The organism is Alteromonas sp. C1M14 (assembly GCF_018860965.1).
Classification (GTDB): Bacteria; Pseudomonadota; Gammaproteobacteria; order Enterobacterales; family Alteromonadaceae; genus Alteromonas.
On sequence record NZ_JAHKQF010000008.1, the window covers coordinates 230687 to 346029 of the forward strand.

General features: G+C 46.0%; 96 protein-coding genes and 1 tRNA gene (1 of these 97 cut by a window edge). 55 read left to right on the plus strand and 42 right to left on the minus strand.

The window, feature by feature from the left end; translation table 11 throughout:
• Positions 1 to 9: 9 nt before the first annotated feature.
• Genes KO501_RS05730 through KO501_RS05745 form a run of 4 tightly spaced genes read left to right on the plus strand, consistent with a single transcriptional unit; the run spans position 10 to position 3867 of the window.
• The gene (locus KO501_RS05730) at positions 10 to 1407 is read left to right on the plus strand and encodes an undecaprenyl-phosphate glucose phosphotransferase (RefSeq protein WP_216028688.1); all 1398 of its coding nucleotides are present in this window, start codon (positions 10 to 12) and stop codon (positions 1405 to 1407) included.
• A 56-nt stretch (positions 1408 to 1463) separates the two neighbouring features.
• Entirely contained in the window at positions 1464 to 3140 is a 1677-nt protein-coding gene (locus KO501_RS05735; RefSeq protein WP_216028689.1) for an ABC transporter ATP-binding protein, read from the plus strand.
• A gap of 9 nt (positions 3141 to 3149) precedes the next feature.
• Positions 3150 to 3422 carry a PqqD family protein gene (locus tag KO501_RS05740; RefSeq protein ID WP_216028690.1) on the plus strand — a complete coding sequence of 91 codons (273 nt, stop codon included), beginning with the start codon at positions 3150 to 3152 and terminating at the stop codon, positions 3420 to 3422.
• A 4-nt stretch (positions 3423 to 3426) separates the two neighbouring features.
• On the plus strand, positions 3427 to 3867 hold the full coding sequence (locus KO501_RS05745; RefSeq protein WP_216028691.1) for a lasso peptide biosynthesis B2 protein: 441 nt from the start codon (positions 3427 to 3429) through the stop codon (positions 3865 to 3867).
• Between the two features lie 6 nt (positions 3868 to 3873).
• Here KO501_RS05745 and KO501_RS05750 read toward each other — a convergent pair whose 3' ends face one another.
• Complete coding sequence (locus KO501_RS05750) at positions 3874 to 5562, minus strand: asparagine synthase-related protein (protein ID WP_216028692.1); 1689 nt, start codon at positions 5560 to 5562, stop codon at positions 3874 to 3876.
• 381 nt (positions 5563 to 5943) lie between these two features.
• Here KO501_RS05750 and KO501_RS05755 point away from each other — a divergent pair, with 381 nt between their 5' ends.
• Together KO501_RS05755 and KO501_RS05760 are read left to right on the plus strand one after the other, a co-directional pair.
• Positions 5944 to 6585 (plus strand): PEP-CTERM sorting domain-containing protein, encoded by a 642-nt coding sequence (locus KO501_RS05755; RefSeq protein ID WP_216028693.1) that lies wholly within the window; start codon positions 5944 to 5946, stop codon positions 6583 to 6585.
• Positions 6586 to 6596: 11 nt separating this feature from the next.
• On the plus strand, positions 6597 to 6755 hold the full coding sequence (locus KO501_RS05760; protein ID WP_216028694.1) for a lasso RiPP family leader peptide-containing protein: 159 nt from the start codon (positions 6597 to 6599) through the stop codon (positions 6753 to 6755).
• A gap of 65 nt (positions 6756 to 6820) precedes the next feature.
• On the opposite strand, the gene KO501_RS05765 is transcribed toward KO501_RS05760, so the two are convergent.
• From KO501_RS05765 to KO501_RS05775, 3 genes are all read right to left on the minus strand, one after another.
• Positions 6821 to 7777, minus strand: a complete 957-nt coding sequence (locus KO501_RS05765; protein ID WP_216028695.1) for a hypothetical protein — start codon at positions 7775 to 7777, stop codon at positions 6821 to 6823.
• A 399-nt stretch (positions 7778 to 8176) separates the two neighbouring features.
• Positions 8177 to 11020, minus strand: a complete 2844-nt coding sequence (locus KO501_RS18545) for a hybrid sensor histidine kinase/response regulator (protein ID WP_216028696.1) — start codon at positions 11018 to 11020, stop codon at positions 8177 to 8179.
• 7 nt (positions 11021 to 11027) lie between these two features.
• Positions 11028 to 12218 carry an ABC transporter substrate-binding protein gene (locus KO501_RS05775; RefSeq protein WP_216028697.1) on the minus strand — a complete coding sequence of 397 codons (1191 nt, stop codon included), beginning with the start codon at positions 12216 to 12218 and terminating at the stop codon, positions 11028 to 11030.
• Positions 12219 to 12380: 162 nt separating this feature from the next.
• On the opposite strand from KO501_RS05775, the gene KO501_RS05780 reads away from it, so the two are divergent.
• On the plus strand, positions 12381 to 12896 hold the full coding sequence (locus KO501_RS05780; RefSeq protein WP_216028698.1) for a hypothetical protein: 516 nt from the start codon (positions 12381 to 12383) through the stop codon (positions 12894 to 12896).
• Here the strand turns inward: KO501_RS05780 and KO501_RS05785 are convergent.
• Together KO501_RS05785 and metK are read right to left on the minus strand one after the other, a co-directional pair.
• The gene (locus tag KO501_RS05785; RefSeq protein ID WP_216028699.1) at positions 12893 to 13384 is read right to left on the minus strand and encodes a hypothetical protein; all 492 of its coding nucleotides are present in this window, start codon (positions 13382 to 13384) and stop codon (positions 12893 to 12895) included. The two genes, KO501_RS05780 and KO501_RS05785, sit on opposite strands and share 4 nt — an antisense overlap.
• A gap of 254 nt (positions 13385 to 13638) precedes the next feature.
• Complete coding sequence (gene metK, locus KO501_RS05790; protein ID WP_216028700.1) at positions 13639 to 14784, minus strand: methionine adenosyltransferase; 1146 nt, start codon at positions 14782 to 14784, stop codon at positions 13639 to 13641.
• 334 nt (positions 14785 to 15118) lie between these two features.
• Between metK and tkt the strand changes: the two genes are divergently transcribed.
• The 5 genes from tkt (at position 15119) to KO501_RS18550 (ending at position 21722) form a co-directional block, all read left to right on the plus strand.
• On the plus strand, positions 15119 to 17113 hold the full coding sequence (gene tkt, locus KO501_RS05795; RefSeq protein WP_216028701.1) for a transketolase: 1995 nt from the start codon (positions 15119 to 15121) through the stop codon (positions 17111 to 17113).
• 20 nt (positions 17114 to 17133) lie between these two features.
• Positions 17134 to 18147, plus strand: a complete 1014-nt coding sequence (gene epd, locus KO501_RS05800) for an erythrose-4-phosphate dehydrogenase (RefSeq protein ID WP_216028702.1) — start codon at positions 17134 to 17136, stop codon at positions 18145 to 18147.
• Positions 18148 to 18174: 27 nt separating this feature from the next.
• Complete coding sequence (locus KO501_RS05805) at positions 18175 to 19350, plus strand: phosphoglycerate kinase (protein WP_216028703.1); 1176 nt, start codon at positions 18175 to 18177, stop codon at positions 19348 to 19350.
• A gap of 109 nt (positions 19351 to 19459) precedes the next feature.
• Positions 19460 to 20359 (plus strand): fructose bisphosphate aldolase, encoded by a 900-nt coding sequence (locus KO501_RS05810; protein ID WP_216028704.1) that lies wholly within the window; start codon positions 19460 to 19462, stop codon positions 20357 to 20359.
• Between the two features lie 202 nt (positions 20360 to 20561).
• A complete protein-coding gene (locus KO501_RS18550; protein WP_216028705.1) occupies positions 20562 to 21722 on the plus strand; it encodes a GGDEF domain-containing protein in 1161 nt (386 codons plus the stop codon).
• Here KO501_RS18550 and ppx read toward each other — a convergent pair.
• The 3 genes from ppx to KO501_RS05830 all read right to left on the minus strand — a co-directional run bounded on the left by ppx (position 21719) and on the right by KO501_RS05830 (position 25925).
• Positions 21719 to 23254 carry an exopolyphosphatase gene (ppx, locus tag KO501_RS05820; protein WP_216028706.1) on the minus strand — a complete coding sequence of 512 codons (1536 nt, stop codon included), beginning with the start codon at positions 23252 to 23254 and terminating at the stop codon, positions 21719 to 21721. The two genes, KO501_RS18550 and ppx, sit on opposite strands and share 4 nt — an antisense overlap.
• 13 nt (positions 23255 to 23267) lie before the next feature.
• Positions 23268 to 25334 (minus strand): polyphosphate kinase 1, encoded by a 2067-nt coding sequence (ppk1, locus tag KO501_RS05825; RefSeq protein WP_216028707.1) that lies wholly within the window; start codon positions 25332 to 25334, stop codon positions 23268 to 23270.
• A gap of 84 nt (positions 25335 to 25418) precedes the next feature.
• Positions 25419 to 25925, minus strand: a complete 507-nt coding sequence (locus KO501_RS05830) for an ACT domain-containing protein (protein WP_216028708.1) — start codon at positions 25923 to 25925, stop codon at positions 25419 to 25421.
• 175 nt (positions 25926 to 26100) lie between these two features.
• Between KO501_RS05830 and KO501_RS05835 the strand changes: the two genes are divergently transcribed.
• The 5 genes from KO501_RS05835 to KO501_RS05855 all read left to right on the plus strand — a co-directional run bounded on the left by KO501_RS05835 (position 26101) and on the right by KO501_RS05855 (position 32904).
• Positions 26101 to 28239 carry an ABC transporter permease subunit gene (locus KO501_RS05835; RefSeq protein WP_216028709.1) on the plus strand — a complete coding sequence of 713 codons (2139 nt, stop codon included), beginning with the start codon at positions 26101 to 26103 and terminating at the stop codon, positions 28237 to 28239.
• Positions 28232 to 29806 carry a phosphate ABC transporter permease PstA gene (gene pstA / locus KO501_RS05840; RefSeq protein WP_216028710.1) on the plus strand — a complete coding sequence of 525 codons (1575 nt, stop codon included), beginning with the start codon at positions 28232 to 28234 and terminating at the stop codon, positions 29804 to 29806. The genes KO501_RS05835 and pstA overlap by 8 nt, the downstream gene beginning before the upstream one ends.
• 8 nt (positions 29807 to 29814) lie before the next feature.
• Entirely contained in the window at positions 29815 to 30621 is an 807-nt protein-coding gene (pstB, locus tag KO501_RS05845) for a phosphate ABC transporter ATP-binding protein PstB (protein WP_216028711.1), read from the plus strand.
• A 10-nt stretch (positions 30622 to 30631) separates the two neighbouring features.
• Complete coding sequence (gene phoU, locus KO501_RS05850; RefSeq protein WP_216028712.1) at positions 30632 to 31351, plus strand: phosphate signaling complex protein PhoU; 720 nt, start codon at positions 30632 to 30634, stop codon at positions 31349 to 31351.
• 281 nt (positions 31352 to 31632) lie between these two features.
• Positions 31633 to 32904 carry an inorganic phosphate transporter gene (locus KO501_RS05855; protein ID WP_216028713.1) on the plus strand — a complete coding sequence of 424 codons (1272 nt, stop codon included), beginning with the start codon at positions 31633 to 31635 and terminating at the stop codon, positions 32902 to 32904.
• 59 nt (positions 32905 to 32963) lie between these two features.
• Here the strand turns inward: KO501_RS05855 and KO501_RS05860 are convergent, their stop codons facing one another.
• Positions 32964 to 33953 (minus strand): universal stress protein, encoded by a 990-nt coding sequence (locus KO501_RS05860; protein WP_216028714.1) that lies wholly within the window; start codon positions 33951 to 33953, stop codon positions 32964 to 32966.
• A 159-nt stretch (positions 33954 to 34112) separates the two neighbouring features.
• On the opposite strand from KO501_RS05860, the gene KO501_RS05865 reads away from it, so the two are divergent.
• Positions 34113 to 35021, plus strand: coding sequence for a hydrogen peroxide-inducible genes activator (locus KO501_RS05865; RefSeq protein ID WP_216028715.1), 909 nt, complete (start codon positions 34113 to 34115; stop codon positions 35019 to 35021).
• A 143-nt stretch (positions 35022 to 35164) separates the two neighbouring features.
• The gene (locus tag KO501_RS05870; protein WP_216028716.1) at positions 35165 to 35887 is read left to right on the plus strand and encodes a CpsB/CapC family capsule biosynthesis tyrosine phosphatase; all 723 of its coding nucleotides are present in this window, start codon (positions 35165 to 35167) and stop codon (positions 35885 to 35887) included.
• Between the two features lie 49 nt (positions 35888 to 35936).
• Here KO501_RS05870 and KO501_RS05875 read toward each other — a convergent pair whose 3' ends face one another.
• Positions 35937 to 36350 (minus strand): 3-phosphoshikimate 1-carboxyvinyltransferase, encoded by a 414-nt coding sequence (locus tag KO501_RS05875; RefSeq protein WP_216028717.1) that lies wholly within the window; start codon positions 36348 to 36350, stop codon positions 35937 to 35939.
• A 312-nt stretch (positions 36351 to 36662) separates the two neighbouring features.
• On the opposite strand from KO501_RS05875, the gene KO501_RS05880 reads away from it, so the two are divergent.
• Positions 36663 to 37514 carry a class II glutamine amidotransferase gene (locus KO501_RS05880; protein WP_216028718.1) on the plus strand — a complete coding sequence of 284 codons (852 nt, stop codon included), beginning with the start codon at positions 36663 to 36665 and terminating at the stop codon, positions 37512 to 37514.
• A gap of 72 nt (positions 37515 to 37586) precedes the next feature.
• Here the strand turns inward: KO501_RS05880 and KO501_RS05885 are convergent, their stop codons facing one another.
• Both KO501_RS05885 and KO501_RS05890 read right to left on the minus strand, forming a co-directional pair.
• Positions 37587 to 38237, minus strand: coding sequence for a hemolysin III family protein (locus KO501_RS05885; RefSeq protein WP_252728185.1), 651 nt, complete (start codon positions 38235 to 38237; stop codon positions 37587 to 37589).
• A gap of 55 nt (positions 38238 to 38292) precedes the next feature.
• Complete coding sequence (locus tag KO501_RS05890; RefSeq protein ID WP_216028720.1) at positions 38293 to 38901, minus strand: YigZ family protein; 609 nt, start codon at positions 38899 to 38901, stop codon at positions 38293 to 38295.
• A 179-nt stretch (positions 38902 to 39080) separates the two neighbouring features.
• On the opposite strand from KO501_RS05890, the gene KO501_RS05895 reads away from it, so the two are divergent.
• From KO501_RS05895 to KO501_RS05905, 3 genes are read left to right on the plus strand one after another with little or no spacing between them, the layout of a single operon-like run.
• Entirely contained in the window at positions 39081 to 40868 is a 1788-nt protein-coding gene (locus tag KO501_RS05895; RefSeq protein ID WP_216028721.1) for a DUF885 family protein, read from the plus strand.
• Positions 40869 to 40882: 14 nt separating this feature from the next.
• Positions 40883 to 42103 (plus strand): exonuclease subunit SbcD, encoded by a 1221-nt coding sequence (sbcD, locus tag KO501_RS05900; RefSeq protein ID WP_216028722.1) that lies wholly within the window; start codon positions 40883 to 40885, stop codon positions 42101 to 42103.
• Complete coding sequence (locus KO501_RS05905) at positions 42100 to 45777, plus strand: AAA family ATPase (protein WP_216028723.1); 3678 nt, start codon at positions 42100 to 42102, stop codon at positions 45775 to 45777. The genes sbcD and KO501_RS05905 overlap by 4 nt, the downstream gene beginning before the upstream one ends.
• Before the next feature lie 66 nt (positions 45778 to 45843).
• On the opposite strand, the gene KO501_RS05910 is transcribed toward KO501_RS05905, so the two are convergent.
• The 6 genes from KO501_RS05910 to KO501_RS05935 form a co-directional block, all read right to left on the minus strand.
• A complete protein-coding gene (locus KO501_RS05910; protein ID WP_216028724.1) occupies positions 45844 to 47070 on the minus strand; it encodes an SO_0444 family Cu/Zn efflux transporter in 1227 nt (408 codons plus the stop codon).
• Positions 47067 to 47492, minus strand: coding sequence for a Zn(2+)-responsive transcriptional regulator (gene zntR, locus KO501_RS05915; protein WP_216028725.1), 426 nt, complete (start codon positions 47490 to 47492; stop codon positions 47067 to 47069). The genes KO501_RS05910 and zntR overlap by 4 nt, the downstream gene beginning before the upstream one ends.
• Before the next feature lie 96 nt (positions 47493 to 47588).
• A complete protein-coding gene (locus KO501_RS05920; protein WP_216028726.1) occupies positions 47589 to 48443 on the minus strand; it encodes a patatin-like phospholipase family protein in 855 nt (284 codons plus the stop codon).
• A gap of 94 nt (positions 48444 to 48537) precedes the next feature.
• Positions 48538 to 50133: an ABC-F family ATPase gene (locus tag KO501_RS05925; protein WP_216028727.1), complete on the minus strand. Its 1596-nt coding sequence runs from the start codon at positions 50131 to 50133 to the stop codon at positions 48538 to 48540.
• A gap of 352 nt (positions 50134 to 50485) precedes the next feature.
• Positions 50486 to 53014: an exo 1,3/1,4-beta-D-glucan glucohydrolase gene (locus KO501_RS05930; protein ID WP_216028728.1), complete on the minus strand. Its 2529-nt coding sequence runs from the start codon at positions 53012 to 53014 to the stop codon at positions 50486 to 50488.
• 9 nt (positions 53015 to 53023) lie between these two features.
• Positions 53024 to 54175: a sugar MFS transporter gene (locus KO501_RS05935; protein ID WP_216029047.1), complete on the minus strand. Its 1152-nt coding sequence runs from the start codon at positions 54173 to 54175 to the stop codon at positions 53024 to 53026.
• Positions 54176 to 54472: 297 nt separating this feature from the next.
• Between KO501_RS05935 and KO501_RS05940 the strand changes: the two genes are divergently transcribed.
• The 4 genes from KO501_RS05940 (at position 54473) to KO501_RS05955 (ending at position 60115) form a co-directional block, all read left to right on the plus strand.
• Positions 54473 to 55810: a GH1 family beta-glucosidase gene (locus tag KO501_RS05940; RefSeq protein WP_216028729.1), complete on the plus strand. Its 1338-nt coding sequence runs from the start codon at positions 54473 to 54475 to the stop codon at positions 55808 to 55810.
• A gap of 48 nt (positions 55811 to 55858) precedes the next feature.
• Entirely contained in the window at positions 55859 to 56869 is a 1011-nt protein-coding gene (locus tag KO501_RS05945) for a LacI family DNA-binding transcriptional regulator (RefSeq protein ID WP_216028730.1), read from the plus strand.
• A complete protein-coding gene (locus KO501_RS05950; RefSeq protein WP_216028731.1) occupies positions 56862 to 58433 on the plus strand; it encodes a sugar porter family MFS transporter in 1572 nt (523 codons plus the stop codon). The genes KO501_RS05945 and KO501_RS05950 overlap by 8 nt, the downstream gene beginning before the upstream one ends.
• A 131-nt stretch (positions 58434 to 58564) precedes the next feature.
• Entirely contained in the window at positions 58565 to 60115 is a 1551-nt protein-coding gene (locus KO501_RS05955; protein ID WP_216028732.1) for a diguanylate cyclase, read from the plus strand.
• Between the two features lie 69 nt (positions 60116 to 60184).
• On the opposite strand, the gene KO501_RS05960 is transcribed toward KO501_RS05955, so the two are convergent.
• Complete coding sequence (locus KO501_RS05960; RefSeq protein ID WP_216028733.1) at positions 60185 to 61129, minus strand: LysR family transcriptional regulator; 945 nt, start codon at positions 61127 to 61129, stop codon at positions 60185 to 60187.
• Positions 61130 to 61337: 208 nt separating this feature from the next.
• On the opposite strand from KO501_RS05960, the gene KO501_RS05965 reads away from it, so the two are divergent.
• The 4 genes from KO501_RS05965 (at position 61338) to gloA (ending at position 65783) form a co-directional block, all read left to right on the plus strand.
• On the plus strand, positions 61338 to 63095 hold the full coding sequence (locus KO501_RS05965) for an arylsulfatase (protein ID WP_216028734.1): 1758 nt from the start codon (positions 61338 to 61340) through the stop codon (positions 63093 to 63095).
• 33 nt (positions 63096 to 63128) lie between these two features.
• Positions 63129 to 64253 (plus strand): anaerobic sulfatase maturase, encoded by a 1125-nt coding sequence (locus KO501_RS05970; protein WP_216028735.1) that lies wholly within the window; start codon positions 63129 to 63131, stop codon positions 64251 to 64253.
• A gap of 103 nt (positions 64254 to 64356) precedes the next feature.
• Positions 64357 to 65106, plus strand: a complete 750-nt coding sequence (locus tag KO501_RS05975; RefSeq protein WP_216028736.1) for a hypothetical protein — start codon at positions 64357 to 64359, stop codon at positions 65104 to 65106.
• 149 nt (positions 65107 to 65255) lie between these two features.
• Positions 65256 to 65783 carry a lactoylglutathione lyase gene (gene gloA, locus KO501_RS05980; protein WP_216028737.1) on the plus strand — a complete coding sequence of 176 codons (528 nt, stop codon included), beginning with the start codon at positions 65256 to 65258 and terminating at the stop codon, positions 65781 to 65783.
• 103 nt (positions 65784 to 65886) lie between these two features.
• On the opposite strand, the gene KO501_RS05985 is transcribed toward gloA, so the two are convergent.
• Entirely contained in the window at positions 65887 to 68148 is a 2262-nt protein-coding gene (locus KO501_RS05985) for a TonB-dependent receptor (RefSeq protein ID WP_216028738.1), read from the minus strand.
• A gap of 331 nt (positions 68149 to 68479) precedes the next feature.
• On the opposite strand from KO501_RS05985, the gene KO501_RS05990 reads away from it, so the two are divergent.
• From KO501_RS05990 to treF, 3 genes are all read left to right on the plus strand, one after another.
• Positions 68480 to 69484, plus strand: a complete 1005-nt coding sequence (locus KO501_RS05990; protein ID WP_216028739.1) for a substrate-binding domain-containing protein — start codon at positions 68480 to 68482, stop codon at positions 69482 to 69484.
• Positions 69485 to 69564: 80 nt separating this feature from the next.
• Positions 69565 to 70824 (plus strand): MFS transporter, encoded by a 1260-nt coding sequence (locus KO501_RS05995; RefSeq protein WP_216028740.1) that lies wholly within the window; start codon positions 69565 to 69567, stop codon positions 70822 to 70824.
• Positions 70817 to 72346 (plus strand): alpha,alpha-trehalase TreF, encoded by a 1530-nt coding sequence (treF, locus tag KO501_RS06000; protein ID WP_216028741.1) that lies wholly within the window; start codon positions 70817 to 70819, stop codon positions 72344 to 72346. Before KO501_RS05995 ends, treF begins: the two co-directional genes overlap by 8 nt.
• Positions 72347 to 72367: 21 nt before the next feature.
• On the opposite strand, the gene KO501_RS06005 is transcribed toward treF, so the two are convergent.
• The 4 genes from KO501_RS06005 to KO501_RS06020 all read right to left on the minus strand — a co-directional run bounded on the left by KO501_RS06005 (position 72368) and on the right by KO501_RS06020 (position 75633).
• Complete coding sequence (locus KO501_RS06005) at positions 72368 to 73351, minus strand: 3',5'-cyclic-nucleotide phosphodiesterase (protein WP_216028742.1); 984 nt, start codon at positions 73349 to 73351, stop codon at positions 72368 to 72370.
• Between the two features lie 140 nt (positions 73352 to 73491).
• Entirely contained in the window at positions 73492 to 73986 is a 495-nt protein-coding gene (locus KO501_RS06010; RefSeq protein ID WP_216028743.1) for a DUF6644 family protein, read from the minus strand.
• Positions 73987 to 73995: 9 nt separating this feature from the next.
• Positions 73996 to 74463: a hypothetical protein gene (locus KO501_RS06015; protein ID WP_216028744.1), complete on the minus strand. Its 468-nt coding sequence runs from the start codon at positions 74461 to 74463 to the stop codon at positions 73996 to 73998.
• A gap of 21 nt (positions 74464 to 74484) precedes the next feature.
• Positions 74485 to 75633: a DUF6152 family protein gene (locus KO501_RS06020; RefSeq protein ID WP_216028745.1), complete on the minus strand. Its 1149-nt coding sequence runs from the start codon at positions 75631 to 75633 to the stop codon at positions 74485 to 74487.
• 270 nt (positions 75634 to 75903) lie between these two features.
• Here KO501_RS06020 and KO501_RS06025 point away from each other — a divergent pair, with 270 nt between their 5' ends.
• Entirely contained in the window at positions 75904 to 76530 is a 627-nt protein-coding gene (locus tag KO501_RS06025; RefSeq protein WP_216028746.1) for a DUF6515 family protein, read from the plus strand.
• 30 nt (positions 76531 to 76560) lie between these two features.
• On the opposite strand, the gene KO501_RS06030 is transcribed toward KO501_RS06025, so the two are convergent.
• Positions 76561 to 77454 carry an ArgP/LysG family DNA-binding transcriptional regulator gene (locus KO501_RS06030; RefSeq protein WP_216029048.1) on the minus strand — a complete coding sequence of 298 codons (894 nt, stop codon included), beginning with the start codon at positions 77452 to 77454 and terminating at the stop codon, positions 76561 to 76563.
• A 129-nt stretch (positions 77455 to 77583) separates the two neighbouring features.
• On the opposite strand from KO501_RS06030, the gene KO501_RS06035 reads away from it, so the two are divergent.
• Positions 77584 to 78186: a LysE family transporter gene (locus tag KO501_RS06035; protein WP_216028747.1), complete on the plus strand. Its 603-nt coding sequence runs from the start codon at positions 77584 to 77586 to the stop codon at positions 78184 to 78186.
• Positions 78187 to 78257: 71 nt separating this feature from the next.
• Here the strand turns inward: KO501_RS06035 and KO501_RS06040 are convergent, their stop codons facing one another.
• Entirely contained in the window at positions 78258 to 78905 is a 648-nt protein-coding gene (locus KO501_RS06040) for a CerR family C-terminal domain-containing protein (protein ID WP_216028748.1), read from the minus strand.
• Between the two features lie 90 nt (positions 78906 to 78995).
• Here KO501_RS06040 and KO501_RS06045 point away from each other — a divergent pair, with 90 nt between their 5' ends.
• Genes KO501_RS06045 through KO501_RS06065 form a run of 5 tightly spaced genes read left to right on the plus strand, consistent with a single transcriptional unit; the run spans position 78996 to position 85471 of the window.
• Entirely contained in the window at positions 78996 to 79985 is a 990-nt protein-coding gene (locus KO501_RS06045) for an HlyD family efflux transporter periplasmic adaptor subunit (RefSeq protein ID WP_216028749.1), read from the plus strand.
• Between the two features lie 5 nt (positions 79986 to 79990).
• Positions 79991 to 81763 (plus strand): ATP-binding cassette domain-containing protein, encoded by a 1773-nt coding sequence (locus tag KO501_RS06050; RefSeq protein ID WP_216028750.1) that lies wholly within the window; start codon positions 79991 to 79993, stop codon positions 81761 to 81763.
• Positions 81753 to 82895 (plus strand): ABC transporter permease, encoded by a 1143-nt coding sequence (locus KO501_RS06055; RefSeq protein ID WP_216028751.1) that lies wholly within the window; start codon positions 81753 to 81755, stop codon positions 82893 to 82895. Before KO501_RS06050 ends, KO501_RS06055 begins: the two co-directional genes overlap by 11 nt.
• Before the next feature lie 3 nt (positions 82896 to 82898).
• Positions 82899 to 84017 (plus strand): ABC transporter permease, encoded by a 1119-nt coding sequence (locus KO501_RS06060; RefSeq protein WP_216028752.1) that lies wholly within the window; start codon positions 82899 to 82901, stop codon positions 84015 to 84017.
• 11 nt (positions 84018 to 84028) lie between these two features.
• The gene (locus KO501_RS06065; protein ID WP_216028753.1) at positions 84029 to 85471 is read left to right on the plus strand and encodes an efflux transporter outer membrane subunit; all 1443 of its coding nucleotides are present in this window, start codon (positions 84029 to 84031) and stop codon (positions 85469 to 85471) included.
• Between the two features lie 105 nt (positions 85472 to 85576).
• On the opposite strand, the gene KO501_RS06070 is transcribed toward KO501_RS06065, so the two are convergent.
• Complete coding sequence (locus KO501_RS06070; protein WP_216028754.1) at positions 85577 to 86929, minus strand: DUF4397 domain-containing protein; 1353 nt, start codon at positions 86927 to 86929, stop codon at positions 85577 to 85579.
• Positions 86930 to 87531: 602 nt separating this feature from the next.
• Here KO501_RS06070 and KO501_RS06075 point away from each other — a divergent pair.
• The 3 genes from KO501_RS06075 (at position 87532) to aphA (ending at position 89970) form a co-directional block, all read left to right on the plus strand.
• Positions 87532 to 88035, plus strand: coding sequence for a hypothetical protein (locus KO501_RS06075; protein ID WP_252728186.1), 504 nt, complete (start codon positions 87532 to 87534; stop codon positions 88033 to 88035).
• Between the two features lie 2 nt (positions 88036 to 88037).
• Entirely contained in the window at positions 88038 to 89126 is a 1089-nt protein-coding gene (locus KO501_RS06080) for a rhomboid family intramembrane serine protease (RefSeq protein WP_216028755.1), read from the plus strand.
• A gap of 244 nt (positions 89127 to 89370) precedes the next feature.
• Positions 89371 to 89970 (plus strand): acid phosphatase AphA, encoded by a 600-nt coding sequence (gene aphA / locus KO501_RS06085; protein ID WP_354667811.1) that lies wholly within the window; start codon positions 89371 to 89373, stop codon positions 89968 to 89970.
• 69 nt (positions 89971 to 90039) lie between these two features.
• Here the strand turns inward: aphA and KO501_RS06090 are convergent, their stop codons facing one another.
• From KO501_RS06090 to KO501_RS06100, 3 genes are all read right to left on the minus strand, one after another.
• Positions 90040 to 91656, minus strand: a complete 1617-nt coding sequence (locus KO501_RS06090; protein ID WP_252728187.1) for an L-lactate permease — start codon at positions 91654 to 91656, stop codon at positions 90040 to 90042.
• A 119-nt stretch (positions 91657 to 91775) separates the two neighbouring features.
• On the minus strand, positions 91776 to 92702 hold the full coding sequence (rluF, locus tag KO501_RS06095) for a 23S rRNA pseudouridine(2604) synthase RluF (RefSeq protein WP_216028757.1): 927 nt from the start codon (positions 92700 to 92702) through the stop codon (positions 91776 to 91778).
• A 483-nt stretch (positions 92703 to 93185) separates the two neighbouring features.
• Positions 93186 to 93262, minus strand: a tRNA-Ile gene (locus KO501_RS06100).
• Between the two features lie 290 nt (positions 93263 to 93552).
• Between KO501_RS06100 and KO501_RS06105 the strand changes: the two genes are divergently transcribed.
• From KO501_RS06105 to KO501_RS06145, 9 genes are all read left to right on the plus strand, one after another.
• On the plus strand, positions 93553 to 94368 hold the full coding sequence (locus tag KO501_RS06105) for an MbnP family protein (protein ID WP_216028758.1): 816 nt from the start codon (positions 93553 to 93555) through the stop codon (positions 94366 to 94368).
• A 108-nt stretch (positions 94369 to 94476) separates the two neighbouring features.
• On the plus strand, positions 94477 to 94806 hold the full coding sequence (locus tag KO501_RS06110; RefSeq protein ID WP_216028759.1) for a hypothetical protein: 330 nt from the start codon (positions 94477 to 94479) through the stop codon (positions 94804 to 94806).
• A gap of 189 nt (positions 94807 to 94995) precedes the next feature.
• On the plus strand, positions 94996 to 95370 hold the full coding sequence (locus KO501_RS06115; protein WP_216028760.1) for a CidA/LrgA family protein: 375 nt from the start codon (positions 94996 to 94998) through the stop codon (positions 95368 to 95370).
• Positions 95370 to 96107, plus strand: a complete 738-nt coding sequence (locus tag KO501_RS06120) for an LrgB family protein (RefSeq protein ID WP_216028761.1) — start codon at positions 95370 to 95372, stop codon at positions 96105 to 96107. Before KO501_RS06115 ends, KO501_RS06120 begins: the two co-directional genes overlap by 1 nt.
• A 193-nt stretch (positions 96108 to 96300) precedes the next feature.
• Positions 96301 to 97293: a response regulator gene (locus KO501_RS06125; protein ID WP_216028762.1), complete on the plus strand. Its 993-nt coding sequence runs from the start codon at positions 96301 to 96303 to the stop codon at positions 97291 to 97293.
• Positions 97293 to 97784, plus strand: a complete 492-nt coding sequence (locus KO501_RS06130) for a PAS domain-containing protein (protein WP_216028763.1) — start codon at positions 97293 to 97295, stop codon at positions 97782 to 97784. Before KO501_RS06125 ends, KO501_RS06130 begins: the two co-directional genes overlap by 1 nt.
• Positions 97785 to 97831: 47 nt before the next feature.
• The gene (locus tag KO501_RS06135) at positions 97832 to 99544 is read left to right on the plus strand and encodes a DUF1566 domain-containing protein (RefSeq protein WP_216028764.1); all 1713 of its coding nucleotides are present in this window, start codon (positions 97832 to 97834) and stop codon (positions 99542 to 99544) included.
• A gap of 2 nt (positions 99545 to 99546) precedes the next feature.
• On the plus strand, positions 99547 to 100053 hold the full coding sequence (locus KO501_RS06140) for a DUF1566 domain-containing protein (protein ID WP_216029051.1): 507 nt from the start codon (positions 99547 to 99549) through the stop codon (positions 100051 to 100053).
• A 105-nt stretch (positions 100054 to 100158) separates the two neighbouring features.
• Positions 100159 to 100944 carry a DUF2884 family protein gene (locus tag KO501_RS06145; protein WP_252728188.1) on the plus strand — a complete coding sequence of 262 codons (786 nt, stop codon included), beginning with the start codon at positions 100159 to 100161 and terminating at the stop codon, positions 100942 to 100944.
• A 43-nt stretch (positions 100945 to 100987) separates the two neighbouring features.
• Here the strand turns inward: KO501_RS06145 and hemW are convergent, their stop codons facing one another.
• From hemW to KO501_RS06165, 4 genes are all read right to left on the minus strand, one after another.
• Positions 100988 to 102127 carry a radical SAM family heme chaperone HemW gene (hemW, locus tag KO501_RS06150; protein ID WP_216028765.1) on the minus strand — a complete coding sequence of 380 codons (1140 nt, stop codon included), beginning with the start codon at positions 102125 to 102127 and terminating at the stop codon, positions 100988 to 100990.
• Positions 102120 to 102722: an RdgB/HAM1 family non-canonical purine NTP pyrophosphatase gene (rdgB, locus tag KO501_RS06155; RefSeq protein WP_216029053.1), complete on the minus strand. Its 603-nt coding sequence runs from the start codon at positions 102720 to 102722 to the stop codon at positions 102120 to 102122. Before rdgB ends, hemW begins: the two co-directional genes overlap by 8 nt.
• A 10-nt stretch (positions 102723 to 102732) precedes the next feature.
• Entirely contained in the window at positions 102733 to 103950 is a 1218-nt protein-coding gene (srmB, locus tag KO501_RS06160) for an ATP-dependent RNA helicase SrmB (RefSeq protein WP_216028766.1), read from the minus strand.
• A gap of 81 nt (positions 103951 to 104031) precedes the next feature.
• Positions 104032 to 105129: a CCA tRNA nucleotidyltransferase gene (locus KO501_RS06165; protein ID WP_216028767.1), complete on the minus strand. Its 1098-nt coding sequence runs from the start codon at positions 105127 to 105129 to the stop codon at positions 104032 to 104034.
• Between the two features lie 133 nt (positions 105130 to 105262).
• Here KO501_RS06165 and KO501_RS06170 point away from each other — a divergent pair, with 133 nt between their 5' ends.
• Both KO501_RS06170 and KO501_RS06175 read left to right on the plus strand, forming a co-directional pair.
• Positions 105263 to 106174: an AAA family ATPase gene (locus tag KO501_RS06170; protein WP_216028768.1), complete on the plus strand. Its 912-nt coding sequence runs from the start codon at positions 105263 to 105265 to the stop codon at positions 106172 to 106174.
• Positions 106167 to 107216 carry a general secretion pathway protein GspB gene (locus tag KO501_RS06175; RefSeq protein WP_216028769.1) on the plus strand — a complete coding sequence of 350 codons (1050 nt, stop codon included), beginning with the start codon at positions 106167 to 106169 and terminating at the stop codon, positions 107214 to 107216. The genes KO501_RS06170 and KO501_RS06175 overlap by 8 nt, the downstream gene beginning before the upstream one ends.
• Before the next feature lie 33 nt (positions 107217 to 107249).
• Here KO501_RS06175 and KO501_RS06180 read toward each other — a convergent pair whose 3' ends face one another.
• From KO501_RS06180 to eno, 7 genes are all read right to left on the minus strand, one after another.
• Complete coding sequence (locus KO501_RS06180) at positions 107250 to 108434, minus strand: HD domain-containing phosphohydrolase (protein WP_216028770.1); 1185 nt, start codon at positions 108432 to 108434, stop codon at positions 107250 to 107252.
• 139 nt (positions 108435 to 108573) lie between these two features.
• On the minus strand, positions 108574 to 109179 hold the full coding sequence (gene leuD, locus KO501_RS06185) for a 3-isopropylmalate dehydratase small subunit (protein ID WP_216028771.1): 606 nt from the start codon (positions 109177 to 109179) through the stop codon (positions 108574 to 108576).
• The gene (gene leuC, locus KO501_RS06190; RefSeq protein WP_216028772.1) at positions 109180 to 110580 is read right to left on the minus strand and encodes a 3-isopropylmalate dehydratase large subunit; all 1401 of its coding nucleotides are present in this window, start codon (positions 110578 to 110580) and stop codon (positions 109180 to 109182) included.
• 9 nt (positions 110581 to 110589) lie between these two features.
• A complete protein-coding gene (leuB, locus tag KO501_RS06195) occupies positions 110590 to 111687 on the minus strand; it encodes a 3-isopropylmalate dehydrogenase (RefSeq protein ID WP_216028773.1) in 1098 nt (365 codons plus the stop codon).
• On the minus strand, positions 111688 to 113247 hold the full coding sequence (gene leuA, locus KO501_RS06200; RefSeq protein ID WP_216028774.1) for a 2-isopropylmalate synthase: 1560 nt from the start codon (positions 113245 to 113247) through the stop codon (positions 111688 to 111690).
• A 278-nt stretch (positions 113248 to 113525) separates the two neighbouring features.
• Positions 113526 to 114179, minus strand: coding sequence for a hypothetical protein (locus KO501_RS06205; RefSeq protein ID WP_216028775.1), 654 nt, complete (start codon positions 114177 to 114179; stop codon positions 113526 to 113528).
• A gap of 80 nt (positions 114180 to 114259) precedes the next feature.
• On the minus strand, positions 114260 to 115343 hold the 3' portion of the coding sequence (eno, locus tag KO501_RS06210) for a phosphopyruvate hydratase (protein WP_216028776.1). Its footprint extends 209 nt past the window's final position; 1084 of the gene's 1293 nt are visible here — the last part of the coding sequence; the start codon falls outside the window, past its right edge — the gene reads right to left on this strand; it ends in the stop codon at positions 114260 to 114262.

The following is a 115343-nucleotide window of genomic DNA, read 5'->3' on the forward strand; positions in this document are numbered from 1 at the left end:
ACGGCATTTATGGGAAACGGTTTCGTAAGAAATAATGTCAATCAATTTGCGATCGTTTATCGCTTTATTGATTTTCTAATCATCCAGGTATCACTTCTAGCGGTGGGCGCTGCTTATTCAGTAGATATGTCTGTGCACTATCATTTGCTAGGGTTAATCGGCAGTACTACCTACCTGCTTTCAGCAGAATTGTTTTGGTTGTATCGCTCTTGGCGTTCAGGTACCACCAAAGAACTCATTTTCTATACTGCGTTAAGCTGGTTTGTCAGTGTTGTTGTTGTATTGAGTTATCTGTTTTTGACCAAGACATCGGAAGATTACTCTCGGGTAGTGATGGCTGGCTGGATAACCATTGCACCGTTATTTCTATGTACGTGGCGACTCGCCATGCGTGCATTTTTGTACAATATTCGCCGCAAAGGATTTAACAGTCGTTCGGTGGGTATTATCGGCATGAACGAAAATGCAGTGGAATTAATTAAAGAACTCAAACTTAACCGTCATATAGGGCTACGTATTGGCGGCGTATTTGATGACCGGGATGTGGACCGCCTAGCTGTTCCCGATGGCGTTACCATTCAAGGGAACTTAAAAGATGCTGTGGCCGCCGTGCATGCAGGTAAGCTAGATCAAATTTTTATTACATTGCCGATGACGGCGAATCGACGTATTGAGCAAGTGTTACATGAGTTGGGCGATACCAATGCAGAAGTGCATTTTGTCCCCAACTTTTTTATGTACAACATGGTGCATTCTCGTTTGTGTAATATTGGTAATATGCAAACCATCAGTGTTTTCGATACCCCTATGCGTGGCGCAATGACGGCCATCAAACGGGCGGAAGATATTATTCTTGCTTGTGCCATCCTGACCGTAATTGCTATTCCTATGCTACTGATTGCCATTGCCGTTAAACTAACATCTAAAGGCCCGGTTATTTTTAAACAAAACCGCTATGGGGTTGATGGTAAGAAAATTAAGGTGTGGAAATTTCGTTCCATGACGGTCACGGAAGACGGGGATACGGTTACCCAAGCCACAAAAGGGGATGCGCGGATCACCAAGTTAGGGGCCTTTTTACGCAGAACGTCTTTAGATGAACTTCCCCAGTTTATTAATGTATTGCAAGGTACCATGTCTGTAGTGGGCCCTCGTCCACATGCCGTGGCTCACAACGAGATGTATCGTAAAACAGTGAAGTATTACATGTTGCGTCACCGTATTAAGCCTGGCATTACCGGTTGGGCGCAAGTTAACGGATGGCGTGGTGAAACCGACACGGTGGAAAAAATGCAAATGCGGGTTCAGTATGATCTCGAATACATTCGCAATTGGTCTTTGTGGCTTGATGTAAAAATTGTTATCTTCACTTTCTTTAAAGGTTTTGTGGGCAAAAACGTCTACTAGTCCCAATATCGTGGCGGGAGAACCGTTGTCCACCCTACTGGAATACGTGAAGCAAAATGGCAGATATGTGGCGTCGTAGCCTGTACTTTGGTAAGAATATTTTCCGAAACTATCGGGCCAGTTTTGTTGTCATTTTTGTGATTTTGTTTCTGGAAACCGCCGTCAGTTTGGCTATTCCTTATCTAATAGGAGAGCAATCGGCGGCGTTGGTGGACAACGATTTTGCCTCGCCCAAAACCCTGAGCTTCTATCTGCTAATTTGGTGCGCCTTGTTTGGCGTGCAAAGCCTGCTTAAATTCATGTCGACATATAGGCTAAACGTGCTTGGTGCCCGTTTAGTGGCAAACTTAAGTTGTCGCCTCTATGATCATATCCAAATATTGCCTTTACGGTATTTCCAGCATACCAACAAAGGGGATGTGTTATCTCTGTTAACCCATGATCTTGGCACGGTTAGCTTCTACGTGACGGCCGTTTTAACCACGCTGCTGCCCAATATACTGATATTGTTAGGCAGTATTTTTATGATGTACATGATCGAACCCCTTGTGGCGTTTATGATTATGACACTAATTCCTATTGTGTATCTGGTATCTAAGTTTGTCGGTCGCCAAATTCATCCGTTAGCGAAACAAATCGTGCAAAAGCAAGCCGATACGCTGGCAATAGCCAGTGAAAACATCAGCACCATTGCCCTGATAAAAACCTTTAATAGAGAAAAAACCGAGTCAGCTCGATACGCCCATCGTACCGGTGAAGTGTTGTCGTTAAGAACGCGACAATTTCGTTACCAGGCGTTGTTGTCTCCCTTAATTCAGTTTCTGACTTCGGTGTGTATTATTGCCATTATTGGGGTCTGTCTGATTCAGTTTGAAGCCGGAAAGATAGCCGTCCCAGATATTGTCAGCTTGTTGCTATACGGTATGATCTTTACCCGTCCGGTTAGCGCGCTGGCCGGTTTATATGGGCAAACCATGCAGATGACTGGCGCCATGGGACGTCTGCTACACGTCCACGGCAGTGAGCGCGAACCGTCTGATAACGGGTTAACGCCCCTTCGTGCTCAAAAAGGTGAAATCACCGTTGAAAATGTCTCTTTCAGTTATCAGACCGGCGGGACCGTATTAAACCAGGTATCGTGTAATATTAAAGCGGGGCAAACGGTACTTATTGTTGGTGAAAATGGGGCGGGTAAATCCACCTTATTGCACCTATTAATGCGTTTTCATCGCCCGCAATCTGGTGCTATTTTTATCGACCAACAAGATATCTCTTGTGTTACCACAGCCTCCGTGCGTGATTGTATAGGTCATGTGCCCCAAGATGTGGTGCTTTGTAACGGCACGATACTCGATAACATAACCTACGGCGTTGCAGCAAAACCTTCATCAAGCTACCTTAACGAGGTTTGTGCACGAGCCGGTTTGCTTGATATTGTGTCTTCTCTACCGGCGGGCATGGCAACGTTAGTGGGTGAAGGCGGTGTTAGGCTCTCTGGCGGTCAACGCCAACGTATTGCGCTAGCTAGGGCTTTATTGAAGGCACCTAAGATATTGCTGTTTGATGAGCCCACCTCTATGCTCGATGAAGTGGGGCGAAATCAATTTAAGGATGAATTTGATACGTTATTTAAACATTATACCGTGCTTATGATTTCTCATGATCCCACGTTGGCAGATGTGGCAGACAGAGTATTTATGCTAGATAAACATCAACTCGTTGAGAGAACGTAAGGATTTACAATGACTATGTATAAATTAAAAGACGACGTACTGGCACAAACGGTTGTCGATGAAATGGTGATCCTCGAACCCACTGGCGGAGAATATTTCACGGTCAACGGTGTGGGTACACAAATGATTGCCTTGCTGGAACAGGGAAAAACCGACGAAGAAGTCGTCGCCGCGATGACGGCCACATTTGATGTTTCTGAAAGTGAAGTCCGTGACGATTATCATGCATTAATCAAGCAGCTCCTGCTCCAAGGGCTGGTTGAAGAAGTGACAAATTCATAACTTTATGCTGTCGTCCTTTTTTGCCTTAACTGGCGAGCAGAAAAAGTGGTTTATTTACGCCTGGATAAAATTTTTACTATGGGATTGGCGTATTCGCCATCAATCTTATAAGAAGTGGCAACACCGCGTATTTTCAGTCAGTGAAGTTGCCCCTAAACCTGTTCCTGATGGACTTATCAGCGTTATAGAAAAAGCAGGCCGCCACCATATTCGACACATGAACTGTCTACGCCGTTGTATGGTGACCATGGACATCATGCAGCGACAAGGGATCTCGCCGCAACTCCATTTTGGAGTACGCCGTGCAGGGACAAAAACACAAGCTCATTGCTGGCTTACTCTCGACGATAAACTGCTAAATGATGGCCCAGAGGTCATCGATACCTATACAGAGCTACATACAAAAAAAGGCGATACTTCAGTACTATCGGCGTTTGTACAGTAACCCTACTTATACGTGAAAGCGTTGCAGCCAACGCTGGGTAAGAATAACAAACAGTAAATCTACGTGTATGCCTCCTTGCTGATTACTTACCGCACTATCAAACGCTTTTAACACCTTTTTTGTATCTAATAATCCCCGATCAGCAAGGTAAGGATGGCTAAGACATTCTCGTAAGGAACTGGCGTTTTCTCGAACTAAATTAGCAAAGTGATGATCAAAGGTGGTTTTGGTTTTTCGCCAACAGACACTGTCTGGCAGCAAGCCCGTCATGGCATTACGCAAAATAAATTTAGGATAAGGCCCTTGAATAAGTTGTTTAGGGGGAAGGGCGAAAGAGCATTCAGCAATCCGACGATGAAAAAACGGATGTTTAACCTGTATGTCGTAGTTCGACGCAACCGCATCGTATGAGCGTACAGAATTAAATGTGGTGGTGGTTTTCAATGCAAAGTAGCGAGCGTGGTGCATGGGTTGTCGTTTGGCATCAAACGGATTATGGAAATCATACGACGCTTGAGCCAGCGACTGACCTTGCGGCGTTAACCATTCGGGTAACGGAATAGGCCCTTTATTGTGTCCTTTTAGGCGTTTCGCCAAGTTTATTAGAGTTTGCGGAACAAGAGGCTTAATAAAAAGGTGTTTAGCCACCTTAGCAAAAGACATGTTTGTGGCACGGCATGCTTTATAGACCTCAGCAATCACCGACGTCTCGCCGGCTAAAAGCCGTTGGGTATAGGCGCTGGCGTGTCCCCAACACATCTCATCACCGCCATTTCCTGTTAGTAAGGTAGTGATCCCCAATTGCTGTAGGTCTGCTAGTTCATCATGATAGCGGGGAGAAAGCACAATACCTGGATGATCATAATGGGCAGGATACAGGGCTAAAAAATCTCGATATTGGGCATCGTCGACATTTTGAAAATGAAAATCTTGAAGATTAAGATGACGACGCATGTCATTAATTAACTGTCGCTCATCAGAACCAGGATCGTGAAGATAGTAGTGAGAAATGGCATAGCACCGGCGATTGCTTTCTTTGGTTAGGGCTGTCGCTAACGCAGTCACCGAGGTCGAGTCCATGCCTCCACTCATTTGACAACCTAAGATAGACGTATCGTCTATTTGTTCGGCCACCACATCACGCAGCAATGAGCGAAAGTAAGCGCCGTAATCACGATCATGATCAAAATGAAGCCTGTTGTGGGGATCGATGTCCCAGTAAGGATAATGGCAAATATTCTTGGCTGAACAATGCAATACATGTGCAGCGGGTAAAACCGTAATGTTGCTGTAGACAGACAAATCGGGAACCGGTTGTCCGGCTAACCAACCTGATAATGCGGTATCACTAAGTTCGGGGCTGATTGATAAGGCGGTAAAAAGCAACTTAGTCTGATTACTGACTGCCAGTACGCCATTTACAGCACGATAGTAGAGAGGTTGTAGACCTAAAGGATCTGAGCCAAAAAATACCTCTTTATTGTCGTCAATGGCGTAAAAGGGACCGGTTTGCTCAACAAAGCTGGAATCTGTCAATTTATCGACATTATTAGGCACGAGGGGAGTTTTCCCTTCTATGAGGCCGATTCCCGTTTCCCACGTAGTAAAACAGAAGTCTGTATAGGCGGCTACCCGGCTTCGGGCCGCGTTTAGCGCCGATTCATCATTACCACACAGAAAAATAAAAGGTTTCACAAAGGTCCGTTTGAAAGTGAATTGCACCATTATTATGCGCAGTTTACGTAAGGAAATAAAAGCGCTGTTACGGTGAAAATTCTGTAAATAGTTAAAATTTAAAAATAATTATTGATAAAGCACAGAAAAACATTGATATTAGATTAGTGGGAATGTGCAAAGTCGGGTCATTTCATATGATCTAACTTATTGTGACAAAAAGATCTGTCCGGTTTTTTTACAGATCTAATGTAATTCCAACTGTTTTCATTAAATTTTCATACTTTGTAATTTTATCTCTATGATATTAAAGGTTTTTATTTTAATGGTATAAACATTGCTTTGTTTTGTTGTACAAAAATAATTCACCCACGTAGTTTTTAAACTCACAAGGAAATTGGAATGAAAAAGTCGGCTTTATTCGGGGCAGCAGCCCTGCTGTTAAGCAGTCAAGCTTCTGCAGACTATATCTCTACCGTAACTGGCGCAGATATGACAGGCATGGAAGTGACTGTTACATTCTCTGACACGACTACAGAAACCGTGTCATGGTCATCAATTTTGATGGACGACTCAGTTGCATATCTGGAAGGCTACATCGGTGGTGTTACAGGTTCTTCTTGGTCTCTTGTCCAACAAGGTGACTCTATCTCTGACAACCCTCCTGGCGCGACGTCAGTATTAGGTGCTTGGACGTTTACCTATGATGGTACTGCGTCTGGTATCGAATCTGTTTACATCGATGCATGGGCTGGTGATGTTGTCTTTGATACTGAAGAAGGTGATGCAAGCGCGAATGGTTCTGATGCAGGACGTGAGTTCGTTGCTAGTGATTTAGATGTATTAGGCACCTTTGACATGAACATCGAAGATGAATTGTTTGGTGGTTTGACGCTTACTGGTGATAGCGGTTTATTGTTAGACACCGCTGGTTCTTTCCAGTTTTTAGCTGATACAGACATCTCAGTTCCTGCTCCAGCAACACTGGGTATCTTCGCTGCTACTTTAGGCTTTATGGGTTTCAACCGCCGTAAAAAGGCATAAGGATCTTAATTATGAAATCTGCTAAGAATGTTGCTGTTGAAAGCAAACAAACTTACACCAAGCCTGAACTACAAAAAGTAGGTACATTGGCTGAATTGACCGAAGGTTTCGCAGGAAGTATTCCTGACGAACAAGGTGGTCAAACTAAGCGTAACCCTTTCCAAGGTTAATGCGCACTCATATAAAAGCCAGTCGCTAGACTGGCTTTTTTTTGCTTTTTTTTGGTAAAAGACAGTTAAGCCGTGGTAAGAAGCTGGTCTAGTTGTTGGGTAACATCTTCGAGATGGGCTAATCCGCTACCATAGGTTACTTCATAGAAGCTGACGGTTTGTAATAGCTTTGCAATGGCTATCATCCGTGTCTTATCTATCCCTAACGCCTTGTACGCATCGCCTAACATACTGTTTTGTAATAAATAAATAACACCGTGGCTTGGCGGTAAACGGCGTAACTTTACCGGGCCGTGATATTCTTCGTCTCTATTTAATAAATAAAGGCCTTTTATTGGGTGGGGAATATGCGCGTCAGTAGGCGCTACATGGATTTCCTCTTTGGCAAAACGGGCATGGACCTTTTTCTTTACTGGCTGTGTGGCAGCTAACTGTTTTGCTAAGTATTTAGCGCTATCTGGCCACAAACGTACTTTAGGCCAACTTGGGTAAACACCGTAACCCTCAAAGAGGGGATAAATAGCCGCCATGTCATCGGTAATGAGCTGATATCCACGGGTTGCCATTGCGCTTGTTAAGGTTGATTTACCCGTGCGACTGGGGGCAAGAAATAAATAGGCCTGATCATTTTTCAACAGCGTATTGGCATGCAGACATATTTTTTGTTGCAGTTCTAAGTACAGAGAAATCCCTAAGGTCTGCAAGTAATGGGCGGGTCCGGTTCCACCGGTTTGCCAATCTATGGTTAGATTGTTTTGTTCAAACTCGAATATACCTGCGCCCTCACAGTCCACGGATAACTGTAATTTATCCGTTTGGCGAAACAAGTTAATGGTGGAAGTATATCGCTCTCCGGCATCTACCAATGACCAGATTTTATATCGATCGTCTAATTTAGCTATGCTATGGCTTTGAACTGTAATCCCATAAGGAAGCGCTTCACAGGGGGTTGTAGCTGTAGATAAATTGATACCATGTAAAGGCTGCTGACAGAGCGCGAGAAGGTCCTTAGAGAGTGACATATCCTTTTCCAACTTCATTGTATAGCGGTATGGCATTTTTGGTATCTTTGAACGACACCCCGTTTTTGTTAGTGTATCTTATCCGGTGTGTATCAGCATCACTCTCAGTGATTATTTCTTCCTATAACCATTTTTAGGAAATAACCGCGATATGATTTGTTAAGTCAGTACTCAGATATTGCTATGGCAACAGGATGTCACTCCCGTCATTGTCCATATGCTTTTCATTTCCCTTCTGCGGATGGTTGAACATCGACCTAAAAACCAACACACAGCTTGCAGGTTTCAGCAGCCTAAAGGATGCTCAATTAGGGGGGACAAACATAGCAAAATAGTTTGTACAGTAGAGGTGTCTAACTTTTTAACACCGGTTTAATCGATTGTGGTTAGAGAGAATGGTTAATGCATGTACTTTGCAACAGTATCCAACAATTCTTTGGCGGTAAAAGGTTTACTGATGTAATCATCCATGCCGGCACAGTAACACTGTTCCCGGTCGCCTTTCATGGCATTTGCGGTTAATGCAATGATGGGTACATGCTTGTATTTATCACCCGCTTCGCCATTTCTGATGCGTTTTGTGGTCTCAAACCCGTCCATCTCCGGCATGTGACAATCCATAAGAATCATGTCGAAGGTAAGTTTCATTCTATTTAAAGCTTCTAAGGCTTCTTTGCCATGGCGGGTGGTCATGGTTTTGTGTTGACTTAAGTGTTCCCGAGCAATGAGTTGGTTGATCTCATTATCTTCAACAATGAGCACTTTGGCTGTGCTAATGGGCCGGTACTGGGGATTGGGCTGGTCAACTTCTTGGCTAGTACTTGCCATCGCATTCATATGGCCAAGGGTCATGGTGAATATAAACTGGCTGCCTTTTCCTTTTTCGCTAGCAGCAGAAAGATCACCGCCAAGTAATCGACATAATTGCCGGCTGATTGATAAACCTAAGCCTGTGCCCCCAAAACGACGAGTGGTCGAAATATCTTCTTGTCTAAATACTTCAAAAATAGAGTCGAGGTTTTCAGCGCCGATACCAATGCCCGTATCTTCTACGGATCCTTTCAGGATCCAGTTGCTGTTACGTGAACGCAATAAGGTCATTTTCATGGTAATTGTGCCCTTTTCAGTAAACTTAACGGCGTTGCTTAGCAAGTTGCCAAGAATTTGCCGTAAACGAACTGGGTCACCGATAACCAGGGTGTGAGGCTGGAAGTTAGTTTCGAGTAGCAGCGAAAGCCCCTTTTGCTGGCATGTTATGGAGTTTTGCTCGTAAATAGTTTGTATTAGGAGAGGAAGATCGTAGGCTATTTTCTCCATACCAAGTTGACCGGCTTCGATTTTCGAAAAATCCAAAATATCATCAACAATATGCTGTAAATTTCGCAAGCTGTCTTTGGCTAAGTTTACATAGCGTAATTGCTCTTTGGTCATGGCTGTTTTGTTTACAAGCTGTAGTGCCCCAGACACGCCGTGTAAGGGAGTACGAACTTCATGGCTCATGCTAGCGAGGAAGCCAGATTTAAGCCGCGCAGACTCTTCTGCCCGCTGTTTGGCATCTTCTAAAAACTGCTGGGTTTGCTCTTGCTCGGTGACATCTTGAAAGAATACAACAAAGTGGGTGAGTATTTTATCGGTAAACACCGGTGTAAGGATAACTTGATTATAAAAAGGCACATTATTTTGTCGGTAACACAAAATCGTATCGGTAAAAGGAGAGCCCGAACTAAGTGCTGCATTCACTTCAACCAGTTTATCTTCCGGTGTTTTCATTCCTTGTAGAAAAAGATTGGGTTGCCCAAGTACCCTGTTTTCAGCGTAACCGGTCACCGTTGTAAAGTGTGGATTAACGTAGATGGCAGGGTAACCGTCCGCTTGAGCATCGGCAATAAGCAGAGCCACGGTGGCTGATTTCATCGCATGACTAATTACGTTAATGCGGTTTTCTAGCGATTTTTTCTGTGTGGTATCGTTCCCCACTAAGATGGTGCCCAATTGCTTGCGGGTATCATCGGTTAACGGCAACATTGTCCATCGAATAGTAATGGGTAGGGCGATGGGTTTAGCGAGGTAATGACGTTCAAGGTGATCAATCCCCGATTCCAGTTTGGTCCTTATCGAAAGTAACTCACTGTCAGTAATTTCAAATTCTGTGGCATATTCAGAAAAGGTACGATTTATCATGAGTTTATTGTTATTTTCGTCTACCACCACAAGCACTTCTTCTAAAGAATCAATGACATTGGCAAATTGCTTGTTAGACAGCGACATGGACATGAGGTTTTGAATCAAGCTGTCAAAATCAGCACGAATAGCAAATAGCTCTTGGGGTTCATTGGCGGGAGCATCGCTGGAAGTGGCCGTTTTTTTGGTCGTGCTGCGGCGTATTGCATCGTGCAAGGATTGTAATGTACTGGCACTTAAACGCGCCGCTTGGTTCGACGTATAAATACTCACCAAGATGGCCGAACCTAAAGTCATTAAAATAGCGGGAATAAGCCATAACACATTATTGAAGGCACGAAAAAGCGGCGCCTGACTTACTAGCGATAGGCCTAACCACGACTGCCGCTTGGTTACCCATCCCATGAAGTCGTGATGCACATAAGTACTGCCTGGAGCAAACTTATCTGGATGGCTGGAGTACAAAATGGTGTCGCTGTTTGACACAATAAACTGAAACGCGTCGTTGTCGCGAGTATTAATAAAATCTTGCATGGAAGGCAAGAACAACACCAGTGCCCCTTCTGCTTGATTGGCGATAATCACAGGGACGGCAATTAATACGCCTTCATTGGTTACCTGGCGGTAAGGTTCGGTTCGCTGCAACGTGGTGTATTGCCAAGCATGGGAAAACGTTTCAGGCACTACCCCTTGCCAGTTTTTACTAATAATAGGGGTTCCGTCAAATTGAAACAGGCCTAAGCTAAACTGTTCGGTACGCGTAAATTTCAATGATTGGAAAAACACTGGCAGGTAATTTTTCCGCTGTTGCACATCGATGAAGCTATTTATCAATAGATCATTACTGGCAATACCCTGCATAAGTTGCTGTGTATTCTCTAAACTATATTGTAAGTCCGCTTTTAAGTATTCGGTAAACTTTTGTTGTTCAGAGGTAATTTGCTTTTGCGCAAAGTAAAAAATGGTAGAGCAAAGCAGGGCACCTACTATAAACAGCGATATCAACAATCGTGGAACGATGTGACGTTGTAATTGTTGGTATAAAGTAGGGCGTGTGTTCACGTTAAGATCACTTATGAGCTAACGGCACAAGATAGCCGTCATTGTTAAACGAGGTCATAAAGTAATCATCAACTGCAAATGCTTCATGGTTGTTGGTAGTAAATGGCGGCGCATAATTTTTGACAGCACCTTGCACTGGATTGAGGTTTTCAAGAGCTTGACGTACAGCGTCGGTCTCTAAGCTGTGGCTCTGTTTTACTGCCGCTGCGAGTAAATGCATTGCGTCATAAGCATGGGCTAGGCCCACCACCGCTGGAATGGCAGTTTTATCTATTGGACCATAAAGATCCTGATACCCCTTAAGTAGGCGTAAAGAGGCCGGGTTGCGCTGGCGAAGAAAGTGGAAACTTTGGATAACAGTAATGTTGAGCTGACGTAACTTTTCCATGCCAAGTTCACGCGCAAAGTTACCGCCCGCCAATCCGTTATGAGATAAGATGGGTAAGGTCGGATTTTGTGTGTTTAAAACCGCATTACTTACCACCACTGACTCGGGGGCATTGGCCACCAAAATAATGCCTTGTGCTTGCTTTTGTTCAATATGGTTAATTTCTGTAGCAAACTGTTTCTGGCGCCAATTTATCCATTGGGTTGAAACAATATTAATGTCATTTTGTTGCGCATGTTCCACTAGGGATTGGTAATTAGAGCGGCCCCAGGCCGTTCTTTCTAATACCAGGGCCACCCGTTTAATGCCTTGTTTTTTAGCGCTACCAATAAGCTCCTGACATACTTGCTTATCATTAAAAGACACACGAAAAATGTTGTTAGGTAGGTAGCCGTTTTGCGTCACCGATGTGCCTGCAGCCCACGGATCCATCATTAATATATTGTGTCGATGGAGTAAGGGAAGTTGGGCTAGTATTACCGGTGTGTGGGCACCGCCGAAAATGGCCAGTAGGTTATTATTTTCTGCTAACGCTTCCACGTGCTTAGCCCCCCTAGCAGGGTTTCCTCGATGGTCAGACACCGTCAGGATCACCTTTCGTCCTAGCAAGCCGCCTTGTGCGTTAATTTCAGCCAGTGCGATTTCAATGCCTCTACGCAGAGCCTCACCGCCTTCTGCAGCCACAGCGCTTAAATCTGCATCTAGGGCTACCACGACTGGTTGGTCAAAGTTAACAGGTGCAGCTAGGCTATCAAATTGACCGCTTAGTAAAGCGCACACACCGATTAGGCAGAGAAATAAAAATCGCATAGTTGGACGGAAATTTCCGGTGATAGAGATCATACGCAATGATAGTCCTGTTAAATTGTTGCGCAATTAGACAAAGGATGGGAAAGCCGAATAAATAAAAACTTGCGAAGTTGGTCATACCCTCGTAGCTTTAAGGTATGTCTGTTAAAGAAGTTTGTGCCGGTGCGTTTGAAAAGTCCCCCTACCATCCTTGATATTGAAGCCAGTGGATTTGGCAGCGCCAGCTTTCCTATTGAAGTGGGTGTTAAACGCCACGACGGCGCTCGTTTTTGTCGCTTAATTCAACCCTATAAATGGTGGACGCATTGGGATAAAGAAGCCGAACTTTTACATGGCTTAACTCGGCAAACATTGCATGAGCATGGTGTACAAGGTGCATCGGTTTGCCATGATCTTAATGTATTCCTTAATGATCAAACCGTGTATTCAGATGGATGGGTGGTAGATTACCCATGGTTGATAAAACTATATGCGGCGGCGGGTGTTGCCATGACATTTAAATTAAGTGCCTTAGAATACATCTTAAGTGAGTCTCAAATGCAAACTTGGCATGAGGTTAAAACCCAGCTGTTAGCCCAACAAAGCGGGTCTCGTCATCGGGCGAGTGTGGATGCCGAATTAATTCAACAAACCTTTATTTCCACTGCAGCGGGTGCAAAGTTACCATTTGCCCGTTAAAAATAATATTCCACACCTAAAAGCAGTGAATTTATATTTTTATTTTCTACTTCTCGGTATTCATATTCTAAGGCCATGGTCACCGAACGTAGATCACCCATTTGCCAGCCAACACTTGCCGCAGAGCCGACCTTGTGGGGTAGGTAAATCCAATCTGCATAGGTTAAGGGATTATCTGTACTGGTTTGTAAGGCGGCATAAATACGGTGTGACTGGTTTTGTATCACACGCCGACTGGCAAAAAACTGCACTGAGTTATACTGATTGGTGTCATTCAAATTGTATAACCATTGAGGTGTAAAGGGACGTTCTGTGTTGTAACGTACGCCAAACTGCCAGGTGGCAATACGTGAACTTTGGTAAGTGATTTCTGATTGGTACGGCGATGCGACAAACCGCGTATTCACATCTGATGGTTCGGTGTTGGGCTCGGCAAAGGTCACCGCACTAACTATTAATAATAACCCAATTGGCCAATAATCTTTCATGTTGAGAACCTTATGTGTGTGGTTGGGTGCTCAGTGGTACGTTTGGTCATTGTTGATATTAAAACAGGTGTGTTTGTTGCCCAGAGGAATAGCCATTAAATGGGCGACACACGTTGTAAACGACTAGCGACAGTGAATGTAATTGGGCTTATAGCGCCTATTAGTAGAATGATGAGGAAGAGTCTGTCAGGTTTCAGTATAGTTTAAATAAAAAAAAGCACCGGCAAAATTGCCGGTGCTTTTTTGTTTGGCTATTAAACTGAGGCTTTTAATGCCTCTGCTTTATTAGTGGCTTCCCACGGGAATTCTTCACGACCGAAATGGCCATAAGCCGCAGTAGCACGATAAATAGGGCGCTCCAAATCGAGCATCTTAATCAAGCCGTAAGGACGTAAATCAAAATGTTCTCTTACCAGCGCCACCAGTGTTTTTTCATCCACGACACCAGTACCAAAGGTTTCAATGCTGATGGATGTAGGCTCTGCTACGCCAATGGCATAGGAGATTTGTATTTCACACCGTTTAGCCAGACCTGCGGCGACAATATTTTTTGCCACGTAACGGCCAGCATAAGCTGCTGAACGGTCAACTTTTGAGGGATCTTTACCAGAAAATGCGCCACCACCATGACGGGCCATGCCGCCATAGGTATCCACGATTATTTTTCGCCCGGTTAAGCCACAGTCGCCCATTGGTCCGCCAATAACAAAGCGGCCGGTGGGGTTAATATGAAATTGGGTTTGGGCAGTAAGCCATTCTGAAGGCAGAACCGGCTTAATGACTTCTTCCATAACCGCTTCACGAAGGGCCTCAGTACTGATGGTTTCATCGTGTTGTGTTGACAACACCACAGCATCAATGCCCACTGGCTTATTGTCTTCGTAGACAAAAGTAACTTGGCTTTTAGCATCTGGACGCAAAAAGTCGAGCTTGCCAGATTTTCTAACTTCAGCCTGTTTTTGTACTAAACGATGGGAATAGGTAATGGGAGCCGGCATTAAAACGTCGGTTTCATCACTGGCGTATCCGAACATTAATCCCTGATCGCCAGCACCTTGTTCTTCAGCCCGTGCCCGATCCACGCCTTGGTTGATGTCAGGCGACTGTTTTCCGATGGCATTGAGTACGGCACAAGAACCCGCGTCAAAACCCACATCAGAATGGGTGTAGCCAATTTCTTTTACAGTTTCACGGGTTAACTCTTCGATATCTACCCAAGCCGTAGTGGTAATTTCACCACCTACCAATACCATGCCTGTTTTAACATAGGTTTCGCAGGCAACCCTGGCTTTAGGATCTTGCTCTAATATGGCGTCAAGCACCGCATCTGAAATCTGGTCGGCAATTTTATCCGGATGCCCTTCAGAAACAGATTCGGATGTAAATAGATGAGCGGCCATAAGTCCTCCGTTGTTTTTGGATTACCAAAGTAGTTTATATTGTAACGTACAAATGTAAGAATACCATCTTTACTTCTGGACGTCTAAAAGTCTATCTGTAGCGTTTTGTTGACAGTTTAAAGTCTGCGTTAATGAGATAATATCGAATTAACACAATATTACGGTATTGAATAACACCAGACCGTATAAAACACGTTGAACTGGGTATACGCTTAGGTAAGAATAGTCGTCAGTTCGAAAAATCATAGTCGACAGCAGGAAATCCTATCCGTCACCGGGGCGTTCTCCGGGTTGTCTACACTAAAGTTACATGCAAATTTAAGAAGGAGTTAGCATGCCCACCCGTCGTGAACTCGCTAATGCTATCCGAGCATTAAGTATGGATGCTGTTCAACAAGCAAAATCTGGCCACCCTGGTGCGCCAATGGGAATGGCTGATATTGCACAGGTTTTATGGTGTGATTACCTTTCACATAACCCTGAAAATCCCAATTGGGCAAACCGCGACCGTTTTGTTCTTTCCAATGGTCACGGATCTATGTTGCTTTATTCGCTGCTGCATCTCACAGGCTACGATTTACCGTTAGAAGAACTTAAAAACTTCCGCCAATTACATTCTAAAACCCCTGGTCACCCAGAATACGGCTATGCGCCAGGCGTTGAGACAACTACAGGGCCGTTAGGCCAAGGCATCAGTAATGCCGTGGGCATGGCATTAGCCGAAAAAGTGCTGGCCGCTCAATTTAATAAAGACGACCACAGTATTGTCGACCATTACACCTATACGTTTTTAGGTGATGGATGTTTAATGGAAGGGATCTCCCATGAAGTTTGTTCACTGGCCGGTACCCTTGGTTTAGGAAAGTTAGTTGCATTTTATGATGACAACGGCATTTCTATTGACGGTGAGGTTGAGGGCTGGTTTACCGACGATACGGTGAAGCGCTTTGAATCTTACGGATGGCAGGTTATTGATGGTGTTGATGGCCATGATGCAGACCAAATTCGTAAGGCAGTCGATGCCGCGCGAGAAAATACCACACAACCGACGTTGATTTGTTGTAAAACCATTATCGGCTTTGGTTCACCTAATAAACAAGGTACAGAGTCTTGTCATGGTGCTCCACTTGGTGATGATGAGATAGCTGCAACCCGTGAAGCCTTAGGCTGGACTCATGGTGCGTTTGATATTCCTGAAGATATCTACGCCGAGTGGAATGCGAAAGATGCCGGTGCAGCCAAAGAAGCGAGCTGGAACGAAGCGTTCCAAGCCTACGAAAAAGCCTACCCAGAACTGGCGAAAGAGTTTAGTCGTCGTATTGGCGGTGATGTACCTGCCGATTTTGTTGCTAAAGCGGATGCTTATATTGCCCAGTTACAAGCCAATCCAGAAGGTCCTGCAACCCGTAAAGCATCGCAAAATGCATTGAATGCTTATGGCCCGCTTTTACCTGAATTATTAGGTGGCTCGGCAGATTTAGCGGGTTCAAACCTGACAATTTGGTCTGGCTCTAAAGGAGTGGATGCCAAAGACGCGTCGGGTAATTACATATACTACGGTGTACGTGAATTTGGCATGTCAGCCATGATGAATGGCATCGTGTTGCACGGCGGCTTTAAAGCGTATGGCGCAACCTTCCTTATGTTTATGGAATATGCACGTAACGCCGTACGTATGGCCGCATTAATGAAAGCGCCCGCTATTTTCGTTTATACCCATGACTCTATCGGTCTTGGTGAAGATGGTCCAACACACCAACCTGTAGAACAAGTGGTGGCATTGCGGGCAACGCCTAACCTTGACAACTGGCGACCCTGTGACCAAGTTGAATCTGCTGTGGCTTGGAAAGCGGCAATTTTGCGAAAAGATGGTCCGACCACGTTAATCTTCACACGTCAGGGATTACCCCAACAAGGGCGTACTGACCAGCAGGTTAGTGATATTGCCAAAGGCGGTTATATCCTTAAAGACACCGCGGGTACGCCGGATATGATCCTTATCGCGACGGGCTCAGAAGTACAGCTGGCTGTGGCCGCGGCGGAAGCGTTGGCTGACAAAGGTGTGCAGGCTCGAGTCGTGTCTATGCCTTGTACCGATGTCTTTGATCGTCAAGATGCGGCGTATCGGGAATCTGTATTACCGTCAACGGTAACCAAACGGGTTGCGGTAGAAGCGTTAGCGAAAGATTCTTGGTATAAATACGTAGGCTTAGGTGGCGCTGTTGTTGGCATGGAAACCTTTGGTGAATCCGGTCCAGCCGCTGAGCTATTCAAACACTTTGGTATTACTACCGAAGCGGTTGTAGAGACGGCGTTGTCATTAAAATAATGGGTCTATAGGCGGTTTTTATGGTCCGAGTTGCCATAAATGGTTTTGGCCGGATTGGTCGTAACGTCCTTCGCGCTCTGTATGAAACAGGGCGCAATCAATTAATTAAGGTTGTTGCGATAAATGATTTGGCTCAACCAGAAGGCATAGCCCATCTGTTAAAGTACGATTCGACCCATGGTCGTTTCGATTTTGATGTGGCCTTACAAGAGCAGCAACTAACGGTGGCGGGTGATAGCATCCGCTTGTTGGCTGAAGCTGATATTAGTCATCTGCCCTGGCAATCCTTAGGGGTGGATATTGTACTGGAATGTACCGGCGTTTTTTCTGATCGGTCAGCCGGTCAGGCACACCTTGACGCGGGTGCAGGAAAGGTACTGTTTTCTCAACCGGGCAGTACCGATCTAGATACAACCATCATCTTTGGTACCAACGAAGAATCGTTACTCCCCGAACACCGTATTGTTTCTAATGGTTCTTGTACCACCAATTGTATCGTGCCTGTAATTCAGGCGCTGGATAATGCCTTTGGTGTTGAAAGCGGCACCATTACCACCATTCATGCCTCTATGCATGATCAACAGGTAATCGACGCCTACAATAAAGATCTCCGGCGCGCCCGCGCGGCCAGTCAGTCTATTATTCCCGTGGATACACGCTTAGCCGCAGGTATTGAGCGTATTTTGCCAAAGTTTGCCGGTAAATTCGAAGCCATAGCGGTTCGGGTACCCACGGTAAATGTGACCGCCATGGATCTCAGTGTGACTCTCGCGACAGGCGTGAGCATAGTGGAGGTCAACAATGCCCTTAAAAAAGCCCGTGAAGGGCGTTTGGCCGGCATTTTAGGATACAGTGAAGCACCGTTGGTGTCGGTGGATTTTAACCATGATCCTCATTCATGTATTGTTGATGGCACACAAACTCGGGTGAGTCACCGTCGACTGGTTAAAACCTTGGTGTGGTGTGATAACGAATGGGGATTTGCAAACCGAATGATTGATACCACGCTGGCTATGTACCAGACGGGGTGTTGAGTAAAACTAAGTTACTAAGGGAAAATTATGGCAATTCCAAGCATGCAGGATTTCACGTTGAACGGACAACGTGTTTTGATCCGTCAGGATCTTAACGTGCCGGTGAAAGAGGGCAAAGTGAGCTCTGATGCCCGTATTAAAGCATCCATTCCTACAATTAAAGCCGCGTTAGATGCAGGGGCTGCAGTCATGGTGATGTCACACCTAGGTCGTCCTACCGAAGGGGAATACGACGACGCATTCTCGTTGCAACCGGTTGTGGATTACCTCAATGAGGCGTTGGATGTGCCGGTCTCATTAGTTAAAGATTATCTAGATGGCGTAGAGGTAACACCTGGTCAACTGGTGATCCTTGAAAACGTACGCTTTAACAAAGGTGAGAAGAAAGACGAAGAAAGTCTGGCGAAACAATACGCCGGCTTGTGCGATCTTTTCGTGATGGATGCCTTTGGTACCGCACATCGGGCACAAGCGTCCACCCACGGCGTGGCTAAATTTGCGCCTAAAGCCTGTGCAGGCCCTTTGCTGGCAGCAGAACTTGATGCCTTAGGCAAAGCGCTGGATAACCCTAAACGCCCCATGGTAGCCATTGTGGGCGGCTCTAAAGTGTCGACGAAGCTGACGGTACTTAAAACCCTGGCAGAGAAAGTGGATCAGTTGATTGTGGGTGGCGGCATTGCCAATACCTTTATTGCTGCACAAGGCTATGGTGTGGGTAAGTCGTTGGTGGAAATGGATTTGGTGGATGAGGCAAAAACGCTTATTCAACAAGCCCAAGACAATGGCGGTGATATCCCAGTACCTACCGATGTGGTGGTGGGCACCGAATTTTCTGAATCGGCCACGGCCACATTAAAGCCGGTTGATCAGATCACCGATGAAGATATGGTGTTTGATATAGGGCCAGACTCTTCTGCTGCCCTAGAAGATATTCTAAAAAATGCGGGAACCATTGTTTGGAACGGCCCAGTTGGGGTTTTTGAATTTGACCAATTTGCTGGTGGTACCAAAGCCCTCGCTCAGGCTATTGCAGAGAGTAACGCTTTTTCTATTGCCGGTGGTGGTGACACCCTCGCTGCGGTAGATAAATATGAAATCGCTGATAAGATATCCTATATCTCCACAGGCGGCGGCGCGTTTTTGGAGTTTTTGGAAGGTAAGACATTACCTGCTGTGGCCGTTTTAGAAGAAAAAAATCAATAAAAAAACGTGCTGATATAAAAATGCATGACTGGCGAACAGTGACGTTCGCCTGCATAACGATAAACCCTACAATCTGCCGATAGGCAGTACGCAAAAAGGAGTGTTGCTCATGGCATCACAAGCTCAGTTAGCTATGCTGGATAAAATTAAAACGCAAACCGGATTTATTGCTGCCCTCGATCAAAGTGGTGGTAGTACTCCTAAAGCGTTGAAACTTTATGGTGTTGACGAATCTGCTTACAGTAACGACGAAGAAATGTTCGATATGGTGCATGCGATGCGTACCCGAATCGTCACCAGTGACGTATTCAACGGGGAGCGTGTGTTAGGGGCGATTTTATTTGAAAATACCCTAGACAGAGATATCGAAGGTATGTCGTCTGCCCATTACTTGTGGGAAAAAAAGCAGGTTGTGCCTTTCTTAAAAGTGGATAAAGGCTTGGCCGAAGAAGCAAACGGCGTGCAAGTTATGAAACCCATTGCAGGACTAGATGCATTATTGTCTAAAGCCGTAGCACAGGACGTATTTGGTACCAAAATGCGCTCTGTGGTTAAGCTGGCTAACGAGGAAGGGATTAAAGCCGTAGTGGCTCAGCAATTCGAAGTTGGCAAACAAATTATTGCCGCGGGTTTAGTTCCCATAATCGAACCTGAAGTTGATATTAATAGCCCAGAAAAAGCGGCAGCAGAAGCCTTGTTGCAAGCTGAAATCATAGCGCAACTTGATGCGCTGGAAGAAGGGCAAGAAGTGATGCTTAAGCTCACTTTACCCAACGAAGCCGATTTTTATAAAGCCCTTGTTGACCATCCTAAAGTGATTAAGGTGGTGGCATTATCTGGTGGTTATAGTCGCGATGATGCGAATGCAAAATTGGCGCAAAACCACGGTATGATTGCATCGTTTTCCCGTGCTTTAACTGAAGGTGTGTCAGCGCAACAGTCGCAAGCAGAATTTGACGAGACGTTAAATAACGCCATTGAATCTATTTATCAGGCGTCAAAATCGTAAAATCTGACCAAATATCAAAAGGGCAGACTTCTGAAGTCTGCCCTTTTTTTGATCCTGATCAGAGGCCATTTGCTCATATGATTGGCACATTGTCTACGTACTAGCTATGGTTAGTAGGGGTGAACATGCAAACGCCTGTTAGTATATCAAGGCGGTGCTATCACATAATGAGTCATGCTCGTTTAATTTGGATGAATAAGATGTGAGCGCAATCCACCATATACACTTTTTAATCGGTGTTTTAGGGCTATTGGTTCTCGTGGGTGTTGCTTACTCCTTTACACTGCCCACACCATCTCATCATTACAAAGCGCAGTCCCCCCGTTTTGCCCGCTATTTTCTGTTTTGTATTTGGGTGGGCTACCTATCGCTATGCCTTCCTGCACTTAATTATCCATTGACTGGCGCAGTGTTGGTAATGCCGAGCATCTTAACGGCCATGTACATGATCTACATGACTTTACTTCGTCGTTACGGCTGTGCGCTAAGCCAAATTCAGGTAGCCATCATTAGCTTGCACATCTCAATGAGTACCGTGGTGTATGTGTGGCTTTTTTTCATAGACAACCCGCTGTGGTTAAAAGATTGGCTACTTTGCTTATCTGGCGCCATTCCCCTTATATTGGCGTTGCGACTTATCATTACGCAAACCTCCGACGACACCGCAGGCGATAAGTTAAATTTGTCTACGGTGAGTACTGCGTTACTGGTTTTAATTCTGGGCATGCCGGTTTACTTCGTTTTTGTTTCTGACACCACTTTTATCACGCCCTATATTGCTTTTATTGTTATTTTTTTGCTTACCTTATTGTTTATGCTTGGTTTTGTATCAAGTTTAATGCAAACCTTATTTGCCAAACTACTTACCCAAGTCTACGTTGACGCCTTAACTGGAACAAAAAACCGTCATTATTTTTATAAGGAAGCGCCGGCACGTTTGGCCCATTGCCGCCGCCATAAACAAGCTTTTTCTTTAGTCGCCTGTGACATTGACCACTTTAAATACGTCAACGATAGCTATGGGCATCCGGCAGGCGATGAGGTGTTAAAGCAATTTGCTCACGAGCTAGAAGTCAATTTGCGAGAAGGGGATATACTCATCCGTATGGGAGGGGAGGAGTTTTTAGCACTGTTGCCTGATTGCGATCTCATGCATGCTAATACACTGGCAAATCGTTTGTGTCAGGCCGTACGTGATGCACAAATAAAGGTAAACGATATCACCATCCATCTAACGGCTTCCTTTGGAGTAGCGAGCATAGAAGATGGGGACAGCATTTTTGATGGGATAAGAAAAGCGGATGAAGCTTTGTACCGAGCTAAAGCGTCAGGAAGGGATCAGGTCAAACGGGTTCAGGCTTAACATTCGGTGATATCAAGTTCCAAGCCCAAGGCTTTCCAATAATGTTTTTCTTGCTGCAGATCGGCGGATAAAATCGGCCTACCTTCTAACCAGTTTTGTGGGAACATCAAGGTCAGTTTTTGCTTTGCTGCCGTGACTTGGATCGTGGGTAAAAAGGCTTCTTGGCGCTTAATATTGAGCAATGCGCCTAATCTCATGATGGCGATCAATCGCTTTACTGATGCCGTCTCATACATCTGAAATTCAGGCATTTCGTGTACTTTTATCTTTTTTCGATGAAAGCGCACTAAGGTAGAAAGAAGCTCTTGTTGCTCTTGGGTAAAGCCAGGCATGTCGACGTTTGCCAAAATATACGCAGAATGGCGCTGCACCCCCCGCGAATTGATTTGCAATCCCACCTCATGAAGCAATGCCGCCCAACCTAGCATGGCGCGAAAATCCCGACTTTTAAACTTCCAACCTTTACAAGCTTGGTCAAACAAATTCAGCGACGTGGTAAGGACAATATTGGCTTGGATGGTATCCACGTCGTAACGGGTTGCTAAGCTCTTAGCCGTGCGCTCGCGAATATCAGAATGCTTCATCTCGTCTTTCATTTGATAAAGCACTCCCTCTCTGAGGGCGGCCGGTGAATATATCAGGCCATCAATATCCATTGCTTCAAAAATACCAATGAGTATGGCCAAGCCTCCAGCAATGACGCCTCTGCGATCATCACTGATTTCTGGCATTGTTAGGTTATCTACATGACCGGCTTCAATGAAGGTCTTGGCCAAGTTACGTAAGCTTTTTAAGGTGACCGGCTCAACATGACCATTTTTCTTATCTCGCTGTGCAAGATTAAACAAGGTTTTAATGGTACCGGATGTGCCGATACATTGTGTCCATCCTAGACGCTTGTAATGGCTTTCGATCATTTCTAATTCTTGCTTAGCAGCGGTAATGGCGCGGTTAAAGGCCTTAGGTTTTAATTCACCTTGAGCAAAGAAGCGCTTTGTATAACTGACACAGCCCATTTGCAACGAACGACAAACCAGAGGGCCGAACCCTTCACCAATAACAAATTCCGTTGAGCCGCCGCCAATATCAGCCACCAGACGTCGGCCATCACTGTGATTTGTGTGGGCTACGCCCTGATAGATAAGACGAGCCTCTTCCACTCCCGAGATAATTTCGATGGGATAAGGCAGTACTTCTCGGGCCGCGTTAATGAAGTCACGGGCATTCACGGCCTTACGCAGGGTATGCGTGGCCACAATGCGCACAGAATCAGGTTCGAACCCGCGCAGACTTTCTGCTACCAAGCCCAACATCTTCAGCCCTCGTTCAATGGCTTCATCACTTAAGACGTTGTCTTCGCTAAGGCCGGCAGCCAGACGTACTTTTTCTTTTAAGCGGTGAAGGATTTGAACTGAGCCCGCGTTAAGGCGGGCAACAACAAGGTGAAAGCTATTAGAGCCAATATCTAAGGCAGCGACCTTGGTGATATCTCGGCTTTCAACAGCATTAAAAACAGTTTCAGTTGGGCTCATTAAATGGGTCTACTTAATCTTCGAGACTTTTTAGATAGTGGTAAATTTCTACCTGAGAGCGAAGCTTTTTACGATTACCTCGCAGAACGTACCGATTGGTTTGTTCCTTGTCAATAATTCTAGCTTTCAATGTATCTTTAAACTGTAATTCCATAATATCTACAATCTGTTGTTGTAATCGCTGATCATAGATGGGGCAACCCACTTCAATACGGTTGTCCATATTTCGGGTCATCCAGTCCGCCGAGGAAATATACACTTTCCGTTTACCGCCACCTTCGAACACCATCACTCTAGGGTGTTCTAAAAAGCGGTCGACAATCGAAATAATGGTAATGTTATCGCTGATCCCTGGCAGGCCGGGTACTAACGAACACATGCCCCGGACAATACCGCGAATTTCAACACCAGCCTGACTGGCGCGATAAAGGTCGTCAATAAGCTCTTTGTCGACCAAGTTATTAATCTTAAATGTAATCTGCGCTTTATGCCCTTCTTTTAAATACTGGATTTCCTGGCGGATAAGGGACTGTATTTTTGTACGGCTATTTAATGGTGAGATTTGTAAGTGCTGAAATTTGTATCTGCGATAGGGATACTGAATAAGATCAAAAACCCCAACCCCTTCTTCTGCTAGTTCTTGATTGCGGGTAAACAAACTAAAGTCTGTATAAATTTTTGCGGTTTTTTCATTGAAGTTACCGGTACCAAAATGCGCATAGTGAACCAAGGAACCTCGTTCTTCCCGGGTTACAATGCACAGTTTGCTGTGTATTTTTAACGTAGGCACGCCAAGAACCACGCGAATACCAGCATCGGTCATACGTCGTGACCACCCAATATTGGCTTCTTCATCGAATCGTGCACGCAATTCCACCACCACGGTAACTTTTTTACCGTTGTCCACCGCATCGATAAGAGAATTAATGATCCGTGAATTACTGGCCACGCGGTAAATATTTATCCGTATGGATTTAACACTGGGGTCGAAGGCCGCCTGGCGCACAAATTCAGTGAAATGAAGGAAACGATGATACGGGTAATACAGCAGAATATCGTGGGCGGTAATGGCATCAAAAACGGTGTTGTAGGCAGAGAATGTTTGGGTATCAATAGCCGGCAATTTGGGGTTTTCAAGGTATTCACGGCCCACGTTAGGAAAGCCAATAAAATCTTTGAAGTTGCGGTAATGTCCGGCGGCATGCATGGTATCAAGTTTCGATACCTTTAACCGTTTACGTAAATCCTGCACCATGTCATCCGGCATGGCATTATCGTGGATGACGCGAACCGGTTCGGCAATTAATCGTTGCTTCATGCTTTCGGACATTTTGTCCATGTAGCTTTCGTCTATTTCATCATTGATGGAATATTCAGAGTCGCGGGTCATTTTAAAGGAATAGGCTTCGAGTTCGTCGTATTTGACAAAACCACGGAAAATCTCTTCTAGACACAACTGAATGACGTCATCCAGCAGAACAATGTGTTTTTTCTTTCTGCTTTTTTCTGGCGGAATAACGATAAACCGCGATGTCTCAGCAGTGGGAACTTGCACCGCCGCATAACGTGTGTTTTTGCCTTCTCGACGTAAAGCCACATAAAGATAGACCGCTGTGCCATTTAGGCGAGCTAATAAATCTGTTTTTTTATCAATGAGAATAGGGGCGATATGACGTAAAATTTTATTCACGAAAAGATTACGTAACCAAACACGTTGGTACTCGTTAAGTTCATCTTTTCGCAAAATGAAAATGTTGTAGCGCGCCAGAGCCTTTAAGACATCTTTGTGAATATCGTCAAACTTGTTTGAAAGATGAACCACCTTGTTTTGAATTTCTTCCATTAACGCGATTAGGCGGGTGGCTTCTTCTTCGCTACCGTTTTCTTGGGCAATGGTGATTTGACGTTTTACGTCGGCGGCTCGTACCCGATAAAACTCATCTAGGTTGTTTGAATAAATACCAAGAAAGCGAATACGTTCTACAGCAGGATTATTTTTATCTGCAGCTTCTTGCAATACTCTTTCGTTAAAAGACAGCCAGCTAAGCTCTTTGGGATAGTACAGTTCGTTGTGTTCCATAATGCGGGGCAAAATTTCTTATTCAAAAAAGTGTAAAGCCTGTCATAGCAAGGTGACAACGCTGTGACAGGGGTGGTTTCTGCGCTAAACCTGGGTATTAATATCTACCACCAGATCGTTAGCGATTTCTTCTAACGCGGTTTGCAGAGCGCTGTCATCAAAGGCTTCAGGTACGGCAATCACAGCCTCAGCTTTGAACATTTCGCTTCCCCAATTGGGTGCGCTTTCGCAGCGAGATGTAAAAGAAATAATATTCAGGCTGAACTGGTTTAGAATATTCGTCAGTTCCTGTACGATGCCCGGCTTGTCGTTGCCAATAATGTGAACCGACAGGGTATCGCTGAAAGGCGCTGGACCTTTTGCTGTGGTGACAGACTGAACGGTAAGATCAGGCAGACAATTTAAGGCCTCTACCAGCTCGTCATGTTTAGCAATCGGCACGTGAACTTCCACAAAGCCGGTGAATTGTCCTGCCATATGGGCAAAGCTGCTACCCAGCCAATTGGCGTCGTGGCGATATACACATTTGGCCAGTGCGTCGACGAGGCCGGGTTTGTCTTTACCCATGATGGTGATAATCAAAGGTTGCATGCGCACTCCTGTCTTAAAGTGATCGCCCCTTAGTCAGATGGGGTTAACGCAAACTCACGTTAGGATCTATTTAACTTTTTAACTTTCACTTGATTAGCAGTATTAAAATAACACATGATTGGCTATCAACCCTATCTGATCTCAGAAAAATCAGGCAAAAGTTGCTTTTATAATAATGACGTCACCTGAGGACATACACAACAACAAAAGGCAGCGTAAAGACCGGCGCCTGAAATTCACTGTCTCACTGTTCGGTGGGATGGTGCTATTGGCGATGGTGGTGTTAATCACCCATTTAGCATCTCAAGCGCTACCTTTAGCGATGCGACCATCCTTTGAACAGATACAAACCGTCACTTTGCCTGACAACAACGAGGGCTTGAGCGCCGTATTAAACAGCGGTGATCTGTTGGCTGGCCAACCGGTTATCATGGGCAATGAACAGTGTGGACTTACCATGCTAGAGCTCAACCTTGCCACTTTTGTTCTTAATCCCGTGCATCAATATCTTCGCCCTTGTGATCATCAAATGACCACAATTGAACAGAATGAACAGCAATACATTGTCGATGTTTCGCCGGCTGGGCAGGTTAGGGTGATAGATGTTCAGCCGTTAATGTTATCCCACAGACAGCCGGTTTCCACAGTCGTGAGTTTTTCTCTACCCGACAATCTGTGGCAGAAGCGTATTTCATGGCAGGCGACCCTTGGTGAACGTTGGCTAGCGTTTAAAATTCACACCTCAGATGAAGTGTTTGTTCGCTGGATAAACCGCCTTCAGCCCACGGAGTTTGTGGATCAGCATTTTAACGCTAAAGCAAAGGTTTTACCCTTGCCCGGCAGTGCTACATCGTTGGTTTATCAGGGAAGCAAACTGGCATTTCACCCGTTGTATAAACCGGTGACCACAGCGCCAATGACACAGCCTATTACCTGGTGGCAAAGCCTGCCAAAAGATCGCACCGTATTAATTGCTTCTCACAATACCCTTACTCGATGGGTCCTCAACAATGAACAGGGGACATTTCACTATGTGCCCACGTGGAAAACCCAACTTGCATCAGGCCAGACTCCTGTGGATGCCGCCACCCATGCCACCACGAATGCCTTAGCTGTTTTAACAAATAAGCAGCAGGTACTTATGATCAATAGGGTAACCGGCGAGACCGTCAGTGAAGTGACGTTAAAAACGCCGGCGACGGGTCTGTCTTGGTTTGGGCAAAACCTGTATTTTGTGTCAGGGTCTGTCATCACCGTAGAAAAAGTTAATTGGTTAACGGGCATTACGACCTGGGCCTCGTTATTTGCGCCGCAACATTATGAAGGATACCAAGGTGATGACACGGTTTGGCAATCGACCAGTGGCTCGGATTATCAGGAAACTAAATACAGTTTAGTGCCGTTATTGATCGGCAGTTTAAAAGCCTCGCTGTTGGCGCTTATTATTGCCATCCCTGTGGCCATTGGCGCGGCGGTATATACAGCGTATTTTTCTCAAGCCCGTGTACGACAATGGCTAAAACCTGCAATTGAATTATTAGAGGCCATACCGTCGGTGTTAGTGGGGTTTATCGCGGCTATTTGGTTAGCGCCTATGGCCGAGCGGGTATTGTTTTCCTTTTGCGCTTTTCTCATTGCGGTGCCGGTTATTTTGTTTGTCAGTGCGCTTATTCAACAACGTATTGCTAAAAAATTACCCATGTATTTTCGTAACGGCACCGAAATGCTGCTGATGCCTTTGCTGATTGTTTCCTTAGGTTATTGTTGCATGCAGTGGGGCCCGGAGCTGTTGTCTGCCACCCTAAATACTGATTTTGGCGAGGCCATTAGTCACTCTTCAGGCAGTCCGGTGGGAAAAACCACGGTGGTGGTGGCGTTAGCATTGGGGGTGGCCATATCGCCAACGATTTATTCACTGGCCGAAGACGCGATTAGTGGTGTGCCTGCGCATCTTAAACAAGCCTCATTTGCACTGGGCGCTACCCGTCTGCAAACACTACATTATGTGGTATTACAATTGGCATTGCCGGGTATTTTGGCTGCGGTGATGATGGGCTTTGGCCGCGCATTTGGCGAAACAATGATCGTGCTTATGGTAACCGGTAATACGCCCGTGGCAGATTGGCATTTATTTGAAGGCCTGCGTGCGCTTACGGCTAATTTGGCCATTGAATTACCAGAAGCCGACATTAACAGCGCCCATTATCAGGTACTCTTTTTTACCGCCTGTATTTTGTTTGGTTTTACCTTTGTGATTAATACCGTTGCAGAACTGCTGCGTCAGCGATTACGCAAAAAGGGGCAGTATGATTAATATAAAATTTCATCGCTTATTGTCACCTTCGCAACGGCAATCTTTTGTGATGAGTATCACGGCGTTTTTTTCCGCCATACTGCTACTAGCGTTAGGCAGTATGCTGTCACTCATTTGCTATCGAGGGCTGGCGTATTTTTGGCCATCGCCCATCTACACGGTGTCTTACTATGATGCCAAGCTGGAACAAGCCTCGGTGGTGTACGGGCAAATATTTAACGAATATGAAGAACATGGAGAGTATATTCGTTGGTTTCTTTATTCCAGCGTGAATCACCCCACAGGGAATCAGATGCTCTTAGAGCAAAGCAACACCCTTTCTGTGGTTGAGTCAGCCAATAGCGCCAATATAACGTTGAAAGACGGTCGCACCGTGATGGGCGTTCCGGCCAAACTCAATAACGATGGCCGCTTAGATTATTCGCCCCAGCGTTACCTTGACATGGCTAATCGTGTGGCTGAAATTCAAACCGACATTGATAACATTCAAGTTCAACATCTTAGCCAGATTCATCAACAGTTGGCTCAATTAGACACCCAGGATGTGGCCGACGATGCCCCAGCCCGGCATAAGTTAAATAATGGGTTTTCCCTGTGGCAGCAAAAAATTGAGTCACTAGAGCGACAGCGAAACAGCTATGTTTTGGATGTTGCCATGGCAGACGGACAAACGGTGGCTATCCCCCTGGCTGATATTGAATCGGTATTTGTGCCAGGACAGCTTAATCTGTTAGGTCGGTGGCAGGTCTTTTTGCGCAATATTGGCCAGTTTTTGGTACAGGCGCCTAAGCAAGCGAATACCGCGGGTGGGGTATTTCCTGCCTTGTTTGGAACGGTGTTGATGGTGCTGGTGATGACCCTGATTGTGGCCCCCTTTGGGGTCATGGCCGCGGTGTATTTAAGTGAGTATGCGCCAGATAATTTTTTGACCTCGGCCATCCGTATTAGTGTATCGAATATGGCCAGTGTGCCATCCATTGTGTATGGGGTGTTTGGATTAGGCTTTTTTGTTTATACCTTAGGTGGCAACATCGACTCTCTATTATTTTCTGATACCTTACCTGCTCCCACCATGGGCACTCCGGGGTTGTTCTGGGCTGCCCTTACCATGGCGATGTTAACCTTACCGGTGGTGATTGTCGCCACCGAGGAAGGGTTACGGCGAGTGCCACAAGGATTACGAGCAAGCAGCTATGCCCTTGGGGCGACGAAAGCCGAAACCGTGCTTCGTATTGTGCTGCCCATGGCATCGCCGGGTATTATGACCGGTATTATTCTGGCCATTGCTCGGGCCGCAGGGGAAGTGGCCCCCCTTATGTTAGTTGGAGCGGTAAAATTTGCGCCTAATTTGCCCGTTGACGGTGACTTTCCTTATTTTCACCTCGACCGCCAGTTTATGCACTTGGGTGTGCTGATTTATGACGGCGCTTTTCATAGTCAAACCGATGCGAAGGGAGCATCTATGATGTTTGCCACTTGCCTATTATTGTTGTTGGTTGTGGTGACGCTGAATATTTTGGCTGTCATACTACGTGCCCGTTTGCGCAATCGATATTTGGTTAACTGAGTCTGCATATGTTAAAGCTTTTTGAGCATGAAACCCTGGATGTACATAATCTTGGCGATGAAGAAACGGCCATTGGGGTTAAGGATCTTAGTTTACAATTCGGGCAAAAGCCTGTGTTGCAAAACATTAGCCTGCGTATACCTAAACATCGCATCACCGCGTTAATCGGCCAAAGTGGTTGTGGTAAGTCCACCCTAATTAGTAGTTTCAATCGTATGAACGATCTGGTGCCAGATTGCCAATACACGGGTGGCATATTTATCAATGGTCGTAATATCAACGACAAACGGGAAGATGTCTCTCAGTTGCGTACTCAGGTAGGCATAGTTTTTCAGCGTCCGAACCCCTTTCCCATGAGTATTTACGATAACGTGAGCTACGGGTTACGATTAAAAGGCATTAAAGTCCGTCGTTACCTTGATGATGCAGTGGAACAAGCACTAAAAGAAGCGGCGTTATGGGATGAGGTGAAAGACCGGCTGTTCGATTCGGCTCGTATCTTATCTGGTGGTCAGCAACAACGCTTGGTGATTGCCCGGGCTTTGGCATTAAAGCCAGACATTTTGCTGTTAGATGAACCCACTTCTGCGCTGGACCCCCTGACCACGTTATTTATTGAAGAGTTAATGGCTGGGCTAAAAAAACGCTGCACCATAGTGATTGTTACTCACAACATGCAGCAAGCTGCCCGAGTCTCAGATTACACGGCATTTCTGCATCAAGGGCAATTAGTTGAGTATGCCGATAGCGACACCTTATTTACCATGCCTGAATTCAAGCAAACCGAAGATTACATTACTGGCCGGTACGGTTAAGGAATCGATTATGCCTCGACAATTGGCGTTAAATACGCATATATCCGGTAAGTTTAATATTGAACTTGAAAACTTGCGTAATTCCGTTTTGACCATGGGTGGAGAGGTTGAGCTACAGCTGGTGGAAACCCTAAAGGCGATTCGTCTAAATCATGCGGGATTGGCAGAGAAAGTGATCCTCAATGATTTGAAAGTGAACGCCATGGAGATGCAAATTGATGAAGAGTGTTTGCGTATTATCGCTAAACGCCATCCCACCGCGTCAGATTTACGCTTAGTGATGACAGTATCTAAAGCAATCACCGACATTGAGCGAATGGGAGATGAAATAGAGCGTATTGCGCGGTTGGTAACTAAAAATAAATTACCGGCGTCTGAAATGATAAAAAGCAGTATGTTGCAGATTGGCGAAAACGTGGTAGAGATGATGAGAGGCACATTCGATGCGTTGGCAAGACAAGACGAAGGTGCGGCATTAGAGGTGTACGAACAAGACAATGTCATTGATGCAGATTATAAAAAGCTGCTGACCTTTACTGCTCAGGAAATGCAAAAGAATACCGATGACATGCAAGACTGGTTAGAAGTGTTGTGGGCTTTGCGATCGTTAGAGCGTATCGGCGACCGCTGTAAGAACATTTGTGAGTATGTGGTGTATCTTTCTCGCGGCAAGGATATACGACACTCTCCTTTGGAAAACATGCAAACCAAGTTAGATCAGCTAATATAACGCCTTGTATGTCATATTTTTGAAATAATTGTCGCTAAAATAAACGAATTTTCAGAGAAATATAACGAATTATGTTTAATCGCAAATTTCCACTATGGCAATGCTTTTACTTACGTTATTATGCGCCGCAGCTAAATCGGAAACGTTTAAAAAATACTCTATGCCAAATAGTCAATTATTAGTGGTGGCGGTAATGTGCGACAGCGAAAATGACAATGTAATTTCTTCGCGCCAGATGGCGTTTTCTAGCTTAATCTGCGAATAATCCAGGAGCAAAACCTGTGGAACTTCTGCAAAGTTATGGCATGACGCTTATCATTTTAGCCGCGGTAGTGGGTTTTGTGATGGCGTGGGGGATTGGTGCTAATGATGTAGCTAATGCGATGGGAACATCCGTTGGCTCAAAAGCCCTAACCATTAAACAAGCGATTGTTATCGCGATGATATTTGAGTTTGCCGGTGCATACTTAGCCGGTGGTGAGGTCACGAGCACAATTCGAAAAGGGATCATTGATCCTATGTTTTTCACCGAGCGACCGGATTATCTTGTCCTTGGTATGATTGCTTCACTATTTGCCGCAGGCATATGGCTGGGACTCGCGTCTTGGCTAGGCTGGCCGGTATCCACTACCCATTCCATTATTGGCGCGATCATTGGCTTTACTGCCACAGGCGTAAGTATGGACGCAGTGGAGTGGAGCAAGGTTGGCGGTATTGTTGGAAGTTGGGTGGTGACACCGGCAATTTCTGGCATCATTGCCTATTTAATTTTTATTAGTGCACATAAACTCATTTTTGATACTGCAACGCCGTTTCGTAACGCTAAACGTTACGTTCCCTATTACATGGGATTGGCGGGATTTGTCATGTCATTGGTCACCATTAAAAAGGGGCTAAAGCATGTGGGTCTTGAGTTCTCAACTGAGGTTGGGTATCTCCTTGCCGTGGGTATTGCAGTGTTGCTGGGAATACTAGGGCGCTATGTGATTTCAAGAATGCAGTTCTCTGAAGACGCAAGTGCAGATATTCAAAGCGCTAATGTGGAAAAAGTGTTTGCCATGTTAATGGTGGTCACCGCGTGTTGCATGGCCTTTGCCCATGGCTCAAACGATGTGGCTAATGCCATCGGTCCGCTAGCGGCTGTTGTCAGTGTCGTCACCTCTGGTGGAGAAATTAACACCAGTGCTAAACTAGCGCCTTGGATCTTACCCTTGGGCGGTTTAGGTATTGTTGCAGGGTTGGCTTTATTTGGTCATCGCGTCATTAAGACCATTGGCCAAGGGATCACCCACTTAACGCCAAGTCGGGGTTTTGCTGCAGAACTTGCCGCAGCCTGTACGGTGGTTATTGCATCAGGTACGGGGTTACCCATTTCTACCACTCAAACATTGGTCGGTGCGGTACTTGGTGTGGGGATGGCAAGAGGTGTCTCTGCCCTCAACCTCGGCATTGTGCGTAATATCGTGGTGTCTTGGATTATCACCTTGCCCGCCGGTGCCGTGCTAGCCATATTATGCTTCTTTAGTTTGAAAGCGTGGTTTGGTGTCGAGTAACGGTTAAAAATATAAAAAAAGCCGGCATCATTGCCGGCTTTTTTGTTTCTGCATTTGCGTTAATCGTTTTCGTTGGCCAGACGCACAGGGGTGACAAACCCTTCGGGTTTTAACCCTACTACGGCACATTCTAATTGCTCGATGGTTTCTTCCGCTGTGCCGCCCATGATATAACCGGGAACCCCTAATCGAGATAATGTCCCCATTACAATGACATCCGCTTCGCAGGCTTTGGCCGTTTGCGCGATTAATTTGCGTGGATAGCCATGCACCAGATGACATTGGGGTTTAAGGTATTCATAAGCTTCATCGCCTAACTCAAGGCGCAATACGCCCAACAACCGATTTAGTTCGGCTTCTCGCTCACCTTGAATACCTTGCAGATCATTTTGTAAAGCATGTTCATTTACGCTTATAAAGCCATGACGTAAGATATTTTCGGGTACCGCATCAAACACGTGTACAACATGTAGTTGCGCGTATTCTAGCAATGCGATGCGCGAGGCGTAACTGAGTACATCAAGGGCCAATTGTTTGCGAATTTGCACTTCATGCTGTGGATAATGATAGTTAATATCAATGGCGGCCACTACCTGCTTGTACTTACGTGATTGCGTACGATGAAGGATCCAAACTGGGCAGGGGCATTTACGTAATAGGTTTCTATCTTCAGTACCGGTAATACTGGTGGTGAGTTGATTTTCGGTAAACTTCACCACTAAATCGTATTGATTGGATACCACATGACGAATCACTTCAAGATACAAGTGACCGATGGCTATTTCACCTTTCACCGGATAATTCGCTGACCATTGTGCCACCTTATCGTCCATCCACGACTGAGCGGTCTGGGAAAGGGTAGACTGGGACTCCAGATATTCAAATGATTGCATAATCATATTAGCGTTAGGAGGCAATTCATCGAGTACCAACAAAACGGTTAATTTAGCCTGATGTTTTTTGGCGATATGTTTAGCCTGAGCCACCAGTGCTTCTTGCTCATTGGTATCGTGCAATACACACAATATGTTCTTAAAATGTCCTTTCATACTCATTTACCTGGCAACGCTAATGTCATAGCGACAGTATAAGCTGACTTCCCTTAAGCATCACCCTCAATTAATGAAACTTTGATGACACATGAGGGTTTGTAATTGATTAATCATGGTGCTAGATTAAAACTATACATCTTAATCTGATAAATGCTTATGAAATGGCCTAACCTTAAACACCTGCATTACTTGGTAACCTTATATCAGGAGCAGCATTTCCATCGTGCTGCACAGCGCTGCAATGTCAGTCAGTCTACACTCAGTACTGCGATTCAAAATTTAGAAGAACACTTTGGCAGCCAGTTATTAGAGCGGGAACATAAAACCTTTGTGTTTACCTCTCTTGGTCTGGAAATTGTTGAACGCAGCAAAGTGATTTTGCAAGAAGCCGGCGAGTTGGTCGAATTTGCTCAAAATGCCGGAAATTGGCAGAAAGGGAAGTTAAAACTGGGTGTGATCCCTACCATTGCGCCATTTTTGTTTGAGGGCATGATTGGAAGTTTTAAAACCTTTTTGCCTGATATTTCTTTGGAGTTACAGGAAAATACCACGCAAAATTTATTGCAGGAATTGTCCGATGGGCAACTCGATTTGCTGATCCTTGCTTTGCCAATGCAAACCCCGGGTTGTAAGCAAATGGTATTGGGTCATGATCCTTTTCATTTAGTGGCTCATGAAAGTTTAATGAATTCCTTACCTGATCCTTTCGATATTTCCACCTTGCCCAGCAAAAGTATTTTTTTGTTGCAGCAAGAACACTGCATGACCGGCCATGCCGTTAGTGCCTGTAATTTGCAGCATAGAGATCAAGTCAGTAGTTTGGCTGCTAGCAGTTTATATACCTTGGTGCAGCTGGCGAACAGCAAACTGGGCTATACCTTCATCCCAGAATTAGCGCTTAATCAGGACATAATTAAAAATACCGAACTACAAGCGCTGCCGGCAGAAAGTCATGCCTATAGGGAAATCGGTCTGGTATGGCGTTCGGGTACTACCCGCATGCGCCTGTTTCGACGGATAGGTGAAATAATCTCTCCGCTACTGCCAGTGTCTACCCTCAAATAGCGCGTATTGTTAAGGTATGCGATAAGATAAGGCGGTTATTGTTTGGCCCACGGTTAGCAAGGTGTACGGTTAATCAATGATAGGGTGGTATCTGCTTTTAATAGGGCTACAATAGCATCACCAAATAATTGCGAGGAGCTATTTTGATAGATATACACAGTCATATTATTCCGGGAATTGACGACGGTGCGCGGAGTATGGATATGGCTCTTGAAATGGCACAGCAGGCCGCAGACGTAGGCGTACGTCATCTGGTGTGCACCCCACATATGCATTGGGGAACCTTTGACAACACCTTGGAGATTATCGAGCAAGGTTTTGACAAACTGCAATCGGCCGTGTCTGCAGCGGAGATACCGTTGGCGCTATCTTGGGCCGGAGAAGTGCGGGTCAACGAAATGGTGCCCATCTGGTTTAAACAGCAAAAGCTGCCTTTTCTAGGCGAGTTTAGGAACAAAAAAGTGTTGTTGCTTGAAATGCCGCACAGCAATATGCCCGCGGGATTAGATCAATTGTTTCGTTGGTTGCTCAATGCTGGAGTACAGCCATTAATTCCTCATCCGGAGAGAAACCGTGATGTTTGGAAACGACCAGATAAAATACAGTGGTTACGTAATCAAGGGTGTTTACTGCAAGTGACGGCCGGCGCGTTTACTGGACGCTTTGGTGACAACGTACAACGCTTAGCCATGAGTATGCTTAAAGACAAACAAATTGATTTTGTGGCATCAGATACCCATGATACAAAACGTCGTCCAAACGACATGGGGGCAGCATACGATATCGTAAGCCGATATGCCTCAGCAGATGAGGCCGATAAACTGTTCATACATAATCCGGCGCACATTGTGGGCATCGAATCTTAGTGGCCAAACATGGGCACTGAGCTTACCGAACGCACAGGCCTCGCTACCGCTAATTTAAAATATTGGCTTTAAACCACGTCCAAATCCCCAATGAGAAATGCTCAAAAATATTGATCCCCAACGCAGACTTAATGAGGTAAAGCACCAAGAGGCCAAATAAGGTGCTAAAGGTAACGAATAAGGCCAGCATCAAAGCTGTGGTGGCTTTACTGATTTGTTCTTCTAAGCGAGTTAATTCCCGGCGATCTCGGCCCGCGAGAATAACAAAATAGAATCGTGAGCGCCAAAAGCTGATGGTTCCTCGCATATCCACTTTATGCCTTGCCCAACTTCTGCCGCCAAGGGCCTTGTTGATTGCAATCAGTTGTTCTTCGCTTAGGGATTCAGCGACCTCGGAAGGCATTTTTTTTAGCAATCGGGATATTATTTTCGATTTATAAACAGGGTGCGTTTGCTCAGTCACGTACTATCTCTTTTACATTCGTTAAAACCACGGGTAATGATACCCCAATTTGCCTATCCACAGCGGCTAACCGTATGAGATTAGTCGTAAAGATCTGACTGCCAGTCGACATCAGTGTATGCCCAACAAGTCATAACTAGACAGTTTAACATTCATTGTCATGTGTTAATTACTATAAACCAATGCTAGCCATAAAGCGCTTTTTACCGTCATGGAAAAGCAATAACAAATAAGCATACCGGCGTTTTTGCGTTGAATCCCAGTAATAGGTTGGCTATGCTCCCATCAGGTGTTAACGATTGGGAGTGAGGTGTGTGTGAACTGCTTGGCATGAGTGCCAATACGCCAACGGATTTGTGCTTTAGTTTTACCGGGTTGACCCGCAGAGGCGGTGAAACTGGCCCACATAAAGATGGCTGGGGAGTGGCCTTCTACGAAGGTAAAGGGGTGAGATTATTTCACGATCCAGAACCGTGCGCCACGTCTCAAATTGCCCAGTTTGTGTCTAATTTACCCATTAAAAGTAAAACCGCCATCTGCCATATTCGCCAAGCGAATGTGGGGCACATCAGTTTATCGAATACTCATCCTTTTACTAGGGAGTTATGGGGGCGCTGTTGGGTGTTTGCCCATAATGGCCAAATCCCTGGCTTTATCCGACGTACCGGGGTTTATGAGGCCATTGGAGATACCGACAGTGAAGAACTGTTCTGTGATCTTATGAACCAAATACGACAAAACTTGCCCCGAGATGCCATGCCAGAACAACTTGCGTCAACGCTGGTGGCGTTGTCTGAAGAGTATGCCCGCCAAGGAGTGTTTAACTGCCTACTCAGTAATGGTGATTGGTTATTTAGTTTTTGCAGCACCAAGATGGCGAGTATTACTCGACGGGCTCCTTTTGGGCCAGCGTGTCTTAAGGACGTTGAAGTGAAAATTGATTTTGCCGCCGAAACCACTCCTCAAGATGTGGTGAGTATTATTGCCACCGAACCCCTTACTCACGATGAAAACTGGGATCTGTACGAGCGCGGTGAATGGAAACTGTGGCAAGCCGGTGAAGTGATTGCGTCGGGTAAAGTGGATGTGCCTGTGCACAAAGCTGAGAACGCCATGGTCAGCCCCCGTAATCTGCCCGTCGACCGATGCGATAGCCAACAATAATTTATGGCCCGATAGCGTTATTTCAATAAAGGCGGGCTATGATAAGTTTGCTGTGCTGCCATCAACAGGTCATTACACCACAAAGTAATAGATTGAGAAGAAATGGCAGCTACATCCTCCAAGCACAAAAAGGTGCCAAATAGCGTGGGTGTATCGTTTAGATTTAGCGACGTAAAATAATACCCCCACACTAAAACATAATCCTCCCCCGAGGATCAGCCATAAACCTGTGCCAGGAAGGGCTAAGTAAAGGGGATAAATTAAGCCAAGGGCAATCCAGCCCATTAATAAATAGGTGGCCACGGAAACCTTTGGAAACCGGTGTTGAGCAATTAATTTGAAGGTGACGCCGCCAATGGCGAGCACCCAGATGACCGCCGTTAAGGCAATGCCTAGCCAACCGCCAATGGTGACTAACAATAAGGGCGTGTAAGTCCCGGCGATAAGTAAGTAGATGGCACTGTGATCAAATAGCTTTAGTACGCCTTTGGTTTTTTGATCTGAAATACTATGGTACAGGGTCGAGCTTAAAAACATGAGAATTAAGGTTGCGCCGTATACCGCCGCCGCAATCTCAGCTACGGGGTGCTCTGCCCGTAGCAACAAGAAAACCAAACCTACGATGGCAGCAATACATCCAATACCATGGCTTATACTGTTCAACCATTCTTCGATAATTGAATAGGCACGGGCGGGGGCTGAATGTGTGTTGTTGTCTGGCAAGGTATTTCTCCGTTGGTTTACCCAAGTTAAGAGGATAATGCCGGGTAATAGTTCCTCACCTTGCCTTATTCGTGGCCTTAACTGTGAGATGAAGGCTACCGGCATAGGCCATCAGTGCAGACGTGGCAGACGGTGGGATCCCCACGATCATGGTTACCGTTTCGCCGTAATCGCATTGTTGTACGGTGCCATCCACAGACGCCACCCAATGGCGCACAAACTGTTCATTAGCAAAGCTACTGACAACAGAAAAAGTATGCAAGGTTATCTGTTCTAACACCGGTAAGGTAGACATGGTTTGCTGGGCAGCCCCGGAATAGGCCCGCACTAAGCCGCCGGCACCGAGTTTAATTCCGCCAAAGTAGCGAGTCACCACCATCATGATGTTACCCACGTTTTTGTGCTGTAACACATTGAGTATAGGTTTGCCGGCGGTACCGGACGGCTCGCCATCGTCAGACATGGCCATGGTAGTTGGGTTAATAGGATCGCCCAACAAATACGCCCAGCAATGATGTCGGGCATCAGGGTATTCTACTTTTAGCGCCGACAGCATGGCCATGGCCTCATCCCGGCTCTCAACCGGTCCTGCGCAGGCATAAAATTTACTTTTTTTAATTTCCAGCAGGGTTTGATACCGCTGTTTAGGGACTACGTAGCTCATCTGATATAGTGTAACCTGAAACAGCAACATGAAAAATGTCTTATCGACGGTTGTTTAATGCTGGGTATCACTTTGTCGTGGATGACCTGTTGGCAGTTTGAGCATAAAACCTGATTAAGACTCTGCATTTAAAAAAGACACTTTGCCCTGAATAAGCACAAAAATAGATGAGGTAAACCGTGCAAGATAAAATAAAACGAATTAGCGTCTGGTTATGTATGCTTCCCACCTTCGCCACGGTATTTTCAGCCATTGGCGCACAAGATCCCATACAACAAGAATTACATTCCGTTGATGAGCAATTTACTGCTATCTATAGCGAGGAATGGGCGTGGCGAAAACAGACCTTAAGTATTGATGAAAACACCGATGTGCGTAGCGTGCCCAGTGCCTTGCCCGATGTCAGTAAAAAGGTGCAAGACGAGCGTTTGCAAATATGGCAGCAGGTATTACAAGATCTCAATACAATCGATGTTGGTGCATTGTCAGACGAGAATCAGACCAACTATGCGGTATATCGAACACAAATAGAAACCCTCATCGCAGAGCAACAATTTCGTACCTATGAAAAGCCTTTAATTGGCGATACCGCATTTTGGAGTGATCTGACCTACTTATCGAAAAAGTCCTTCACCCGTAAGCAGGAATTTGAAAACTATCTTGCCTGGCTTAATGACATGCCACGGTATTTTGATCAGCAAATAGTGAACATGAAACAAGGTTTGGCACGTCAGTTTACCTTGCCAAAGATTTCCTTAGTCGGTCGGCAACAATCTGTTGAATCTGTTGTTGCAGCCAAAGGGGAAGAAAATGTGTATTTTGCCCCGTTGACGCGGATCCCCAGTCAGTTTTCTGCCCAAGAACGTAAAGCATTAATGGAAGAGGGGCGTAAGATCATTAACGAAGCGGTGATCCCTGCCCATGAAAAATTGCTCACGTTTTTGGTTAACGACTATATCCCTAATGCCCAGCCTTCCATTGCCGCCATTGATTTACCCGATGGAAAGGCGTACTACGAAGCGCAAATCCGTAAATACACCACATTGGATTACACGGCCCAAGAAATACACCAAATCGGATTGCAAGAAGTGGCTGCAATTCGCGAGCGTATGCATGAGGTAATGAAAGAAGTGGGCTTTGGGGGGGATCTGCATGACTTTTTACACTTTTTGCGTACTGACCCGCAGTTTTATGTGGAAAAGCCACAGGACTTACTCGACCGAGCGGCATGGGTAGCCAAAGAGTTTGATGGGATTGCATCCGATTGGTTTGGTCGCTTGCCTCGCGCCCGGTTTGCTATTGAACCGGTTCCTGACGATATTGCACCATTTTATACAGCCGGTCGGGGAGGTCCGGGGATTTATTTGTTAAACACCTACGATCTTCCTTCTCGGCCTTTGTATTCATTACCCGCGCTAACCCTTCATGAGTCGGCGCCAGGTCATGCGTTTCAAATGCCTTTGTCATTAGAAAATGATGAGATCCCTGCTTTTCGCCGGGAGTCTTACGTGTCTGCCTATGGCGAAGGGTGGGCCCTTTACACCGAAAAGCTGGGTGAGGAAATGGGCATCTACCATACGCCTTATGAAATTTTTGGCATGTTGAGTTATCAGATGTGGCGAGCAGCACGGTTAGTGGTGGATACTGGCATTCATGCTAAAGGATGGAGCCGCCAACGAGCCCAGCAATTTATGCAAGATAACACCGCCTTGTCGATCCACGAAATCACCACAGAAGTGGATCGCTATATTGCGTGGCCAGGGCAAGCGCTGTCGTATTATTTAGGTGAGATGTCCATACTGGCGTGTCGAGAAAGGGCAGAGAAAGCCTTGGGCGAGAACTTCGATATTCGTCATTTCCATGACACCATCTTGCACCTAGGGTCGGTTCCTTTAACTGTTTTAGAAAAACGCATTGATGCCTTTATTGCCAATGGCGGTCCGTCGCCCTATGGTTCAACGCACTGAAAGTGAGAGGTTAGATGAAACTGCTACACACCTCCGATTGGCATTTGGGCCAGAGTTTTTTTACCCAAAATCGCAGGCACGAACACCGCCAGTTTCTTACTTGGTTGCTGGATGTTGTGAAGGAACATGAAATTGATGTCGTGGTGGTGGCCGGAGACGTGTTCGATACTGCGGCGCCGCCAAGTTATGCTCGTGAATTGTACAATCAGTTTGTGGTCGAACTGCAAGCTTACCCTTGTACGCTTGTCGTGTTAGGTGGCAATCATGATTCTGTTTCGGTATTAAATGAAAGTAAGTCATTACTATCATGTTTGAACGTTCACGTAATTGCCGCCTGTGCTGAAGATGAGTCTGAGCAACTGGTGGAGGTGAAAGATGTCAATGGTAGGGTAATCGGATTAATCTGTGCCATTCCCTTTATTCGCCCTCGTGATGTGATCATCAGTGAAGCGGGACAAAGCGGAGACGACAAAAAATCCCTGTTAGGTGATGCCATTAAACAGCATTACGCACGGGTATATCACCTTGCTGCTGAGAGAAAAGCCGCCCTCGGTGGTGATATCCCCATTGTGGCCACCGGTCACCTTACTGCATTGGGGGTCAGTCAATCGGACAGCGTAAGAGAAATTTATATCGGTACCCTTGATGGCTTTTCTGCCAATAACTTTCCCGCTGCAGACTACATTGCACTCGGCCATATCCATCGCCCCCAGCGCGTCGGAAAGCGAGAACATATTCGTTATTGTGGTTCACCTATTCCTTTAAGTTTTGATGAGTTAGCCAGTGCAAAACAGGTCATGGTGGTATCGTTTGATGGCACCACGCCTCATATGACGCCAGTGGCGGTGCCACGCTTTCAGGCCATGGCAGTACTGCGGGGCAATTTGTCTGAAATCGAAGAACAACTTGCCCACATCGACGAGACAGCCGAACCGATTTGGTTGTGTATTGAGGTTACCACCGAAGGGTATTTACCGGATCTACACCAACGCATACAAGGCATGGTAGAAAATAAACCGGTAGCGATCCTCCAGTTACGACGTGTCCGCGCTCATCAAGGCACAACGTTACAACAACAGCGTGAGGAGCATCTTGCAGAACTGACGCCTGATGATGTTTTCGAACGGCGTTTAGCGTTAATGCCAGACGATACGGATGACGCTTTGCGTCTCCGATTGCGAGCCCATTTCCAAACATTAATGCACAGCTTGTATGAGGAGCCTAAGGGGCAATGAGAATTTTATCTTTGCGTCTTAAAAATCTAAATGCATTGAAGGGAGAGTGGAAGTTAGATTTTACCCAATCGCCCTTTAGTGATAATGGTCTTTTTGCTATTACCGGGCCTACCGGCGCCGGAAAAACCACCTTATTAGATGCTATTTGTTTAGCCCTTTATCATCAAACCCCTCGGTTAGGGCAAATATCCAGCACGGCCAACGAAATCATGACCCGGGGAACCGCAGAATGTTTAGCCGAGGTGACCTTTGCGGTAAAAGGAAAAGCCTACCGGGCATTTTGGAGCATGCGTCGGGCCCGAGGTAAGGCCGATGGCAACTTACAACCGGCCCATGTGGAGTTAGCTGAAAGTGAAAGTGGTAAGGTATTGGCTTCGCAGATCCGGCAAAAAACCGATGAAATTGAAGCCATTACCGGGCTAAATTTCCCCCGTTTTACCAAATCCATGTTGCTCTCTCAGGGGGATTTTGCCGCCTTTTTAAATGCTAATGAAAATGACCGTGCCGAATTACTAGAAGAGTTAACGGGAACGGAAATTTACGGGGATATTTCCAGACAGGTACACAGCGAATATAGGGATGCTGAGCAGGCTTTATCGGTGCTTCGAGGTAACAAAGACAGCGTTCAGTTACTCACAGATAAAGAGCGCGATGAATTACAAAACACCGTCAAGGAAACCGATGACGCCCTTGAGAAGGCAAGAAATGACGTTACCCGGTATCAGCAAGGGATCAAATACTTCGAGACTTTGACCCAATTGCAACGAGACTGCCAACAGGCCGATGAGCAGCTAACGCAAGCAAAGCAGGCCATGGCAGAGCATGAAGATGATCTCATCCGTCTACAGCGCGGCGAACCTGCCGAACAATTGAGGGCACGTTGGCAGCAAAAAGGTGACATTGCGCAACAATACGCCGAAAAACAAGAGCAAGCAGCGCAACAACGCCAGCACTTTTTCCAAGCAGAGGTACAGGTACAGGACGCAGAAGCGCAAAGAAAACGGGCAAGTGATGGGTTAAAAGACTATCAGGGGCAAGCCGAACCCCAGATCCAGATGATTCAACAGCAGGTGATGCCCCTAGATAGGGAAATTACCCGTCTTAAGCAAGAAATCAGCGGGGCCCAGACTACCTATGAGGAAAAACAACAGGCGTATCAACAGCATCAGCAAGCTTTGCAGGTTAATCAAACACACTTGGATGAGGTGGATCAGCGTTGGACCGAGTATGCCAATTATTTAGCAACCCATGAGGATGATGGGGCTTTATCGGCGGTATTAAGCGGGTGGTGGGGACACGTCAATCGCCTTGTTCAGCACACGGATGCGCGCCAACAGCTCGCGGCGAAAATTACCACAGATAAGCAGCAATATGACAAGTTAAATAAGGAGTTTAACCTTGCCAACGCCGACTACCAACAGGCTGATGCGGCGTTGACTTATGCTCAACAAAAGAAAAAAGAATGTGAGCAGGCCCTTAGCACACTGTTAAAAATACAAGATGAGCAGGCAGTGGAGGCAAAGTTTAACCGTATCGAAAACCTGCTTTTCCCTCTGACGAAAGCGAAATCCATTCAATCTCAATACCAGCAACAACAGAGTAAAGCCCAAGGGATCGCCGAGAAACAGGCACAGGAAGAAGCGACACGACAACAGGCGCAAAATCACCGGGATTCCCTGCGCCAGCAATGGCGGGAATACAGTCAGTCGTTACAGGATCTGACTCGTCTTATAGATCAGGAAGCCCAACTTGCGGCCTATCGTGACGCCTTATGTGAGGGCGAAGCTTGTCCATTATGTGGCGCCACGTCTCATCCTGCCCTGGCTTCTATGGCGGTGGATGTGCCACACACGGTGGTGCGCAAACAGGCCATGGAAGAAAAGTTACAACAGGCTGAACAGCAAGGGCGTGTCGCCGCTCAGCAGTGGGAAACATCAGGGGCTCGTATTGAGCAGCATCAACTTGACCTTGGTCAGCTTAAGCAAGAGCAAGAAAGTACCCTGAGCCAATGGCAAGAGGTGATGAGCCAACTGGATCTAGCCATCAGTATTGATGATCGTGAGGGGCTAGCGGCCTTTGATACATCGCTGGAAAGCCAGCGCAGCGCATTGCAAGCCCATCGCCGTGCATTGCGAAATGCCTCACATGAGGTAAAAGCTGCCAGCCAAGCCCTTGAGCAGCAGCATCAACAACGAAGCGAGCGTTACGATACCCTACGTAAACTGGAAGGCAGCATAAAAGAAGCCGCCGGCGAACTTAAGCACAATCAAGCTGGTTTAGATCAACATGATGATGCCATTCACGCCATCAAAGAACAGCTTGCAGAAGAAGCGCAAAAAATTAATCAACCAGCCCCTGAAGGCGATCTTAAATCGTGGCTTAATGAACGACAGAGAAAAAGTGAGACCTGGCACGCCAAGCATAAACAGAGAGAAGAACAAAAAGATCGCCGCCGTGATTTAGCGGAAGATAAAGCACGGATTGAAGAAGCCCTTAAAAGCACTCAGGCGAGATTAAAGGAAGACGAGAAGGCCTTGGCAGAGCGTCAGCAAGCACTGAAAAAGGCAGTAGATGAAAGGCGTGCATTACTCGGTGATGTGGATGCCGCCGAAGCACTCACCAAGCTAACTCACACCTTAGATGAGAAAAAGCAGGCATGGGAAAGCGCCCAGCAGGCTCACACCGCTTGGAGCGAAAATTACATTGAAGCGAAGAGTAAAAAAGAAAGTGCAGAAAACGCATTACTTGAGTTACAAAATACACAAAAGGAAATAAGCCAGGTATGGGAACAAGCAAGACAAGACCAAGGGTTTGATGACGATGATGCCTTTTTAAAGGCATTACTGCCGCCTAATGAACGGGAAAGTCTCAGCGGTCTTAAAGCCCGTTTGGACAAAGCCGTTAGCGACAATCTAGCCTTACAACAAAAGGCGAAAGGCCAATTACAGCAATGGCAAACCGGTACCTTGGCCACACAATGGCAGCAAACGGAGGTGCAGGCCCTTCAAGCCACCATCACCGAAGCCGAACAAAAACGGGATACATTACTTCAGCAAAAAGGCACTTTATCTGCACGTTTACGTCAAGATGATGATGTTCGCCGTCGGCATCAGTCCATACTTGAGGAAATTGCAGAAAAAGAAGCTCATTTTGATGATATTGCTGCCTTGCATGGCTTGATTGGGTCAGCGGATGGTCATAAATTCCGTAAATTTGCCCAAGGGCTAACACTGGATAATTTGGTGGTGCTAGCCAATCGTCAGTTACAACGTTTACACGGTCGTTACCGTCTTACCCGTCACGCCGGTGAGGGGTTAACTTTAAAAGTGGTGGATACGTGGCAGGGCGATATTGAACGAGATACTAAAACCTTATCCGGTGGCGAGAGTTTTCTGGTGAGTCTGGCCCTAGCTCTTGCCTTGTCAGACTTAGTCAGTCATAAGACCAGTATCGATTCTTTGTTTTTAGATGAAGGGTTTGGCACCTTGGACGCGCAAACGCTGGATATAGCCCTTGATGCTTTAGATAACCTCAACGCGTCGGGAAAAATGATTGGTGTGATCAGTCATATCGAGGCTATGAAAGAGCGGATCCCCGTACAGATACGGGTACATAAGCGCAGTGGTCTGGGGCTAAGTGCATTGGATAAACAATACGCTTATGCTAACGGGTAAAGGTCTGTTAACTCGGTCAGTGTGATGCACAACACCGATTAGGTGTTGTGCATGTAACTAGGATCACTAATGACAAGATTGGGCAGAACTTTTAGCTGTGCCTGTGCCCTTGTTGAAGCTTTTTTGTAGATAATTTTTAATGATTAAACCCGCCAATACAATGCCACATAGGGTATATAAGTGGCCCACGGTCTCGCCGTGATGATGACCGCTAACAGGGTGAGCGATAAACTGGGTTAACGCAAAGGTATCGACAAGGTAGTTTAGCAAGTAGCCAAAGCCAATGCTGGCGCTGGTAATGCTGAAAATATACAAAATAAGGGCACGGCGGCCTAATTCTTTCCCTATCATTCCCATGGTAGACACATTGGTGGCTGGTCCTGCTAGCATGAACACCAAAATCGCACCGGGTGAGAGTCCTGCCGATAAAAAGCCCACAGCAAGTGGCGTGGATGCAGTGGCACAGATGTACATGGGCACGCCAATTACGGCCATCACCAACATGGCCATAAAGCCATCACCCCATTGGGTTAAGAAGGATGTCGGCACCCAGGTTTGAATTGCCGCGGCAAGAGCCAAACCGATAAGTAGCCATAGGGTAATGTCTTGCAGTAATTTACCGGTGGAAAATTGCAACAGGGTAGTGATTTTTGCACCCAAGGGCTTAGTGGCGCTGGTATTTTTAGGGCTGGATTTAGACGAACAGCAGCCGTCGGATTGGGCGGTATCGTTGGGAGCTTGCGTAGTTGCGCAAGAGGATACGGGGTTTTCCTTCGGCGCGGTACTGCAGCATGTGCTGGTGGCCATTGCAGGCTTAGCCGCACTTTCAGCACATTGATTGGTGTTTATTGCCGGGGCGTCTTGTTGTTTGCGTTCATCGGGCTCGGCAAAGAACTTAACCATTAGCCCAGTGTAGATGGCACTGAATATTGCAGCAACAGGCCGTACAATCGCAAACAGTGGCCCCAGCAATGCGTAGGATACTGACACTGAATCGACCCCCGTTTCTGGCGTTGAAACTAAAAAGGAGACCGTAGCGGGTTTAGACGCACCACTGCGACGTAAACCTAGCGCAGCGGGAATTACCCCACAAGAACAAAGGGGCAGTGGAGCTCCTATCACCGCGGCCTTAAAAATGGCGCCCACACTGTTATTACCCATGTGTTTTTGTAATAAAGATACAGGGACAAGTTCGTGCATGATCCCCGCTACCAATAACCCTAAGAGTAACCAAGGCGCCGATTCGATAAACAGGCCAATAAAGTTATCGAACAAAAGGGTAATGTCTGTCATAACGGGGTATCCGAGTTTAAAAGTTGCAAAATCGTACAATGCTGTGAACTGTGGGTGCCGCCGTCACAGGCGACAGCAAGTTGCTGTAAAGACTGGCGTATTTTGTCGAGTTCAGAAATCTTAGCAGAAACCTGTTCAATTTTATCCAAGGTGACTTGCTTCACTTCATCGCACGTATGGGCATCAGGGTGAAGCTTTAATGCCATTAATTCTGCTATCTCACTAAGTGTAAAGCCCACCGCTTTGGTGCGCTGAATAAAGCGCAGTTTTTCTAGCTCGTCCACACTAAACCAGCGATAGCCCGATGACGACCGCGTGCGAGGTGCAATGAGCCCTTTTTCTTCATAGAAGCGAATGGTGTCCACACTGACGTTAGCATGTTTTGCCAGTTCACCAATTTTGTATAACGGGGAATCTTTCATGGTGCAGACCTTAAACCCTAGAGTTAACTCCAGAGTCAAGTATGCACAAAGAAAAAAGGGAAAAAAAGTGATTTATGCAAAAGCATCGACAGGTTGCTAGTGGGTTTGTTGCAGTTGCCGGTGAAGTTTAGCCGGTAAGAAACGCATGGTGGTTTCGTAACCGGTGTCGAACAATACCTGCTTGTCATCGTTGCCGGCGTTGAAGTCAACCGCAGAGACTTCACCGGTATCCACCAAGATGGTACGTTGCCAGAATTCTGCGTGAACATATTCCCGCGACAGCGCAGACATAAATGTGCGAGCCAGTAATGTAAGGTAAAGGGGTAAAACAAAACGCCGCTGTTTGCTCAAGGATTCTTTCTTTTGCTTACTTTGCAAGCGAAAACAGACCGATAAGGTGCCGTCCTGTTGCCAATCACGGAACAACGCATCTTCAGATAAAATCGCGCCATCCACCAGTAACTTGTCTTCATAGGGGCGAAATGCAAAAACTAAGGGAATGGACATCGATGCGCGAACGGCTGCCGACACTTTAAGATCAGGAGTGGTCTCTTTGTCGAACAACACCGGGCCGCCACCGTTTACATCGGTAGCCAGAATATGCAAATGAATCGGTAAGGCTGCGAAGGTAACGCCTTCAAGAAGATCATCAAGCCATTTTTCGAAACGGTCCCCCGAGGCAAGACCACCTTCGCGAAGTAGTCGCCACAGGGAGAAATCGGCAAATTGACGAAAATCCGTTTCTAAGGCGAGGGACTTCATTTTATCTAACGTCACGCCCTTGGCAAATAGGGCCGCAATGATGGAGCCGCCGGACACACCCACAATGTGCTGGCACTCAATGTGCAAATCTTGCAGTGCTTGTAAAATACCAATATGGGCGGGAAGGCGGGTGCCGCCACCCGCTAAAATAGGCACGATATGCTTAGGATAAACAGAAGACTCTGACATGACAGTGTACTTAAACCAGACTTGCCATTGAGCTTAGTTCACCAACGCAGAATCTGACAACTCCATAGGGAGCTTTTGCCAGTGATTGCACGTTTTATGCTGCGCTTTCGCAATGGGCAAGGAATTCATCATAGGTGCCCTCAAATACATTGAGTTTGTTATTTTTAATTTCAATGATTTGGGTCGCCAATGTGGATACAAATTCTCGGTCATGGCTAACAAATACGACGGTTCCGTCAAAACTCTCCAACGCCATATTTAAGGCTTCTATGGATTCCATATCAAGGTGGTTGGTCGGTTCATCCATGATGATCACGTTGATGTCTTGTAACATTAATTTACCGAACAACAACCGGTTTTTCTCACCACCTGAACACACAGACACCTTTTTATTAAAATCGTCAGAACCAAACAGTAAACGGCCTAGCATGGCTTTAACTTGCAAGTCGTCATGCTTAGGACCTCGCCATTGTGACATCCACTCGAATAAAGTGAGATCGTTGGCAAATTCTGCTGAACTGTCTTGAGGCACGTAACCAACGGCGGCATTCTCAGCCCACTTCACGACCCCTTCTTGGGCGTCGATTTCGTTGGTTAGGCATTTCAATAAGGTGGTTTTACCGGCTCCGTTTTCGCCGATAATTGCCAGTCTTGAGCCGGCTTCAAGAAGTAAATTACCCTTGTCGAAAAGGGGTAAATCAGGATAGCTATGGCCTAATCCTTCAAGCGTAATGGCTAAGCGATGCAATTTTTTATGCTGTTTAAACTGAATATAGGGTTTGCGACGACTGGATGCTTTGATTTCTGTCAGTTCTATTTTCTCGAGTCGTTTAGCCCGTGATGTGGCCTGCTTGGCTTTTGATGCATTGGCTGAGAAACGGGCAACAAATTTTTGCAGTTCTTCAATTTCTGCCGATTTTTTTGCATTTTCTAGGTGTAACTGTTGTTGCGCCATAGCGGAGGCTTCGGCAAAGGCGTCATAGTTACCGGGGTAAATACGCAATTCGCCATAATCAATATCGGCCATGTGCGTACACACCGCATTGAGAAAGTGACGGTCGTGAGAAATAATGATCATGGTGGACTTGCGCTTGTTCAGCTCTTCAGCCAGCCAATTGATGGTATAAATATCAAGGTTGTTGGTTGGCTCATCGAGTAACAAAATATCAGGATCAGCAAATAATGCTTGGGCCAAGAGTACCCGTACTTTTTTACCTGGGGCCACTTCTTTCATGAGGCCAAAGTGGTAATGTTCTTCGATACCGGCGGCAAGTAGAATATCGCCGGCTCGGGCTTCGGCGGTATAACCGTCCATTTCAGCAAACTGGGTTTCTAAGTCTGCCACCCGCATGCCATCTTCTTCGCTCATATCCGGTTTGCTGTAGATGGCATCCCGCTCTTTTTTGACTTCCCATAACGGACTATCACCCATGATCACCGCATCGATGACGGAGTGTTCTTCAAAGGCAAATTGATCCTGATTCAGTATGCCCAGTTTGGTACCGGGCGCTAAAGACACATTACCTGCGCTGGGGGTGAGTTTGCCACTTAGAATTTTCATGAAGGTGGATTTACCGCAGCCATTCGCTCCAATTAATCCGTAACGGTTTCCATTACCGAATTTAGCAGAAATATTTTCAAACAGTGGCGATGAGCCAAATTGCATGGTGATGTTGGCAGTGGTAATCAAAACAAAATCCCGAATGTTAAAAGCAGAATAAAAAAAGCGCAGCATTAATGCGATGTGGCCGCGCAATATAAAGAATCAAGGGCGGTGTGTCGAGGAGTATTTGGTTAAAACAGCATCAGTTGTGAAATCTTTACCCGTAGGGGGATAATCTCGCAAGAACTGTAATCACTTTGTTAAAAATATACGCTTTTTACCTGGCTAAATGGATTGGCCCAAATGTGGCAAAATTTGGCAATGAGTGCCTTTGTTAACAGCAAAGGTAGGGTTGGCGAGAAATACCGACGAGCCGAAGTTCATCAATACTGGTGGCTAAAAGATGTGAGGACGCCATAGACATGGCGTCCTCTTTCTCTTATTGGGAGCAGCTGATGGTGGCTTGAGATGCCATTTTCGGAGTAAATTGAATATCTGCAATACTTAACGACGCTTTTGTTGCCGTTTTAAGCTCGAATGGGACAACTAGGCCCTGAAAGTCAATGCCACTATTGGCAAAGCAGGCAAGGTCGATACTCATAGAGGACCAACTTTCTGCCGGAAATGCTTGCAGTTCGGCACTAATATCGATTTGTGCTGCACAGCTACCTGGCGCATCGCCTTCACCCTCACAGCTCATACCAATGGTCAGGGGGCCAGTGATGAGAGAATGGCGATTAATCTTAAACGTTAGCGCTCCTTTCGCCACTTGTTGAGCGCTTAAGTCTTCTCGGAAAAAGCTCTTGCTGGCAAAACGCATGCTCGCTGATGCTGTTCCGTCGAAGGTAAGTTTACGGGCATCTTCTTGGATCTCTTTATCGACGGTGCGATATGTTAAGGCGCCTAGCGTATGCGTGTTGGCATTAACCTCTAAACTGTCATTCTGGGAGTGCAGCCACATTACCCAGGGCGCTTGAACGGTACCGGATAGCAGGTAAACAGGCTGATCATTGTTTTGTGCCTCAATGACGGTTTCGTCTAAATCGTCAGTCAGGACGTTCTCGTCGTTAAAGGTAAGCCCGAACCCGTAGGGAAGTAGCGGCGCATAATTCTCATCGCCCAAGTTTACGATTTGATTTGAAGTGGCGGGCCAAGAGAACGGTAGTTTTCCTTTAAAGTCTTGTTTGCCGAACAAGACATCAGAGACGGCTTTACCTTCAGAGCCAGGCAGCCAGGCCGCAACAAAGGCATCTGAGGCGTTCAATTCAGGGTTTACCCACATAGGACGGCCGCTAATAAATACAGACACCACCGGAATGTTTTGGGCTTTGAGTTTATGGAGTAAGGCAAGATCGCGCTTGCTTCCCCGTTGATAAATTAAGGTTTCTCGGTCGCCATGACCTTCGGCATAGGGTTCTTCACCGTATACCACAATGGCGACGTCAGGGGTTTGGGTAAATGTACCGTCAACGGACAAAGTTACCTGACCGCCTGCACCTTCCACCGCAGATCTTATGCCATCATAAATAGAGGTGCCGCCAGGAAATTCGGCATTGGTATTATTGGTGCCTTGCCAAGTTACCGACCAACCACCGGATTGTTTACCAATGTTATCGGCAGCGTCACCGGCTACTAGAACATGCTGGTTGCCATCAAGAGGTAACAGGTGATGTTTATTTTTCAGCAACACCAGCGATTCTCTTACGGCTTCTCTTGCCACCTGACGGTGGGCCTCGCTACCAATTAACTGGCGATTGCCAGAAAGGGGGCGGGCGGCTGGACTTGGTTTATCAAACAAGCCAGCGCGAACTTTAACGCGAAGAATACGGCGAACGGCGTCATCAATACGAGACTGGGCAATGATGCCCGCGTTCACTTGCGCAATGGTATTGTTGTACAGGGCTTTCCAGTCATCGGGCACCATAAAGATATCAAGCCCAGCATTGATGGCTTGGGCACAGCTTTCATTAGTACACCCTTTTACCTGACCGTGTCCGTTCCAGTCACCCACCACAAATCCATCAAAACCCATGCGGTCCTTCAATACATCGGTAAGTAGGTATTTGTGACCATGAAGTTTCTTCCCATGCCAACTATTAAATGACGCCATTACAGACTGAGCACCTGCGGTGAGGCCACCGACGTAACCTTGGGCATGGATGTCAAACAGAGCTTGTTCAGTGGCAATATTATTACCTTGGTCGTCGCCGCCGATAGTGCCGCCGTCACCCACAAAGTGCTTGACGGTGCTAATGACCCGTTGATCGCTAAGGAAGTCTTTATCTGCGGCACCCTGTAAGCCTTTTACCACCGCTGCAGCGTATTCACGCACCACCGCTGGGTTTTCTGAGTAGCTTTCGTAGGTACGCCCCCAACGGTCGTCCTGTACCACCGCCACAGTGGGAGCAAATACCCAGTCGATACCCGTAGCCATTACTTCTTGAGCGGTAATATGGGCGATTTGTTCCACTAAAGCCGGATTGTGAGCCGCGCCTAAACCGATATTGTGAGGAAATAAGGTGGCACCAATGACATTGTTGTGTCCATGTACCGCATCGGTACCCCACATGGTAGGGATGCTAGTGCCATCGACACTGTCGTCTACAGAGGCTTGATACATGGCTTCGGCTAATTGAACCCAATCGTCGGGCGTCGCATGTTTATTATTGTTAGGAAATGCGCCGCCACCATTTAAGTATGAGCCAAATCCATATTGGCGCATGTCTTCAACGGTAATATTACGAATTTCTGGTTGGATCATCTGGGCAATTTTTTGCTCCAGCGTCATGTGGCTTAGGATTGATTCCACACGCTGTTCCACCGCAGGATCCTTTTTCACCTCAATATTTAATTTGGGCCATATATCCCCATTGCGTTCGGCGCTGGATTTGTCTGTATTGATGTCTGGTCCAGCACAACCTGCAATGAGGGCGGCAGACACAAAAGATGCAAAGATTGTCGTTCGCATGATAAGTCCTTAATGAGTATTTGAGCGTGCTACGCGACTGCCGTACAGGCCATAATAGGCGATGTACAAGTAACAGGAGGCGGGCAATAAAAAGGAAAGGGTGACACCAACACTGTCTGCTAACATGCCTTGTAGCAAAGGAATGAATGCACCACCGACGATGGCTAAGCAGAGAATACCCGACCCATTAGGCGTGTCTTTTCCTAGCCCATGCAATGCCAGGCTAAAAATAGTGGGAAACATAATGGAATTGAATAAGCCTACCGCTAAAATGGTCCATAGCGCCACATCACCCGTGTTGGTCATAGAAATTAAAATAAGGGCAATAACGCAAAGGGCATTCACCGTTAGTACCAAGCCCCCAGAGACTTTTTGCAGTACCGCAGCACCGATAAACCTGCCAACCATGGCACCACCCCAATAGTAAGCGATGTAGGTGGCTGCTTTTGCTTCAGTTAAACCGGCAACATCATGTTGTGCTAGGTAATTAACTAGCATACTTCCTATCGCGACTTCTGCACCTACGTACATGAAAATGCCTAACGCGCCCAGTACTAAATGACGATGTTGTAACGCGCCTTTAAAACGTAATTGTTCTTGCTTGCCGCCCTGATGCAGAGCAGGTAGTTTAAGAAATAAGAAAATCAACGCGAGGGCGAATAAGGTGAAGGCCAAAATAAGATAGGGAAGTTGAACATCGGACGCACTGGCTTGGCCATGTTCACCGGTGGCGCCATAAATAAGAAACGAGCCGAAAAACGGGGCGACAGTGGTACCAAAGGAATTAAACGCCTGTGTCATGGTAAGGCGCGATGAAGCGGTTTTCGGATCGCCAAGTGCGCTAACGTAAGGGTTGGCGGAAACCTGTAACAAGGTAATGCCTGATGCCAGCACAAATAGGGCAATAAGAAAAATAGCGTAAATGCCACTGGCCGCTGCAGGGTAAAACAACAGGCAACCACAACAGGCTACACCTAAGCCCATCACAATTCCCCGCTGATATCCAATGCGGGACACCAACATTCCAGCGGGCAAAGAGACAATAAAATACGCGCTAAAAAAGCAAAATTGGATCAGCATTGCTTGGGTGAAGGAAAGGTTAAAGGCACCCTTAAGGTAAGGGATCAGTATGTCATTAAGACAGGTGATAAACCCCCACATGAAAAACAGAGTGGTAAGTGATATCAGCGCAAACCTGTAGTCACGGTTCTGATTATTTGTTGTGCCAATTGGCGTTTTAAGGTGTGCAGGTGTATCCACAAGATCCTCTCAGTTTCAAAATTACGCTATTAATGTTAAATTAACAATTGAAAGCGCTTACATTTAACATCATTATTTTGTAAGCGCTTACATTTTGCAAGCTATTTACACGAATTATTAACAAAATAACCGCCTGCGTGTAATTCTTTCTATAGAATTAGCGCAAAGAACAGCAGGCCGTTGCCATAAGGTTTTATCATGCAAAACATATCTCTGCCGGCAGATTCACCGCTGTTGTCAACAGAATTTATCTACGGCGTTGCCACCTCAAGTTTTCAAATTGAAGGGGATAGAGCGGGGCGGTCTGATAACATTTGGGATACATTTTGCGCCTTGCCAGCGGCCATCGAAGACGGTTCAAATGGTGATGTTGCCTGCGAACATGTAAAATTTTGGCAAAAAGATGTGGAACTGATTGCCGAACTCGGGGTAGATGCCTATCGTCTTTCGGTGTCATGGAGTCGGGTTATTCAGTCTGATGGCAGCGTCAACCAGCAGGGGTTGCGGTTTTACGTTAATCTAGTGGATGCGCTCGTGGCTAGAGGTATACAGGTTTTCGTTACCCTTTATCATTGGGATCTACCCCAAACCTTAGAGGATAACGGTGGCTGGTTGAATCGGCAGACTACAGATGCTTTCGCCTTTTATACTTCAGTAGTTGCGCAAGCTTTAGGAAATAACGTCACTGCTTATGCAACCTTAAACGAACCTTTTTGTTCGGCTTATCTAGGCTACGAAACCGGCATACATGCGCCGGGAAAAACCGGGGTTAAAAATGGGCGACAAGCGGCCCATCATTTGCTGGTGGCCCACGGTAAGGCCATGCAGGTGTTGCAAAAAGTTTGTCCAAATAGCAAGCATGGTATTGTATTGAATTTTTCTACCTGCTATCCCGCGTCAGGGTCTGCGGCCGACAAGAGGGCATCGGAATTTGCCGATCAATACCATAATCATTGGTACTTGATGCCCTTAATCGAAGGGCGCTATCCCGATGTTATCCATGATTTGCCCTTAGAGCATCAGCCTGATATTGCCCCTGGTGATATGGCGCTTATTCGTCAACCGTTAGATTACCTCGGTGTGAACTACTACAACCCCACTGATTACGCGGCTAATGAGCATGGCGAAGCGGTGGTTGTGCCTCCTAACGGTGTGCCAGTGACGGCCATGGGGTGGGAGATAAACCCCGCGGCTTTTACTGCATTATTGCTGGCGTTACACCAGCGGTATCAACTGCCGCCCCTTTATATTACCGAAAATGGCGCTGCAATGGAGGATCGTCTCGAACAGGGCGAAATTAAGGATGACTCTCGCATTGCGTATTATCATGCCCACTTAAATGCCGTGCATCATGCGGTGGTGGCAGGCGTTGATATTAAAGGTTACTTTGCCTGGAGCTTAATGGATAATTTCGAATGGTCGCTGGGGTATACCAAACGATTTGGCATTGTTTATGTTGATTACCCAACTCAACAACGTATACCTAAGCATAGTGCCAAGGCGTATCGAACCTTGTTAAAGACTAGAGCTAAATGAAAAATAACGGTACATTCCATTATCATGTTTAACGGTTAAATTCTTTTTATGGCAACCATTTACGAAGTATCAGAAGTCGCCGGTGTGTCACTGGCCACGGTGTCTCGGGTAATGAACGGCAACGCCAAAGTTAGCGATCGAACACGCCGTAAGGTGCTCGATGCCATGGCGTCTCTTGGCTACAAACCCAATGCCATTGCCCAGTCCCTTGCTTCAAATCGTACAAACAGCATAGGGCTGTTGGTGTCTGAATTACACGGTTCTTACTTCGGCGATTTGATGAGTACGGTAGAGCGTGTGCTCAAAGCAAATGGAAAACACGTGATTATCACCGCAGGCCATACCGATGAAAACACCGAACTTGAAGCCATCGATTTTTTAAAAAGTCGCCGTTGTGATGCCCTTATTGTGCATGCCGAAGCGGTTAGCGATGGGTATTTGCAAGATCTTGCGCAATCAGACGTACCTGTGGCGGTCATTAACCGTCAGGTTGAAGGGATCCCGTCTCACTGTTTTGTCGTGAATAACGAACAAGGGGGATATATCGCAGCTAAAGCGGCCATTGAGCAAGGGCATCGACATATTGGTTATGTTAGCGGGCCCATGTTGAAAAAAGATGCCCAAGATCGCCTTGCAGGTCATGTTCGCGCCCTTACCGAACAAGGCATTTCCCATGATGAGTCTTTAGTTTACGAAGGTGATTACCATGAGTCTTCTGGTCAGGCGGGATGTTTAGCACTGCTTGAGCAACACCCCCAAATAACAGCCCTAATTTGCGCAAATGACGAAATGGCCTTTGGCGCCATGACGGCTGCCCGAGAAGCGGGCCTGTGTGTGCCCGAAGATTTGTCTATTGTGGGCTTCGATAATGTACTTTTTTCCCGTTATCTGTTTCCAAAATTAACCACCGTTGAAAACCCCATTAGTGCCATGGGCGAAATGGCTGCGAACTGGATCCTCAAAGAAGTGTATGACCTAAAGTGCCCCCATCCTATTGAGCACCTTTTTGTGCCAACCTTAGTTGAGCGGGCGTCGCTTGGCAGGGCCCAGGATGCGTAGGTTATGCTCCCCCACGCTCTATTTTACTCTGATTGTATCGTTGGGAGGCTTTATTTTTGGCTTCGATGCCAGTGTGATTTCTGGTGCCATTGGGTTTATTGATAACGCCTTTGGTTTAACAGAGTGGCAACAGGGTTTTGTGGTGAGTTCACCAACGCTGGGGGCATTGGTTGCCATGATGGTCGCGGGGGTGATCAGTGACGGCATTGGGCGTCGGAAAACCCTGATTATCATTGCATTTTTATATCTCGTCTCGGCAATTTGCTCGGCCCTGGCAATCAATTATTGGATGTTGTTGGCCGCCCGCTTTATCGGAGGCATGGCATTTTGTTCTTTGATCATTGCACCTGTGTATATTTCTGAAATTAGTGCTCCAGAACATCGCGGGCGCATGGTCTCTGTTAATCAATTGAACATCGTGTTGGGTTTTGCACTGTCGTATTTTAGTAATTATTATTTTTTGCAATTAAGCCAACGTCAATGGGATTGGGTTAAGCACATAGGCATTGCTGAGCACCCATGGCGGTTTATGTTAGGTATGGAAGTGCTGCCTGCCGTGGTGTGGTTGTTATTGCTCTTCACTATCCCTCGTAGCCCTCGTTGGTTAATGCTAAAAAAGCGCACCGATGAAGCCGCTCAGGTAGTCAAACATCTGTTTACCCCAGAACAGGCCCAAGCACAATTACAAGGGATCCAGGCTTCATTGCATCAACAGCCGGGGCACTGGAAACAGCCCATGACTATGCTTGTTAGTAAGAGGATGCGCTTCCCATTAATCCTAGGGTTGATTTTAGCCATATCCCAACAGATCACCGGTATCAATGTGATTTTTTTCTACGCGCCCACTATTTTCGAACAAAGTGGCGTGGGCACCAATGCCGCCTTTATGCAGGCTATTTGGGTGGGGATTGTGAACGTGATTTTTACTATAGTGGCCATGGCTTGCATTGACCGCTGGGGGCGTAAACCTTTACTTATTACTGGTTTAAGTGGTGTCATTATTAGCATGTTAGTGTGTGCATATGGCTTTGCTCAGGCCCAATACCAGTTTGATAGCGCTGCAATGCCTGGCATCGGTGAAATTAACGAAGGGGTGTTAAGTAAACTGTATGGCATACAAGGGCAGGTGTATGAGTCTGATGTGTCATTTAAGCAAGCTTTATTGTCGGCGCTAGGTAAGCAGGATTACGATCAATACCATCATGCCATTCTCAGCGCGAGTATAAGCATGAATGCCCCTTTAGTATTGCTAGGCATCATTGCATTTGTGGCATCTTATGCCATTTCTTTAGGGCCTGTGATGTGGGCCATGCTGGCTGAAATTTTTCCAAATCAAACACGTGCATTGGCAATATCCTTGGTGGGCGTGGTCAATGCGTTAACCAGTTTTAGTGTGCAGTTTTTATTTCCTTGGGAATTAATGCATCTTGGTGCCGCTGTTACTTTTGCTATTTATGGTGGCTTTGCGGTGATAAGCCTGTTGCTTGTATTGACACTTTTTCCTGAAACAAAAGGGCGAACGTTGGAGCAAATTGAAAAAAATTTGCTCCATAAACAAATTTAACCGGCGATATGATAGCGCCCCAGCTATTCATTGAGGTAGAATTGCTCGATTAGTAATCATTGATGTCGGCAACGTATAAAGCAGTGTTGTACTGCTAAGTGTGGGCTGAGCTAGACCGAATGAGAAGTAAGATGAAGTACATCGGTTTATTTTTCAAAGCCCTGCAAGGCTTTATACCTGTAAAGCATTGTCACTACCTGGTTTTGTTATGGATCTGCGCTTTTCCCGTTGCGGCGGGATGCCAGTTGGTGACACCCCATTATGAGCCCAGTAGTACCACTGCCATCCCTCTTGAATTAGGCCCCCAAACCTTGGTGTATCGATGTGCACTAGACACCATTCAAGTGATTCATTTTCGCCTCGATATTATCAAAGATGCTTACGCGACATTAGACAATGGCATGCAACTGAGCCCGTTAAGCAGCTCGAGTAAGGCATTTATATTACCTGTGGGTGACTATGGATTAAATGTAACGGTAAATGCCCAGCGCGCCCGTTTTCTCAATCCCCAAATTGAACCTGTGGCAACCTTTTACCGAAAAGACTATATCCACATTGCCGTGCTTAGCGGTTTTTTAGGTTTTAGCGCTGCACTCATGATTTTTGTTGGCGTGTTAGGACGAAGTTTAAAAGATACCAGTTTTTACGCTTACAGTGCTTATATCGCCAGTGCAGGAACGTTTTTCTTTATTCAAGAAGGCATGTTAAACCTCTTTTTTCCCTCTTTTATTTTGGCAAATGATATCCGTCTAAAATTGGTTTTTGCCGGTCTTACGGTTTGGACCTCAGTGCGCTTTATTATGCAACTGCTTGATATTCCAACTTTAATAAATAAAAGGTATGGTTATATACTGAATGGCGCAGCAGGTTCGGTGTTAGCTTTAGCGCTGTTACAAGGCATACTGCCCGAGTCGTATACCCAGTCGTTTAGCGGCATTATGGGGTTAATTACGCTAGTTGGTATAGGCGGTATATTAGTTGCTACTGTGTATGCGGTAAAACAAAAGGTGCCGGCGGCACAACTAGTGCTAGTGTCACTGATAGTCATATTTTTTAGTATGGTTTTTCGTTTATATCTTCACGATGTGAGCCCTTTTTTACATCGCTATGGGTTGATTATTTCGGTGACCATTGAAGCGATGTTATTAGCCATTGCAGCATCTGAAAAAGTGCGCCGTTTAAATATCGACAAAACCCGTGCATTTCGTGATGCATCAGCAGACAGTTTGTGCCCAGTACTGAACCGACGAGGTTGGGAATCGGCAGCCAATCAGATGCTCAAACGACACGCCAGTAGTGGTGGCGTTTTGTCTTTATTTTTTATTGATTTAGATAAATTTAAGCAAATCAATGATGCCTATGGGCATGGCGTAGGTGATGAGGTCTTAGTTCATGTTGCAACTATTTTAAAAGAGCAATGCCGCGAACAAGATTTAGTGGGCCGTTTAGGGGGAGATGAGTTCGTGGTACTCGGTTACAGTTTAAACCGCTATCAATCTGAACGCCTTCGTGACCGATTAAACACCCTATGCAACGAGTTTGTTGTCGATATCAATAATAAAACCATTACTCTAAGTGCTAGTTTAGGCCATTGCATGGTAATAGAACCCCATAAGAATATTCAGACGCTTCTGCATCAGGCTGATTTGCAAATGTACGAGCAAAAGCACCGTACAAGTTGAAGGGCCTTAGTGTCACTTTTGGACACAAATGGGAAAGCTTTAGAGGCATCGCCATTAAGAATTTTCCGGTCATTGCATACCGGCTTTTACAGCAACAAGCCGTTGTCGAATTTTGTCTTCCTCTTGGGCAATACCCACCGCCGTTTTTATGCTCGACGCCACAGCATCCACGGCGGTGGTGTGAGTACCACAAAGTGAAGACACTAAACACACTGTACGTTCCATACTTGGGCTAACAATACGGCGGGCACTCACCAGTTGGCCTTTGACATGATCATGAATTAAATCCCAAGATGCGATGGTGTGTGCAATGCCTTCAACGGCTAACTTGAGGCTGGAATGGGCCGATTGAAAATCCAGTAAAAAGTTAAATTCAATGCCATTTTCAAAGGCGTAGCGGTCGAGGGTTCGACGCATAGAGTGTTTACCTGGACTCGATACAATGGGGTAATGGGCTAGCTCACTAAATTCAATATCCCTGTTGTTGGTGTGATCAGGATCATAGGGGCCCACCAAATACAGCTGCTCCACATAAAGTGGCTCGATCTTTCTATCCACCTTGGTTTGAATGTCATAACTCATCATTAGATCCAGCAAATCCCCATCAAATGAGCGTTCGAGGGTTGTGGTATTGCCTTCTTCTACGATAAGGCTAATCCCTGGATAATGGCTTTGCAGAATTCTTGATAAGGGCGCGGCCAACGCATTGTTTAAACCTACCGGTAACCCTACACGAACATTCCCTGTGGGACTTGCTTTACACCCCACTAGGGATGAACGGACATCGTCGATTTGCTTTAAAAGGGATTGGGCAGCGGGAAGAAACTGTTCTCCGGCGTAGGTGAGGGCGATGCCTCGCCTATCCCGTTCGAGCAATTTCACCCCTAAACTGGTTTCTAAGCTTTTTAAACTCATGCTCAACGCCGGAGGCGTGATATGTGAGTTTTCACTGGCTTTGCGTAGGTTGCCCGCCTCGACCACCGCGATGAAATGACGCAATTGTCTAATTTCCACTTTTTACCCTTTTTGGCACCGAATCGTATCGGCGTGTAACATCATGGTAAGCAATACTTAACAACTTAAACAAAATAATCAAATATATTTAACTTTTTTACTTTGCTAATTTCGCCTTGTTAACAAAATGTTTCAAGGCGTGGCACAAAGTGACACCCCTGAACTAGCCCCAATAGCCACTGGAAAATACCAATAAAGAGGGTTTCACATGACGTTGTCTAAATGTGCAATAGCCACCATTGCTGCGCTGTCTTTTACTACCGCTGTGACAAAAGTAAATGCACAGGAACAGGAAAAAGAAAAACCGAATGTTGTGCTGATCGTTACCGACGATATGGGCTATAGCGATTTATCCTGTTTTGGCGGTGAAATACCCACGCCAAACATCTGCTCTTTGGCAGAAAATGGCCTGAAAGTGACCGACTATTACACTAATCCTATGTCGGCGCCCACCCGTTCTATGCTGCTGACAGGGGTTGATAATCACAAAGCCGGACTAGGCAACATGCCGCCCTTGTTAGGTGGAAACCAAGTAGGCCGTCCGGGTTATGAAGGGGCTTTGAATAACCGTGTGGTAACGGTGGCGGAAATGCTTACTTTTGCAGGCTATCACACCTATATGGCGGGAAAGTGGCACTTGGGTCACACTTACCAGACATCGCCGAAAGGTCGGGGCTTTGAAAAATCATTTGGCTTTACCGGTGGTGGCGTCTCACACTGGAGCGATGCCCTACCGTTAAACCCCTTTGAAGCGCCATTCTTTTATTATTTGGAAGATGGGCTAAGAGTGGATAAGTTACCCGATGACTTTTACTCTTCTGACTATTACACCGATAAGATTATCAGTTACATCGATAGCCAGCCTAAAACCGATCCCTTTTTTGCTTATCTGGCTTTTACCGCCCCCCATGATCCCTTGCAAGCCCACCAGCAATGGATAGACAAATTTGACGATGGCCGTTACGACGTCGGTTACGATGTGATCCGCCAACAGCGTTTGGCTAACGCAAAAGCGTTGGGTTTGGTAAGTGAAGATACCCAAGATATTGTCAACAACAAAGATTATCAGCCGTGGGATACCTTAACGGCGGAAGAGAAAAAAGTGTCTGCGAAAAAGATGGCCATTTACGCGGCCATGGTGGCTGAAGTTGATGCCAATGTGGGTAAGTTAATTCGTCATCTTAAAGCCATTGGCGAGTTTGATGACACTCTCTTTATTTACACCCACGATAATGGGACGAACCCCAAACCTACTCGCAATTATACCGGTAACTCGAAAAAGTTCCTTTCCCAGTTCGACAACCGCTTTGACAACATGGGACAGCCGGGATCATATCTTTCCTACGAAGCCGGCTGGGCAGAGGCTGGCACGTCGCCTTTTTCCTATTACAAAACCACCACCGGACAAGGGGGCGTGCGGGTGCCGCTGATTGTGTCAGGCAACGCCATTGCACGGAAAAACACCTTTGCAACCTCGGGCAATATTCATGTTACCGATGTGACGCCCACCATCATTGATTGGGCGGGGGTGGACAAACCTAAGGTGCGTAACGGTATCGAACTATATGATTTTGACGGCCGTTCTTTTCGCGGGTTTGTAGAAGGAAAATCGGATCATGTTCGTACCCCTAGCGACGGAATATTCTTCGAATTGAATAACTACAAAATGGTCATTCAAGGGGACTATAAGTTGCGGGCGTTTGCTGGCCCTCATAGTAAAACCGTAGGCACCCAATGGATGTTGTTTAACATTGCTGATGATCCCTCGGAACAACATGATTTGGCGGGTGTTTACCCTGACAAGGTGAAAGCCCTGAGCGCACTTTATGACGACTATGCGAAAAAGGCGGGTGTAGTAGAGAAAGAGCCCGGTTATCCCACTATGTACCACCGTCAGACCTGGTCTATTCGAGACGATGTATTTAGTGGTAACCCCGATGATTCAGGTCTTCCTCAACGAAAATAGCAGGCTCTTTTTAAAGCATAGTATGGAGGCATTATGAACTACCCTTTTCATCTCATCATCAAGCCGGTTGGTGATCAATGTAATTTAAATTGCAGCTACTGCTTTTATAAAGAAAAAAGCGAAGAGGGTACTGTAATGACCTTCGCGACGCTGGAAAAGCTGACCCAACAGTACATTGAAGAGCAGCCCGGGTCTTGCAAGGAAGTGCAGTTTGTTTGGCAGGGCGGTGAGCCTATGCTGGCGGGCTTGTCGTTTTATCAACACGCCATGGTTTTGCAGGAAAAATACCGTAGACCCGGTATGGCTATCACGAATGCCATACAAACCAACGGGACGTTAATCACTAATCGATGGATTGAATTTCTAAAGCAATATGATTTTCAGGTAGGTATTTCCATCGACGGTATGGCTGGCGTGCACGATGCCGAGCGTATTTACTACACCGGTAAGTCGTCACATCACAAGGTTATTGAGGCATATAGGAAGCTTCAGAAAGCGGCGATCACCACCAATATTTTGTGTGTTGTGCATCAAAATAATGTGGGGATGGGAAAGCAAATATACCAGTATTTTGTGAATGACTTAAAAGCCAAAAATATCCAGTTTTTGCCTGTGGTTGGGCAGGCCACCATCGCCCCTGCTTTGTGGGGCGAGTTCCTTGTACAGAGTTTTGGCGCTTGGTGTGATGATGGCGTTGGTCGCGTGTCGGTGCAACTTTTTGATGCGTCTTATGCGCGGATTATCCAAGGCATTGAAACCTTTTGTGTGCATTCCCATGAATGCGGGCAGCAACTTGCTGCAGAACGAAACGGCGATATCTTTTCATGCGATCAGTACGTGGAAAAGCAACATCACATTGGCAATGTGACCAGTGAAAGCTTCAACACCATGTTGGCTAAGCCGGTTCACAATGAATTTGTCTCTATGTCTACCCGCCACGACATCGCTTGCCAGAGCTGTGAAATAAAAGGGCTGTGTCAGGGCGGATGTCCTAAGCATCGAGATCAGCATGGCAAAAATAAATTGTGTGAAGGCTATTATCGCTTTTTCACCCACGCCATCCCGTATTTCTACGCCTTTGGTGAATGCGTGCGGCGCAACATGCCCGTGTATCAATACCGGCGTTTTTTACCGGAAATAACAATGAAAATCGCTTAGCTCTCTTACATTAAATACAAATCATACAGTTCGTTTTTTTATCTTTTTGTGTCTTGGGCACAAGAGGGTAGGCGGCTGCATGTCTAATAGCAACGAGGTAACTATGAAAACAATAACGATAACAGCGCTGTCGGCTTTGATATGTTCCGGGGTTAGTGCAAAAGTGTTAATGCAGGATACGGGGGTGAATGTAGGCTGGATGCAAGAAATAAGCAGCGAGTCTGAAGACTCGGGGCAATATAGTCGCAGCGTGATCTCAGCCCAACATCGAACCGTGGCTGACTGGGGAATGGTGTTTGTTAAAGGACAGATGGAAAACCTTGGTGCAACGAGCGATGATCTCAACGGAGACGATGGGGATGTTTGGTTTAAAGCCATGACTACGGTGTATTACAACCTGTCTGATACCGGCGTGATGGGGTGGTACGACTTATTTGTAAACCAAAATCAGAATGTGGCAGAAGTACATAATGTATTGGGGATCGCCTATAAACATAAATTCCAACAGCTCACTGTCACCGGCGGGGTAGGCATGAATTACTTTTCGGGCCATACGCCACTGGGCAGCGCAGAAGGGATATTAACACCAGTGGCTCGCATTACCGCCACCTATCCGGTCACCCAAAAGGTCAACGCTTTCGCCCTGATTAATGCCCATCTACACCGAGATACCGACGCATTGGCCGGTTCTTTTACCAGTTGGGGGAAAACCGGCCATCAGATTTTAGCTGGAGTCCGTTATACCTTTGCTCCTCAATGGGATATGAATGTCACGTATCGCAACTTTAATAATTGGGGCGGGTATGGTGAGGACGGACAAAGTATTGTTACCACTGTGGGTTATCATTTTTAACGCCCTATTTCGGGCTATAAAGGAGGCCACCGCTACGGGGTTTGCCTTTGTTATTCGACAATATTGGTGGCTTGACCCTATTGGATTCCTGACCCATCACCCCCATGCTATGGGTCAGGTATTGAAAACGTTTTTTAGGAGCATAAAGCATGGGACGACATTTTGATCAGGCTGAAGGATTGTATGAGCAAAAAGACGAGGCGACGGACGGGTATGTGTTTAATCAAACCATGCTACGTATTGCCGATCCGGCTCGTTCATTAGATTTCTACACCCGTGTGATGGGCATGACCTTGCTTAAGCGCTTGGATTTTCCCGAGATGAAATTCAGTTTGTATTTTCTTACTACGGGAGAGGACTTTGCGGATATCAGCGAAGATCCTGGCGTGCGCACTACCCAGACCTTTGGGCGTCCAGCCATGCTGGAGTTAACTCATAACTGGGGCGACAGCGCCCTGAACACCCAGTATCACAATGGCAATAGTGAACCTAAAGGGTTCGGCCATATCGGTTTTCATGTGCCTGATTTACATGCCGCCTGTGCCCGCTTTGATGAGCTAGGCGTCGATTTTCAAAAGCGCCCAGAAGACGGCTCGATGAACAACATCGCCTTTATTAAAGATCCAGACGGTTATTGGATAGAAATATTCAATGCCAAGGATCTTGCAGAGCTTTAAAGCCGAAAGGCCCATGACAGCAGATTGGCGCATTTTAGGCATAGTTGAGTTACCCAATAAAAAAGGCCAGCATTGCTGGCCTTTTTTGTTATGTCTCAAGCAATTAGAAAAGCATATAGGATACGCTTAGTTTGGCACTGCGGGGCATGATATAACGGCCATTTGGTGCATCTGCACTTCTTGGATCGCCCTCTGTGATCCCTTGTGAATCGGTAAGGTTATCTACCGATAATTGTAAGGTGAGACCGGGTGTAGGTTCTAGGGTCATTCCCACATCAACTTTTTCATAACCTTCAAGCACTACGGTGTTTTCGTTGTTACCATAGCGGTCGTCCACCGCGGACACTGTGGCATATAAAGTCATAAACATATCATCACTGATGTCGAAAGCATAACTGGGCGTTACTCGTACCTGCCAGCCTGGTTGACGCTGGGCTTCGTTACCTTCATTGGTTGCGCTCGCAGTAATCTCCGTCTCTTGAACGGTGGCATTGAGGTTGACTGCAAATCCTGAATCGTGCTCGTAGTTTGTGTCAAATTCAATACCGTACGCTTGGTTTGTGAGGATCTCCGACGGGCCGCCGGGCACGGCAACAAACGTATCGCCTTTCACTTCATTAGCAAATGCGGTGGCGAAGAACTGCAATGAGTCATTCATATATTTGTAGCCAAATTCACCCTGAGAGACTTCTTTTATCAGATCTTCACCGCCACTGAAGGCATCCCAGTTATCACGGAAGTCGTCAAAGTAGGGCATTTTATAACCCCGATTGAAGCGTAAAAATATGCCGCTAAAATCAGTGAGGGCGTAATTAATACCTGCGGTCCAAGATACCTTAGAAGCGTCAAAATCCACCGCTTTGTTTGTTTCACCATCAAGGCCTTCGTCTACCGAATAAGCCACTTCGTGGGTTTCGTGCCGGATCCCAAGATCGATTTGAATGTCATCAGATGCGTAATAACTGCTTGTGGCGTAAAATGCCCGAGTGGTCGCATCACCAACAGAGTCAATATCGTAATTCCATCCACAGCCATCAGCAGAACTGTTACAAGCAATGCCGGTTAACAATTCACCACCTGGCTCTACAACATAATACGCTTGATTTCCGATGCTCCACCAATCGTTAGATTTGGTGGTGGCGGTGTAGATACCAAAAGAGGTATCAATATCGCCCCATTGTTTGGAGACAGCAAAATCGTTGGTAAATGCAAAGACATCTTTTAATACTACCCAGCGTCCAATTTGTTGTACCGCGGTGTTGCCATCATATTCGGTACCGGTTACCGCGCCTACAGCTGTTGCACCATCATCAGCGACATCCGCCACTGTGGTGGCTGCGCCGTCGGGTACAAGTCCGTAAGTATTCGCTTGGCCTTGGGTATAATTAAAACGGTCGATAAGGTGCCAGTCATTAGCCAATTCAAGTTTTAAACTACCACCACTTACATGACCATCCCAGCCACGGCCATTTCCAAAATCGAAGGCTGCTTCTGTGTTGTCTGCGCCATAGTTGATTGTTGCTTGTCGATTGTTAACCCCAATTTGAGTATAACTGGCATCAACGCCCTCAACATTGAGTGGCGTAGGCAGGTACCAAGTACCGTGATCATCGGTTTGGCGGGTATATAGATTCAGTTCACCACGTTCAAATACTTTGGTGATATTTAGGGTAACTTGATGTCCTTGTTCTGATTGAAAGCCGGCATCGCGAATACCCGGAGAGCTTTTTACATAGCCTCCGACCATATAGTAAAGGTCTTCATCTAATGCGCCGCTCATCACCACATCGACTCGGTTCAAGCCGTAGTCAGAGGTAGTATACTTGGCCAAGGCTTCGGTATATTCACTACCACGTTTTAATCTGAAATTCGTAGTTAGGCCCGGTTGACCATTGCTTACAACCGGATTGGGGCCTCCACGTAAAGCTTCCATGGTTTCGATGGTTTCATCAAGGCGAAACATCTGGGAGTTTTCGAGAAATGATAGAGTAGGGGCCGGATAAATGGGTGAACCTTCTAAGCTAATTGTTAAGAAGGGAGCATCGCCACCACCGGGAAAGCCACGTACAAAAACGTTAGCCCCAGATTCACCTCCCGAACTCTCCGACCACACCCCAGGGATTGCTTTAAAAAGATCCGCGGTACTTTTAGGGGCGAGGCGCGAAATATCGTCGGCATCGATGTTGGTCACGGCAAAACTCGCATCAATCTTTCGAATACCTGCTCCGCCGGGCGTGCCACTAACCACAATGACTTCGGTATTGGCATCGTCAGTTGTAGGCGTTTGTTGGGCAAATACCGTAGGTGCATTAAGGGCAATGCATACAGCACTGCTTAACAGGGTAATGCGAAAAGAACGGTTCATGGTGTGCTCCTGAATCTGTTAGTCAAATCTCAATGAGATTATTGGCTTCGCTGATTGGTGCGTAAACATGTTAATATTTTGTGTCTAGGCACGGCATAGATGTAAAATAAAAGTTTATGCAAACGATTGCAAGTGTAAATTGCAATCGTTTGCGAAATAGTAAGAAATGAACAGAAACCTATGCGCAGTCTTTTCTGGCGGGGAATAAGTGGTAGTTAATGCGTTATCCCTAGTTTTGTATTTGTTATGAAAGCGTTGCGTCGGGTAGGTAGTAATCGCTATAGTTAAGAAAATTCCTTACACCCCATTGCCTTTGAAAGCTGAACCCAAAATGACACTGGCACACCTTGCATCCCTCGCTGGTGTGTCTACATCCACAGCGTCTCGGGCGCTGAAAGATAACCCGCTGATTAAGCAAGATACCCGAGCGCGAATTCAGGCCCTTGCTCGGCAGCACAACTTCAGCGTAAATGCTGCTGCAAGTCGCTTACGTACACAAAAAACCAATGTGATTGCGGTGATTTTGAACCTTGTGGATCACACAGAACAGAGTATCAGTGACCCGTTTTTGTTAAAAATTGTTGCCGATCTGAACCAGGCCTTAAACGCCCGTGGTTACGAAATGTTATTGTCTAACTCCTTTATGGCAACGGACGATTGGGCGGGCTATTTTATTCGCAGCCAACGTGCTGATGGACTGATTGTGGTGGGGCAGGGGAAAACCACGGATAAGATTGATCAAGCGGCGAGTGCTGGGGTACCTATTGTGGTATGGGGCGATCCCAAATCCCAGAGTCAATACCCGATAATTGGCGGCGATAACTATCTTGGTGGGCGTTTGGCGACACAGCATCTCATTGAAAATGGTTGTAAACGTATTGTTTATTTGGGGGATCCAGGTCACGCCGAACTCGGCGAGCGTTTCAAAGGCTATTGCCAAGCCCATAAAACCGCAGGCTTGTCGCCAGATAAGGCATTGACCATGACCATCGACATCACCAGCAAGGCAGCTTATCAGCGCATCAATGAACATATTCGCGAAAATGGTCTTAACTTTGACGGTATTGTTGCTGTCAGTGACATGGTGGCTTTAGGCGCGTTAAAAGCACTGAAAGAGCGCTACGTAGGCATTCCTGCTGACGTGGCCATTATGGGGTATGACGATATTGCACTGGCAGAATTGATGCATCCCTCTTTGTCCACTATTAGGCAAAATACCCGTTCTGCTGCAGAGCAAATGGTAAGCGAGTTGATAAAACAGTTTAATGGTGAAGAGGCAAAATCTACCATTATTGATATTGAATTGGTTGCCCGACGTTCTTCCCAACGAAAATAATCCATTGCTTTTGCAAACGATTGCAAAAGCAAAAGTAGCCATGTAGACTGCAATTAATTTCGTTAACAGAGTGTTTACACATGTCTAGGTTGCGGGTCATTATTGCCATCGCCGTGAGTTATTTTGTTTTTGCCATCCTGCTAAACAGTGTGGGCACGGTTATTTTGCAGTCCATGGAAAGCTTTGGTGTTTCAAAACCTCAAGCTAGCGCTCTTGAAGGGTTTAAAGACTTAACCATTGCGGCTATGTCATTTTTAGTGGCGTCATTTATTCCTCGGGCTGGGTACAAGCTTGCCATGTTCATGGGACTTTCCATGGTGCTTGTGGTGTGTCTGGCGACTCCCATTATTGCCGAATTTTGGGTAATCAAAGTGTTATTTGCTGTAATTGGTACGGCGTTCGCGCTGGTTAAAGTCTCGGTGTATGCCATTATCGGCCAACTCTCAAATTCAACCCGAAGTCATTCGTCATTACTCAATATTGTCGAAGGCATTTTTATGCTTGGGGTGTTATCAGGCTACTGGCTATTTAGCCTGTTTATCGATGCCAGCAATCCGGCTTCTTTGGCCTGGTTAAATGTATATTATTTACTGGCCGCGCTAGTGTTGTGTGCCGTCCTCATTGTGCTTTCTTCTCCCATTGCTAAACCAGCCCAAGACGCCCGTTTAGCATCTGAAAGTAATGAGTTTTTAGCCATGCTTAAACTGACATACCAACCGTTGGTACTGATTTTTATTTTATCCGTATTTCTATACGTTCTTATTGAGCAAGGCATTGGTACCTGGTTGCCTACGTTTAATCGTGAGGTGTTGGGGTTACCGGTAAATGTGAGTATTCAAATTACCAGTATTTTTGCCGTTTCTCTGGCTGTGGGTAGGCTTTGTGCTGGTGTGCTGTTGCGCTGGATCCCTTGGTATTTGTTTTTAAATATTTGCTTAGTCGGCATGGCGATACTAATGATGGCCACATTACCTCTTGCCAGTGAAGGGGCTGGCGCACAGGTGAAAAGTTGGTTAGATGCACCGGTAGCTGCTTACATGCTCCCCATGATTGGCATGTTAATGGCCCCGCTTTATCCGGTAATTAATTCGGTGATGCTTAGTGCTGTCGCAAAATCTCAGCATGCACAAATGACTGGGCTGATTGTCGTTTTTTCTGCCTTAGGCGGGACCACCGGCTCGGTAATAACCGGCTTTGTGTTTGAACATTTTGGTGGCCATCGGGCATTTTCGCTGTCGTTGATTCCCATTGTGACCTTGTTGATAACCTTGTTCTTTTTCCGTCGATTTTCCCAACAACAAACCCAGTTAAGCACGCAAGGAGTGACGCCTCATGCATAATACCGTGGATCAAGCGTGGCGCGGCGCAATTGGCTTTTATCAATCTTCACTATTTAAACGGGTGCAAATGTCTTCGTTGTTTGCCGACAGTAAAACGTTTGCTGATGCCATACCTAAGGCCCCGTGGAATATCATTCTACAGGCCTATGACCGCGTGAGTAATGGGCCTGACTTCTCATTAAAAGACTTCATATACGAGCAGTTCGACATACCCGCGCCAGTGTCCTTGCAGGGCATTCAAACCGCTTCGGATATGCAAGACTATATTCAGCACATGTGGAAAATATTGGCGCGTCAACCGGACCAAAGTCGACAGGATAGTCTGATCCCCTTACCTTATGAATACATTGTTCCTGGCGGACGGTTTAGGGAAATTTATTATTGGGACAGTTATTTTACCGCGTTAGGGTTAATCGAAGCCGGTCATGCACAGATGGCCCAAGCTATGCTGAAAAACTTTCTTTATCTTATCGATACGGTGGGACATGTACCTAACGGAAACCGAGCTTATTATCACTCACGTAGCCAGCCTCCTATTTTAGGGCTCATGACAGACTTGCTCATTGGTGCGGACAACACGGCCCACCCCTTGTTTGAAGCCGCTTTGCATGGAATGGAAAAAGAATATCAATTTTGGATGAGTGGTGAAGAGGCCTTAGTGGATGATTGGCAAGCTCATCGACGCGTCATGCGATTAGAAAACGGAGCCATACTGAACCGCTATTGGGATGATGACGACTCTCCTCGCCCTGAGTCCTATCGAGAAGACACAGAGGCGGCTAGTCATGTGGCGCCAGAGCAGCGCGCATCTGTTTATCGACATATTCGTGCTGCATGTGAATCTGGCTGGGATTTCAGTTCGCGCTGGTTTAAGGATCCTCAAGATATCACCAGTATCCGCACTACCGATGTGGTGCCGGTGGATCTTAATAGCTTATTGTTTCGTTTAGAGAAGCAATTAGCGCAATGGTTTGGCGTACTAGGCAATGAAGAAAAACACAATTTTTATGTCACTAGAGCCGATGAACGCCGTAGGGCAATCAATACCTATCTTTATCACGACAGTGAGTCGCTTTATTTGGATTTTTTATTTTCCGAGCGCACTAATAGCGAAGTGGTTTCGGCGGCTTGCTATGTACCTTTAGCTGTCGGCCTTGCATCTAAACGCCAAGCCGACGCCATCGCGAAAATAACCGAAAGTACCTTTTTACAGGCTGGGGGGATTATAACAACTCCCATTTCCAGCGGGCAGCAATGGGACGCGCCAAATGGATGGGCACCGTTGCAATGGTTCGCGGTAGAAGGATTAGAACGCTATGGTTACTTAGCACTGGCAGACAAGATTAAAACAAACTGGCTTAGCAGTGTAGAGCGCAAGTTCACCGACAAAGCTGCCATGCTGGAAAAGTACGACGTGTGTAATACCCAGCAAGAGGCCGGCGGGGGAGAGTACGAAGTCCAACTGGGCTTCGGGTGGACCAATGGTGTAACGGCGTTATTTTTAAGCACTCTTCCTGAGTAAGGAAGAGCCCTCATTCAAAGCCTAATCAAAAGAAATGTAATCGCCTTGGGTGGGAATAACAAATTCTACGCCTAGGGTGTTTGCACTGTTGAGTTGTTCTTTAATCACTTTTTTATTGCTAAATCCTGTATCTAGCGAATATTTTATGTGGCTGATAAGTACTTTAACCCCCTGCAACGATTGCCCCTTGTTATTAATGCGTGCGAAATCTTGTAAGCTTTGTATTACCAAGCGTGGTGTTAGATGGCCGAAAAGCAAGTTATCAGGTCGCGCATTGGTGTAAGACGATTCAATGATGATCCCCGTTAGCTTCTTCCCTTCTAAGCGCTGTGCCAATGCTTGCCATAGCGTGGCTAGGTGATCGCTTTTTTCAATACTATCTGCCCCCGTATCTCCCATACAAAGCAGAGCGCTGTTGTCGTGTTCAATAAGAAACGCGGTAGATAACCGCCCGCCGTGGCTGAGAGGGAAGGGAGTTACCTGCATACTGGTATTGGTAAGAGGGAGGGATTTACCTTCCTCTAACGCGCGATAAGTATATTTTTTTAGGGTGGGCTCTACCCCTGAATCGGCAAAGTTAGGCCAGGCACGCCAGTTAAAGTAGTTATCTTGTAAATCGGCGATGACGCTGGGGAACGCATAAATAGGTTTTTTGCTATCATCCACAGACGCAATGACAAGGCCGGCAACGTGATCTAAGTGGCTATGACTAATGAGGTAGCCTTTGATGTGGGATTTAATGATTGTGCCTATGGAGGCTTGTTGCCCTGAAGATGGGGCGATGATGCTGTTAAAGCTGTCCTGCTGTAGGGCCACGCTTACACCGTTTACTAACGTACCGGCATCACACATAACACCACGATCATCTCCTTTGGGAGAGATGAAAAAGGCGGTGAGGTTACCGTCGCTAATACCGCCATTGACACCAAGGGCGACAACATCGAAGCCACTTTGGCCATAGCTGTGCATTGAAAAGAGTGAACAGATAAAAAGAAAAATACGCATCGGGCTAGGTGATATCCAGGTAAGAACGTGCATCAAGGGAATGCTTCATGCACAAAAAATTTAGCCACTATGGTTAGGGATTTTTTCTGTTAAGTCCAGCTTTCCCTAAGTAAATCTAGGTCTAACAAGAGGGCAATGGTTTATTCCACGTAGGGAATAAAGCGCCCCAATACAATCACCGCAGTCCACAAGCCAAGGGATAAAATGGCTGATAGTTTAATACTAATAGGTAAGTGAGTGGTGTCTTTTGCATCTCGATTACTACGTGACTGATATCGGCCTAATAGCACGGATAGAAAACCAGCATTGATACACGCGAGCAGCACACAAAGCATTTTAAGCTGAAACGACGGGTTGATAAAATACCGTTGGGGATCGCCGAAAATAAACAAGATCCCGGTGGTAAGGTTAATGAAAAAGCCGATAAGGGTGAGTGGTATAAAGCGACTAACGTTGGCCACGGATATACCGCGAAATAGGCCCGCAAGTCGCAAATCAACGATTAGAAGTGAACCATATAACAAGCATAAACCGACAAAATGCAGGCTTTCTAATGTGGGCCAAACCCACATCTGGTTTTGAATGTATTGGTACAAGCTAGAGGCAAGCATCCAATGAGTTAGGGTGTCTAACATGTTGGCCTCTTAGTCGATATAAGCAATTAAACGTCCAGCCACAAGGGCTGATAACCATACCACTACTACGGCAGCAGCTTTGATACGCTGCTTGCCGGTAACGTCAGTTTGCATGGTATCTCGGGTAAGGGATGTACTGAGTAATACTCCCGTGAGGATCAACATTAATTTGATCCGAAACGGCCAGTTAAACCATGTGCTTGAGGCGCTTCCAATGAACAAAACACTGCCCGATATCACGTTGAGTATTAAACCTAATAACGCCACCTTCCAAAACCTATAAATGGGCATTTGGAGGGGATAGACACGAGGAAGTAACACGCTAATGGCTTGCATCAGCGATAAACCAACGATGGTGCCCATACCAATGGTGTGCAACGTTAAAAAGATTGGATAACCCCAAATGGATGTGGCTACCCAGTCTCCTATTGCCGATTCCTCAAGCCAATATAAGCCGTTAAGTAAGGTGTCGTTCACCGCTAGCTCCTAGTGCGACCGTTATTCTGCGTTGACGTTGGTAAGATCATCGCAGTTATAAGGTAAGTAGCTCGACTTGGTAAGTTTTACATCGTCTTCACCGGTTACTTTCTCTTTGAGATATAGGGGATCTTCAATTTCATATTCACGATGAAGGGTTAAGCCATCTTCACTGAGGGTAAAGCGTTCAACGATGTGCAACTGATCGCTGTTTGGGATAGTGCCTCTGCGACCGGGCGTTACACGAACATAACCGGGTGTGAAGCCTACGGTGTCTACCACTAATGCACCATCTTCCCATTTTCCGATAGAGTGACCGGCAATGGTGGGAGTCATGTCTTTAGGGTGGGCATCTAAATCAAGATGAATGGTACGGGTAATGGTCATAAAACCATACTTGATGGTAATGTCATCTTCCGTTTGTTGGATTTCATTTACCAGTTGATCAAATGTCCAATCATCCAAAATGCTGGTTGGTTGGCAATGTAGACGGGGCATATCTTCCCTATCGAAATTGTCCAGTGCGTGTTCACCTGCGCCAGTAAGTTCTACCACCGGACCTCTACCTCCTTCTGGCGGCTGGCCACCGGCGGAAGGCATGCCTCTATTACCCTTGGAAGGCGGTCCTTTTCGTGCCGTTTGGCCACTGCCTTGATTCGCGCCAGGCGGTGGACCTGGGCGTTGAGGTCGCATGGCTACCCAATTGCCATTTAAATTCAGTACGCCATCACCAAGGGTGGTTTGCCGAGCATGGATTAGTACATTTCCTTCATCATCCAGGACTGAACTGCGGTCAAGTTCAGTACCATCGGCAAATAAGATCTTGTTGGCATGGCACTCCAATTTCCCGTTACGGCCTGGTGAACCAACAATGGTCAGTTCTTTGCCCTTTGCGAAGGTGCGGCTGGTCCATCCTGCGCGACGTAGTGCACTGCCTGTACCTAATTCGCAGCGCCAACTTTCTGTCTCACCCTGGGCATTTTCAGTATCGAAATACACATACGCATGGGGGTTAACGAGCTTAATTTTAGTGATCACACCGGACAGGGTGACTTTCTTAGACATATCAAATTGTCCATTCACACCGTGGTGAGCGTAGCTTGCTGATGTGCTAAGTAAACACGCAGCAAACACCGAACAACGAAGTTTTGAAAATGAAAAATGGATCATGGGAAATGTTCATGCACCTTACAAAAATAATGAACACATTATATTTTCCTCTTTACACAACTCAATTACCTGTGGAGTAAAGGTTTGTAAGAGTCTCCAAGCCATCTTTACAAATCTCACGGCGGCAAATAAAACGGTTAGCTTTACGTATTGCATACACAGGTTTAGCGAACCTTGACGATTTTTGACCCTATATATTGTTCTAAATAGGTGTATTGGCCAAATGACATTTGGCATTGTAATTTTTCTAATAGCTTGAGGAAGAGCATTATGAGGCTACGAACGTTTATATCTTCTATAGTGGTTGTGTCATTGCTAAGTGGATGTGCCGTGTTTCCTGGCGCTCGTGGACATGGCCGTCTTCATGTCGCTGGTGGCGGTGGCGGTGGCGCTGAAGCACTGGTACTGGGCGTGGGGATCGGTGCACTGGTTGCAGGAGCCATTGCTGCCCCAAAGTACAAGCCGGGTCATAAACTGGCTCGGCTGCCAGAGGGGGCAAGAAAAATACACTACCATGGTAAGTTGTATCGATATCACAATGGCGTGTATTACCGGTATGTTGATAACGCATTTCGAGTAGTGCAACCTCCGTTGGGAATGCTTATCCCGGCATTGCCACCGAGTGCTGATACACTGGTTGTTAACGGCAAAGTTTATTATGTCGTGGAAGGCGTGTATTACTACCACGCAAATGAGGGTTATGTGGTTGTGGAGCAACCGAAAATCCAAAGCGCCGTGGATAAAACTTACAAACCCGGTCATTTCTATTCAGAATTGCCGAAAAAGGCACAGCCTGTCACCATTAATAATGTTCAGTATTTCACCTACGGTGGGGTCTTTTTCTTACCCCAATCTGTTGACGGCGGTGTGAAATATTTAGTGGTGACATTTGATTAAAAGGCATCCTATGGTGTTAACGGGACAACCTTATTGGTGTGGCGTTAACACGCTTTTTGCTACTTGCTTAACGGCCTGACTTAGTCGTGCCATGGCATCGGATTCTAATGATATCCAATGCCAGAACAAAGAAACGGCAAGGTGCTTTTGCGGAAAGAGAGGGATCAGGCGGCCTTGCGCTATTTCTTTGGTAATTTGTAGCGTGGGCAATAGTGCCCACGCTACACCTTCTACAGCCATATTCACAAACCCATGAGAAGAGGGATACCAATGACAGGTGGTAACACGGGGGCGCATATTCAAACAGCTTTGCTGATAATCACCCAATAAGGTGACATCGTATTCATCGTAAAGTAAACCGGGCGCAGCCATCACCGCCTCAGGGGTATAGTGTTCGCCCAAATATCGGTTAATGTAATCTGGTGAAGCATAGAGCTGATAATTCATATTCCCCAATAGCACCGACTGACCGCCGGTTACGGGGGTGCCTATCTGGCTAATACACGCCATCACTTCACCTTGTTGTAATAACTGTCGGGTTTGGGTCTGATCGGCATTGTACACATGAACCGGGTTAGGCCTTTGTGCGGCAAATTTTTTCATGACGGAGGCAAACCATGTGGCCAAAACATCATTGTTAATCGCCACGGATAATGGTGAGGCAACGGTGTCTACACCGGCAACAGCACTGAGTGATTCTTCCAATACGCTCACTTTTTGATAATGGACAAGCAACTGTCGGCCAAGTGGGGTGGCGGTGACGGGTTTCGTTCTTACCAATACCGGTCCGCCAACCTGTTGCTCTAAGCGTTTAATCTTTTGTGAGACCGCAGATTGGGTAAGATTGAGCACCTGTGCACCCTTGTCGAATCCACCGAAACGCAAAACTTCACTAAAGCAATGTAGCGCCGCATAATCCAACATCATTTACTGCCTTAAAAATTATTAAATTAATTAATGATAAATAAATTTGATTAATTTAATTAAATATTCATTTGCCGATAAAATCAACGGCAATTTCAGCCAAGTAGATACAAAGTAAAGGGGAGAGACATGGTTTCGGCAATGCTCAGTGGATTAGTTATGGGTGGGACATTGATTATTGCCATCGGTGCGCAAAACAGTTTTCTGATCGAGCAATCCCTTAAACGCCAGTGGACATGGCTATTTGTTCTATTGTTTATTTTAAGTGATGCCATTTCCATTAGCTTAGGGGCTATGGGGTTTGGATTGTTATTACAACAATATCCGCTTTTGATTTCTGTAACAAAGTGGGCCGGCGTGCTTTTCCTTGTGTGGTTTGCCTACAACAAATTACAGGCATCGATGAAAGACGATGCCATGATCTTAGCCATGGCTAATAAGCAAACATCGTTTAAACGGGCCGTACTTACCGCCCTTGCTGTAACTTGGTTAAACCCCCATTTTTACTTAGATACCCTGCTACTTATGGGGAATTTAGCCAGTCAATGGCAAGAAAATAAATGGTGGTTTGTTGGCGGGGCTATCCTTGCCTCAGTGATTTGGTTTGTGGGTATAAGTACCTTAACTGCTTACTTTGCATCTCATATGCAACGGCCTGTTTTCTGGCGTTGGTTCAATCGCGTCAATGCCCTTGTCTTAGGGGCGGTGAGTGTACAACTTGCCAGCTTATAAAAAGCAGCACACGGTATAAATGTAACCCGCCGCTTCTCTTTATTAATGCCACAGAGGGCGGCTTTTCTCGGTTAGCTGTACATGTTGTGTATTAACCGTTTTAGGTAATCTACCAATTCTTCTTCAGGCCGAGAAAACAGTGGTTTTAGTGGGGTGGGAAGATCAGGGTTTACGATCATCAACATCAAACAAGGCGCCATAAAGGTAAAAAGACGGTAAGTGGTGTTTATGTCTTCTGGATCGTAATGTTTGCCGCAGGCGCCAGCAATAACGTTGGCGATGATCCGCGTGCGAGTATGGGCCTCTTTCATCAATACCGTTTCCATCAGTGGCGAAGGCGATACAATCTCTCTGGCCCAGACTTTGCCATGCCAATCCCGTTTTTTAATGATGTTGGTAATGACATGACGGATGAGGGCATCAAGTTTGGTCTCATAACTGACATCACTACTTTTCAAACTGTCGATAAAGTCCCAGTGCAAAAAATGTTCTATGGCCGCTGAAAAAACCTGCTCGTAGAGGCCGTCTTTACCATTAAAATGGTAATTAATCGCGGCGGTATTCACCTTCGCGCGCTCACAAATATCTTTGGCCGATGTATTGTGGTATCCGCGCTGAGCAAATAGTTCGCCAGCTATTGAGAGGATTTTTTGTTTGGTTTCTTCGCCGTCTGCACGACCTTTTCTTTTATTCACGTCTAAAATGTTATTGATATACATTTAATTGCACTTTACCGAGATGTTAGTTGAAATTCAAATTTGAATTTAATATTGTGGTGATTAAAACCATTTCCATAGGGCGAAAGAGTAATGGGTAAAAAAGTTGGCATTGTACTTATTGGGTTAATTATCGTTGCTGCAGCGTTCTATGCATTTTACGAACAGAGCGACGGAGAGTCGCAGATAACCCTTTACGGAAATGTGGATATTCGGCAAGTTTCTTTGGCATTTACCCAATCGGATCGAATCGAAACGGTGAACGCTGAAGAAGGGGATGCGGTCAAGGCTGGCGACGTGATTGCCACCTTAGATAATACAATTTACCGCTTAAAGCTGCAGCAAAGCGAAGCGCAAATTGCCGCTCAACAGGCGCTGGTGGACAAACTTAACGCTGGCCCTCGCAAACAGGAAGTGGCTCAGGCCACGGCGGTAGTCAATCAATTAAATGCCAATGTAAATATTGCCCAAGCTCGGCTTAAAAGGTTGTTATCCGTAGAAAGTAAAACCCAAGGGCAAGGGGTTAGCGCACAAGATATAGATGAGGCAAAAGATAATGTAACGGCGGCCACAGCGGCGTTAGACAAAGCGAAAGCCAATGCCGATTTAGTTAAAGAAGGGCCCCGTAAAGAAGATATTTTGCAAGCTAAAGCCCAGTTAGGTGTTTTGCAATCGCAAGGGGATTTATTAAAAGAGCAACTGGCCAGAACCCAACTGATTGCGCCAAGCGACGGTGTGGTAAGAGCCCGATTACTGGAGCCTGGCGATATTGCATCGCCGGTAAAACCCGTGGTGTCATTGGCACTTACCTCACCGAAGTGGATCCGTGTTTATATTAACGAGGTGCAGTTAGCGTCGGTTAATGTGGGCGATCAGGCACGTATTACGGTTGATGGGTTAGCTACCGCTCTTGCGGGCACGGTAACGTTTATTTCGTCGGTCGCCGAGTTCACCCCTAAAAATGTAGAGACAGAAGATTTACGCACTTCCTTGGTGTACGAAATGCGCGTGCGAGTGGCAGACGATGATAATCGGCTTAAGCTAGGCATGCCTGCTACAGTTGTGTTTCCGTTGGGAGACTAAGGCATATGACTTCTGCTGTGGTGCAGGCTGAGGCGTTAAACAAGGTCTTCATCAATAAACAAAAAAAAGAGCAGGTGGTGGCGCTAGCGTCGCTAGATATGTGCGTAAAAAAAGGCGAACTCACGGCTTTGGTGGGCCCAGATGGTGCCGGTAAAACCACGTTGCTACGCCTCATCGCCGGACTCATGACACCCACGCAAGGCCGCTTGAGCGTTTTAGATATTGATATGTACGCTCACCCACAACAAGTACAAAATCTCATCAGTTATATGCCACAACGTTTCGGCTTGTATGAAGATCTTAGTGTGCAAGAAAATTTAGATTTGTACGCGGATCTTCATGGTGTGCCTGCTGATGAAAGACATAGCCGATACCAACGTCTATTGACCATGACCAATTTGGCCGATTTTACCGCCCGTCCAGCGGGAAAGTTATCAGGGGGCATGAAGCAAAAATTGGGGCTAGCGTGTACCCTAGTCAGATCTCCGCAGCTCTTGTTACTCGACGAGCCTACGGTGGGCGTGGATCCGTTATCCCGCCAAGAATTGTGGAAAATTATTTTACAACTGGTGGAGGAAGAGTCGTTAACGGTTATTGTTAGCACCGCCTATTTAGATGAGGCGGCACGTTGCCAGCAGGTTCATCTATTGCACGAAGGTAAAATACTGGTTTCGGGTTCACCAGATACCCTTACCCAACGCGCGCAAAATCAGTGTTATTTATTTACCCCGAACCCAGAACAAAAGCCCAGAGAATTACAAAGCGCGCTTTTAGACAAGTCTGATCTCGTCGTGGATGCAGTACCTCAAGGGGGGAGAGTTCGTTGTGTGTTACACCCCAATAACACTATAGAGGATGTGACAAAGGACATACCGTACAACAAGGTAGAGCCCGTTGTGCCGAGTCTAGAAGATGCCTTTATGATGTCTCTTAAAGAACATATGCCTTTGCAGTCGGTATCCGTGGAAAAACTGAAAAAGGACCACAAGGCCAAGCCAGATGCGTCCTCCCCCATTGTCTCAGTGAAGCAGTTGGTGAAAACCTTTGGCGACTTTACTGCCGTGGCTAAAACCTCCTTTGACGTATACCCCGGCGAAATTTTTGGTCTTTTGGGGCCTAATGGGGCCGGAAAAACCACCACCTTTCGTATGCTTTGCGGTTTATTGCCCGCGACCTCTGGTGTGCTAAGTGTGGCAGGAAAAAACCTGCGCACCGCCCGCGCTGATGCTCGGGGTCGAATTGGCTATGTGTCACAAAAATTCGCCCTGTATGGCAATTTAACGGTATATGAGAATTTACGCTTTTTCGCCGGTACCTATAATTTGTGGGGAAAGCAGCGCAAGGCCGCCATCGAGCGGGTATCGGAGCAATTTGATTTGGCATCACATTTAAAAGACAAAAGTGGTGAATTGCCCGGTGGCTATAAGCAACGTTTGGCGATGGCTGCCAGCTTAATGCATCAACCTGATATTTTATTTTTGGATGAACCAACCAGTGGTGCCGATCCGCTAGCCCGTCGCGCATTCTGGCGTCGTATTACCGCGCTTTCTCAAACCGGTACGGCCATCATCATTACCACCCACTTTATGGAAGAAGCGGAATATTGTGACAAGATTCTAATTCAGGATGCTGGAGAAAAGCTGGCCATGGGCACCCCAGAGGAAATCCGTGCGGATCTCGCTGACACCGGGGGTGAAGTGATGAGTATGGAAGAAACCTTTATTAATATTATTGCGGTTAATCGACGTAAAAAACAGGAACGCTCGGATGAAGACTAATGCCAGGGCAAGTGGTGGTTTTGTTAGCCGATTATGGGCGTTGGTGAAAAAAGAAACCAGACAGTTGTTACGTGATCAAAGTAACTTGCTAATTGGTATTGGTTTACCCATCGCATTGATATTTATTTTTGGTTATGGCGTTACCTTAGATGTGAAAGACATCAAATTGGCAGTGGTGACCACCCAGCCTTCAGAGCAAACCGAAGAGGTGGTGTCAGCCATTAGGCTTTCTCAGTATTTTAAACCCACCATCATGACCTCTTTTCAGCAGGCTGAAAAAGCCTTGCGAGCAAGAGACGTTGAAGCTATTGCGGTATTTGATGATTCCTTTGCCGCCGATTTAGCGGCGGGCCAAGCCGATGTTCAGCTTATTGTATTAGGCAGTGATGCAACTCGGGCATCTTCAATTCGTACCTATTTTTCAAGCTTGATTGGCACCTGGGCACAAAAACAAGCTGATCGGCACAACGTTAGCACTGCAGGAAAGGGGGTCACGGTGATCCCGCGAATCTGGTTTAATGATGCGAATACCAGTACCTGGTTTATCGTGCCAGGGCTTATCGTGCTCATTATGACATTGGTGGGAACCTTTCTAACGGCATTGGTGATGGCCAGGGAGTGGGAGCGAGGCACCCTTGAAGCCTTGTTTGTTACCCCAGTGCGCCCCACAGAAATTATTTTGGCGAAAATTATCCCCTATTTTTTTGTTGGCATTATTGGCTTGGTACTGTGCGTACTGGCGTCCACGTTTTTATTCCATGTACCTATTCACGGCTCGTTTTTTATTTTGGTGGTTGGCTCGGTGATATACATGCTGGTGGCCCTTGCCATCGGTTTGCTCATATCGGCTAAAACCCGTAATCAGTTTCTTGCCAGTCAAATGGCCATATTAGTGAGTTTTTTACCGGCCATGATGTTGTCGGGTTTTGTGTTTGATTTGGGCAATTTGCCCACCGCCGTGAAACTGATAGGGCTGCTTTTACCCGCCACGTATTTTATCGAATTATTAAGAACCGTGTTTTTGGCGGGTAATTTCTGGCCTATTATTCTTAAAGACTTAGCGCTACTTACCCTGTATGCAGTGGTTCTGCTGGGGCTTGCCCGTATGCTGACAAAGAAAACACTGGATTAAACAATGACCCAAATTAAGCAGTATTTTCAATTCATTTTTAATCTGTGTCAGAAGGAATTCTTGACGGTACTTAAAGATCCTTCATCCAGAATTATTTTGATTTTGCCTATTATCATGCAAAGCATTTTATTTGGATACGCAGCCACATTTGATTTGAAAGAAGTGCCTTATGCAGTGCTGGATCAAAGTAACAGCCAAGCCAGCCATGATGTATTGCAAAAATTAAAAGGGGCGGGATTATTCAATCAGGTGGCTACCTTACATGGTAGCAATGAAGTGGCCGATGTCATTGGTAATCAAGAAGCCCTAATGGTGGTGTATTTTCCCGCAGATTTTGCAGATAAATTACAGCAAGACCAAGCCAGCCCTTTGCAACTTATTGTGGATGGGCGAAATTCAGCCACCGCCAATGCGGTGGTAGGCAGTTTCAATGCCATTACCCTAGCTTACAATGCCAGTACTGATGTGGGAAGCCAGTTGCCGATTACCGTTAAAAGCCGCGCTTGGTTTAATCCCAACATGGAAACCCGCTGGATCATTATGCCAGGAATGATCGCCGCATTAAGTATGATTCAAACCATGATGCTGACGGCATTATCAGTGGCCAGAGAGCGAGAACAGGGCACTTTTGATCAGCTTCTTGTTACCCCCAGCCTGCCGTCACAAATACTTATCAGCAAAGCGGTACCTTCTATTTTTATTGGCTTAATACAGTCGACATTAGTGTTTCTTATTTGCCGTTTTTGGTTTGATATTCCGTTTCAGGGTAATTTATTTGTACTGTATTTAGGGCTGTTTTTGTTTACCTTAGCCAGCGTCGGGATAGGGTTATCTATCTCTGCTGTATCGTTGAATATGCAACAAGCCATGTTGTATACCTTTGTACTGCTTATGCCGCTAATGTTGTTGTCTGGCTATGCCACACCGCTGGCTAATATGCCTGATGTTATGCAAAACATGACTTATGTCAATCCGCTGCGTTTTTCTATTAGCATCGTTCGCCGCGTATATCTGGAAGGGGCGACCCTAGCAGATGTTTATACTGAGATGCTGCCGTTAATACTTATTGCTGTGGTCACACTGCCAGTGGCTAGTTGGTTGTTTAGACATCGTACTTCCTGATGGAGATGAAAATGAAATCTGCCTGGTGCCCCATTGCCGCTATTACTGTTTGCTTGTTATCAGGCTGTACTCGTTTGGGCCCTGACTATGCAAAACCTGATGTCACCATGCCAATGTCTTGGCCATCGGTGGAAACGACGGCAGCACAGCCGGGGGTACCTACACTGTCCCAATGGCGGCAAGATGATGGAGTATTGACCCAGCTGTATGAGATGCTTGAACAAAACAATCACGATTTACAGGTGGCAGCGTTAAACTTTGCCGCTAGTCGGTTGTATCAAAAGCAAGCAGCGTCGAGTGGCGACCCAGAAGTCAGTTTCTCAGGTAGCGTTGCTCGCCAACGTTTAAGTGAAGACGGTGTTAGCAGCCGTACAATTAGTTTATTTTCTACAGGGGATACCCAAGACTCTCTTATTGAGGCGCTGTCATCCCCTTATGGCGTTTATTCAACCGGCTTTGATGCTAGTTGGGAACCCGATTTATGGGGCAAGGTTGCCAACCAGTTACGAGCCGCTGATGCGAACGCACAAATGGCTGAATACGAACTGGCAGATTTGAGACTGACGTTAAAAACAGAGCTTACCCGACAATATCTCACGTTGCGGGCAAAACAATACATGCTTTCCTTACGTCAGCAGTTGCTTGCTAACCTCAATGCTGAGCTAGCCATACATACCGTGATGGTCGACTCTGGGGTGATGTCTCGTCAAGGGTTGTTCGCTGAGCAAGCACAGGTTAAACAAGTCCGTATTTTAATTTCAGCATTAGAAAATGAGATTACCCAGCTACAAAATTCCCTAAGTTTATTGGTGGGAGCACAACCCGGAGCGTTATCAACATTGCTCGATGATAACGGTGTTTCATTGACGGTATATGACTCCCCGTCATTGCCCTTGCCATCGTCGATACTAAGCCATAGACCCGATGTAAAAGCGACCGAAGAAGCCCTTAAAGCGGCCACCGCTAACATTGGTCTTGCAGAAGCATCCCTGTACCCCCAATTTAGTTTAACTGGCAATGCGGGGGTTGAAGCACTGAGTAGTAGTACCTTATCGAATTGGTCATCCCGCACTTGGACTTTGGGAGCGGGATTTTATTTGCCAGTGTTTAATCGAGGTGTGTTACATCGTGAAGTTGCCCTTACTGAAATAACACAACAACAAGCTGCTATACGCTTTAAACAACAGGTATTAAAAGCATGGACCGAGGTGGATAATGCCATTAGAAAGGTAAATCGTGCTCGGGAACAATACCAGTTAAATCAAGAGGCGCTGAGCTTGCATGAACAGCAACTGACAATGGTAAAAGCAGAATATGACGCTGGGGTAGTTAACCAGCTTCCGTTACTGGCGATGGAAAATCAGTTTCTCACTGCCCAGTTAGACGATATTCACTCACGACTCAACTATAACCTCAGTCAACTGATGTTATATAAGGCCGTCGCTAGCGAATAGTGAAACGAGGGAAGAAAGTGAAAACCAAGAGAGTGTTGCGCAATGCAACAATGGCCTTTATCGCGACAACACAGAGGTGCCGGCGTAGCACGCCGGCACCACCGATTAATTGATATAAGTAAACATTTGGTATGGCGCGCCGCCATAATCATAATCGGATAATACGACATTGATCACATCGCCAGCCAGGACGTCGTAAAGGGTGGTTTCTAACAATAAATCGTTAGTATCCGCATCGTACACGTAAATATCGTAATCACCGGCTTCGGTTTCAATATCTAGGCTACTCAAATAACCAATTTCATCCGAGGCGTCATAAGAGTCGGGGTTACTGCCTTGCTCGATAACCTTCACGGCAATTGAAGTGCTACTTTCGTTATCAATATTATGGGAAAACAGAAGCTTGGCATGGGTATCGATAACTCTTAAGTCTTCAGCATCAGCATAGGATGTTACGGTACTGGTGGCATCACCAGAGCTTAACAACAGTACAATTTGATCGGCGTAGAAGTCGATACTGGTACTTTCTAGCACCGCATTGGAGTCGGTATCCCGTAGATAAATATCCACGCTATTCGCATCATCAGGATCATCAATATCAATGGTTAGAAAATCGGAAATATCGCCAAAGTAAAGATCTTCAGCCACGGTATTACCCAGGGTGTCTTTGGCCACTGAAATAGAGGTGGTATTGGCTACATTGTTACTTACGCGCAGGTAACTGTCTTGGGCTTCATTAGAGAGTTGTCTCGCACCGTCGTCATTTAACTCAACAATGCTATAAAAAGTGTCATCAATGCCCGCATTTTCGTAGCTAACAAAAACGTAAGATAAGGCTTCGCCTTCTTCAATGGTAATGTCGTTTTTCATCGCTAAAATGGTGTCTGTACCGGACTCAGTAAACACAATTTTGTAGTCTCCGGCATCAAGCTCAACGTCGCCGCTATCGTCTTCTGGCGCTAAGGTATAGTCGGCGGTTTGATTAGTAAGAGAACCATCGGCATCTAAAATATACACGTCGACCGAATCGTTATAATTGGCAAGGTTAGCGAAGCGCACCATCGCGTAGTTATCGTCAAAATCATCATCGAACACATCTGACACGTCGATGTCGATTTCATAGCTACTGGGTGAGTCAGTATCGCCGTAAAGGATATAACTATGAAGGGTCTTCTTCTTGACCTTTAGGCTATCGTCGTCAATGAAGTTGTCGTTTTCGGTATTGGGTAAAATTTGATTAAATTCGATGTCGTAAGTGGAATTGCTCACGTAATCGTAGGCTGTGGCCTCGGCAAAAGATAAATCACCTTGAGACTCATCATCGACAACAAATTCGATATCCGGAGATTGAGGCACTAAATTGACATATTGGTAGTACCCGTGACCGTCGCTGCTATCATCGTCGCCTATGTATAAACAACCTGACAAACACAACATGCTCAACAGAGCTAAACTCAAAAAACGCCTATATTTTACAAACATAACTTCATCCTTAATTAACGATTCTTTACGAACAATAAAAGCTGCAATAGTTGCGCAAGATTTTGTAAATAAGCGGTAAATGAACAAACGACGCTGCTTTGTTATGAAGCATTTAAGATGGAAACGATAGACAAGTTTTCATTCCCCTTTGCAAAGAGGGAGTTGAGTTCGCGTTGACTTATGGTGAGAAGCTTAGCGCTGTTAATATGGAAGATTTCTGCGTAAACTACGTCTCAATATTTTTCCTTGCGTTATTTAAGACTAGTGGTAAAGCATAGTGATGTTTATAACATCCTGTTTTTTTAATTATTGTGCTTTTCCTATGCAGGCTAGTCGTTGGCGTATCTTATTGGCCTCTGTAGTCAGATGAAAAATATCCTTCGCAATGGATACATTCTCGCGAAAATTACCTGCTCAACTTTTTCCCAGTCAAAATAAAATAGAAGTGAAATACAATGGAACCTGAAACATCCAATTTATCCCGACCCTCTGATCAAAATCGTAATCCCAAACGACCGGCAATTAGGTTTGATAATTCTGACTTAATTAAAAGTGGGTTTTGGGTTGGGCAAATATGCATGATTATTGCGACTGTGGTGGGCGTTTATTTAGCCGCTCAGGAAGGTTTGTCTCAAGCATTATTATTTGAAAATCTAAATAGTAAGGAAAACAACTTCTACTTACAGCATGCTTTGGCCGATGAGGTGAGTGATAATATCGATACCTTGAATGCTTACGCGCACCAGCTTCAAGATAGGTCGGTTTACGATATCAAAGTGTTGCATCCTGTGGTGGATGATTTTGTATGGGAAAGTATGAAGTATTCTCCTAATGCTTTAGAAACACCAAGTCATATCCTTTCGGCAATACGTCGATATAACTCTGAAGTGGCGCTGATCATTAAAAAGATTGAGGACAATCAATTTGGCCCCAAATATGGCTCGGGTTTATTGCTAGCGCTCAATGAGAAAGTCAGCGAAGGCGCACTCCATGATTTGATTGCTCACTATACTCAGTTGCACCATGAACTGGTAGACGCGGGTATTGACGTAAGCCCACTGTCGAATGAACAAGGACAATAAGCATGAAAACTTGTCCAAATTGTGCCAGTCGTGAGATGAAGAAACAGCAGTTTCACCAACAAGAAGTTGAGCAATGCCAAGATTGTCATGGTATATGGCTAGACTCTGGTGAGCTAGATAGTGCATTGTCCATTGCTGATAATGGCCATTCACAGGTGGTTTTGGAAGAAGCCCTTGGGAAGATGCTTGGCGAATCACAACGACATTGTCACGACTGTGATATTAAGCTGATTCGGTATTACCTGATGCCGGGCTTTGAGGTAGAAATAGATTGTTGCCCTCGTTGTTCTGGGGTGTGGTTAGATCATCATGAGTTAGAAAAAGTCACCCATTCTCCGGCCATTGCAACAGCATTATTAGAATTAGACAAGCCCACTAAAAAACGAACTTGGTTGTTTCAATTCTTATCTCAAATGCCAGTGGAATATAACTTAAAACCTAAAAAAACACCTTGGGTGATGTATTCTTTAGTGGCTTTAAATATTCTCTTCTTTCTTAGCTATATTTCCGATGTGGTGGATATATCTACGGCGTTTGATTCCTTTGCTATGCATTCAGGTGAAGTGAGTCATGGCCAGCAATTGTGGACACTACTCACCTACATGTACATGCACGGTGGACTGATACACCTAGCCGGGAATATGTATTTTTTATATATCATTGGTGACAATTTAGAAGATGCGCTGGGGCATGGTAAATTCTTTCTTTATTATACCCTGTGTGGCCTAGTGGCTGCTGCTGCACAAATCTTAGCAGAGCCAAATTCAGTGGTGCCCGTGGTAGGAGCAAGTGGCGCTATAGCTGGCTTGTTTGGTATGTACCTATTGTGGTTTAGGCATGCAAGTTTGACCTTGATGATCATCGTTTATCAGAAAAAAGTAAGCCCATTGATATTTTTTGGATTATGGCTTTTAACCAATATTCTGGGACTTTATCTGGCCAATGAAAGCGGCGGCGGTGTGGCTTATTGGGCTCATATTGGCGGCTTTATTGCTGGCATTGTCATTGGTTTCGCTGTTAAAAAACACGTGTTTGCCGCAAATCCTTTGTTGGCGATTCTTAACAGCCAAGAAGTCAAAGTGAAGCGCTAAACCGAACCGGTATCAACAACCTCAAAGAGGTTGTTGATGCCGATTAATGGATATCGCGTCATTAAATGGCCTCAGCAGCTAACAGTACCAGACGTGATTCCGCTTTACAGGGTAGAATAATCCGTTATTTGCTGTCCGTAAATTACATCTTTAATCAATCTCCACTTCATCAATACCATGCCTTAGTCAGTGCCACGCTGATCCGAAACTGGCTGGCACACATGCCGGCTACTCAACCATCGAGGTGACAGGTGCAGGTGCGTCAAAAGACATCACCATGATCTCTGTAGAAGACATCAAAAAGGAATTGGCAGGTAAGCCGCCAATCACGGTTGGTTTTGATATCGACGATACCAGCCTATTTAGTTCTCCCGTTTTTTACCGCGGCCAACAAGAGTTTTCTCCTGGCAGTTACGCTTACTTAACGAATCAAAAATTTTGGGATAAAGCTAACTGTGGTTGGGATAAATTCAGTATGCCAAAGCACATAGCGCAACAATTGATTGCTATGCACCAAGCGCGTGGGGATAGTATCTACTTCATTACTGGACGGGTGGGATCAAAGTGTCATTTCACCACGGAATATTTGCAGAAAACCTTTGATATTAAAGACATGCACGATGTGATTTTTGCAGGCTATAGCGAAAGTGAATACATCAAGACTAAGTATATTAAGCAACACGATATCAAAATTTACTATGGTGATGCGGATGGTGACATCATCGCAGCCCGCAACGCCGGCGCAGAAGGCATTCGTGTTATGCGGGCCGCCAATTCCGGCTATAAGCCCATTGCGAAAAATGGAATCTATTGGGAAAGAGTACTAAAAGACTCTCAGTACTAACTATACCTAGAAACAGCCTCACTCCTTAGGTGGTGTGTTATTTGGCACGCCATCTTGATCCTAATTATATTAAGACAAGACTATTGCCATCAAGGCTGCAACAACCCCATAAACCAATAATGGCAGTATGGTCTTTTTAAGAATAAAGCCTTCTTGGTGGTGAATCCCCAAAATAGCAGACACCGCAATAATATTATTAATACATACCATGTTTCCCATGGCGGCACCCACCGATTGTAAGGCTAATATCAGATTCACTGGTAAGCCAACTTGCATGGCAATCGTTTGCTGAATGCCACCAAAGGTGAGATTAGACACCGTGGCCGACCCAGAGAAAAAGCTGCCCAATGCCCCCAGTAAAGCGGCAAACAAAGACCAACTGTCCCCGGTTAACGTCGCAAGCGCATTGGCGATTAAGAAAATGGGTGACTGCTCGGCGCCCAACATCATTAAATTCACCATGACTAAAGCCGCCGCTAAGGATACAAGGGGTAACTGAATACGTTGGCCGGTCTCAAAAAACGCCTCTTTTATCTGGGTCTTAGAAAGTTTTAATAACGGCATTGAGATCAACACCACTAACACGAAAGGGATTAACGCCGGCACATAAAGTGTTTTATAAGACCAGCTTACAGAGGTAGATAAAATATTGTCTAGGGACACTACCAAGGATTGGCTCACACCTAAATGGCTGCCGCCAATATCGATACCAAACCACGCATTGGTGTTGGTTAACAAGCCTTTAATACCCAAAGGGCTAATGCGGGTAACAATCAATATTACAATCAGCAACCCCAGTGGTAGCAGGGCAAAAAATACTTCTCGAGACGGCACCTTTGATTGTTTATTTAGCGTGTTTTGTGTTGTACCTAGGCCAATATTGGCCTTTGCTAAAAATATACTCACCATGAGCCCAACAGCGCCACCAAGCAAAGAAGGAAATTCATAATTCCAATTCGCTAACGCGTAGTAAGGCAGTGTGCAAGATAGAATACTGAGTAAAATAAATACGAGGTTTTGGCGTATTAAGGACCAAGATACGACAAATTTTAGCGCCAATATAGGGATTAATAACGCGGCCACGGCGTTAATTAATGCGGTTTGATTCGCCACCTCTAGCAGGTCTGACGAACTAAGCTCTAACGCTTCAAAACCAAACCAGATAGGTGTACCTACAGCTCCAAACGACACGGGTACTGAGTTCATAATTAAAGCAAAAATAGCAACTTTGATAGGCTGAAAACCTAACCCCACTAACATAGGGGCGGCAATCGCGGCAGGCGTACCAAAACCCGAGGCGCCTTCCAGCATAAAGGCAAAGGCCCAGCCAATAATCATCAGCTGGGCAACCTTGTTGTTGCTGATGGAATCCAGCCAGCGACCAATCACAGCTTCCGCCCCTGAAATCGCCAACACTCGGTTCAACAAAATCGCCCCTGCGACAATGGAAATCGGCGTAAGTACGGACAATACACCCGAGATAATATTGGCGCTCAGTAAACGCCCGTCACTGTGGAAATAGAAAAGTTGAATTAAGCCCACTAATAGGGCGGTTATCGGTAAGGCGATATGGGAGGGTAAGGCGCGCTGCTTGGTCATCATCCAGATTAGCAGCACAATAGGGAAAGCCGAAATTAACGTACTTTGAAGCATTTCATCCACCGTCCCTATGTCGAATACTACCATCTACTTGAGACTCAAACATGAGCTGAGAATGAGAGTGTTCAAGGCCAAATAAAGCACGTTTAGTTTTAAATACAGTTGTCACAGAGGTTAGCCCTAAGGGTTAATTTATCTTTTAATTTTTATATTCTAGGTTTGCGCCGAGGGCTAGACTTAGTGGTGGATGAATGCTTTTTTACTTGACTATGGGCGGTGCTATTTCGTGCCTTAGTCCCGCGTTTTGCATTGTGTTTGGGTACTTGAGACGCAGCTTTTTGCGAGTTTAAGGCTGGCATATTCTGTTCACTTTGGGCGGCAGTTTTGGTGGAGCCTGCCACGGCGCTGTTAATCTGGTGCATTTCATCAGCGGTCAAATTTCGCCACTCGCCTACTTTTAGCCCCGCTAAACGTATTGACATAATACGGCTGCGTTTTAGCTTGGTTACCCCATACCCAAGGTATTCGCACATGCGGCGAATTTGCCTATTTAATCCTTGGGTTAAAATAATCCGAAACACGAATTTACTTTGCATCGTCACCGTACAGGGTTTGGTCACTGTATCTAAAATGGGCACACCTGCCGCCATAGCTTGAATAAAGCGCGCCGTTACCGGCTTGTCTACCGTCACGATATACTCTTTGTCATGGGCATTTTCGGCGCGTAAAATTTTATTCACTATATCCCCATCGCTGGTCAGAAAAATTAACCCTTCAGAAGGCTTGTCTAATCGACCAATAGGGAAAATACGCTCACGATGGCCAATGGCATCAATAATATTGCCTTTAATGTGGCGCTCAGTGGTACAGGTAATACCAACCGGCTTGTGGTACGCCAAGTAGACTCTGTCAGATTTATTCTCGGCACTGGGTTTAATCCGCTTGCCATCCACGCAAACCTTATCACCTGGTTGCACTTTCGTGCCTAATTCTGGGATCTCACCGTTAATTGTTACGCGACGGCTGTCTATTAACTTATCTGCTTCTCGGCGAGAACAGAAACCTGAATCACTAATAAATTTATTTAAGCGAATGCTAGCAGCCGTTGTGCTTGATGTATTCGATGTCTTCATTTTATTCCACTATGTCATCTCTAGCGCGCTACTGTGTTAAACACTATAGAGCTTGTTAGGCAAAGCATGGTTGAGCGCGTGTTATCAGCACTGATTTTTTGTTGCGCAACAGTTCCATATATCCAAAGCTTCAGTAAGGATGATTTATCATGCTCGACACCTTGTTTCAGCATGATTCACTGCATGTAGCAAATTTTCAGTGTAACATCCGCGGCAGAAATCTGTGGGCTATTCTCCATACTTTGTAACTGATTATGCGCGTTGTTTTACCAAAATTGATAGGGTAGGACAAAACAACCTGGGGTGCATCGGGCTCGTCTAAGGTGCTTTTAGGAGATTGCATTGCACGTTAAACCAAATAGGCAGATCGTCAGATTGCGCAGGTATAATTCGACAAACCAAATAGATAAATAGACACAGAAGTGGAATAATCGAACAGCTTAACGCCCTATAAGCTTCGATTTTACTGGGTGTTGTAAAAAATGGTGGCCCCACCCTGACTCGAACAGGGGACCTAACGATTATGAGTCGTGTGCTCTAACCAACTGAGCTATAGGGCCACATATGTAGATGCTGTATAGCGCAAACCTAGCGGTTTACACAAGCGGGGCGAAGTATAAGCAGTTTTTTTGTGATTGTCACCCCATCAGCGCGATGATTTATCTCGCTTGGCGATTTCTTAATCAAAATTTATTTGGCGCCTACGCATAAGAGACCCAATGGCGCTGTTATGTTGTCACATTCGATTCCATGCACCTTATTCTTTGCACCATTAATCGGTTGTGGCGTTGACGAAACCCGCCATGCAAGCCCACTATAGTGGCGTAACATCAAAAGGGTTTACTGCTTTATGAAATACGCCTTGATTCCTCTTATTTTTACTTTATTTTTATGCACAGGATGTGACAGTTTCCTTGCTAACGAACGCGCGCCTGGTGATATTCCCATTACCTTTACTGACTTATCAAAAAGCGTTGATTGCGGTTACGATGTGACCATCGATAAAGATATATGGAGAGTCAACTACCTCGCCTTCTATTTAAGCGAACCTGAGTTGAAAGTGGAAGGTCGCTGGGTGCCTTTAACCTTTGTGCCGAACAAATGGCAATCCAAAAAGGTGGCATTTTTGTCCTTTCATCACGCCTGCGACACACAGCAAAGTAACGAACATATTGTGTTAGATGCCAATGCCGCGTTGCTAAAACGTGCCACTGAACTTCGGTTTAACCTAGGACTGAATTTTGATGAGAATCATAGCTCTCGGGTAGAACAGGTATCGCCATTAGATAAACCCACTATGTTTCAGTCTACTCGGGTGGGGCACAACTTTTTCCGCTTGGAATTGCAAAATACCCAACAACCTAATGCTATCTGGTCTTTTTTGCTGGCCAGTGGCGGCTGTAACGCAGACAGTGATGATGACAAGCCCCAGCGCTGCGCGTTCCCGAACCGTATGACCGTGGACTTGCCCATGGCGCAAAATGTGTCTAACTTGAATTTAGACGCGGCTTTGCAGCAGATCCTCTTTCGGGTAGATTTAAAAGCGGTGGCTGAGTGCAATATGGCGCAAGAGCATGATGAGAGTTGTGAAAAGGTCATGCGCAACCTCACTGAACGGCAATGGATACGGTGGGATGCCCCTGAAAAGGTATACTTGAAATCCTAATCAATTAGTCCTGAACAAGGGATTTTTACCGCTGTTTAGTGCAAGCAACATGTTTATTTGCTATCTTTTTGCTAATTCTGTTAATAGCCAGCCAGCGTGGAGACAACAATGACTGAAAAGCCCTTTCTGGTAAGTGGCCGCAATACACTTATTCATAAAATAAGAAAACTCGATTTACTCGTTCTCAATGGCGATGAACACCCGCCTGTTTTAGTCACCTATAAAGGAATAAAACAGTACGAAGGTAAACTCCCCGATAATAAACGGGAAGCCAAAATGATGGATATGGAGCTGGTGGATATCACCACCTCAGAGGTGTTTGGTGACGAAAAAACGCTGGTCTTTATTCAAACGTTAAATGGCAAAGAATACAAAATAGATTACAGCAAAGTGGGTACGTCTATGTTTATCAAAGTCCATTTAGATAACGCTTTTTAAACAGTACTTTCTTCTTGTAGCTGGTTCTACCGCCTCTTTTGCCAGCAGTTAGGCGACTGCTGGCGCTGCATTTATCTCGCTTAGCTCCTACTCCACCAACCCCAATATCCTGTGGTTAAGACGATAGTCTGTTGTTCCCATGGGGAAGACTCGGATAAACTACCCGTCTGTTTCCTTATTTTAATTCCCATGAATAGCATTATTCGATTTCTTGCTGGTTTTGTTCTCATCGTGCTTTTTTATTTCGCGGGCGAGTTGTTGGTATCGTTACTCGATGTTCCCTTTCCCGGTACCCTAGTGGGACTGTTACTTTTGTTAGTCTTCCTGTTTCAGCGCAAACAAGTCCCTTCCTTAATTGTGGCAGGGGCAACGCCATTACTTAAATACATGACATTATTCTTTGTTCCTGCAGTATTAGGCGTAGGGGTATATTGGGAAGATATCGCCAGTAGTTTTACGGCTATTTTCATCGCCATTGTGTTTACTACGGTGTTTAGCTTAGGCATAAGTGCTTGGATTGCTCAAAAATTGATGGCGCCGGTAGTGTCTAAGGACAGTGAATAATGACAACCAATATCGTTCAACCCTTCGTGGAAAAAACCACGGATTTATTTTTCTCGGTTTTCTCGGTTTCGGGTGCAGTCTGGATAGGCATTACCTTGTGTGCCTATTTGTTCTCACTTTGGGTGGTGCGCAAAACGAATAATAATCCTTTTGCGAACCCCGTGCTGGTTACTGCCATTATTACCGGTGCTGCCATCTTGTTGTCTCAACGTGAAATGTCAGCGTATCAGCAAGATACAGCCATTATTCACTGGTTATTGGGACCCGCAACTGTGGCCTTAGCGTTACCTATGTATGCCCAATGGGAAAAGATTCGATCCTTAGGCTGGCGTTTAGTGGCAGCAGTAGCGACAGGGGGGATCATTGCACCGGTCACCGCGTGGTTAGCGGTGTATGCTTTTGATACACCGTTCGCAATACAAATGACCATGCTGGCGAAATCCATTACTACTCCCCTAGCCATGGAAGCCACCGAACAGGTGCATGGTGTTCCAGCTCTGGCGGCGGTGTTTGTTATTACTACCGGCATTGTGGGTGCGGTATTAGCACCGGCTGTTTATCGGTTATTGGCGGTAACGCTACCTCAGGCACAAGGTGTTGCATTGGGTTCAGTGTGTCATGCTATCGGCACGGCTAAAGCGCTACATATGGGCGAAAAGACCGGAGCACTGGCTACCTTAGGACTTTGTTTGAACGGCATCATGACGGCCATTGTATTGCCTTTACTCTTTGCCTAATCGTTTATTTCAGATCGCGCCTTTTTATTAGATATCGACGAAATTACACCATTGACGAATGGCAATTGCGCCAATTCCTGCTATCAATGTAATAAGGAAATTCTTTCATCTTGTTTACCTTATTGGAAATGAGGGGTAAGCCTTTTCAAGTAGACAGGCGATTTCGTGTAATCAGATAAGGACTGGCGTTTTCATGATATCAATTTTAGTGTGCGATGACTCGTTAGTTGCGAGAAAGCAGGTGGCAAAATGTCTGCCCTCTGACTGGGACGTGGCCGTACACTTTGCTAAAAATGGCCAGGAAGCTATCGCAGGGTTAAAACAAGGCAAAGGTCAGTTGTTACTCCTTGATTTAAACATGCCTGTGATGGATGGATATGAAACCCTGCAAACCATTCGCGAACACAACCTCTCCACACAAGTTATCGTTATTTCCGGTGATATCCAGCCCGAAGCTTACGAGCGGGTAATGCAACTCGGTGCCCTTGGCTTTATTCACAAGCCGGTAGACCCCGCCACCTTAGCCAAAGAACTGATAAAACTAAAGCTGATGAACGAAGCCGCCGACGGTGAATCGCGGGTGATCTTAGATGCTGATATTCGCGACTGTTATCAGGAAATTACCAATATTGCCATGGGGCAAGCCGGGGATCATCTTGCCCGCACAATGAATGTGTTTGTGCATCTGCCTATTCCCAATGTGAACATTATCGAAGCCTCAGAAATGCATATGATGTTATCTGATATTGAGGCCCAAGAGGAGGTTTCGGCCATCTGCCAAGGTTTCATTGGTTCCGGCATATGTGGTGAAGTGTTGTGTATTCTCAGTGATTCGAGCTTTGAAGACGTAGCGAAAATTCTTGATGTGAAAGACAAAGTGGATGATCAACTTCAGCTTGAATTGTTAATGGATGCTGCCAGCATCCTGATTGGGACCTTGCTTAGCGGCTTGGCCCAACAGTTAGATGTTACTTTTGCCCAAGGTCAGCCCCTGGTACTTGGGCAGCATCGGGCTATTACCGATATTTTGCAAGGCAGCAAGATGCAGTGGAAACGTACTTTAGCCATAGAACTAAGTTATGGCTTAGAGGGTTACAATGTGCGTTGTGATCTCATCATTTTGTTTACTGAGGAGTCCATGCACACCATGAACACCAAGCTGGCCCACTTGTTGGAGGACTTATAATGCAGGGCAGTGAACAAGACGATATGCAAGGGTTTCACTGGATGATGGATATGCTGCAAACGGTGGATGTAGGTATTGTGGTGCTGGATAAATCATTTCGTGTGAAAGTGTGGAATGGCTTTATGGAAAGCCACAGTGGTTTGCGTCCTAGTCAGGTGCATGGAAAGTCACTTTTTGCCCTTTTTCCCCATATTAACGAGGCCTGGTTTGCGAAAAAAGCAAAGCCGGTCTTTGAACTTAAAACCCGGGCATTTATGACCTGGGAGCAGCGTCCTTATCTTTTCAAGTTTTACAATTACCGGCCGATTACAGGAAGTGAACCCCATATGTATCAGAATATAACGCTGGCACCGCTGACATCCACATCGGGTCACACTGAACATATCAGTATGATGGTTTATGACATGACAGAAATTGCGTCAGGTAAAAAGCAACTGGAAGCCATGCAGGTAACTAATGAAGAGCAACTGGAACGCCAGTCTTCTCGTTAACCAGGGCATGTTACCAACCACACATAATTAGAATAGTGACTAAGTACATGCATTTAAAACACACATTATCGATTCAATCAGGCCTGATCTTATTACTGTTAACCACGTTAGTGGCATGTGGTGGCGGTTCAGATAGTGCTGATGAGGGAAACGCGAGTAATGCAGTATATGTAAACGCCGGTGATGATATTCAAGTATTGGAGGCGACAGATGTGGCGATTTCCGGTGATGCCACCGGTGAAACCGACACGCTAATCTGGCACTGGTCCGCCTCTCCCCAAGCCACCATTACCCATGATGACACGTCGGTTTCCGATGCCATTTTTACTGCCCCTGCAGTCACGGTAGACACCACGTATGTGTTAACGCTAACCGCCACCAATAGCACAGGAAATAGCGACACCGACACCCTAAATGTGGTCGTTAAGCCGGTCAATATAACGCCGGTGGCAGATATTACCGTGGAGCAAGAAGACGGGCAGGCCATCAATACATTTTCTGCCGGTGGCGCGGTAGTGTTAAGTGGCTCAGCTAGTACCGATGAAGATGCCCCCGATGAGGCAAACCCCATCAGTGCATGGGAATGGCAACAAACCACAGGTAGCAGTGTACTGAATAATGTCACCACCGATGCCCCCATTCTCCTACTTGTGATGCCCGTTGAAAGCGAAGGTCAGCAATTGACGTTTGAATTAACGGTAACCGATGCAGAGGGCGCAACCAATACCGCTTCTGTCACATTGAATGTATTGTCGGAAAGTGAAACCTTACCTACGGTTTATGCCGGATCAGATCAGTCGTTGTTTAGCGGCGAACGGATTATTTTAGAAGGGGATGCCGACACAACAGTAACGGCGGGTTTACCCTTGACTGCCAGATGGGTGCCTTCAAGTAGCGCGGCAAACACCATCGTTGATGATGAAGCGCTATCGACCTATGCCGTGGCGCCACAAGTGACAGAGGAAACCTTGTTAACTTACACATTGGCAGTAGCGGATAATTTCGATCACTTGGTGTATGACGAAGTTGAAGTGTGGGTTTATCCTTTTCCCATTCCTTTAATGAACGATACCGGCGTGACAGTGCAAGCCAACGACAACGCCTATACTAATTCTCAACAAAACGCTTACCCTGGACAAGATGGTCAACGTGGAGGCGACATTGTTAACGAAGCGGGTTTGTTAGAAAAAGCCGGACGGGGTAAGGCTGGTTTTGATTTTACCAAACTAAATAGTAACGGTGATGAAGAAGACGATACCTCCCAGGCTTGGTCGTGTGTGCGAGATAATATTACCGGCCTGATTTGGGAAAAGAAAACTGAAGATGGTGGTTTGCATGACGATGGCCATCTGTACTCATGGTACTTCACGGATGAAAATGGGGGCTTGGCCGGAACATTAAACGGGGCAGATAGTCTTTGTACGTTGACCAATTGTAATACCCAAGCATACGTGACCGCAGCGAACAGCGCCGGCTTGTGTGGTTTTTACGACTGGCGCATGCCTAGCCATGAAGAGTTAATGTCAATTGTCCACTTTGGTTTAGCCAGTGGTACCTTAATTGATGATACCTATTTTCCGTTTCTAGGAACGCCTGACAGTGATGGTCGGCTTTGGTATTGGACGTCTATACCCAGCGCCGATGGGGTGTCGGGTGATGCGGCACAAAATGCGTGGGCGTTGGATTTTGCCACTGGGTTGGATAACTTTTTGATTAAATCGAGTGCCAATCGGGTGCGTCTTGTACGGGCAGGAAGGTAATGATGAAATATTTAATGGTGTGCTTTTTGTGTTTCTGGTCATTGTCTTTAGCGGCGCAAACCTGCCTAAGTGATGGCGTTGAAACGGCAGCGGATGATGAATTTGAAGATATGGGTGACGGAACCGTCTTACAGACTGCCACGGGCCTGATTTGGCAGCGCTGCGCCCTAGGGCAAACGTGGAGCGATGACACCTGCAGTGGCACCGCGGTAAAATACCACTGGCAAGATGCTTTGCTTGCAGCACAAAGTGAAGATGCACAAGCTTTGGAAGGGTGGCGGTTGCCCAATATCAAAGAATTGGCTTCCATAACCGAGCGTCTTTGTGTTCGTCCTGCTATTAATGAATCGGTATTTCCTAATACGCCACCGGATGATTTTTGGACATCGACACCGTCCCTTGAAGATCCGCTCAGAGCGTGGGTAGTTGCCTTCTTTAATGCCAGCCACTCAATTAAAGAGAAAGACCGGTTTATCTACGTAAGGCTGGTAAAAACCCAACGGGATTAATGCCAATATCCACGGTAAAAGGCTGTGATTTATTCAACCTGAATTTTAGCAAGTTGAACCCATCGCGGCTTTTTATTTACGTGCTGCGCGTACACAATGAATCGCATGAATATGCGAAAAAGCTTTTTTCCCTCTCTGTGGCTTCTGCTCACCTTTGCCCAACTGCCTACTACGGTGTTTGCGGGTAATTTGTGCGATATCGATTTTGCCTACGGTCTGGTAGTAAATGATCATCAAGTTCGTATTCTTGATAAAAGCCGCACGGTGGTACAGATAAATGGTCAAGATCAATTATTTGTTAAAGGGCGCTGGCAAGCGCTTACCGTACAACAACGTCGGTGGCTTCGTGATTACACCACAGGCTTGCACTATGTGGTGCCAAAAATGATCGTGTTGGCTACCGAAGGGGTAGATTTAGCGGCAGATACCGTGGATAACGTCTATCAAGGGTTAGTGGGCTCGGATCACGAAAGTTACGAAAAGCTTCGTCAGGCCATGGAGCGGGTACGCAACCGCGTGAAAGATAAATTTCGCCACGCCAGTAATCACTACTTTATTGGTCCGGGTTCCTTAGAAAGCGTGGATCATTTCGTTGACAGTGAAATCGAAGCGCAACTTGAAGAGGCCATATCTATGTCGGTGGGCGGTATACTTTCTGCTATCGGAGGTATGGACAAAAATCATGTGGATATTAGCAGTGAACGCTTAGAAGAGATCACCCGTCAGCTCGGTGCCGTTGGCGAGCAGTTAGATATGGAAGATGGCGCCGCCTCCTTGAATAACCGCGCCCAGTGGTTCTGCCATAAATTGAAAAAACTCAATATGCTTGAAGAGAAATTACGAGACAACGTACCTGCACTGCAACCCTTCGATATTATCATTTCTGAATAAACTGCTAGCGTTCACCATCTTTGGTTAAAATCAGGCTACAAAATTAGACAAAGGCAGACAACAAGGTGTTCAAATAACGCCGTCCCTTAGGCGTGACCTGCCACTGGTGGGCGCTTTCCTGCAGTAATGCTTGTTCAACGGCTTGATGTAGCGCCTGTTGTTGCTCTTCAGTGAGGGTGGCGCCGGTAAAGTCAGCGAAGTCTGATTTTGGACATGGTTCAACCAACCTAAAGCGATTCATAAAAAACTCGAATGCCAAGTCATCTTGCTCTACAGCAACGGCTTTATCTAAGTATGGACGAGTTATATCCATATAGCCGCGAGGGTGCTTGACTTTAACGGTGCGGGTAATACGACCATTATCGGCGTCGGTGATCTTACCGTGGGCGCCACAGCCAATACCAAGGTAATCACCAAAGCGCCAATAGTTAAGGTTGTGCTGGCATTGAAAGCCGGGCTTGCTATAACCGGATATTTCGTATTGCTGGTACCCAGCGTCCTCTAATAAAGCATGCCCTTTCGCCTGAATATCCCACAATGTGTCGTCGTCTGGTAATTCAGGCGGCTTGGAATAAAAAGGAGTATTAGGCTCAATCGTTAATTGATACCAAGAAAGGTGGGCAGGGGATTGGTCAATAGCTTTGGTTAAATCGGACATGGCATTGGCTAAGGATTGCTGGGGTAACCCGTGCATAAGATCGATATTAAAGCTGTTTAACGGCGCATTTTGAGCCTGCAAAATAGCATTTAAAGCCTGCTGGGCATCATGAATACGTCCTAGTCCAGTCAGGTGCACGTTTTGGAAGCTTTGTACGCCCATGGAAATCCTATTGACCCCTGCTTCGGCATAGCCATTAAAGCGAGCGGATTCCAATGTCCCTGGGTTTGCCTCTAGTGTTATTTCTGCTGTGGGCGACACCGCAATGGTATTTTTAACCCCACTGAGTAACTTACCAATGGCATCGGCTGAAAATAAACTGGGCGTACCGCCGCCGATAAAAATGCTTGTGACTTGTCGATTCGACACGTAGGTTTTATCGTGCTCAAGATCGCTCAACAAATGGGAAATATATTCTTGTTCAGGTAAAGCCGATTTCAGCCCATGAGAATTAAAATCACAGTACGGGCATTTCTGCACGCACCACGGAATATGTATGTAAAGGCTAAGGGGCGGGTTACGCAAATGTTTGTCTCATTTGTTCGAGCAAAAATGACATGGCTTGACCCCGATGACTAATTTGATTTTTCAGTTTTCTATCGAGTTCAGCAGCGGTGCAACCATGGGAGGGAACATGAAATACGGGATCATAACCAAAGCCCCCATGACCGGAGATTTCACGAGTGATGGTGCCGTGCCAATAGCCTTGGCTAATAAGAGGTACGGGATCGTCTGCGTGGCGCATAAACACCAACAAACAGAAGAAATGGGCACGGCGCTCTGGGGTGTCGGCTAAGGCCGCTAGCAGTTTATCCACATTGTCAGAATCTGTTGCATTGCTGCCGGCATAGCGAGCAGAGTAAATTCCCGGCGCGCCGCCTAAGGCATTCACTACTAGACCGGAATCATCAGCAATGGTGGGTAACCCAGTTTCTTTAGCTGCATGCCGAGCTTTAATTATCGCATTTTCCACAAAGGTGGTGCCGGTTTCAGGAACATCACTTACCCCGAGTTCTTTTTGGGCTACCACAGTAACACTCATCGGGGCGAACAAATGGGTAAACTCTTTTACTTTACCTGCATTGCCTGATGCTAAGACAATTTTTTCAGGGAAGGTCATGGCAGTCTCCTCAGCCGGTTTTCTTTCCATTTTTTTTCTTCTTTGCTTTTACAGTTTTACTTTTTTTCTTGGCCACAACTTTGGGTGGCTTGTGTTTAGGACGCAGGCCATCAATAAAACGGGCTTTGAAGGGTTCGCCAAGGTAACGTGATACCTTGCCTACCATTTCATAATCATGGGCCTCGATAAGGCTAATGGCTGTACCTTTGGCGCCAGCCCGTCCTGTGCGGCCAATCCTGTGTACGTAGATGTCGGCTTTTCTCGGCATGTCAAAGTTGATCACATGGCTTACATTAGGCACATCGATTCCTCGCGCTGCAACATCGGTGGCCAATAACACCGGCACCTCACCGGCTTTAAAGCGGGCCAGTGCAGCGTTGCGTTTATCTTGTGGCATTTCACCTTGTAACCAAGCCACATGGATTTGCGCCGACATCAGGCTATCTTTTAACGTTTGTAACCGTTCGCGGGTTTTAACAAATACCACCGCATTGGTAATATCATTACTGAGGATGTGTTTTAACAGTGCTTCTTTGTGAGCGTAATCGTCGGCCAAGTGATACCACTGATGGGTTTTGGCTTTTTCTTTGCGTGACGGGTTAGCTTCAAGTTCTACCGGTTCGTTTAGAATATCTCGGGCGAAGTATTTCACCCCAGGGCCTTCTAGCGTGGCAGAAAATAACATGTTTTGTTTACGCCAGCGTGCTTCTGCTGCAATTTGCCCCACAATACCACTAAAGCCCATATCGAGCATGCGATCGGCTTCATCCAATATCAAACATTCAATATTACGGCAATCGGCGGACTCTTTTTCTATGTGCTCAAAAAGGCGTCCCGGCGTGGCCACCAGAATATCCAGGTTCTCACTTAAAGTGTCTCTGTCTGTGCCGTAATTGATGCCCCCGGTGATCACGCCGCAGGCTAGCTCCGTAAAGCGAGTTATTGCACAGGCTTGAGCATAGACTTGTAAGGCAAGTTCTCGAGTTGGGGTAAGAATGAGTACACGGGTCGCGCCAGGTTCGGTGCGCGGAAAATCGAGCAAATATTGGCATGCAGGTAGCAAAAATGCCGCTGTTTTACCCGTGCCCGTGGGGGCCGAGGCCAGGATGTCTTTGCCATCCATAGCCGGTGGGATAACAAGAGACTGAATAGAAGTTGGCGCGTCATATCCCATTTCTGCCACGGCCCGACAAAGGGCATCGTCAAGTTCTAATTCTTCAAATGTCATTCTATCTCACAGCGCAATAATCAAAACACCATTATAGCACTTCAGTTCTCACGATTGATATTAAAGTTACTGCCAATAAGGCTATATTAAATGTTGACGAATCAGCGTTAATCGCCCGTGGTTCATAGCGCTTCCAATTTCTGGCCCTTGCAAACCTTCAGCGATAAATTTCTGTGCGTTGAGTTCTTTTGCAGCAAAAAGCGCCTGCTTTATTTTTTCGTTTTGTTTGCATTGCAACTCTGGTGTGCTTGAGGTGAGTTTGACCACGCTAAGCAAGTGTAAAAAACGCTCGTGTTTACGCCACACATCACATTGATTGAATACATCAAGGCACGCTTGGGGGCTAATGGGGTGGTGTAAAATATGACAAAAGCGGCTACTTAAAACACATAACTCAGTGATGTTATTCGCGCATTTTAAGCGAGCACATAATGCTTTGGCGTGGGTAACAGGGCATTGGGCACCAATAACGGCCCACAGTATTAAGGGGTCGTTGGTGTATTGTGCTGCCTGGCTTAATTGCTGGTTCACTTGGGGCAAAATAGTTGTTAACTCGCTAAACCAAGGCACTAAACTATGGCTTTGTTCAAGTGTTTGAAAATACACCTGTGGATGCTGCTCGGTTAGGCTGCGCATGGTTTCTTTGCACACTCGCTCTGCGGTGAGGTGAGCCAGTTCGTCATCGGCGGCCATGGTTTGCATAAGTGTGATGGTTTCTGGTGCCACGGTAAAACCAAGGTGAGCATAACGTGCTGCAAATCGCGCAACACGAAACACCCGTAACGGATCTTCGGCAAACGCAGGGGACACATGGCGCAATAACCGTTTATTTAGGTCACTGAGACCATGGTAAGGGTCGACAATGTGACCATCCGCACTTTGCGCCATCGCATTGATGGTAAGATCTCGGCGTTGTAAGTCTTGTTCTAGTGTTACCTCAGGGGTGGCATGACAAACAAAGCCGGTGTAGCCTTTACCGGATTTGCGTTCCGTTCGGGCAAGGGCATATTCTTCTTTGGTGGCTGGGTGCAGAAAAACAGGAAAGTCTTTGCCTACTTGGGTATAACCTTTTGCCAGCATTTGTTCTGGGGTTGCACCAACCACCACCCAATCTTTTTCTGTTACCTGTCGACCTAGCTGAGCGTCTCTTACCGCCCCTCCTACCAGATAAATTTTCATAACCATCACTACCCCTTTGTTTGGGTGAATTATGCCAGATACAGCTTTTTTTCGCATTCAATCGCTTTGATTTTGACTTCTGGTGTGGGGATGGGTAGTTTAGTCGGCGTCAATCGCTAACTATTTCAACTGCATGTATCTCAATTACTTCGGGCTTAATGATAATCCTTTTTCTATAGCGCCCAACCCAGATTACCTTTATATGAGCCCGCGTCATAAAGAAGCGTTGGCTCATCTTACTTTTGGCCTGCGTGAAAGCGGTGGCTTTGTTATGCTCACCGGCGAGGTAGGAACGGGGAAAACCACCGTATCTCGCAAACTATTACAGCAGTTACCTGACAATACGCAGGTCGCCATGATCCTTAACCCAACGCTCTCAGCCATGGAACTTCTGGCTACTGTATGCGACGAGTTGGGCATCGCTTACGATGGAAATAAGGCCAGCTTAAAGTACTTTACCGATTGTATATTGTCTAAATTAGCAGACAACCATCAGGCTGGCGTTACCACCGTGTTGATGATTGATGAAGCACAGCATTTAATGCCTGAGGTGTTAGAGCAGTTGCGTTTGCTAACCAATTTAGAAACCAATCGGGATAAATTACTTAAAGTGGTACTTATTGGCCAACCTGAGTTACAGCAATTACTTAAACGTAATGAACTACGACAACTTGCCCAACGCATTACTGCACGGTATCACTTGTTGCCGCTGACTGCGCCGGAAGTCTCAGCTTATGTGGCACATCGCCTGAGTGTCGCAAATGGTGATATTAGTATTTTTAGTCAGTCGGCCTTAAAAGCGATCTATCAAATCACAGGCGGCATTCCTCGGGTTATCAACCTGCTTTGTGATAGGGCATTAACCTTGTCGTTTACCAAACAACATGCGGTGGTAAAAAAGGTGATTTTTCTCGCTGCCGCAGAACAGATCCTCGGTGAAGATGTGGTTTATCAGCGTATTGCCCACAAAATGAAATGGTTTTTAGGGGGCGCCTTTATTGTTGCGCTTGCTATAGGGGTGAGCTTGGGGAGAGGATATGTCTGATATTTTAGATATCGACAGTGTTAAGCCGGGCATGGTGATCATACAAATCACCAAACAGAATGGCCCGGTAAAAATTCGAAAGTCCGGGTTGGTTACTAGTCAGGCCATGGTACAAGGCTTGTCTGAGATGGGGGTTCAACAAGTTGAAATTGACCCTGACCAAACCGTAGAAATAGCAAAAAACACCCAGTATAGAACCCAAACCCAAGCGTTAATTCGCGGTGACAGGGATACCTCAGCACGGGCCTTGGACCATAGCATTTCTGAACAATTTAATCGCAGTCTCTTTTTGCCCACGGTACAGGGGCTGCCCTCGTTATGGAAAAAATACCTGCGCCAAGGTGTCAGCTTTGCAGTGGTTATTTTGTTAGGTGGAGGGCTGGGCTTTCTTATTGGGGCTTATCCTGCTTGGTGGCCCACATTTAACGAAACGGAAATCGCAGCCACATCCACGCCATCGATGCCTGAAGCCCAATCCGCGCAGACTGAGGTAGAAGCAGACCCCGGGGTAGTTGAAGCGCCAGCAATGAGTGCGCCAACGCCAGAAGAGACGATCGCCAGTAGCGATGGGCAACCTGATGTGACACAACCTCAAACAGATAAAATAGCAACGGCAGCGCCAAACAGCCAAACCGAAGTGACGATCACGGATGAGGATGTAGAAGGTGAAATTTTAAATGCACCGCCTGAGGACAATGTGGAGGTGTCGCCTGAACTGATGGCCCGCTTTAATCAAGCCATTGCAGAGTTAGACAATAAAGCCACCGATGAAAAACCTGATACACAGGTAACGGTTAGAGACACTATGCCCCGCGTGGATCAACTGCCGGTACGCATGTTAACCCGATTGCCCAGTATGTCTTTTAGTGCCCACATGTATGCCAGTCGTGCCTCTGACCGATGGGTGAGGGTTAATGGCCAACAGTTAACCGAAGGCGACTGGATTGGCGATAAGGTGCAGATAGTGAAAATAGAAGCTCAGCGGGTGATTTTAAGTTTTGAAGGCAAATCCTTTTCTATGGCCGCGTTAACCGATTGGTGAGCCGCGGCAAGGATTGCCATTTTTTAAATGAAATTAACTTGCGGGCATTTGTGTTAAAAATACGTCGCGGAAGAAGCGGGGTAAATTGATACCAAATTCATTAGGTTGCACCCCCGATTCTATTTCATCATCCACGGCGGCAAGATCAATACGTTTTATTTCACTAAAATGGCCGCCGTTAATACTGTAAAAAGTCATGACCACCGGGCTAATAAGTTGTTCTGGGTGTTGTTTGCTAATAATCCCCAACCTACCGCTTTTTAATTTTACCAATGAACCGATAGGGTGCACGCCCACACATTGTATAAAGTGAGCAACCAATGCTTGGTCCAGGGTTTGGTCCCGAGTTAAGCGTTTTAACGCGGCTGTAGGGGTAATACTGGACTGATGACTACGGCTTGAAATCATTGCGTCGTAACTGTCAACAATGGCCGCCATTTTCGCCAACGGGCTAATGTCTGCCGATGAAAGTCCTCTTGGATAACCAGAGCCATCCTCCCGCTCGTGATGTTGGGCAATGATAGCAAGGGTTAAATCTTCGATTTGCTCACTGCTTTGTACCATCTCCACACCTACTTCAACATGAGTACGAATAACGTCCCAATCTGAAGTGCTAAGTGTACCGACTTTATGGATCAGTTCGGGGGGAAGGTGCGCCATGCCCACGTCCATGAGTAATGCGCCCATACAAGCATCATCAATGGTGTCTCGGTCGTAGCCTAAGTGATGGGTGAACATGGCCATTAAAATGGCACAATTAATGGAATGCTCAAGCAGGTACTGATCGGTATTTTTGATCATAGTAAGACAGGACATGGCATCCTGATTATCAAATACTGCATCTATGATACTTTCTGACAATGCCACAGCGTGGGACAAATCCGCGGGGGCATGATTATTAAGGGTAGCTAAAAAAGTACTTTGGATATCAACTGCTTCTGCATACAGGGTATTTGCTGCCTGTAGGGCATCCGCGCCACGTAACGGCGGCGACGAAGGTGCAAGCGTGGGTTGACTAGGCGTATTTTGTGCAGTAGGTAATTGGCTTTTCTCGTAATCGACTTCTACCCGCAAAATACCCATTTCTTTGAGTTTTTTTATGGCCTCTATGGATTTTACCAAGCCTTTGGAGCGCACACGCAGATTCCGTGATTGTTCGATAACTTGGTTGACAAACATGCCGGGAACGACCTCATCAATTGAGAGATTCTTTAGCATGGATACTCCTTTATCATCAGGCTACAACATATTGGTAAGTAAAGTGAACGAGAATATAACGCCTTGTATTGTGACATTAAGGTAATAAAAAAGGCGATGTAAATCATCGCCTTTTCAGTATCATTAAAAGTTTTGTCAATTACAACCAGGCTGGTTGTTGCTGCTCAAACTTTTCGATGGTATCGGCTAACTCAAGGGTTTGACCGATGGCATCCAGTCCTTTTATCAAGTTAGTTTTATGATGTTCGGCTATCTCAAATGTTACCGTTAATGGGCCAGCTTTAATGGTTTGTGCGGGCAAATCAATATGAAGGGTTAGGTTTGGATCTGCCTTCACCGCCTCAAATAACGCGTCCATGTCCGTGGACGGCAAGGCAATCGGTAACAACTGGTTGTTGATACAATTACCGTAAAAAATATCCGCAAAAGAGGTGGCAATAATGACATCAAAACCAAAGTCAGCCAGTGCCCAAGGGGCGTGTTCACGACTTGAACCGCAGCCGAAGTTTTCCCGTGACAGCAGTACAGAGGCACCCTGATATTCAGGTTTGTTTAGCGCAAACTCTGGGTTCAGTTCTTGCTCGTGTAAGTCAAGATAGCGCCAGTCATGAAACAAGTGCTTGCCGTAACCAACACGGGTAACACCGGTTAAAAATTGCTTGGGTATAATTTGGTCGGTATCGATGTTTGCCTGATCAAGGGGACATGCGCGACCCGAATGGATAGTAAAACCTTGGCTCATCATTTACTCCTGAAATTCTCTAACGTCAGCAAAACGGCCTTTAATTGCTGCTGCTGCCGCCATCGCCGGACTCACCAAATGGGTACGTGCGCCACGACCCTGACGTCCTTCAAAATTACGGTTGCTGGTAGAGGCACAACGATCGCCAGATTGGAGGATATCGTCGTTCATGCCTAAACACATAGAACAACCCGGTAGACGCCATTCAAAACCGGCATCGATGAAGATTTTATCTAACCCTTCTTCTTCAGCCTGTTGTTTTACTTGTCCTGAGCCAGGGACCACAATTGCGGTTACCTTGCCAGCCACTTTACCTTGTTTGGCAATAAAGGCGGCGGCGCGCAGATCTTCTATCCGACCGTTTGTACAGGAGCCAATAAACACGTGAGTTACTGGCACATCGGCAAGCTTCTCTCCCGCTGATAAGCCCATATAAGAGAGGGCTTTTGTGGCACTTTCTTTTTCCACAGCGTCGGCAAAGTCAGTGGGGGCGGGCACAGGAGTATCTACACCAATAACTTGGCCAGGATTCGTTCCCCATGTTACCTGCGGAGCAATATCAGCAGCTTCTAGCTCTACCACTGTATCAAATTGGGCGCCATCATCGCTGTAGAGGGTTTTCCAATAAGCCACGGCTTGGTCCCAGCTGTCGCCAGTGGGAGCATACTCACGGCCTTTAACGTATGCAAAGGTAGTATCATCGGGGGCGACCATACCGGCTTTCGCCCCAGCTTCTATACTCATGTTACAAATCGTCATCCTTTCTTCCATAGTCAAAGAGCGGATGGCTTCGCCGGCGTATTCAATAACGTGTCCGGTGGCACCGGCATGACCAATTCGGCCAATAATGGCAAGAATGATATCTTTTGCCGTAATGCCTACAGGCAGTGAGCCGTTGACGTTTATCAACATGCTTTTGGCTTTGCTTTGTTTTAGCGTTTGGGTCGCCAGTACGTGTTCAACCTGAGAGGTACCGATACCGAATGCTAACGCACCAAAAGCGCCGTGAGTGGCGGTGTGAGAGTCACCACAAACCACGGTCATGCCCGGCTGTATAAGGCCTAATTCTGGCCCCATAACGTGCACAATGCCCTGTTTTTGGTGACCTACAGGGTATAATTTCACCCCGTGGGCTTCACAGTTTTGCGCCAGGGTATTTAACTGTAGTGCATTAGCCGGGCCACAGGCATCAATGGCCAGGGAACGGGTGGATATACTGTGATCCATGGTACCGAAGGTACGATCCGGGCGTCGAACTTTGCGCCCTTTTTCATTAAGCCCGGCAAATGCCTGGGGCGAGGTCACTTCGTGGATTAAATGTCTGTCGATATACAATAAGCTATCGTCGCCAATTTGGTCGACGATATGGGCTTCCCAGACTTTGTCATATAAGGTCTTGGCCATGACGGTGAATTACTCCTGATTCATAATCTGTTTTACAATTTCGTCGCCGACCTGAGCGGTGGTGGATGCGTTAGCACGCTTATCTTCAGGTAACAACTCGCCCGTTAATACGCCAGCTCCTAAGGTGGCGATAACGGCTTTTTCTATGGCATCTGCAGCGTCTTGAAGATTTAGGCTAAAGCGCAGCATCATGGCTGCTGAAAGCACTTGTGCAATGGGATTCGCAATCCCTTTTCCTGCGATATCCGGGGCTGAACCGCCAGCCGGTTCATACAAACCAAATCCCTCTTCGTTCATACTGGCAGAGGCCAGCAGACCCATAGAACCGGTCATCATGGCACATTCATCGGACACAATATCGCCGAAAAGGTTAGAACATAATAACACGTCAAATTGTGCGGGATCTTTCATAACCTGCATGGTCGCGTTATCGATATAAATGTGCTCAAGCTCTACTTTAGGGTAATCTTTGGCCACTTCTTCGGTCACTTCACGCCACAAACGGCTGCACATCAGTACGTTGGCTTTATCTACCGAGGTGACTTTACCACGGCGCTTGCTTGCAGCTTCAAAAGCCGACACCGCGATACGACGAATTTCTCGTTTAGAATATCGCATGGTATCAAATGCGTATTCTTCTTCACCTTCGCCATCACGGCCTTTAGGCTGGCCAAAATAGATACCACTGGTGAGTTCTCTAACTACCAAGACGTCCACGCCACTAGCGGCAATGTCGGCGCGCAACGGTGACAGGTTTTCTAGCCCCGGATAGATTTTCGCCGGACGTAAATTACTGAATAAATCAAAATGGCTACGTAAGGTTAGTAGCGCTGCCCGCTCAGGTCGTTTTTCTAGCGGTAACGAATCCCATTTGGGACCGCCAATAGAGCCAAACAAAATGGCGTCTGCAGATTCACAGCCCTGTAGAGTTTTTGCAGGTAGTGCTTCACCTTCAGTATCGATAGCGTAGCCACCTACAGGGTAAGCGGTACGATTAAAAGTCACACTGAATTTCTGCTCAATGGCAGTCAGTACTTTGTTCGCTTCCTGCATAACTTCGGGGCCGATGCCGTCTCCGGCGAGTACGGCAATATTGAATTCGCTCATTTATACTCCTGCAACGCGTACTTGTTGATTCTTATGCTGATCGATTTGATCAGCAACGTAGGTATTGTTCAATACAAAAATAAGGGCTTTAACACCCGCTTCGACGATGTCTGTGGCTAAGCCAATGCCATGAAAACGACGGCCTTTGTAGGTAGCGATAACGCCTACCTGTGCCAAGGCATCTGCGCCTTCACCTTTCGAGTCGAGTTTGAAATCTACAACTTCTAAATCTTGGTGACCTAAAATAGAAATAATGGCGTTAAATGCCGCATCCACAGGGCCATTTCCAATAGCCGTTTGTGTTACTGTGTCCTCACCGACGTTTAGGCTAACCGTGGCGCTAGGAATAATTTCTCGACCTGAATTAGCTTGTAAATATGACAACGTATAGTGGGCTTCTTCGTGCTTTTGTTGATCGAAAAACAACAGGGCCTCTAAATCGTAGTCGTAGACTTGCCCTTTTTTATCTGCCAGTGCTAAAAAGGCGCTATAAACGGCTTCTAAATCATAGTCTTCTACTTTATAACCTAACTCAGTTAAACGATGCTTAATAACATGACGGCCAGAACGGGACGTTAAGTTGAGGTTGTTTTTATTAATGCCCACACTTTCTGGGGTCATAATTTCATAAGTGTTTTGCGCTTTTAACACGCCATCTTGGTGTATACCGGATGAATGGCTAAATGCATTTGCCCCAACAATGGCTTTATTAGACTGCACCGGCATATTACACAACTGACTAACCAGTTTAGAGGTACGAGAAATTTCCGTCGAATTGATGTTGGTTTGCATACCCAACATGGATTCACGGGTTTGCAAAATCATGGCTATTTCTTCTAGGGAACAATTACCTGCTCGTTCACCAATACCATTGATAGTACATTCAACCTGGCGTGCACCTTGTTCAACCGCAGCAAGAGAATTTGCCACGGCTAGGCCTAAATCGTTGTGACAGTGCACCGAGATGATGGCTTTATCGATATTCGGCACGCGGTTAAATAAGTTACTAATTATGCCGCCAAACTCTGTGGGCGTGGTGTAACCGACTGTATCAGGGATATTTACCGTGGTCGCCCCTGCATGGATTGCCGATTCTACCATTTTACATAGGTAATCAATATGTGTTCGGCCAGCATCTTCACAAGAAAATTCCACATCGTCAGTGTATTTTCGTGCGTGTTTGATAGCCGCCACGGCCATATCCACCACTTCATCTTGGGATTTGCGAAGTTTTGCGCCAACATGAATCTCTGAGGTGGCAATGAATGTGTGAATACGGAATTGCTCAGCAACTTGTAAGGCTTGCCCACAGGCATCGATGTCTTTTTCTAAGGCACGGGACAGGCCACATACCGTACTGTTTTTTATCTCTTTGGCAATCATTTGAACGGATTGAAAATCGCCAGGGGAGGAGACCGGGAAACCGGCCTCGATAATATCTACACCTAAACGTTCAAGTGCCAGAGCGATCTGTAGCTTTTCTTTGGCACTTAAACTGGCGGGTAGCGCCTGCTCGCCATCGCGCAATGTGGTATCAAAGATTTTTACTTGATTCGTCATGGCCGTTACTCATATTTGTGGTGAAAATATAAAAAAAAACCCGTGCGATGCACGGGTTTTTGGAAATTCCTTTAACTGGATGCAATCTACCCGTGCAGTCTGGCTGCCATGAGGAGTAGAAGAGAAATGAGCAAATTTTGCTTACACATAGTGGAATACTTGCCTGTCCAGTTGATACTCGACAATGTAACCATGTCGGGGGCTTAGGTCAACCTTTCTTTGCCATGATGACTATAAAAATTAGTTATATTCATCCTACAGGTGGAATAGTAAATGGATTATAGAGAGAAGTTTTTCCAGTTTATGGTGGTAGAAAGCAACAACTCTCTCAATGTTAACGTTCTTGGTGCTTGTTTACCCTTGTGGTTCCAGCGATGTCCGCAACACGCGGAGGCCATGATGGCCTTTGTAGGTTTAAGGATACGGGGGGGATCATCCTGTTGCTTGTCCAAACTCAGACCTTCAAAGGTAAACCACCCATATTTGTTGATATGTAAGGTTTCATTTTCGGTGATCACGCGGTCGATGGAATCCAGTTCAATGTGTTCTTCATCGTAATGCAGAATATGAACAGGGATAGGCAAGCCGTATGTCCCATGCTTTGATAGCCATTGATGGGTAGTTTCCGTCTTTGTTTTTGTGCCAGGACAGCGGGCAGGTTGCTTATATTGCCAGCTGCCATTGTGGCTGTCGACGTTAAGCGGGGTAGGGTGTCGGGAAAGGTAATGGGCGGCCCGCTGAATACGATGGGGCAAAGCGCCAAGGCGTCTTTTTAACTGAGCAGATTGATCAGGGCCAAATTGGGATAAATGGGTAAGCTCCCGTTCATACAGAGCGTTACAAATCTCAGTGTAAATAGGTTTTTCGTCAGCAGTGCCAGTGACGTTGAATAAATCTGTCTGACTTGACGGCGATACAGAACCTGACGACATGGAAACGATAATATATGAAAGATATCAGTAAAGTAGCATTAAAAAGAACGGGTAGCCAGTGCTACCCGTTGCAGATACTTTTACTGACCTTTAATTTCAGAGCGACCACGGTACACCGCTTTGTCGCCTAAGGCCTGTTCGATACGTAGTAGTTGGTTATACTTAGCTACGCGATCTGAACGGCATAAAGAGCCGGTTTTAATTTGGCCTGCGGCAGTGCCCACGGCTAAATCAGCAATGGTGGCATCTTCAGTTTCGCCAGAACGGTGTGAAATTACCGCGGTAAAACCAGCATCTTTTGCCATTTTAATGGCATTGAGGGTTTCGGTAAGCGAGCCAATTTGATTGAATTTAATCAAAATGGAGTTGCCGATGCCGTTTTCGATACCACGACTTAAGATTTTGGTGTTAGTCACAAACAAGTCATCGCCTACCAGTTGTACTTTTTCGCCAATTTTCTTGGTTAAGCTTGCCCAACCGTCCCAATCGCTTTCGTCTAAGCCATCTTCGATAGACACGATAGGATATTGCTCGGCTAACGCTGCTAAATAATCACCAAAGGTTTCAGAGTCGAAGGATTTGTCTTCACCTGAAAGTACATATTGGCCATCTTTATAGAATTCAGAAGCGGCACAATCTAAGGCCAGCGTAATATCTTCATTCATTTTATAGCCCGCTTTTTCAACGGCTTCTACGATAACCGCCAAGGCTTCAGCATTTGAGCTAAGGTTAGGCGCGAAACCACCTTCATCACCCACTGCAGTATTGAGGCCTTTAGCAGACAGTACTTTTTTCAGGTTATGGAAAATCTCAGCACCCATGCGTAAGGCTTCTTTAAAGCTTTTCGCGCCAACAGGTTGTACCATAAACTCTTGAATATCGACGTTATTGTCAGCATGCTCACCACCATTGATGATGTTCATCATAGGCACTGGCATAGAGTATTGACCCGAGGTGCCGTTTAAATCGGCAATGTGTTCATACAATGCTACGCCTTTTTCAATAGCGGCGGCTTTGGCCACAGCAAGAGACACCGCTAGGATTGCATTGGCTCCTAAGTTCTCTTTATTTTCTGTGCCATCGAGTTCAAGCATTTTGTTATCCACATCGGTTTGTACCAGTGGATCCATGCCTGCTATCGCCGGTGCGATAACATCATTAACA

Excerpts from the sequence above, each read along its gene's own strand:
- KO501_RS05730 (WP_216028688.1), top strand. The coding sequence starts at position 10 with ATGGGAAACGGTTTCGTAAGAAATAATGTCAATCAATTTGCGATCGTT.
- KO501_RS05735 (WP_216028689.1), top strand. The coding sequence starts at position 1,464 with ATGGCAGATATGTGGCGTCGTAGCCTGTACTTTGGTAAGAATATTTTC.
- KO501_RS05740 (WP_216028690.1), top strand. The coding sequence starts at position 3,150 with ATGACTATGTATAAATTAAAAGACGACGTACTGGCACAAACGGTTGTC.
- KO501_RS05745 (WP_216028691.1), top strand. The coding sequence starts at position 3,427 with ATGCTGTCGTCCTTTTTTGCCTTAACTGGCGAGCAGAAAAAGTGGTTT.
- KO501_RS05755 (WP_216028693.1), top strand. The coding sequence starts at position 5,944 with ATGAAAAAGTCGGCTTTATTCGGGGCAGCAGCCCTGCTGTTAAGCAGT.
- KO501_RS05760 (WP_216028694.1), top strand. The coding sequence starts at position 6,597 with ATGAAATCTGCTAAGAATGTTGCTGTTGAAAGCAAACAAACTTACACC.
- KO501_RS05765 (WP_216028695.1), bottom strand. The coding sequence starts at position 7,777 with ATGTCACTCTCTAAGGACCTTCTCGCGCTCTGTCAGCAGCCTTTACAT.
- KO501_RS05775 (WP_216028697.1), bottom strand. The coding sequence starts at position 12,218 with ATGCGATTTTTATTTCTCTGCCTAATCGGTGTGTGCGCTTTACTAAGC.
- KO501_RS05785 (WP_216028699.1), bottom strand. The coding sequence starts at position 13,384 with ATGAAAGATTATTGGCCAATTGGGTTATTATTAATAGTTAGTGCGGTG.
- metK (WP_216028700.1), bottom strand. The coding sequence starts at position 14,784 with ATGGCCGCTCATCTATTTACATCCGAATCTGTTTCTGAAGGGCATCCG.
- tkt (WP_216028701.1), top strand. The coding sequence starts at position 15,119 with ATGCCCACCCGTCGTGAACTCGCTAATGCTATCCGAGCATTAAGTATG.
- epd (WP_216028702.1), top strand. The coding sequence starts at position 17,134 with ATGGTCCGAGTTGCCATAAATGGTTTTGGCCGGATTGGTCGTAACGTC.
- KO501_RS05805 (WP_216028703.1), top strand. The coding sequence starts at position 18,175 with ATGGCAATTCCAAGCATGCAGGATTTCACGTTGAACGGACAACGTGTT.
- KO501_RS05810 (WP_216028704.1), top strand. The coding sequence starts at position 19,460 with ATGGCATCACAAGCTCAGTTAGCTATGCTGGATAAAATTAAAACGCAA.
- ppx (WP_216028706.1), bottom strand. The coding sequence starts at position 23,254 with ATGAGCCCAACTGAAACTGTTTTTAATGCTGTTGAAAGCCGAGATATC.
- ppk1 (WP_216028707.1), bottom strand. The coding sequence starts at position 25,334 with ATGGAACACAACGAACTGTACTATCCCAAAGAGCTTAGCTGGCTGTCT.
- KO501_RS05830 (WP_216028708.1), bottom strand. The coding sequence starts at position 25,925 with ATGCAACCTTTGATTATCACCATCATGGGTAAAGACAAACCCGGCCTC.
- KO501_RS05835 (WP_216028709.1), top strand. The coding sequence starts at position 26,101 with ATGACGTCACCTGAGGACATACACAACAACAAAAGGCAGCGTAAAGAC.
- pstA (WP_216028710.1), top strand. The coding sequence starts at position 28,232 with ATGATTAATATAAAATTTCATCGCTTATTGTCACCTTCGCAACGGCAA.
- pstB (WP_216028711.1), top strand. The coding sequence starts at position 29,815 with ATGTTAAAGCTTTTTGAGCATGAAACCCTGGATGTACATAATCTTGGC.
- phoU (WP_216028712.1), top strand. The coding sequence starts at position 30,632 with ATGCCTCGACAATTGGCGTTAAATACGCATATATCCGGTAAGTTTAAT.
- KO501_RS05860 (WP_216028714.1), bottom strand. The coding sequence starts at position 33,953 with ATGAAAGGACATTTTAAGAACATATTGTGTGTATTGCACGATACCAAT.
- KO501_RS05865 (WP_216028715.1), top strand. The coding sequence starts at position 34,113 with ATGAAATGGCCTAACCTTAAACACCTGCATTACTTGGTAACCTTATAT.
- KO501_RS05890 (WP_216028720.1), bottom strand. The coding sequence starts at position 38,901 with ATGAGCTACGTAGTCCCTAAACAGCGGTATCAAACCCTGCTGGAAATT.
- sbcD (WP_216028722.1), top strand. The coding sequence starts at position 40,883 with ATGAAACTGCTACACACCTCCGATTGGCATTTGGGCCAGAGTTTTTTT.
- KO501_RS05905 (WP_216028723.1), top strand. The coding sequence starts at position 42,100 with ATGAGAATTTTATCTTTGCGTCTTAAAAATCTAAATGCATTGAAGGGA.
- KO501_RS05910 (WP_216028724.1), bottom strand. The coding sequence starts at position 47,070 with ATGACAGACATTACCCTTTTGTTCGATAACTTTATTGGCCTGTTTATC.
- zntR (WP_216028725.1), bottom strand. The coding sequence starts at position 47,492 with ATGAAAGATTCCCCGTTATACAAAATTGGTGAACTGGCAAAACATGCT.
- KO501_RS05920 (WP_216028726.1), bottom strand. The coding sequence starts at position 48,443 with ATGTCAGAGTCTTCTGTTTATCCTAAGCATATCGTGCCTATTTTAGCG.
- KO501_RS05930 (WP_216028728.1), bottom strand. The coding sequence starts at position 53,014 with ATGCGAACGACAATCTTTGCATCTTTTGTGTCTGCCGCCCTCATTGCA.
- KO501_RS05935 (WP_216029047.1), bottom strand. The coding sequence starts at position 54,175 with ATGTGGGGGTTTATCACCTGTCTTAATGACATACTGATCCCTTACCTT.
- KO501_RS05940 (WP_216028729.1), top strand. The coding sequence starts at position 54,473 with ATGCAAAACATATCTCTGCCGGCAGATTCACCGCTGTTGTCAACAGAA.
- KO501_RS05945 (WP_216028730.1), top strand. The coding sequence starts at position 55,859 with ATGGCAACCATTTACGAAGTATCAGAAGTCGCCGGTGTGTCACTGGCC.
- KO501_RS05950 (WP_216028731.1), top strand. The coding sequence starts at position 56,862 with ATGCGTAGGTTATGCTCCCCCACGCTCTATTTTACTCTGATTGTATCG.
- KO501_RS05955 (WP_216028732.1), top strand. The coding sequence starts at position 58,565 with ATGAAGTACATCGGTTTATTTTTCAAAGCCCTGCAAGGCTTTATACCT.
- KO501_RS05965 (WP_216028734.1), top strand. The coding sequence starts at position 61,338 with ATGACGTTGTCTAAATGTGCAATAGCCACCATTGCTGCGCTGTCTTTT.
- KO501_RS05970 (WP_216028735.1), top strand. The coding sequence starts at position 63,129 with ATGAACTACCCTTTTCATCTCATCATCAAGCCGGTTGGTGATCAATGT.
- KO501_RS05975 (WP_216028736.1), top strand. The coding sequence starts at position 64,357 with ATGAAAACAATAACGATAACAGCGCTGTCGGCTTTGATATGTTCCGGG.
- gloA (WP_216028737.1), top strand. The coding sequence starts at position 65,256 with ATGGGACGACATTTTGATCAGGCTGAAGGATTGTATGAGCAAAAAGAC.
- KO501_RS05985 (WP_216028738.1), bottom strand. The coding sequence starts at position 68,148 with ATGAACCGTTCTTTTCGCATTACCCTGTTAAGCAGTGCTGTATGCATT.
- KO501_RS05990 (WP_216028739.1), top strand. The coding sequence starts at position 68,480 with ATGACACTGGCACACCTTGCATCCCTCGCTGGTGTGTCTACATCCACA.
- KO501_RS05995 (WP_216028740.1), top strand. The coding sequence starts at position 69,565 with ATGTCTAGGTTGCGGGTCATTATTGCCATCGCCGTGAGTTATTTTGTT.
- treF (WP_216028741.1), top strand. The coding sequence starts at position 70,817 with ATGCATAATACCGTGGATCAAGCGTGGCGCGGCGCAATTGGCTTTTAT.
- KO501_RS06005 (WP_216028742.1), bottom strand. The coding sequence starts at position 73,351 with ATGCGTATTTTTCTTTTTATCTGTTCACTCTTTTCAATGCACAGCTAT.
- KO501_RS06010 (WP_216028743.1), bottom strand. The coding sequence starts at position 73,986 with ATGTTAGACACCCTAACTCATTGGATGCTTGCCTCTAGCTTGTACCAA.
- KO501_RS06020 (WP_216028745.1), bottom strand. The coding sequence starts at position 75,633 with ATGATCCATTTTTCATTTTCAAAACTTCGTTGTTCGGTGTTTGCTGCG.
- KO501_RS06025 (WP_216028746.1), top strand. The coding sequence starts at position 75,904 with ATGAGGCTACGAACGTTTATATCTTCTATAGTGGTTGTGTCATTGCTA.
- KO501_RS06030 (WP_216029048.1), bottom strand. The coding sequence starts at position 77,454 with ATGTTGGATTATGCGGCGCTACATTGCTTTAGTGAAGTTTTGCGTTTC.
- KO501_RS06035 (WP_216028747.1), top strand. The coding sequence starts at position 77,584 with ATGGTTTCGGCAATGCTCAGTGGATTAGTTATGGGTGGGACATTGATT.
- KO501_RS06040 (WP_216028748.1), bottom strand. The coding sequence starts at position 78,905 with ATGTATATCAATAACATTTTAGACGTGAATAAAAGAAAAGGTCGTGCA.
- KO501_RS06045 (WP_216028749.1), top strand. The coding sequence starts at position 78,996 with ATGGGTAAAAAAGTTGGCATTGTACTTATTGGGTTAATTATCGTTGCT.
- KO501_RS06050 (WP_216028750.1), top strand. The coding sequence starts at position 79,991 with ATGACTTCTGCTGTGGTGCAGGCTGAGGCGTTAAACAAGGTCTTCATC.
- KO501_RS06055 (WP_216028751.1), top strand. The coding sequence starts at position 81,753 with ATGAAGACTAATGCCAGGGCAAGTGGTGGTTTTGTTAGCCGATTATGG.
- KO501_RS06060 (WP_216028752.1), top strand. The coding sequence starts at position 82,899 with ATGACCCAAATTAAGCAGTATTTTCAATTCATTTTTAATCTGTGTCAG.
- KO501_RS06065 (WP_216028753.1), top strand. The coding sequence starts at position 84,029 with ATGAAATCTGCCTGGTGCCCCATTGCCGCTATTACTGTTTGCTTGTTA.
- KO501_RS06075 (WP_252728186.1), top strand. The coding sequence starts at position 87,532 with ATGATTATTGCGACTGTGGTGGGCGTTTATTTAGCCGCTCAGGAAGGT.
- KO501_RS06080 (WP_216028755.1), top strand. The coding sequence starts at position 88,038 with ATGAAAACTTGTCCAAATTGTGCCAGTCGTGAGATGAAGAAACAGCAG.
- KO501_RS06090 (WP_252728187.1), bottom strand. The coding sequence starts at position 91,656 with ATGGTAGTATTCGACATAGGGACGGTGGATGAAATGCTTCAAAGTACG.
- rluF (WP_216028757.1), bottom strand. The coding sequence starts at position 92,702 with ATGAAGACATCGAATACATCAAGCACAACGGCTGCTAGCATTCGCTTA.
- KO501_RS06105 (WP_216028758.1), top strand. The coding sequence starts at position 93,553 with ATGAAATACGCCTTGATTCCTCTTATTTTTACTTTATTTTTATGCACA.
- KO501_RS06110 (WP_216028759.1), top strand. The coding sequence starts at position 94,477 with ATGACTGAAAAGCCCTTTCTGGTAAGTGGCCGCAATACACTTATTCAT.
- KO501_RS06115 (WP_216028760.1), top strand. The coding sequence starts at position 94,996 with ATGAATAGCATTATTCGATTTCTTGCTGGTTTTGTTCTCATCGTGCTT.
- KO501_RS06120 (WP_216028761.1), top strand. The coding sequence starts at position 95,370 with ATGACAACCAATATCGTTCAACCCTTCGTGGAAAAAACCACGGATTTA.
- KO501_RS06125 (WP_216028762.1), top strand. The coding sequence starts at position 96,301 with ATGATATCAATTTTAGTGTGCGATGACTCGTTAGTTGCGAGAAAGCAG.
- KO501_RS06130 (WP_216028763.1), top strand. The coding sequence starts at position 97,293 with ATGCAGGGCAGTGAACAAGACGATATGCAAGGGTTTCACTGGATGATG.
- KO501_RS06135 (WP_216028764.1), top strand. The coding sequence starts at position 97,832 with ATGCATTTAAAACACACATTATCGATTCAATCAGGCCTGATCTTATTA.
- KO501_RS06140 (WP_216029051.1), top strand. The coding sequence starts at position 99,547 with ATGAAATATTTAATGGTGTGCTTTTTGTGTTTCTGGTCATTGTCTTTA.
- KO501_RS06145 (WP_252728188.1), top strand. The coding sequence starts at position 100,159 with ATGAATATGCGAAAAAGCTTTTTTCCCTCTCTGTGGCTTCTGCTCACC.
- rdgB (WP_216029053.1), bottom strand. The coding sequence starts at position 102,722 with ATGACCTTCCCTGAAAAAATTGTCTTAGCATCAGGCAATGCAGGTAAA.
- srmB (WP_216028766.1), bottom strand. The coding sequence starts at position 103,950 with ATGACATTTGAAGAATTAGAACTTGACGATGCCCTTTGTCGGGCCGTG.
- KO501_RS06165 (WP_216028767.1), bottom strand. The coding sequence starts at position 105,129 with ATGAAAATTTATCTGGTAGGAGGGGCGGTAAGAGACGCTCAGCTAGGT.
- KO501_RS06170 (WP_216028768.1), top strand. The coding sequence starts at position 105,263 with ATGTATCTCAATTACTTCGGGCTTAATGATAATCCTTTTTCTATAGCG.
- KO501_RS06175 (WP_216028769.1), top strand. The coding sequence starts at position 106,167 with ATGTCTGATATTTTAGATATCGACAGTGTTAAGCCGGGCATGGTGATC.
- KO501_RS06180 (WP_216028770.1), bottom strand. The coding sequence starts at position 108,434 with ATGCTAAAGAATCTCTCAATTGATGAGGTCGTTCCCGGCATGTTTGTC.
- leuD (WP_216028771.1), bottom strand. The coding sequence starts at position 109,179 with ATGATGAGCCAAGGTTTTACTATCCATTCGGGTCGCGCATGTCCCCTT.
- leuC (WP_216028772.1), bottom strand. The coding sequence starts at position 110,580 with ATGGCCAAGACCTTATATGACAAAGTCTGGGAAGCCCATATCGTCGAC.
- leuB (WP_216028773.1), bottom strand. The coding sequence starts at position 111,687 with ATGAGCGAATTCAATATTGCCGTACTCGCCGGAGACGGCATCGGCCCC.
- leuA (WP_216028774.1), bottom strand. The coding sequence starts at position 113,247 with ATGACGAATCAAGTAAAAATCTTTGATACCACATTGCGCGATGGCGAG.
- KO501_RS06205 (WP_216028775.1), bottom strand. The coding sequence starts at position 114,179 with ATGTCGTCAGGTTCTGTATCGCCGTCAAGTCAGACAGATTTATTCAAC.